The organism is Streptomyces abyssomicinicus (assembly GCF_008974245.1).
Classification (GTDB): domain Bacteria; phylum Actinomycetota; class Actinomycetes; order Streptomycetales; family Streptomycetaceae; genus Streptomyces; species Streptomyces abyssomicinicus.
Genome location: NZ_BBZI01000009.1, coordinates 1 through 115,343, shown reverse-complemented (window position 1 = coordinate 115,343; position 115,343 = coordinate 1). Strand labels below are relative to the sequence as shown.

Sequence of the window (115,343 nt, the reverse complement as noted above, 5' to 3'; positions counted from 1 at the left end):
ACACCGCCGTGGAAAGGTTCGGGGTGTACCCGACGAACCAGGCGTTCTTGCGGTAGTCCGTGGTACCGGTCTTGCCCGCGTTGTCCCGGTCGCTGAGACCGGCACGGGCGCCGGTGCCGGAGTCGGTGACGCCGGAGAGCAGGGTGTTGACCGCGTCCGCCGTCCGCTCCGACATCGCCCGCCTGCAGGTCGACTTCGGCACCTCGAGGCTCTTCTTCTTCTCGCCGATCTTCTGGGTGACCGACTCGATCGCGACCGGCGAGCAGTACATGCCCCGGGAGGCGAAGGTGGCGTACGCCGAGGCCATGGTCAGCGGGGAGATCGACGGCGTGCCGAGGACGATGGAGGGCTTGCCGTCGGGCAGCTTCTTGCCGTCGCCCGTGCGGATGCCCATCTTCTCGGCCATCTCCAGGGTGGGGCAGAGGCCGAGGTCGCCGACCATCTGGACGAAGTAGGTGTTGATCGAGAGCTTCATCGCCTCCTGGAGCGAGTACGGCCCGACCTCCTCCGGCGTCTCGTTCTGCGTCATCTCGCCCTGGTTGTAGGTCTCCTTGCAGCCCTGCACCTTCGGGTACGGCATCTTGTTCGGCGACGGGTAGACCTTGCCCAGCGGGAGACCGCCCTCTATCGCGGCCGCGGCGAGGAACGGCTTGAAGGTCGAGCCGGTCTGGAAACCGGTGCTGTTGCCCATCGCCTGGTCGACCGAGTAGTTGATGACGGTCTGGTGGTCCTTGTCGCTGGAGCCGTACGGCCGCGATTGGCCCATCGCCAGGATCTTGCCGGTGCCGGGCTCCACCATGGTGGCCGCGGCCGCCACCTTGTCGTCCTTGTTGACGTGGCCCTTCAGCGAGGCCTGCACGGAGTCCTGCGCCTGCGGAGCCAGGGTGGTGCGCACGGTCAGGCCGCCCTGGTTCCACAGCTTGGCGCGGGTCTCGCGGTCCTTGCCGAACGCGGGGTCGGTGAGGAAGACGTTGCGGACGTAGTCGCAGAAGAATCCGGCGCCCTTCACGGCGGTGATGCAGCCGTTCTTCGGGGAGCTGATCTTCAGCCCCAGCGGCTTCTCCTTGGCCGCCGCGGCCTCCTTCGCGGAGATGTCCCCCACCTGCGCCATCCGGTCGAGGACGACGTTGCGCCGCTGCTCGGCGGTCTTGGGGTTGTTGACCGGGTTGTAGCGGGTCGGCGACTGGACCAGGCCGGCCAGCAGCGCCGCCTCCTGGAGCTCCAGGTCGTCGGCGGACTTCGAGAAGTAACGCTGCGAGGCGGCCTCGACGCCGTAGGCGGACTGTCCGAAGTAGGTGATGTTCAGGTAGTTCTCGAGAATCTTCTTCTTCCCGAGCTCCTCCTCCACCTGGATCGCGTACTTCAGCTCCTGGATCTTGCGGCCCAGGGTCTGCTGGGTGGCCTGCGCCACCTTGTCCGGGTCGTCGCCCGCCTCCTCCACGAAGACGTTCTTCACGTACTGCTGGGTCAGCGTGGACGCGCCCTGGGTGACCTCGCCGCTGCGCGCGTTGCTGTTGAGCGCCCGCAGGATGCCCTTCAGGTCGACCGCGCCGTGCTCGTAGAAGCGGGCGTCCTCGATCGCCACGATCGCCTTCTGCAGGTCCGGCGACATCTTCTTCAGCGGGACCACCGTGCGGTCGCGGGAGTAGACCGTCGCGATCTTGCCGCCGTCGGCGTCGAGGATGGTGGTGCGCTGGCTGAGCGGCGGGGTCTTCAGGTTCGCCGGGATCTCGTCGAAGCTCTCGACGGATCCCTTCGCCGCGAGCCCCAGGGTCCCGAAGGCGGGCAGGGCGATGCCGGCCAGCACGCCTCCGGCGAGGACGCTGACTCCGAGGAACTTCGCGGCCTGCTGGACTGGCGACAGGCCTCCACCCGAGCGCTTGTTTGGCATGAGGGCAGCCTACGTTCTCGTTTGCCGGACAGAGGTAAATGCCTTGGCCTAAGCTGCTCCCGGCTGTCACGACAGCGGGTGAGCCGTAGACCCGTATGTCGGGACGCCCGACGGACCCGGATCGTTCCGGAACCGCGTGATCTCCTTCCCGGGGGATGCCCGAATCATCCCTCCGAAAGCTTCTTTGCCTCTTTTACGGGGAGTGGTCTGCCCTGTCATGTCGCGATGATCCTATTTGTCGCCAGGCCACTCCTCCGGGTGATCTGCCGCTTACCCATAGTCCGTTCGGGCCATTCAAGATTGGGCCCGACGGGGGTGTTGCACTCTGTCCACCTTCCGTAACGTCCTCAACTGGCGGCGGTGAATATGCCGCTGCCGCCGTGGGGGAGCCTCGATTCGGGAGAGGACGGCGCCGGTATGGGCTGGGTTACCGACTGGAGTGCGCAGGCGGCCTGCCGCACTACCGATCCGGATGAACTGTTCGTTCAAGGAGCAGCGCAGAACAGGGCCAAGGCGGTGTGCACCGGATGCCCGGTGCGGACGGAGTGCCTGGCCGATGCGCTCGACAACCGCGTCGAGTTCGGCGTGTGGGGAGGCATGACGGAGCGGGAGCGCCGAGCGCTGCTGCGTCGGCGGCCGACCGTGACCTCCTGGCGTCGTCTGCTGGAGACGGCGCGTATGGAGTACGAGCGAGAGGCGGGAATCCTGCCGCTCGACGAGACCAGCGAGTCCTACGAGAGCTACGCGGCGGTGAGCTGACCGCCGGGGCGCGGTGAGATACCGCCGAGGCAGCCACCGAAGCGCGATGAGCTGCCGTTGAGGCGGCCGCCGGAGCGCGGCGAGCTGCCGTTGAGGCGGCTGTGGAGGGCGGGAGCCGGGGTCAGGCAGTGACCCCGGGCCGCCGCTTCGCCGTTTCCGCCTGCCCGGCGTCGTCGGCCTGCTCGGATTCGCCTGCGGCTGCGGCTGCCGGTGCGGATGCGGGTGCCGGTGCGGAGGCCGGCGCCGGCTGGTCCGCTCGTTCGGGAGCGTGCGCCTGCTCCGGCACGTCTGCCGGGGTCCGCACGTCCGACTGCTCGGGTGCGGCCGGCTGCTCCGCCACGTCCAGCTGCTGCTGCGCGGTCGCGTGTTCCGGCACGTCCGCCTGCGCGGTGGTGCCGGCGACCGCGGGGTGGTGCGCGTCGGCGGTCGCGGGACGGGGGGCGGCCAGCCACTCGCCGATGTCCCGCAGTCCCGCGAGGTCGTGCACGTCACCGGCCAGCGCGGGCACCTCCGTCACCGGCACCTCCGGGTGGAGCGCCGTGAAGCGGTCCCGTGTGCGCTGCTCACGGGCTATCAGGCGCATGCGCTCGGCATGCAGGCGCAACAGACCGGCGGTGAGCCGGTCGGTGTCCGCCGGGGTCTGCGCCGTGGGCCGGGGTGTGGCGGGGGAGCCTTGAACCGGTTGACCGTCCGGAGCAGTGAACGCTGAACTGCCTTGTGTATCGGGTGAGTTACCCGCTTCTTTCCCGCTCGTGTGATCAACAATGCCGGAGGGTGGGAAATTTTCCGCCTCCAGGGTTTCCGCCGCCGCGATCGCCCGTTCGGCGGAGAGCTGGGCGGCGTCACTGCCGTGCACCCGGTTGAGTACCAGCCCGGCCAGCGGCATTTTCTCGGCGGCCAGCCGCTCCACGAAGTACGCCGCCTCGCGCAACGCGTCCCGCTCCGGCGCGGCCACCACGAGGAAGGCGGTACCGGGCGCCTGCAGCAGCCGGTAGGTGGCGTCGGCGCGGCTGCGGAAGCCGCCCAGGGTGGTGTCCATGGCGGCCACGAAGGCCTGTACGTCCTTCAGCAGCGAGCCACCGAGGAGCTTGCCGAGCGTGCCGGTCATCACCGACATGCCGACGTTGAGGAACTTCATCCCGGCCCGGCCGCCGAGCTTGGCCGGGGCGGTGAGCAGCCGGATCAGCTTGCCGTCGAGGAACGACCCGAGCCGTTCCGGGGCGTCCAGGAAGTCCAGCGCGGAACGGGAGGGCGGGGTGTCCACCACGATCAGGTCCCACTCGTCCCGCGCCCTCAGCTGGCCGAGCTTCTCCATCGCCATGTACTCCTGCGTGCCGGCGAAGCCCGCGGAGAGCGACTGGTAGAAGGGGTTGGCCAGGATGGCCGCGGCCCGATCCGGGTCGGCGTGCGCCTCGACGATCTCGTCGAAGGTGCGCTTCATGTCGAGCATCATCGCGTGCAGCTCGCCGCCCGCGGAGCCGTCGGTCCCCGGCACCCGGCGGGGGGTGTTGTCCAGTTGGCCGATGCCCATCGACTGGGCGAGCCGGCGGGCCGGGTCGATGGTCAGGACTACCACCTTGCGGCCCCGCTCCGCGGCCCGCAGGCCGAGGGCCGCGGCGGTCGTCGTCTTGCCGACGCCCCCGGACCCGCAGCACACCACGATGCGGGTGTCCGGGTCGTCCAGCAACGGGTCCAGGTCGAGTTCGTGCTCGGGGTCCAGGCTCATGACATCCCTTGGGTCCGCAGCAGTGCGGCCAGCTCGTAGAGGCCGGCCAGGTCGACTCCGTCGGTCAGCCGGGGCAGTTCGGCGAGCGGTGGCCCGATCCGGTCCAGCGCCTCCCGCTGACGTCGCTCCAGGGTGTACCGCTCCGCGTACTCCTCCGCCTGCCGCAGCAGCGGATCCACCAGGCGCTCCGCCGCCCCGCCATGCCGGGCGCCCCCGAGGCCGGCCGCGGCCAGCGAGAGGGCCACCGAGGCGCGCGGCAGCGAACCCGCCAGCTCCAGCCCGTCACCGTCGAGGAGGACCGGACGGACCATGTTGACGACCACCCGGCCGGTCGGCAGCCCCGCGGTGCGGAGCTCGGCGATGCCGTCCGCCGTCTCCTGGACCGGCATCTCCTCCAGCAGCGTCACCAGGTGCACCTGGGTCTGCGGGGACTTGAGCACGCCCATGACGGCTTGTGCCTGATGGTGTATCGGACCGATCCGGGCGAGCCCGGCGACCTCGTCGTTCACATTGAGGAAGCGGGTCACCCGGCCGGTCGGCGGGGCGTCCATCACCACGTGGTCGTAGACGAAACGGCCTGCCTTGTCCTTGCGGCGCACGGCCTCGCACGCCTTGCCGGTCAGCAGGACGTCCCGCAGGCCGGGGGCGACGGTGGTGGCGAAGTCGATGGCGCCGAGTTTCTTCAGCGCCCGGCCCGCGCCGCCCAGCTTGTAGAACATCTGGAGGTAGTCCAGCAGGGCCAGTTCGGGGTCGATGGCGAGGGCGTGCACCTCTCCACCGTCGGGAGCCACCGCGATCTTCCGTTCCTCGTAGGGCAGCGCCTCCGTCCCGAAGAGCTGCGCGATGCCCTGACGGCCTTCCACCTCCACCAGTAGGGTGCGCTTCCCCCCGCCGGCGAGGGCGAGCGCGAGAGCGGCGGCGACCGTGGTCTTCCCGGTCCCGCCCTTGCCGCTGACTACCTGGAGCCTGCTCACGTCGTCGAGCCTAACCATTCGTGGTTCTTCCACGCCGCGCCTGTGGACAACCGGCGCACGGCCCGGGCGCCCTGTGGACAACTCAGGGAGTGGCGGTGCCAGCGGTTAGAGTCGCCCCATGAAGAAGTGGGAATACGCGACCGTGCCGCTCCTCGTGCACGCGACGAAGCAGATCCTCGACACCTGGGGCGAAGACGGCTGGGAGCTCGTCCAGGTGGTGCCCGGGCCGAACCCGGAGCAGCTGGTGGCCTACCTGAAGCGGGAGAAGCAGGCGTGAGCAGCGTCGAGGCCCGGCTCGCCGAGCTGGGCGTGACGCTGCCCGAGGTGGCCGCGCCGCTGGCCGCCTACCAGCCGGCTGTCCTCTCCGGTGGGTACGTCCACACCAGTGGGCAGCTCCCCATGGTCGAGGGCAAGCTGCGGGTCACCGGCAAGGTCGGCGCCGAGGTCACGCCCGAGGAGGCCAAGGACCTGGCCCGCCTCTGCGCGCTGAACGCACTGGCCGCGGTGAAGTCCGTGGCCGGTGACCTCGACCGCGTCGCCCGGGTGGTGAAGGTCGTCGGCTTCGTGGCCTCCGCCCCCGACTTCACGGGCCAGCCCGCCGTCGTCAACGGCGCGAGCGAGCTCCTCGGCGAGGTCTTCGGCGACAAGGGCGTCCACGCCCGCAGTGCGGTCGGCGTCGCCGTCCTCCCCCTCGACGCCCCGGTCGAGGTCGAGATCCAGGTGGAACTCGCCGACTGACGCCACACCCGCCCCGCCATGGCGGGGCGGGGTCGCGCCGTCCCCGGACCGAGCCCGCCCCTCCCGGCCCGCGCCGGTCCCGCCTGCGGGCGCGGTCCGTGTGCGGGCGATCGTGCTGCTGGGGGCGGCACGGGTGGGCCCGGGCCGCAGCCACGCAGGTGCGGTCCGCCGCGCGGAGCAGGAGTCCCTGGAAGCGCGCGGATTGCGTATTAGGTCGCCCGCGGCGGAGGCGGGGAGCGCCCCGGCGGAGACCGGAGGCGCCCGCGGCGGAGGCTGAGGGCGTCCGTGGCCGTCCCGCCCGGGTCCCGCGCTCGCCGTGGCGACGTCCCGCCCGTGCGAAGCCGTCACGCGGTGCGGCACGGCGTCGCGTCCGGTGTTGTGGACGGACCGCTCGCCGGGGCGTGGTGCCCCGTCGCGCCCCGCGGCTCACCGCCCACAGGGCACCGCCGCCCCGCAGGGGGAGGCATCGGCGCACACCGCAAGGCACCCCGGCCACCCCGCAGGGCGCGTCGGCGCCGGAACACGGCCTCCGTGCCCGGAGAGCGGTTCACCGCCCGACAGCAGGTGACCGGGCCGCGAGGACGCCCCGGAGGGCGTCCTCGCGGCCACGTACGCGCCCGGCGAGGAGCCGGGTTCGGGTGGTGGTGCCAGCCCTCGAAGATTCGTCCCGCTCCGGATAGCCTCCCCGCATGGCGAATGGTCAGTGGTACCCCCCGGAGTGGCCCGAGCGCATACGCGCCCTCGCGGCCGGCACCCTCACCCCGGTGACCCCCCGCCGCGCGGCCACCGTGATGCTGCTGCGCGACACCGGACACGGCCCCGTGGTGCACATGCTCCGACGCCGGGCCTCCATGGCCTTCGCGGGCGGCGCGTACGCCTACCCCGGCGGGGGCGTCGACCCGCGTGACGACGACCTCCTGGTCCGCTGGGCCGGCCCCTCCCTCGCGGACTGGGCCGCCCGCCTCGGCTTCGGCGACGAGCCCGCCGCACAGGCCGTCGTCTGCGCCGCGGTGCGGGAGACCTTCGAGGAGGCCGGCGTGCTGCTGGCCGGCCCGACCGAGGACACCGTCGTCGGCGACACCACCGGCGAGGAGTGGGAGAAGGACCGGGCCGCCCTCGCCGCCCACGAGTTCTCGTTCGCCGAGTTCCTCGACCGCCGCGGCCTCGTCCTCCGCTCCGACCTCCTCGGTGCCTGGGCCCGCTGGATCACCCCGGAGTTCGAGACCCGGCGTTACGACACCTTCTTCTTCGTCGCCGTCCTCCCCGAGGGGCAGCGCGCCCGCGACGTCTCCACCGAGGCCGACCGCACCGTCTGGACCCGTCCCGCGGACGCCGCGGCCGGGTACGACCGGGGCGAGCTGCTGATGATGCCGCCCACCATCTCCACGCTCCGCACCCTGGAGCCTTACGAGGCCGCCGCCGAGGCGCTGGCCGCCGCGCCGGAGAGGGACATGGCGCCGGTGCTGGCCCGGGCCCGGCTGGTGGACGGCGAGGTGGAACTGGCCTGGCCGGGCCACGACGAGTTCACCAAGAGGGTGACCGCCGTCACGGAGGGGCCGACCTCATGACGAACGCAGCCGCCCTGCCCGGCCAGCCCCGCGGCGGTGTCCTCTCCGGACCCGCCACCGCCCGCACCGTCAACGTGCTGGCGCCCAACCCGTCCCCGATGACCCTGGACGGCACCAACACCTGGGTCGTCGCCGAGCCGGACTCCCGACTGGCGGTCGTGGTCGACCCGGGGCCGCTGGACGAGGACCACCTGGCGAACGTGATCGCCACCGTCGAACGCTCCGGCCGCCGCGTCGGGCTGACCCTCCTCACCCACGGCCACGCCGACCACGCCGAGGGGGCGAAACGATTCGCCGAGCTGACCGGCACCAAGGTCCGGGCATTGGACCCTTCGCTGCGCCTCGGTGACGAGGGGCTGGCCGCGGGCGACGTGGTGGAGCTGGAGGGCCTGGAGATGCGGGTGGTGCCCACTCCGGGACACACCTCGGACTCGCTGTCGTTCCACCTGCCGGCCGACCGGGCGGTGCTCACCGGGGACACCGTCCTGGGACGCGGCACCACGATGGTCGCCCATCCGGACGGGCGGCTCGGCGACTACCTCGACTCGCTGCGGCGCCTGCGGTCCCTGACCGTGGACGACGGCGTGCACACCGTGCTTCCCGGCCACGGGCCCGTCCTCGACGACGCGCAGGGGGCGGTCGAGTACTACCTGGCGCACCGGGCCAACAGGCTGGCACAGGTGGAGACGGCCGTGGAGGGCGGTTTCCGGACCTCCGCGGAGGTCGTGGCGCACGTGTACGCGGACGTGGACCGCAGCCTGTGGCCGGCGGCGGAGCTGTCGGTCCGCGCCCAACTGGAGTACCTGCGGGAGCACGGGCTGGTCTGACCGGCCGGCCCGTGCTCCGTCAGGGGCCGGGTCAGCGGCTCCGCTTCGCCAGACGCTCGACGTCCAGCAGGATCACCGCCCGCGCCTCCAGGCGCAGCCAGCCGCGGCCGGCGAAGTCGGCCAGCGCCTTGTTCACCGTCTCGCGGGAGGCGCCCACCAACTGGGCCAGCTCCTCCTGCGTCAGGTCGTGGACGACGTGGATGCCTTCCTCGGACTGCACGCCGAAACGGCGCGACAGGTCCAGCAGCGCCCGGGCCACGCGGCCCGGCACGTCGGAGAAGACCAGGTCGGACATCTGGTCGTTGGTCTTGCGCAGACGCCGGGCGACGGCGCGCAGCAGCGCGGCGGCCACCTCGGGACGGGCGTTCAGCCAGGGCTGGAGGTCGCTGTGGCCGAGGCCCAGCAGCTTCACCTCGGTCAGCGCGGTGGCGGTCGCCGTGCGCGGGCCCGGGTCGAAGAGCGACAGTTCACCGATCAGCTCACCGGGGCCGAGGACCGCCAGCATGTTCTCGCGGCCGTCCGGGGACGTCCGGTGGAGCTTCACCTTGCCCTCGGTGACCACGTAGAGGCGGTCGCCGGGGTCGCCCTCGTGGAACAGCGCGTCGCCGCGTGCGAGGGTCACCTCACTCATCGAAGCGCGGAGCTCCGCGGCCTGCTCGTCATCGAGCGCCGCGAAGAGCGGGGCGCGCCGCAGAACGTCGTCCACGAGATCTCTCCTATTCGACCTGCTCAGGGAATCCGGTCCCCCCGGGTTACCGTCCGCACCAACCGGTGGTCCAGGGGTCCCAGTTCCCCAGTTTGCCGGTCGGTCCAAACAGTGTGATCTGTCACAAGGATGCCGCACAGGTGTGCCAGACATCGCGCCAGGGGCCCAATTGGACCGTGATCCCCTGGGTACGCGGCGGATGTCGGTGCGGGGCCTTAGGCTGGCCGGGTGTCCGAAACGCCGACGACTACACGGGCCGCGGGGTCCGACCGGGTGATCGGACAGGGTGATTCCGCCGTCGGCGAACAGACCACGAATGGAGCGACGAACGTGGCGGACGACGAGGCTCGTCGACCGGACCGAGGCGCGACGCGGGCGCCGCGCGGGCGCGGAACAGCCGCTGCCGGAAAGGGCGCCGCCGCGCGCGTGGCGGCAGGAAAGCCGGAGTCCCGGGTGGCGTTGGTGCGGCGGGCGCGGCGGATGTACCGCGAGCTCGCGGAGGTGTACCCCTACGCGCATCCGGAGCTGGACTTCGAGAACCCGTTCCAACTGCTGGTCGCCACCGTGCTCTCCGCCCAGACGACCGACCTGCGGGTCAACCAGACCACGCCCGCGCTCTTCGCCAAGTACCCCACCCCCGAGGACCTGGCGGCGGCCGACCCGGAGGAGGTCGAGGACATCCTCCGGCCCACCGGTTTCTTCCGTGCCAAGACCCGCTCGGTGATGGGCCTGTCCAAGGCCTTGGCGGAGGAGTTCGGGGGCGAGGTCCCCGGCCGGCTGGAGGACCTGGTCAAGCTGCCCGGGGTGGGCCGCAAGACCGCCTTCGTCGTGCTCGGGAACGCGTTCGGTCGCCCCGGCATCACGGTGGACACGCACTTCATGCGGCTGGTGCGGCGCTGGAAGTGGACCGAGGCCACCGAGCCGGAGAAGATCGAGGCCGAGATGAGCGCCCTCTTCCCGAAGCGCGACTGGACGATGCTGTCCCACTACGTGATCTTCCACGGCCGCCGGATCTGCCACGCCCGCAAGCCCGCCTGCGGCGCCTGCCCGGTCGCCGAGCTCTGCCCCGCCTACGGAGAGGGCGAGACGGACCCGGAGAAGGCGAAGAAGCTCCTCAAGTACGAGAAGGGCGGATTCCCCGGCCAGCGCCTCAAGCCTCCGCAGTCCTACCTCGACCACGGCGGCATCCCCGCCCCGCCCCTGGGCAAGGAATGAGGGAACCGGCCGGCGCGGTCCGGCGTGGAGAACCATGGGCCGCATGCGGGACGCCCCGCCGCAGCGCAGCACATCGCTCGGCGCCGCAGGGCGTGACGCCGCACCATGTGGCGTCGGGCCGCGTGGTGGCGCACCGCGTGGTGGCGCACCGCGTGGTGGCGCATCGCGTGGTCGCGCGCCACACGGCGCCGAGCCACACGGCGGCGGGCCATACGGTGCCGCGCTGTCTGGCGGCGCGTCACACGGCGTCGCCCGGCGGCGCGTCGGGCGGCAAGGCCCTGAACGGGGAAGGGGGGCGGCGATGACACGTGCGAGCGACGCGGACTGCGCCCGTGCGGCCATGCCCGGCGGCGGGATCGGTCTGTCCGCCGACGGCCTGCCCACCTGGCTCGACCCGGTGGTCCGCGCCGCGGAGACGGTCGAACCACGCCAGTTGAGCCGCTTCCTGCCGCCGGCGGACGGCGGTGGCCGCCAGTCAGCCGTGCTGGTCCTGTTCGGCGAGGGCGAGGAGGGGCCCGAGATCCTGCTGACCGAGCGGTCCGGTTCGCTGCGTTCGCACGCGGGCCAGCCGTCCTTCCCGGGCGGCTCCCTCGACCCGGAGGACGGCGACCCGCACACCGACGGCCCGCTGCGCGCCGCGCTGCGCGAGGCCGAGGAGGAGACCGGCCTCGACCCGGCGGGCGTCCAGCTCTTCGGCGCGCTGCCCAAGCTCTACATCCCGGTCAGCGGCTTCGTCGTCACCCCCGTCCTGGCGTGGTGGCGTGAGCCCAGCCCGGTCCGCGTGGTCGACCCGGCGGAGACGGCCCGGGTGTTCAGCGTCCCCGTCGCCGAACTCACCGACGCCGGCAACCGGGCCGTCGCGGTGCACCCGAGCGGCTACCGCGGCCCGGCCTTCCTGGTGCGGTCCGCCCTCGTGTGGGGGTTCACCGCCGGGATCATCGACCGCCTGCTGCACTTCGCCGGCTGGGAGCTGCCCTGGGACCGCGCCCGCGAGGTGACCCTCGACCGGAGGTCATGACCGTGGCCCCGACGGGAAAGGGATGACGTTGTGCCCCGGCGAGCGTGGCGCGGCCGGAAGAGGACGAGGCGAGGCGTGAAGCGGTGAACGTGCTGGACATTCTTTTGCTGATCGCCGCCGCCTGGTTCGCGGTGGTCGGATACCGCCAGGGCTTCGTGGTGGGCATCCTGTCGGTGATCGGCTTCCTCGGCGGCGGCCTGATCGCCGTCTACCTGCTCCCGGTCATCTGGGACGCCCTCACCGAGAACTCCGAGGTCAGCACGGTCGCGGCGGTCGTCGCGGTGATCGTGGTGATCGTCTGCGCCTCCGTCGGCCAGGCGCTGACCACTCACTGGGGCGGCAAGCTGCGCCGCCGCATCACCTGGTCGCCCGCCCGCGCGCTCGACGCGACCGGCGGCGCGCTGGTCAACGTGGTGGCGATGCTGCTGGTGGCCTGGCTGATCGGCTCGGCACTGGCCGGCACCACGCTGCCCACGGTCGGCAAGCAGGTCCGCTCCTCGCAGGTGCTCCACGGCGTCTCCCAGACCCTGCCCGAGCAGGCCGACACCTGGTTCGCCGATTTCTCCTCGGTGCTCGCCCAGAACGGCTTCCCACAGGTCTTCAGCCCCTTCGCCAACGAGCCGATCCGCGAGGTCGACCCGCCGGACGCGGCACTCGTCAACAGCGATGTGGCGGTGCGGGCCAAGCGGTCCATCGTCAAGGTCATGGGCACCGCGACCGGCTGCAGCAAGGTGCTGGAGGGCACCGGCTTCGTCTTCGCCGGGCAGCGCGTGATGACCAACGCGCACGTGGTCGGCGGGGTGGACGAGCCGACCGTGCAGATCGGCGGCGAGGGCCGCCGCTACGACGCCACCGTGGTGCTCTTCGACTGGCAGCGCGACGTCGCGGTCCTCGACGTCCCCGGCCTGCCGGCCGACCCGCTGCGGTTCGCCGACACGCAGGCGGAGAGCGGGGACGGCGCCATCGTCGCCGGCTTCCCGGAGAACGGCGGCTACGACGTGCGCGCGGCCCGTGTACGCGGCCAGATCCCGGCCAACGGGCCCGACATCTACCGCCGCTCCACCGTCCAGCGCGACGTCTACTCCCTCTACACGACGGTCCGCCAGGGCAACTCGGGCGGACCGCTCCTCACCACGCGGGGCGAGGTCGTCGGAGTCATCTTCGCCAAGTCGCTCGACGACCCCGACACCGGCTACGCCCTCACCGTGGACGAGATCCGCTCGGACATCGACCGGGGCCGCACCGCCACCCAGCAGGTCGACACCGACCAGTGCGCACTGTGACGACGGCGCCGCGCCGCCGGGCGACGGCCGGTGAGGAAGGTGAGCGCCCGGCGCGCGGAACCTACCGTTCCGGGAGGTCGTGCGCCGGGCGGCGCCGGTAAGGGGTCAGGGGCGCTGCTGACGCAGGCGCACGGAGACCCAGCGGGCCCGGCGGCGCAGTATGCCGCCGATGCCCACACCGAGCTCGGTCACCGGTGGATGCGGAGCGCCACGGCGGCGGCCGCCCGGCCCACCGGCCGAACGGCGGTCACGTGCTGCGTCACTGAAGTCGTACGTCCAGCCCATACCCCGACGTGTGCCCCTGGCCCAAGGTCGATAACCACGTCGAAGGTCCCTAATTGGCCTATGCGGCAGGCATGGGATGTTCGTAGGAAAGGCATCCCGCTCCGGATATCGGTCACTCACCAGCTCGGACACCCTCCCGGCAGGGGGGCGCGCGAACGGGCCGTGCGCGCCGGAGTGCGCCTGTGAGCCCTCAGCGGTCCGGCTCGGGGTCCTTCAGCCAGTTCACCAGCTCCGCGGAGAACGCCGCGGGGTCCTCCTCGTGCGGGAAGTGGCCCAGGCCGTCGAAGAGCCGCCACCGGTAGGGGGCCTCCACGTACTCCCCGGACCCCGCCGCGGTGCGGGTCCGCATCACCGGGTCCAGGGAGCCGTGCAGGTGCAGTGTCGGCACCCGCACCGGGCGCCTCATCCGCCGGTTGAACTGGAGGCCGTCGGGGCGCAGCAGGGACCGCACCATCCACCGGTACGGCTCGACCGCGCAGTGGGCCGTGGACGGGATGCACATGGCCCGCCGGTACACCTCGACAGCCTCGTCGTCCGGTCCACCGCCCGGCCCCGACCATTCCCGGATCAGGCGGCCGACCAGTTCCCCGTCGTCGGCCGTGAGCTGCCGCTCCGGGACCCAGGGCCGCTGGAACCCCCAGATGTGCGACCCGGCGGAGGTCTGCCGGAAGTCCGAGAGCATCGACGACCGCCACCGGCGCGGGTGGGACATGGAGGCGACCACCAGCCGGCGCACCAGCTTCGGCCGCATCGCCGCCGCCGTCCACGCCAGGTAGCCGCCCAGGTCATGGCCGACCAGGGCGGCGTCCGGCTCGCCCAGCGAGCGGATGACGCCGGTGATGTCCAGCGCCAGGTTGGCGGGGTCGTAGCCACGGGGTGTCCGGTCGCTTCCGCCGACACCCCGCAGGTCCATCGCCACGGCCCGGAAGCCCGCGTCGGCCAGGGCGCCCATCTGGTGCCGCCAGGTCCACCAGAACTGGGGGAAGCCGTGCAGCAGCAGCACCAGCGGACCCTCGCCCAGCTCGGCGATGTGGAAGCGGGCACCGTTCGCGGCTACGTCGCGGTGGATCACCTTCCTGCCGTCGGGCAGTTCGTCGATCCGTACCGCCGAGGCGGGCTGGGCCGGGGGAGTGGCTGGGTCGGTCATGACGTCGAGCGTGCCACAGAGTCGAGCTGCTTCGCGTAGGGGTCGACGGTCACCACGGCCGGACGCGGGTGAGGCTTGGCGTTCTGCAGCACCTCAGCGGTCCGCTTGACCTCGGCGCTCACCTGCTGCGGGGCGCGGCTCTTCTTCGCCTTCTTGACGAACACCGTCCCGAGCGCCGCCAGGAGCAGCGCGACGATCACGGAGGCGCCGAAGGAGAGGAGGAAGCACCACGCCAGGTTCCATCCGGTCCAGGTGTGGAAGCCGTAGGCCAGGGCGAAGCTGAGCATCGGCAGCGAGAACACCAGCAGGGCGAGCGCCGCGGTGAACAGGGCGGACCCCGTCGCCCCACGCTTGACGTCCTGCTTGAGCAGCGCCCTCGCGTACGCGATCTGGTCCTGGACCAGAGCGGACATCTCGGTCGACGCCGTGGCGAACAGCTGACCCATGCTGCGTTCGGAGCCGACCGGGTTGCCGTCGGGTGCGCTCATCGCGTACTCCCTTTCCTGTCGAGTTCTGTACCGTCCAGTCAGATCATGCCGGACCCGCACGAACCTTGCGCGCACCGGCCGGTAGTAGAGGTACCCCCGATCGCCCCGGGCGTACGTGGGGGCCGGGGGGAGACCTGAAGGGGAGTCACCGGAGAGCCGGTACGGAGGCGTCCGGCAAGGACCTCCGCCACCGCGGCCGGCCTGGTGTCCGAGCGGGCGGCGGAGCGCGTGGCGGTACGGGCGACCGGCCGCGGCGGGAAGCGCCTCAGCCGCGCCTCACGGGAGGGCATGGAGGAGGCGCGGTGGCGGTGCCCTGTACTCCCGCGCCGGGCGGTCGCGTCCGGGCCGGCGCGCGGCGGTCCTACTCGCCCCGGCCGGCGGACATGGTCTCGGCCAGCCGCCGGTGCTCGGCTGCCTTTCGCTCGAGGATCTCCGCCATCCGCAGGTGGTACTCCGGGTCGTCCTGGGTGTAGACGTCCGGGATCCCGTCGTCGTCCTCGTCCCGCTCCTCCGCCTCGGTCATCCGCCGGTACGTGGTGTTGCGCAGCCTCAGCAGCACCGACGCCAGCAGCGTGGCGAGCAGCGATCCGACCAGCACCGCGGCCTTGACCTGCTCGCTGAGCGCGGGGTCGTCCTCGAAGGCCAGCTCACCGATCAGCAGGGACACCGTGAAGCCGATGCCCGCCAGCGTCGCCAGCGCGAAGACGTCGGCCCAGGCGAGGTCGTCGCTGAGCGAGGCACGAGTGAAGCGGGCCGTCAGCCAGGTCCCGCCGAAGATCCCCAGCGTCTTGCCCACCACCAGGCCCAGCGTCACCCCCAGCGTCTCCGGCTGGGTGAACACCGCGGCCAGGTCGCCGCCGGCCACCGGCACCCCCGCGGCGAGCAGAGCGAACAGTGGTACGGCCAGCCCCGCCGAGAGCGGCCGGACCTGGTGCTCGATGCGCTCGCCCGGCGACTCGTCCTCCCCCTCACGGCGGGTGCAGCGCAGCATCAGGCCCATCGCGACGCCCGCGATCGTCGCGTGGACCCCGCTGTTGTACATCAGCGCCCAGACCACCAGCCCCAGCGGCACGTAGACCCACCAGCCACGCACGCCCTTGCGCAGCAGCAGCCAGAAGACGGCCAGGCCCACCACCGCGCCGCCGAGCGCGGCGAAGTTCAGGTGGTGGGTGAAGAAGATGGCGATGATGACGATGGCCAGGAGGTCGTCCACCACCGCGAGGGTCAGCAGGAAGGCCCGCAGCGCCGAGGGCAGCGAGGTGCCGATCACCGCGAGCACGGCCAGGGCGAAGGCGATGTCGGTGGCGGTCGGGACCGCCCAGCCTGCAAGGGAACCGCCGCCGGCACCGTTGACCAGGAGATAGACCAGCGCGGGCGCGACCATGCCGCACACGGCGGCGATCACCGGCAGCGCCGCCGCTCTCGGATCCTTCAGATCGCCTGCCACCAGCTCGCGCTTGAGCTCGATGCCGGCCACGAAGAAGAAGATCGCCAGCAGGCCTTCCGACGCCCAGTGCTCGATCGACAGGTCGAGGCCGAGGGCGGACGGGCCGAGGTGGATGTCACTGAAGGCCTCGTAGCTGCCGCCGAGGCCGGGAAGGTTCGCCCAGAGCAGCGCGGCGATCGCGGCGATCAGGAGGAGGACGCCGCCGACCGTCTCGGTGCGCAGGGCGTCCGCGAGGAAGCCGCGCTCGCGAAGGGAGACGCGACGGAAGGCCTGGGGGGACTGGGTGTCCCCGGCCTCGGCGGTCGTCAGCTCGGGGTCGTGCTCGGGCTTCGCCATGACGGCGCCCTCCGGGGTGGTCGGGGCATGCGTGTACACATGCCGACCAGACTTCCCGGCGCACCTGAGGTCTCCCGGTCACCACGCGGAGGGCGCGGAAACGGGGGACACGTGGGTGAGCCTACCCAATGTGACCGGGGAAAGGCGGAGCGGGCCGAACGCCCCCTGACGTCCCGGTACAGGCGCCGGTCCCGTTCCGGTTCCGGTTCCGTGCCTCGGGTTCAGGGGAGGTCCGACCCGCTCGAAGCCGATCAGCCGATCAGTCGACCGGTTCGCCGTCCGGCGCGCCGGTCACTCGGAGTCGCTCTGCGCGGACGGCAGCTTGGCCTGGATCAGGTTCATGACCCCGGCGTCGGTGAGGGTGGTGACGTCACCGAGAGCACGGTTCTCCGCCACGTCCCGCAGCAGGCGCCGCATGATCTTGCCGGAGCGGGTCTTGGGCAGCTCCGCCACCGGCAGGATCCGCTTGGGCTTGGCGATCGGGCCGAGCGTGGTGCCCACGTGGTTCCGCAGTTCGTCGACCAGGTTCTCGTCCTCGGAGGCGCTGCCGCGCAGGATGACGAACGCGACGATGGCCTGACCGGTCGTCTCGTCCGCCGCGCCGACCACGGCGGCCTCGGCGACCTTCGGGTGCGAGACCAGCGCCGACTCGACCTCGGTGGTCGAGATGTTGTGGCCGGACACCAGCATCACGTCGTCCACCCGGCCGAGCAGCCAGATGTCGCCGTCGTCGTCCTTCTTGGCGCCGTCGCCGGCGAAGTACTTGCCCTGGAAGCGGGACCAGTAGGTGTCGAGGAACCGCTGGTCGTCGCCCCAGATGGTGCGCAGCATCGACGGCCACGGCTCGGTGAGGACCAGGTAGCCGCCGCCGCCGTTCGGCACCTCGTTGCCCTCGTCGTCCACCACGGTGGCGGCGATGCCGGGCAGCGGCACCTGGGCGGAACCCGGCTTGGTCTCCGTCACACCGGGAAGCGGCGAGATCATGATCGCGCCGGTCTCCGTCTGCCACCAGGTGTCCACGACCGGCCTCGAACCCGCGCCGATGCGGTCGCGGTACCAGATCCACGCCTCGGGGTTGATCGGCTCGCCGACCGACCCGAGCACCCGGAGCGAGCTCAGGTCGAACTTGGCCGGGATGTCGTCGCCCCACTTCATGAACATCCGGATGACGGTGGGCGCCGTGTAGAGGATGGTCACGCCGTACTTCTGGACGATCTCCCAGAAGCGGCCCTGGTGCGGGGTGTCGGGGGTGCCTTCGTACATGACCTGGGTCGCGCCGTTGGCCAGCGGGCCGTAGACGATGTACGAGTGCCCGGTGACCCAGCCGACGTCGGCGGTGCACCAGTAGACGTCGGTCTCCGGCTTGAGGTCGAAGACGGCGTTGTGCGTGTACGCGACCTGGGTGAGGTAGCCGCCGGAGGTGTGCAGGATGCCCTTCGGCTTACCCGTGGTGCCCGAGGTGTACAGGATGAACAGGGGCTGCTCGGCCTCGAACGCCTCCGGGGAGTGCTCGGCCGACTGGCGTTCGGTGATCTCGTGCCACCAGACGTCCCGGCCGTCGGTCCAGTCGACGTCCTGAGCCGTACGGCGGACCACGAGCACGTGCTCCACGCCGTCGACCTTGGTGAGCGCTTCGTCCACGGCGGGCTTGAGCGCGGACGGCTTGCCGCGGCGCCAGCCGCCGTCGGCGGTGATGACCACCTTGGCGTCGGCGTCCTTGATGCGGGTGGCCAGGGCATCGGCGGAGAAGCCGCCGAAGACCACGGAGTGCGCGGCGCCGATACGGGCACAGGCCAGCATCGCGACGGCCGTCTCCGGGATCATCGGCATGTAGACGGCCACCCGGTCGCCTTGACGGACACCCAGTTCCAGGAGCGCGTTGGCGGCGCGGGATACCTCGTCCTTGAGCTCGGCGTAGGTGATGGCGCGGGTGTCGCCGGGCTCGCCCTCGAAGTGGATGGCCACCCGGTCGCCGTTGCCGGCCTCCACGTGACGGTCCACGCAGTTGTAGGCGACGTTGAGCGTGCCGTCCTGGAACCACTTGGCGAACGGCGGGTTCGACCAGTCGAGCGTCTCGTTCGGCTCGGTGTTCCAGGTCAGGCGGCGGGCCTGCTCGGCCCAGAAGCCGAGCCTGTCAGCCTTGGCCTGCTCATACGCCTCCGCCGTGACGTTGGCCGCGGCGGCCAGGTCGGCGGGGGGTGCGAACCTGCGCTCTTCTTTGAGCAGGTTGGCCAGGCTTTCGTTGCTCACGACATCTCCCTTTCGAAGGGTGTCCGCTGTGTCCCAGGCCACAGCTCATCAGACCGGAGGGAGTACTGACAAGGGCCGACGGAAAATTGGTGTAGACCTGTGCGGCTTCTTCTGTGGCTGCGACCTCGGGCTTCGCGGATGGCTTGCGCGGATCGGTCATCCGTTGTCACGTACGGCCGAGCGGAGGAGTTCAGTGCTGTTCGACGCCCGAAGGGTGTGAGGCACCTGTCGCCCGGTGGTCGGCGGACGTGGATCTACCGGCGTCGCGCCATACCCAATACCCCTCGGCGGGAGTGTCTACCCACAGGTCACGGCGTGGCGGGAGCGCCGCTGTGCGGGATTTCCGGCGGGTCGCGGGTGTGGTGGCGGCTGGGTGGGGCGGCGGGCGGACCACGGGGTGGTGGAGCCGGCCGGGCGCGCGGTCCCTGCTGGGAGCCGCGCACCCGGACAGGGTGCGGGATGTGCCGAATGGCTGCCGGACGGCGGTGCGGGAGTTTCGTCGGTCAGCTCGCGCCGGTCAGGTCCGCCTCCGTCTCCCGGACGTGAGCGAAGACGGGTGTCTCCGGGGCGTCGGTGAGGAGGTATGCCTGCGCCTCGCCGACATGGAAGTACATGCCGGTCAGCTCCAGCCGGCCCTGCTCGACGGCTCGGGCGACCGACTCGTGGGCCTTGAGGTGCTCGAGTTGCTGGGCGACGTTGGTGAGGCAGAGGAGCTCCACCGCGTCGGCGGGCTCCCGTGAGGCCAGTCGGGGCGGCCGGTGGGAGCCGGAGGTCATGCGGCGCAGGCTCGGCAGACCGTGCCGGAGCCAGCGCTGGAGCGGTGTCCCGTCGCTGCCGGGCTCCGAACCGATCAGTGCCTGCATGGCGCCACAGCCCGAGTGGCCGCAGACCGTGATGGAACGGACCCGCAGGACGTCCACCGCGTACTCGATGGCGGCGGCCACCGAGTCGTCGCCGGGATCCTCACCGGGCGGCGGTACCAGGTTGCCCACGTTGCGGACGACGAAGAGGTCACCGGGGCGGCTGCTCGTGATCATCGAGGTCACCAGCCTCGAGTCGGCGCAGGTGAGGAAGAGCTGCGCGGGTCGCTGTCCCTCCCGGGCCAGCCGGGCGAGCCTTCTGCGGACCAGGGGTGCGGTGTCCCGGTGGAAGGCGCTGATGCCGCGCACCAGTTCGTGGTCGCTGGGAGGTGGCTCGGGAGCGTCGCCGGTCTCGCGGACGCCACCGGCGCCGGCGTCGGAGTTGGGTCCGGCCTCGCGTGCCTCGCCGGCCTCGCGTGCCTCGCGGACGGCGGGTGGGCTCGGGGCCTTGTGGGAAGTGGAAGGGCTTCCTGCCGGGTCGGCACCCGGAGCGGGGGTGTCGTCGACCGGGGCGGAAGCGGCCTCGGCCGGTGCGGCGTCGGTCGCCGCCAGACCGGCGCGCAGCCCGGTGAGGCGGACGGAACCGCCGTGCGCCACATGGCTGTTGCGCCAGTCCTCCAGCGACTCGTACGCGGCGTGGTCGACGAAGGAGCCGTGCAGCTCGACGACGGCGTCGGCGCCTTCCGGGACCAGGTGGAGCGCCCGGCTGAGCCTGGGCACGGCGAGGAAGGTGAGCTGTCCGCGGACGTGGACGTGATGGACGCCGCCGCTCACCTCATGGGTGATCCGGGTGTGGGTGAGCCGGTGAAGCGCGACCGCGACCGCGGCGGCCACACCGACTCCCACGCCTTCCAGGACTCCGAGGAAGGTGACCGCGACGGCCGTGACCGCGTAGACCAGTGCCTCGCGGTGGCGGTTGACGGTGCGGATGTGGTGGAGGGAGACCATCTGGATGCCGATCGCCATCACCAGCGCGGCGAGCGCGGCGAGCGGGATCAGCTCCAGCGCCGGCACCAGCAGCAACGCCGCCGCGGCGATCCACAGGCTGTGCAGCATGGCCGAGTTGCGGCTGACGGCGCCCGAGCGGGCGTTGGCCGAGCTGCGTACCGCCACGCCGGTGACGGGGAGTCCGCCGAGCGTTCCGGAGGCCATGTTGGCGAAGCCCTGGCCGCGCAGTTCCCGGTCGAGGTCGGCCCGGGGCACCGGCACCCCGCCCCGAGTGGCGGCGATCTTGTCCACGGCCACCGCTGAGAGCAAGGTCTCCACCCCGCCGACCAGGGTGATGGTGAGCACCGCCGCGGCCAGTGGCAGCGCGGGACCCTCGGGGAAGCCTGCCAGGGCGTGGTTGGACCAGGAGGGCAGGTCGACCCGGGGCAGGCGCAGCCCCATGGCCAGCGCGACGGCTGTGGCGGTCAGCATGGCGGCGAGGGCCGCGGGGACGAAGCGCAGGATCCGCCCCGCCCGGCCGGGGACGCGGGACCAGCCGAGGAGCACCACCAGGGTGAGGGCGCTGACCGCGAGGGCGCCCGGGTGCAGGTCCGCGAGCTGGGCGGGCAGCGCGCGGAGGTTGTCGAGGACCGAACTCTGCGGCGTGCCCCCGAGGACGATGTGGAGCTGGGCCACGGCGATGGTGACGCCGATGCCGGCCAGCATGCCGTGCACGATGGCGGGGCTGACGGCCAGGGCGGTGCGGGCGACCCGGAGCCAGCCGAGGGCCACCTGGGTCACGCCGGCGAGGATGGTGACGGCGCAGGTGGTGCGCCATCCGTACTGCTGGATCAGGTCCGCGGTGACCACGGTCAGGCCGGCGGTGGGTCCGCTGACGGTGAGCGGGGCGCCGCCCAGGCGTCCGGCGACGAGGCTGCCCACGGCGGCGGCGACCAGTCCGGCCTGGAGCGGCGCCCCGGTGGCCAGAGCGATGCCCAGGGAGAGGGGCAGCGAGATCAGGAACACCGTGACCGAGGCGGAAAGGTCGGCGGGGGCGATCCGGAACCGGCGAGGGCGCCCGGGCGGCGGACTGTGGGGGCGATGGATGCGCCCGGCTTTGTGGGCCTCGGCGCGGTGGGGGACGCAGGCAGACATGTTTCCCGTTTCTCCTCCGGGACGGCGCGGTCGCGCGAACGATCGGCACGACCGCGGGAACGGTGCCGCACGGTCACGGCGTACGCCAACACTCAGTAAATGGACAGTAATGCTGGGTAAAGGGATCGTACGGAGAAAACGGGCAAATGGCCTGATAAGTCATCCCAATGAGTGAAGCAATCTTTTCATCGGCTTGTCATACAAATCCCTTTGCGGTGACGTGGGACCTTGGCGGCCCCGCCGGGCTCCCGGCGGTCCACCGGGGAGCGCCTCAGTGGGCGCTCGGTCTGAGCGAAGGAAGAAGGTGGGGCGGGAGATGACCGCCAACCGGAGAGGCATCGCCGTGTTCGCGGTGGCGGCGGCCTGTGCCGCCACGCTCGCGGGTTGTGGAGGAATGGCCGGCGGCGCGGCGGGTGCCCAGGGGCAGGCCGGCGCCAAGAAGTCCGAGCCGAGGAGTGCTCCCCGGGCGGTCCGGCTCATCGGGGACGGATCCACCGCCTACACGGGCGCGCAGCCCAATCTGCCGAGACCCGAACGGCTCCGGCCCGGGCAGCGCCCGCCGCAGTTCGTCGTCTTCTCGTGGGACGGCGCGGGCGAGGACGGGCAGCGGTTGTTCTCCCACTTCCGCAAGGTGGCCGGCGCGAACAACGCCACCATGACCTACTTCCTCAGCGGCGTGTACATGCTGCCCGAGGAGAAACGTTCCCTCTATCAGCCTCCAGGCCGTTCCGCCGGCAGTTCGGACATCGGCTTCAACGATGTCGAGGGGGTGGCCGCGACCGTCGAGCAACTGCGCCAGGCGTGGCTGGAGGGCAATGAGATCGGCACCCACTTCAACGGCCACTTCTGCGGGAGCGGCGGTGTCGGCGACTGGTCGGTCGAACAGTGGAAGAGCGAGATCGCCCAGGCCAAGAGCTTCGTCAAGACCTGGAAGAGCAACACCGGCCTCACGGAAGGGCAACCGCTGCCGTTCGACTACGACAAGGAACTTGTGGGCGGCCGCACTCCGTGCCTGGAAGGGCAGGAGAACTTCCGTGCGGCCGCTCGTGAGCTGGGCTTCCGCTACGACACCAGTGGGGTCCGGGAGCAGGTGTGGCCGGAGCGCAAGGAGGGTCTGTGGGACCTGTCGATGCACATGGTCCCGGTGCCCGGCCGCGCCTTCGAGACGATCTCCATGGACTACAACTTCATGGTCAACCAGTCCGGGACCAGCACCCAGGGCAACCCGGCCATGCACGCCCAGTGGGGCGACCAGATGCGGGACGGCCTGCTGGCCGGCTTCCGCCGCTCCTACGAGGGCAACCGGGCGCCGTTGATCATCGGCAACCACTTCGAGTCCTGGAACGGCGGCGTGTACATGCGGGCCGTCGAGGAGGTCGTCACGCAGGTGTGCACGCAGCCCGAGGTGCGTTGCGTCTCGTTCCGGCAACTGGCCGACTGGCTGGACGCCCAGGATCAGGGGACGCTCGACAAGCTCCGGACCCTCGGGGTCGGCCAGGCGCCCCAGGAAGGCTGGCAGAGCTTCCTGGCCCCCGCCGCGGGTGCCACGGACCAGGCGGTCGGCTGACCTCTGCGACCTCTGCGACCTCTGCGGCCTCCGTGACCTCCGTGACCTCCGCGACGTCCGTGGCGACGCAGCGGCGCGGGGTCGGCCGGAGCCGGCGACCGTTCCCGCTCTCCGTGCGTGCGACGGCTCATGCCGGCTCGGCCACCCGCTCGCCCAGCATGAAGCCGGGATCCACCTGCCGCGCCAGGTCGGTCCCGGTCCGGGCGTTTCCCCACGACTCCGCGTTCCGCAGGTGGAAGTGCACCATCTGGCGCGTGTACCGCTCCCAGTCCCGCGCCTCGTACCGTGCGTCGGCGGCGGTCCGCAGTGTCTCCAGTGCCGCGCGGTTGTCCGTCTCCAGCCGGTCGAAGAGCGGCGGCCGGCCCTTCTCCATCGCGCGGACCCAGTCCGAGTGGCCGACCGTCACCAGCAGGTCGTCCCCCACCTGTGCCCGCAGGAACTCCAGATCGTCCGGGCCCTGCACCTTGTTGCCGACGACCTTCAGGGCGACCCCGAAGTCCCGGGCGTATTCCTTGTACTGGCGGTAGACCGAGACGCCCTTGCGGGTGGGCTCGGCGACCAGGAAGGTCATGTCGAAGCGGGTGAACATTCCGGAGGCGAAGGAGTCCGAGCCGGCGGTCATGTCCACCACCACATACTCGTCGCGCCCGTCGACCATGTGGTTGAGGCACATCTCCACCGCGCCGGTCTTGGAGTGGTAGCAGGACACGCCCAGATCGGCCTCGGTGAACGGCCCGGTGACCATCAGGCGGACGGCGCCGGCGTCGAGTTCGACCGGACGGGCGCAGGCAGCGTAGACCGGATTCTCCTCCCGCACCCGCAGCAGTCGGGACCCCGCACCGGGCGGCGTGGTCTTGATCATCGTCTCGGCCGAGGCGATGCGGGGGTTCTCCCCCCGCAGGTAGTCCTTGATGAGAGGCAGCTGCGCCCCCAGCGCGGGCAGGGCGGCGGCCTCCGCCTCGTCCAGGCCGAGCGCCGCGCCCAGGTGCTGGTTGATGTCGGCGTCCACGGCGATGACCGGCGCCCCGGACGCGGCGAGATGGCGGACGAAGAGCGAGGACAGGGTTGTCTTGCCGCTGCCACCCTTGCCGACGAAAGCAATTTTCATGTTCACCTAGCGTAGTGCTTCGGATGCGCGGGGTGGTCGATACGGGGTGATGACCACTCCATCGTGGGTGTGGTCGTGAAGGGTGCGGTCCAGAGCGCTCCGCCGGGTCACTTGCCCCGGTGGACGCCGGGCCGGGCGATGTGTGGCCGCGCGTGGGCGCGTAATGTCGTACTCATGAGTACGACTGGCGCGTCCGCCGACCCGCTCGCGGCCCTGGGTTCGCTTCCCGGCGTGGCCGACTCCGTGGAATCCGTCCGCACGTACGTCGACCGGGTGTACGGCCACCGCATCATGCGCCGCCGCGGCAACGAGATCACCGGTGAGGCGGCTCTCCGCGGAGCGCGCGGTTCGGCCGCGCTCGCCGGCGCGGACTGGGCGCTGGAGGAGGTCCGGCGCCGGACCGACTTCAGCGGCGACGACGACGCCCGCGTGGTGGGCGCCGCACTACGGCTCACCGCCGAGGCGGGTCAGCTGCTGTCCATCTGGCGGCAGTCCCCCCTGCGCGTACTGGCCCGCCTCCACCTGGTGGCCGCCGCGGGGCGTGGCGAGGACGTCGGACGCCCCCGGCTGGCGGGCGAGACGGTCGAGGAGCCCCTCATCGAGCTGCCGCTGCCCGAGGCCGACGAGGTCGCCGGACGGCTCGACGGCCTGTCCCGGCTCATCATCGACGGCGGTGCGGCGCCCGCCCTGGTCAAGGCGGCCGTGGTGCACGGCGAGATCCTCGCCTTGCGGCCTTTCCGCTCGCACAACGGACTGGTGGCACGGGCGGCCGAGCGCATCGTGCTGGTCGGCAGCGGACTGGACCCCAAGTCCATCTGCCCGGCCGAGGTGGGGCACGCGGAACTCGGGCGGGCCGCTTACCTGGCGGCGCTGGACGGCTATGTCTCCGGCACCCCGGAGGGCATGGCGGCCTGGATCGGGCACTGCGGCAAGGCCGTCGAGCTGGGAGCACGGGAGTCGACCGCGGTCTGCGAGGCGCTCCAGCGCGGCGCTGCCTGACGGAGCGGGAGACGCCGAAGGCGAGAGAGGCCGGAACAGGGTTGCGGCGGCACGAATCCTCGTGCCGCCGCTCGCACGTGCCGCCGGGTTACCAAGCGTCCTCGTAAATTGCCGATCAGGCCGGGAACTTTCTCCCTTGGCCTGGTGCGGCTGGCCCGTAATCGACGGGTCGACGTCGCGTGGGTGCCCGGTGTTCATGCTCCGGTCCGTGGGGCCATCGCGTTGCGAAGGTCATCCCGTCGGATGTCCTTGGTCTCGCGGGCCGTTAAGTCCTTTGTACTCCTGTTCCATGGGCAATGTGAACCCCTGGCCCGATTTGTTTGGTTTCCTGTTCAAGCAGTGCGGGCCGACCCGGAGGAGCGGTCGTGCCGCAAGCGGCTGACCGCCGGTCATGGGATGGGGCGTCGCCGGGGGTTGGCCGGTGGCGTCCACCCTTCACGCCCGCCGCCGTTCAGGCGAGGGCCGATCGCCGGCGGCTCGCGGCGTACCAGACCAGCGCCGCTGCCGCCGCCGCGCCCACCGTGGCCGCCGCGACCAGCACGGGCCGGGAGGGCGTGGAGAAGGTGGGGAGCCGCTGCTTCAGACGTACCGGCCGGTGGAAATCGAGGATCGGCCAGCCGCGGGTCAGTGCCTCGCGGCGCAGCGTCCGGTCCGGATTGACCGCGTGCGGGTGGCCCACCGTCTCGAGCATGGGCAGGTCCGTCGCGGAATCGCTGTACGCGTAGCAGCGACCGAGGTCGTAGCCCTCGGACTCCGCCAGCTCGCGAATGGCCTGGGCCTTCGTCGGGCCGTACGCGTAGTACTCGACCTCGCCGGTGAAGCGACCGTCCTCGCCGACCACCATCCGGGTGGCCACCACCCGGTCGGCGCCCAGCATCTCGCCGATCGGCTCGACCATCACCGACCCCGAGGTGGAGACGATCACCACGTCCCGGCCGGCCAGGTGGTGCTTCTCGATGAGGGAGGCGGCCTCGTCGTAGATGATCGGGTCGATGAGGTCGTGCAGGGTCTCGGCGATGATGTCCCTGACCTGCTGGACGTCCCAGCCTCGGCACATGGCGGAGAGGTACCTCCGCATGCGCTCCATCTGTTCGTGGTCGGCGCCGCCGGCGAGGAAGACGAACTGGGTGTACGCCGTGCGCAGAGCGGCACGGCGATTGATCAGTCCGCCTTGGTAGAAGGACCTGCCGAAGGTGAGCGTGCTCGACTTCGCGATGACCGTCTTGTCCAGGTCGAAGAAGGCCGCGGTGCGGGGCAAGGAGTGGTTTTCCACAAGGGCGAGCATAGGGGGCAGCCATTCGGCGTAAGGTGTGGCGCGTGGGTTTGCCTGAGAAGCCTCTCGGGTACACCATGGAAGTCACGGATCGTTCGCGACCGTGCTAACCCGGTTCGGCTCCTCCCCCCCCGAGTCGGACCGTGGATGACGACCCCCGCTCTCCCCCCCGGCGGGGGTCGTCGCATGTCCGGGTGCGTTTCGGCCTCCCGGGCAAGGCGGCCGGGTTCCCTTTCGAAGGGTTCCCGGCCGCCTTCTCTCGGCCCGGTGATCGCTACCGTGCGTCACCGTCGAGGTGCGCAGCGAGACGTGTGTCGCCGCTGACGGTCCGATGGAGGACCAAGCCCTCGTGGCTCGCTCGTGGCTCGCTCGTCGGGGTGAACGCGATATCCACATTCGCCGAGTTGTCCCCGGATTTCCACCAAGATCCACATCTTTTCCCGCGCTGCCGCACGGTGATTCCGACGCCTTCGGAACACGGTCCGTTGCCCTCGCATCACGCCGTTTTCCCCGCGTCGCCCACCACGGACACGACACGGCCCGGGGAGGCACCGCCTCTTCGTGCGGGCAGGCAGGAGACAGCAGCCATGACCGGATCCACCTCCGCAGCACCGGCACCGGGCGCGGGAAGCGCAGCGGGCGCACCGCTCATCGTCACCGAGGACCCGTTGCTCCTCGACGACCTGTTGCGGCTCTGCGCCGCGGCCGGGGCGACACCCGAGGTGCATCCGGGGCCGCCCGGCAGGCGCTCCGCATGGGAGGCCGCGCCCCTCGTCCTGATCGGTGACGATGCCGCACGGCGGGTACGCGGTGCGCCCCGTAGACCCGGCGTCGTCCTCGTCGGCCGGGACCAGGACGACCCCGGGGTCTGGCGCCATGCCGTGGAGATCGGGGCCGACCACGTGCTGGTGCTTCCCGACGGCGAGCAGTGGCTCACCGACCGGATCGCCGATGTCGTGGAGGGCGTCGGCCGCCCCGCCCTGACGGTCGGCGTCATCGGCGGGCGCGGCGGCGCCGGTGCCTCCACCCTGGCCTGCGCCCTCGCCGTCACGTCGGCCCGATGCGGGGTGCGCACGCTGCTGGTGGACGCCGACCCGCTCGGCGGCGGGCTGGACGTGCTGCTGGGCGGCGAGACGACCGAGGGCCTGCGCTGGCCCGCCTTCGCCTCCTCGCGCGGGCGGCTGGGCGGCGGCGCCCTGGAGGAGTCGCTGCCCAGTCTCCATTCGCTGCGGGTGCTGAGCTGGGACCGCGGGGACTGCGTGACGGTCCCGCCGGACGCCGTCCGCGCCGTTCTGGCGGCGGCCCGGCGCGGTGGCGGCGCGGTCGTCGTGGACCTGCCGCGGCGGGTGGACGAAGGGGTCGCCGAGATCCTCGCCCAGCTCGACCTGGGAGTTCTGGTGGTGCCCGCGGAGATCCGCGCCGTGGCCGCCGCCGGTCGGGTGGCCTCGATGGCGGGGATGGTGCTCAGGGACCTCCGGGTCGCCGTGCGCGGCCCGCACGCCCCCGGGCTCGACGGCGCCGAGGTGGCCCGGCTGCTCGGGCTGCCCCTGCTGGGTGAGGTCCCGGCCGACCCCGCTCTGCGAGCCCCGGTCTCCGCCTCGCTCCCACCGGGAGCGGCGCCCCGCGCCCCGCTGACCCGGTTCTGCCGGCAGTTCTGGTCGCGCGCCGCGGCCTCGGCGGGCGGGCGATGAACGCCGGACCCCGGGGCGGCGCGGCCAAGGCCACCGCCCCGACGGGGGACCTCCTCGACGGAGTACGCCGCTGGCTCGCCGAGAGCGGAGCCGATCCCACCCCGGCCCGCGTGGCCCAGGCCCTGCGGGAGCGAGGCGGCCGGGTTCTGGGCGACGCGGAGGTACTGGGGGCGGCGGTGCGGCTCCGTTCGGAGCTGGTGGGCAGCGGCCCCTTGGAGCCGCTGCTCGCGGACCCGGAGGTGACCGACGTGCTGGTCTCGGCGCCCGACCGGGTGTGGGTCGACAGAGGCGCGGGGCTGGAGCTGACCGGCGTGATCTTCCCGGACGCCGTCGCGGTGCGCCGCCTGGCGCAACGGCTGGCCTCCGTCACCGGGCGCCGCCTCGACGACGCCCGTCCCTGGGTGGACGCGCGGCTGCCCGACGGGACACGGCTGCACGCGGTGCTCCCGCCGGTGGCCGTCGGCTGTGCCTGCCTCTCCCTGCGCGTGGTCCGGTCGCGGGCGTTCACCCTCGGCGAGCTGACCCGTGCCGGCATGGTCCCGCCCGGCGGTGAGGGCGTCCTGCGGGCGCTGGTCGACGCCCGGCTGTCGTTCCTGATCAGCGGGGGCACCGGCACCGGGAAGACCACGCTGCTCAGTGCCCTGCTCAGTCTCACCGGGCCCTCGGAGCGGATCGTGCTCGCCGAGGACTCGTCGGAACTGCGACCGGACCATCCCCATGTGGTGCGGCTGGAGAGCAGACCCGCCAACCAGGAGGGCGCCGGCCTGGTGACTCTGGAGGACCTGGTGCGGCAGGCACTGCGGATGAGGCCCGACCGGCTGGTTGTCGGCGAGGTGCGCGGGGCCGAGGTGGTGCATCTGCTGGCCGCGCTGAACACCGGCCACAGCGGCTGCGGCACGGTGCACGCCAACGCCGCGGCGGATGTCCCCGCCCGTCTGGAGGCCCTCGGCACCGCCGCCGGGCTCGACCGGGCCGCGCTGCACAGTCAGCTGGCGGCCGCGCTGTCGGTGGTCGTCCACCTGGTCCGTGAAAGGAGCGGACGTCGGCGGATCGCCGAGGTACGGGTGCTGGAGCGGGGCGACGACGGGCTGGTGCGGACGGTCCCGGCCCTGCGGTGGAGCGAGGGGGCCTTCGTGCCGGAGCGCGGGTGGGCGCGACTGGTGGAACTCCTGGACGCCGGTGACCCGGGTGGCCCGGGTGGTGCGGCGGCGCGTGCGGAGGAGGCGTCGTGACCGGTGCCGGGGACGTCCTGACGGCGAGTGGGGTGACCGCGATGGTCGCCGTCGGCGCGGCCGGGGGCGTCTGGTGGGGGCTGAGGCCCCGGTCGGTCGCCTCCCGGGCGCGGGCGATGGCCGCGGTGTCCGGGGCGGGCGCGGCGGCCGGTGTGGTGCAGGCGGGCCGTGACACCGGGCGGCAGGGGCTTCCGGCGACGCGTGGTGGTGCGGCTCGTCGCTTGCGGTGGGCGTGGCCCGGCGGTGCGTCCGCTCGGCACGGTCCCCCCGCCCGCGACGAGCCGCTCGGCCGGGACCTGCCGGGCAAGGGCGGCAGCCGGGAGGCGCGGTGGCTTCTGGTTGCGACGGGCGCGGTGGCGATCCTGGGGGCGTCACCACTGCCCTTGGTCCTGGGCCTGGCGGCCGTGCCATTGGTCAGGAGGGCGCGGCGGGCCACCAGGGAACGGCGCGATCGGGACCGGCGGGCCGACGCGGTGATCGCCCTCTGCGGCGCGCTGGCCGGTGAGGTCCGGGCGGGTCGCCAGCCAGGCGAGGCCTTGGCCGTCGCGGTCCACGACGCAGGCGCAGCGGGACTGGGCGAGGCGCTCGCGCAGGTGGTCGCCGCCGCGAGGTTCGGCGGTGACGTCCCGTCAGCGCTGGCCGGTGCCTCGCGTCCGCCCGGGGCCGAGGGACTGCGTGGGCTCGCGGCGTGCTGGAGGGTGGCGGTGGACCGGGGTGCGGGTCTGGCCGCCGGGCTGGAACGGCTCGACGCGGCCCTCCGGGCGGAGCGGGACAGGCGTGCCGACCTCCGTTCCCAGCTTGCCGGTGCCCGGGCCACGACCGTGATGCTCGCGGGGCTCCCGGGCGTCGGGCTGGTCCTGGGCACGGCATTGGGGGCCGACCCGTTGCGAATCCTGCTGCACACGGGACCCGGGCTGGGGTGCCTTGCCGTGGGCGGACTGCTCGAGGCCGCGGGCATCTGGTGGGCGCTGCGCATCGTGCGCGGCGCGGAGGAAGGGTCATGACCTGGCCGGCCGCCGCGGTGCCGCTGATCTTGCCGGCGGCCCTGTGCTGGGCGCTCGGGACGGCCGTGAACCGACGCGGCGCGGCACGTGCACGCCGCAGGGCGGAGACATTGCTCGGACGGCCCGCCCCGCCTTCCCCGGCGGCATACAGGCGGTGGCAGCCCGGTGAGGCGACCCGGCGCCGCGCGGCGGTGCTCGGAGCGGTGGCTGTGGGCTGGCTGCTGCTCGGAGGGCTCCCCGGTCTGGTCGCCGGAGTCCTGGCGGGGCTGATCCTGCGCCACCGGCTCGGACGGTGGGCCGCGCGCGAGGCCGCTACGGACCGGACGGCCGTTCAGGCTGCCCGGCAGCTTCCGCTCGCCGCCGATCTCCTGGCGGCCTGTGTGGAGGCCGGGGCCGACCCGGTGGTCGCCGCCCGTGCGGTGGGAGCGGCACTCGGCGGCCCTCTGGGCGCACGACTCGAACAGGGCGCGGCCGAGGTGCGGCTCGGGGGCGAACCGGCCGGGGCGTGGCGGGGACTGGCCGCCGTGCCGGGGGCGGCGCCGCTCGCCCGGCTCATCGAACGCGCGGGTGAGTCCGGCCTGCCGGCCGCGGCGCCCGCCGCGCGGCTCGCCGCCGAGGCCCGGGCGGCCGGGGACCGGGCTGCCGCGGGACGGGCCCGCAGGGCGGGCGTGCTGGTCACCGGCCCGGTGGGCCTGTGCTTCCTGCCGGCCTTCATCACGGTCGGTGTGCTTCCCGTGGTGATCGGCCTGGCGGGAGGTGCCCTCGGGGCGGGCCCGTGAACGACTCCGCCGCGTGAGTGCGGCGGTCCTTGAAAAGCGAGAAGCGGAACGACGACCTGGAGGTCGAGATGCGGAACATGACACGAGGAGTCCGCCGGATGTGGAACCGGCTGCTGTGCCTGGCCTGCAGGGCCGGGGCTGCCCGCCGGGACGCGGGCATGGTCACTTCGGAGTACGCGATGGGCATCGTGGCGGCGGTGGCGTTCGCCGCCGTGCTGTACAAGGTGGTGACCAGCGGCCAGGTCAACGCCGAACTGCAGGGGCTGGTGAAGAAGGCGCTCGATGGAGGGCCCTGAGGCAGGGCTGCGGGGTCCGGGGCAGGAGGCGCCGTCGCGGCGGGTCCGTCACCAGGAGGGGCAGGAGCACGGGCCGGCCTGCCGGCCCGTGCGCGACCGGCAGAGTGGGATGGTGACCGCGGAGACGGCGGTGACCCTGCCCGTGCTGGTCCTCTTCGGGATGGCGCTGATGTGGGCGTTGACGGCGACCGCCGCGCAGATCCAGTGTGTGGACGCGGCCCGGGCCGGCGCCCGGGCCGCTGCCCGGCAGGACCCTCCGGAGGCGGTGCTCACCGTGGCCCGGCGCGCCGCTCCGGACGGTGCTGTGGTGACCGTCGGCCGCAGCGGCGACATGGTGCGGGTAAGCGTGGTGGCCCGCCCGCCAGGGGCCGGGGCCCTGCCCTTCGAGGTGCGGCACGAGGCGTTCGCGTTCGCCGAGGAAACCGTCGGGTCCGGGCCATGAGATGCCGTGACGACCGGGGATCGGCGACGGTCTGGGCGGGCGGGATCGTGAGCGCACTGTGCGTGGTCTTCGCCGCGGTGCTCGCGATGAGCGAGACGGTGGTGGTGCGGCATCGCGCGGCGGCGGGTGCCGACCTGGCCGCGCTGGCGGCGGCCGGTCCCTGGACGGACGGGGCGGGGGCGGCCTGCGGCCTTGCCGGCCGGGTGGCCCACGAGCAGGAGACGCGGTTGGTCCGGTGCGAGGTGACGGGGGAGGTGGCCGACGTGGTCGTCACGGCCGGGCATGGCCCCTTCACGGCGGAGTCCAGGTCGCGGGCCGGCCCGCCGGGCCGGGAGCCGGGACCCGGGCCTGCACCGAATCCCTCTCCGGGCCCGGAGCCGAACCCGGGCTCGGACCCGGACCCGGAGTCGGAGTCGAACCCAAACCCAAACCCGGCGTCGTACTGGGACCCGAACCCGGAACCCAAGCCGGATCATGGTTCGGGCCCGGGTCGGGACCGGAAACCTGATCCCGGGCCCGCCCGGGAGGCCGCCCTCGGACCGTCGTCCGGAGCCAGTCCAAGGCTGCCCCCGGACGCGTCGCCTCCGTCCAATTTCACGGCACGGAGGGATGCCCCGGCGCGACTCCGTCCCGGAAGCCACCGCTCTGCCGAGCCGCAGGCGGTCGCGGCGTCCACGGTGGACGAGGCGTCAGCCTTCGGACGTCCGTGGCCCGGGGGCCGGAAGGGTTCCAGAGCCGGATTCGCGGCCGGGGACCGGAGCGCCACCCCCGGCCCTCCCAGGTGCGGGCTCCGCGGGCTCGCTCCCGGCCGTCCCCGGGCTCTCCGCAGGGTGGTTCTCGGCCGTTTCCCGGCCAGGCTCCGCGAGGTCATTCCGGCCCTCCTGGCCGGGCGGGAGGCCCCCGGCGGCCTTCGTGGGCCCGGGCTCGGCGGGCGCGCCGCCGGTCGGCGGCGTGAGGTCCTTCTCCGGCGCCCCCCTGAGCAGTTCGGTCAGCAACCGCACCGCCCCGCGCTTGTGCAGAGGTTCGTTGCCGTTGCCGCACTTCGGGGACTGGATGCAGGACGGGCATCCGGCCTCGCACTCGCAGGACGCGATGGCCTCGCGGGTCGCCCGCAGCCACTCCCGGGCCGTGTGGAAGGCGCGCTCGGCGAACCCGGCACCGCCCGGATGGCCGTCGTAGACGAAGACCGTGGGCAGCAGTGTGTCGGGGTGGAGCGGGACGGAGACGCCGCCGATGTCCCAGCGGTCGCAGGTGGCGAACAGGGGCAGCATGCCGATCGAGGCGTGCTCGGCCGCGTGCAGGGCGCCGCCGAGGATCTCGGGCGTGATCCGCGCCGAGTCCAGCTGGTCCTCGGTGACGGTCCACCAGACGGCCCTGGTACGCAGCGTCCTGGGCGGCAGGTCCAGCTTGGACTCGCCCAGCACCTCACCGGTGATCAGCCGACGGCGGAGATAGGAGACCACCTGGTTGGTGACTTCCACCGAGCCGAAGCACAACCGCCCGTCACCCCAGGGAATCTCGGCGTCGGTGGAAAGGACGGAGATGGCCGTGGTGTCCCTGGCGACGGTCGTGTACGGCGGGTCGGACCGTTCGACCAGGGCGACGGACGCCTCAAGGTCGAGCTCCCGGACCAGATAGGTGAGGCCCTGGTGGAGATGGACCGCACCCTCGTGGACGGAGGTGTGGGCGGCCCCGGCGTCGACCGTTCCCAGCAGGCGGCCGGTGCCGGTCTCGACCACCTGGACCGGGCGGCCGTCCCCGCCCCGGATGTCGGCGAGGTCGGCCGCCCGCTCCCGGCGGGTCCAGTGCCAGGCCCTGGCACGACGGCGCAGCAGGCCGGCCGCCTCCAGCTGCGGCATCAGGTCTCCGGTCGCCGGGCCGAAGAGCGCCAGATCCTCGGCGGTCAGCGGAAGCTCGGCCGCGGCGGCGCACAGGTGAGGGGCCAGCACGTACGGGTTGTCGGGGTCGAGGACGGTGGATTCCACCGGACGGTCGAAGAGCGCCTCCGGGTGGTGGACCAGGAACGTGTCCAGCGGATCGTCGCGGGCCACCAGGATCGCCAGCGCCCCCTGACCGGTGCGCCCGGCACGGCCTGCCTGCTGCCAGAGGGAGGCGCGGGTGCCGGGATAGCCGCAGATCACCACGGCGTCGAGGCCGGACACGTCCACGCCGAGCTCCAGTGCGGTGGTCGCGGCGAGTCCCAGCAGCTTCCCGGAGTGGAGCGCGCGCTCCAGCGCGCGCCGTTCCTCCGGCAGATAGCCACCCCGGTATGCCGCGACACGCCCGGCCAGCGAACGATCTTTTTCGGCCAGTCGCTCCTGCGTGATGACCGAGATCAGTTCCGCGCCGCGCCTCGAACGGACGAACGCCACGCTGCGCACGCCCTGCAAGGTGAGGGAGGTGAGCAGGTCGGCCGTCTCGGCGGTGGCGGTGCGGCGGACCGGCGCGCCCTTCTCGCCCTGGAGTTCGGTGAGCGGTGGTTCCCACAGGGCGAACAGCAGCTCGCCGCGGGGCGACGCGTCGTCGGCCACCTCGGTGACCGGCAGACCGGTGAGCCGCCGGGCCGCTGCGGCGGGCTCGGCGGCCGTGGCCGAGGCCAGCAGGAACACGGGGGAGGAGCCGTACCGGGCGCAGAGCCGGCGCAGCCGGCGCAGCACCTGGGCGACGTGCGACCCGAAGACCCCCCGGTAGGTGTGGCACTCGTCGATCACCACGTACCGCAGCGCCCGCAGGAAGGAGGACCAGCGGGGATGGGAGGGCAGGATGCCGCGGTGGAGCATGTCCGGGTTGGTCAGCACGTAGTTGGCGTACTGGCGGACCCATTCCCGCTCCTCGACCGGGGTGTCGCCGTCGTACACGGCCGGGCGCACCTTGGTCCCGAGAGGCCCCGCGAGTTCCCGTACGGCGCGGTGCTGGTCGGCGGCGAGGGCCTTGGTGGGGGCCAGGTACAGCGCGGTGGCGCCCCGGCCGTTGGGCGCCTCGGCGCCGTCCAGCAGGGCGGAGAGCACGGGCACCAGATAGGCCAGCGACTTGCCCGACGCGGTACCGGTGGCGACCACGACCGACTCGCCGTCCAGGGCGTGCTGGGCCACCCGTGCCTGGTGGGCCCAGGGGTGCTCGATGCCGTGCGCCCGGATCGCCGCCAGAACTTCCTCCCGGATCTCGTGCGGCCAGACGGCATGCCGACCCGTCCGAGGGGGCAGGTGCTCCGTATGAGTGATGCGCGCAGCGCGATCCGGACCCCCGGCGAGCCGGTCCAGAATCGTGCCCGGCGAAGGACGGGAAGCAGTGTCCGTCCGGGTTCGACCGGATCGGTGATTCTCAGCCATCGGCACCGAGTGTGTCACCGGCTGGAAGGACAATGGACTCAAGGCGTCGTGCGCGCCTGCCGGTAAGTGATTGAATGCCATCGCGGCTGGCGAACAGTCCCGGGGATTCCGCCAGGTGTCCCGAGGGGCGACCGCTCGATAGCAAGGTGCTGGAGGATCCGTGGACCTGTCCCTGTCGACCCGTACCGTCGGCGATCGCACGGTCGTCGAGGTCGGTGGCGAAATCGACGTATATACCGCGCCCAAGCTGCGCGAGCAGCTGGTCGAGCTGGTGAACGACGGGAGCTTTCACCTCGTCGTCGACATGGAGGGCGTGGACTTCCTCGACTCCACCGGGCTCGGCGTGCTGGTCGGCGGCCTGAAGCGGGTGCGCGCCCATGAGGGCTCGCTCCGTCTGGTGTGCAACCAGGAGCGCATTCTGAAGATTTTCCGGATCACTGGCCTGACCAAGGTCTTCCCGATCCACACGTCGGTCGAGGAAGCGGTAGCGGCCACCGACTGACCAGTGCCGCCCCGGGCCTCGGCCCGGGGCGGACGACCATCGGGAGGGCTGGCCGGTGCGTCGGCATGCCCTCCGGGAAGCAGGACCGTAGTTCCGAGGGGGATGCATGGCCACCGTTGAACTCCTCATCAGCCCGCTGCCGGCGCATGTGCGGACGGCCAGGCTGGTGGCGGCCGCGGTGGCGCGCCGGGCCGGAGTGGACGAGGCGGTTCTCGACGAGGTCCGCCTGGCCGTCGGCGAGGCCTGCTCCCGCGCGGTCGGACTGCACCGCGGCAGTGGCCTCGGCACGCCGGTGCGGATCTCCCTGACCGACGAGGAGAAGCTCTTCTCGATCGAGGTGGCCGACGACGCGCCCCGCTCGACCTCCGTCGACGCGGCGTCCGGCGTTTCTCCGGAGGTGCTCGACGCGGCGGAGACCGAAGAGGACCAGATGGGCCTCGCGGTGATCTCCGGCCTGGTCGACGACCTGCAGGTCAGCGCAGGCTCCGAGGGCGGCCTCATCCGGATGACCTGGCCCACCGCCCGCGCCTGAACCTCTTCGCGCCCGACGGGCGCCGCGACTTGTCCCCCCTCCCCCCCCGCGTCGAGGCGTACCGCCCGTCCGCTCTGCCCGGGCGGACCGCTTTTGCCTGATATGCGCCTTCGTCCCGTTCGTGTGACGCTGCTCTGAAGAGTGTGGCGGCCTTCCGGCCACCGCTTCGAGCTCGGTCCAGGCGTCGAGGAGGCCGAATGGCGGGGCGTTCCCTCATGTCCGGAACCGCCGGAGCCTACGGAACCGCCGGAGCCTACGGGACCGGCGGCGCCGACGGGACCGGCGGCGCCGACGGGGCCAGCGGGACCGGCATGGCGCACTGGGCCGTCGAGGCTGTGCGAGGCTTCCCGTCCGCGCGCGACGACGTGGACCTCGCCGCGGTGCTGACGGACGGCAACCGGGTGATCGTGGCCGTGATCGCGCTGGTGGCGCTGGCCGCCCTGGTGGTGGCCGGGGTGCTGGTGCGCCAAGTACTCGCCGCCGGTGAGGGAACCGAGAGCATGAGGCGGATCGCCGCGGCCGTCCAGGAGGGTGCCAAGGCCTATCTGTCCCGGCAGTTGCGCACTCTCGCCGTCTTCGCCGCCGTGGTCTTCCTGCTGCTGCTCCTGTTGCCCGCGGACGACTGGGGGCAGCGGATCGGCCGGTCGCTGTTCTTCCTGATCGGCGCGGCGTTCTCGGCGGCCACCGGCTACACCGGCATGTGGCTGGCCGTCCGCAGCAACGTCCGCGTCGCGGCCGCCGCCCGTGCCGCGTCCGACGACGACGCCACCACGCCCGACGCGACCCGTGAGGCGATGCGCATCGCCTTCCGGACGGGCGGGGTGGTCGGCATGTTCACGGTGGGCCTCGGACTGCTGGGCGCGGCCTGTGTGGTGCTTGTGTACGCCGCGGACGCGCCAAAGGTGCTGGAGGGCTTCGGTCTGGGCGCCGCCCTGATCGCCATGTTCATGCGGGTCGGCGGCGGTATCTTCACCAAGGCGGCCGACGTCGGTGCCGACCTGGTCGGGAAGGTCGAACAGGGCATCCCGGAGGACGACCCGCGCAACGCGGCCACCATCGCCGACAACGTCGGGGACAACGTGGGCGACTGCGCGGGCATGGCGGCCGATCTCTTCGAGTCCTACGCCGTGACACTGGTCGCCGTGCTGATCCTGGGCAAGGTGGCCTTCGGCGACGCCGGGCTCGCCTTTCCGCTGATGGTCCCGGCGATCGGAGTGGTCACCGCGATGATCGGCATCTTCGCGGTGGTGCCCCGCCGAGCCGACCGCAGCGGCATGAGCGCCATCAACCGGGGCTTCTTCGTCTCGGCGGTGGTCTCGCTCGCCCTCGTCGCGGTCGCGGTGTTCGTGTACCTGCCCTCCTCGTACGCCGAGCTGGACGGGGTGACCGACCAGGCCGTCAGCGGCAAATCCGGCGATCCGCGGGTGCTGGCCCTGGTCGCCGTGGCCATCGGCATCGTGCTGGCCGCGTTGATCCAGCAGCTGACCGGCTACTTCACCGAGACCGGCCGCCGTCCGGTGAGGGACATCGGCCGGACCTCGCTCACCGGCCCGGCCACCGTCATCCTGGCCGGAGTGGCGATCGGCCTGGAGTCCGCCGTCTACACCGCCCTGCTGATCGCCCTCGGCGTGTACGGGGCGTTCCTGCTCGGCGGTTCCTCGGTGATGCTCGCCCTGTTCGCGGTGGCGCTCGCCGGCACCGGACTCCTGACCACGGTCGGGGTGATCGTCGCCATGGACACCTTCGGTCCGGTCTCCGACAACGCCCAGGGCATCGCCGAGATGTCCGGCGACGTGGAGGGGCCGGGCGCCCAGGTCCTGACCGGCCTGGACGCCGTGGGCAACACCACCAAGGCGATCACCAAGGGCATCGCCATCGCCACCGCGGTACTGGCCGCGGCGGCGCTCTTCGGCTCCTACCGGGACGCCGTGATCAACGGGGCGCGGGAGGTGGGCGAGAGGCTTTCGGGCCCTGAGGCGCCGTTGACGCTGATCACCGACATCACCCAGCCCAACAACCTGGTCGGGCTGATCGTGGGTGCCGCGGTGGTGTTCCTCTTCTCCGGCCTGGCCGTCAACGCGGTGTCCCGCTCGGCGGGAGCGGTGGTCTTCGAGGTGCGACGCCAGTTCCGGGAGCGGCCGGGGATCATGAACTACACCGAACAGCCCGAATACGGGCGGGTCGTGGACATCTGCACCCGTGACGCCCTGCGCGAGCTCGCCACGCCCGGGTTGCTGGCGGTGACGGCACCCATCGTCGTCGGCTTCACCCTGGGAGTGGGAGCGCTGGCCGCCTTCCTGGCCGGGGCGATCGGCACGGGCACGCTGATGGCGGTGTTCCTCGCCAACTCCGGTGGCGCCTGGGACAACGCGAAGAAGCTGGTGGAGGACGGGAACTTCGGCGGCAAGGGGAGCGAGGCGCACGAGGCCACCGTCATCGGCGACACCGTGGGAGATCCGTTCAAGGACACCGCCGGTCCGGCCATCAATCCGCTGTTGAAGGTGATGAACCTGGTGGCGCTGCTGATCGCGCCCGCGGTGATCCGACTCGGCTACGGCACCGGCGCCAACACCGTTCTACGGGTGGTGATCGCGCTGCTCGCCCTGGCCGTCGTGGTGGTCGCGGTGTGGATTTCCAGGCGCCGCGGGATCGCCATGGACGACGCCGGCGGGGCCGGTGCGGCGGCCGCCCCCTGACGGAGGACGGTCACCGTTCCCAACGACCACTTGTGCCCTTCTTGTGTGCGAGCTTGCGCGAATGTGGTCGTGAATCTTCTCTCGCTGATGCAAAAGGATTCAATATGTAATAAATCGGATGGTCGGACTCCGTGTGGCCCTGGCCCGGCGTGTAAGTTCCGGGGCCGAGAGCGACGGAAGGGACCGACCGGTGAAGAAGAGGCTCGCGACCGCCCTGGCCGGGGGTGCGGCACTGATGCTGGCGCTGTCCGGTTGCGGTGACGACAACAGCGAAGAGCTCAACGCCTGGGCCAAGAAGGTCTGTGACGGTGTGCAGCCGCAGGCCGCAAGGATTCAGGCCGCCAACGCCTCCATCCAGGAGGAGAGTTCGGACAAGGCCCCGCCCAAGGACGTCAAGGAGACCGATTCCAAGGCCTTCCAGGAGATGTCCGATGCCTACCGCAAGATCGGTTCCGTGATCGACCAGGCCGGCCCGCCTGCGGTGGAGAACGGCGAGAAGAAGCAGCAGGACGCGGTGAAGGAGCTCAACTCCATCGCCGACTCGTACGCGGACCTGAAGAAGCAGGTCGACAAGCTCAAGACCGACGACCAGGCGGAGTTCGCCGACGGCCTCAAGGAAGTCGGCACCCAGCTGCAGAAGCTCAGTGGCAGCGGCAGCGACGCACTCAAGCGGCTGGAGGAGGGCGAGGTCGGCGAGGCCATGCGCGGCCAGGCCAGCTGCAAGGCCGGTACGGGCGAGGGTGCGGGCGACGACGCGAATTCCGGCGCCTGACGCGCTGCCTGTCCGGTCCCGGTCCCGAAGCGAGGCCGGGTCGGTCGTGGGTCCGGCCCCTCCCCGTACCCCACTGCCGACGTTCACCCGCAGAGCTGACCCACCGTCGGGACGGCGCCGTGTTGTCCACAGGCGGCACCGTCGGCGGCCAGGCGCCGTCCACAGGCAGTGCGTCGGCCGGGCGCGAGCGGTGACAATGGGGTGGTGAGCAACGCCAGTCAGTCACCCCAGTCATCGGACAAGCGGCCCTCGGCCCTGTCCGCCCTGCCGGCCGCCGACCGCCCGGACGCCGCGGCGCGTCTGAGGGAAGCCCTGCTCGAGGCGGCCTTCACCGCCGACGGGTTGCTCGACCTGCTCGGTGCCCCGGCCTACGCGGCGCTCGCTCGGGCCGAGGTCGTCCCCGCGCTGCGTGCCACCCGTGGCGACTCGGCGCTGGAGATACTGGTCCGCCTCTTCCTGCTCCAGCAGCCCGTCCCGCGTCGGCGGGCCGCCGAGGTGCTGCCGCTGGAGGACTGCCTCGACGCCGGATGGCTGCGGCCGTCCGGTGGCGATGAGATCGCCGCCACCGTCGACGTCCGCCCGTACGGCGGACCGGGTGGCGAGGACTGGTTCATCGTCTCGGACCTCGGCTGCGCCGTCGGCGGCGCAGGCGGCATCGGCAGCAAGGAGGAGGGCGTGGTGCTCGGCGTCGGCGGCGCCTCCACCACCCTGGCGGGCATCACCGTCCGCACCCCGATGGCCTCCGCCCTGGACCTGGGAACCGGTTCCGGTATCCAGGCCCTGCACGCCACTGGACACGCCACCCGGGTGACGGCCACCGACCTCAACCCCCGCGCCCTGCACATGACGGCGCTGACCCTGGCACTCTCCGGCGCACCCGCCGCCGAACTGTGCGAGGGCTCCCTCTTCGAGCCGCTGCCCGAGCAGGACACGTACGACCTGATCGTCTCCAACCCGCCCTTCGTCATCTCCCCCGGAGCCCGGCTCACCTACCGGGACGGCGGCATGAGCGGCGACGACCTCTGCCGCACCCTGGTCCAGCAGTCCGGTGCCCGGCTGAACGAGGGCGGCTTCGCCCAATTCCTCGCCAACTGGGAGCACGTGGACGGCGAGGACTGGCAGAGCCGGCTGGCGTCCTGGGTGCCGTGGGGATGCGACGCGTGGATCGTCCAGCGCGAGGTCCAGGACATCACCCAGTACGCCGAACTCTGGCTGCGCGACGCCGGGGACCATCAGGGCGACCCGGTCGAGTACCAGGCCCGCTACGACGCCTGGCTGGACGAGTTCGAGGCCCGGGACGTCCGGTCGGTGGGATTCGGCTGGATCACGCTCCGCCGGAGCGCGGCTGCCGAGAGCGATCCCTCCGTCACCATCGAGGAATGGCCGCATCCCGTCGAACAGCCGCTCGGCGATACGGTGCGAGCCCACTTCGACCGGGTCGACTACCTGCGCGGCAACGACGACGCCGCCCTGCTCGCTGCCCACTTCCGGCTGACCGGCGAGGTCGTCCAGGAACAGGTCGGACTGCCCGGTGCGGAGGACCCGGAGCACGTCGTGCTCCGGCAGAACCGCGGCATGCGCCGGGCCACCAAGGTGGACACCGTCGGCGCCGGCTTCGCGGGCGTCTGTGACGGATCGCTCAGTGCCGGCCGGATCCTGGACGCCATCGCCCAGCTGATGGGTGAGGACCCGGTACTCCTGCGGGACCGCACACCCGCGCAGATCAGGCTGCTGATCGAGCAGGGCTTCCTGACCCCGGACTCCTGACGGCGGGGGCGGGGAGCCGTTTGGAGAAGCGGCCGGGCGGGGACGCCGAATCTTGGCGTCGTCGCAGGCCGGGACGGCGGGCACCGCCCGTCCCCCCGGCCGCCTCCGGGCCGGCTCGGGACTCCGGGCGGCAGGAATGACGGTAGTCGGGTTACCGTTCGAGTGGCCGTTGCGGGCTTTTCCCGTTTGACACGGGGGCGGCATGTACCGTCACACTCCGCAGCGTCACCAGACCCGAACCCGGGTGCCGAAGCATCCCGGGGCAGACCCCGCGCCGACCGGAGAGAAGAGCAGAAGTTGTCCCCGACCAGCGAGACCGCACAGGGCGGCCGCCGACTCGTCATCGTCGAGTCGCCTGCCAAGGCGAAGACGATCAAGGGCTACCTCGGCCCTGGCTACATCGTCGAGGCGAGCGTCGGGCACATCCGCGACCTTCCCAACGGCGCCGCGGAGGTGCCCGAGAAGTACACCGGCGAGGTGCGCCGCCTCGGCGTGGACGTCGAGCACGACTTCCAGCCCGTCTACGTGGTCAACGCGGACAAGAAGGCGCAGGTCAAGAAGCTCAAGGACCTCCTGAAGGAGTCCGACGAGCTCTTCCTCGCCACCGATGAGGACCGCGAGGGCGAGGCCATCGCCTGGCACCTCCAGGAGGTGCTCAAGCCCAAGGTCCCGGTCAAGCGGATGGTCTTCCACGAGATCACCAAGGACGCCATCCAGCAGGCCGTGCGCAACCCGCGCGAGCTGAACAAGAAGCTGGTCGACGCGCAGGAGACCCGCCGCATCCTGGACCGTCTCTACGGCTACGAGGTCTCCCCCGTGCTGTGGAAGAAGGTCATGCCGCGCCTGTCGGCCGGCCGTGTCCAGTCCGTCGCGACCCGACTGGTCGTCGAGCGCGAGCGGGAGCGCATCGCCTTCCGTTCCGCCGAGTACTGGGACCTCACCGGCACGTTCTCGCGGGCCTCCGGCTCGGCCGGATCCGGGGACCCGTCCGACCCGTCGACCCTGGTGGCCCGGCTCGCGTCGGTCGACGGCGTGCGCGTCGCCCAGGGTCGTGACTTCGACTCGCGCGGCCAGGCCCGGACCGCCAACGTCCTCCACCTCGACGAGGCGAATGCCCGCGCGCTGGCCGCCGCGCTGGAGAGCACGCGGTTCCAGGTCCGCTCGGTCGAGTCCAAGCCCTACCGCCGCTCGCCGTACGCCCCCTTCCGGACCACGACGCTGCAGCAGGAGGCCAGCCGCAAGCTGGGCTTCGGCGCCAAGGTGACCATGCAGGTGGCCCAGAAGCTGTACGAGAACGGCTTCATCACCTACATGCGTACCGACTCCACGACCCTGTCGGACACGGCGGTCGCCGCCGCCCGCGCGCAGGTGACCCAGCTCTACGGCGCCTCCTACCTGCCGGACAAGCCGCGCACCTACGCCGGCAAGGTCAAGAACGCGCAGGAGGCGCACGAGGCCATCCGTCCCTCGGGCGACCGCTTCCGCACCCCTGCCGAGACGGGCCTCACGGGCGACCAGTTCAAGCTCTACGAGCTGATCTGGAAGCGCACGGTCGCCTCACAGATGAAGGACGCGACCGGAGATTCGGTCACCGTCCGGATCGGCGGCACCGCCTCCGACGGCCGGGACGCCGAGTTCAGCGCCTCCGGCAAGACGATCACGTTCCACGGCTTCATGAAGGCCTACGTGGAAGGCGCGGACGACCCCAACGCCGAGCTCGACGACCGCGAGCGCAGGCTGCCGCAGGTCGCCCAGGGCGACCCGCTGTCCGCCGAGGGGATCACGGTCGACGGCCACTCCACCAAGCCGCCGGCCCGCTACACCGAGGCCTCGCTGGTCAAGGAGCTGGAGGAGCGCGAGATCGGCCGTCCGTCGACCTACGCGTCGATCATCGGCACCATCCTCGACCGCGGGTACGTCTTCAAGAAGGGCACCGCCCTGGTGCCGTCCTTCCTGTCCTTCGCCGTGGTCAACCTGCTGGAGAAGCACTTCGGCCGGCTGGTCGACTACGACTTCACCGCCCGGATGGAGGACGACCTCGACCGCATCGCCCGCGGTGAGGCGGAGGCGGTGCCGTGGCTGCGGCGCTTCTACTTCGGCGAGAGCGGCGGAATGCCCGGCGCGAGCGCCGCCGCCGACGCCGGCAACGGTGACGGCGATCACCTCGGCGGCCTGAAGGAACTGGTCACCGACCTCGGCGCCATCGACGCCCGAGAGGTGTCCTCGTTCCCGGTCGCCGACGACATCGTGCTCCGGGTCGGCAAGTACGGCCCGTACGTGGAGCGCGGCGAGAAGGACACGGAGGGCTACCAGAGCGCCGACATCCCTCCGGACATGGCGCCCGACGAGCTGACCGTCGAGAAGGCCGAGGAACTGCTCGCCCAGCCGCGCGGCGGCCGTGAGCTGGGAATCGACCCCGGGTCCGGTCACCCCGTCGTCGCCAAGGCCGGCCGCTACGGCCCGTACGTCACCGAGGTGCTCCCCGAGGGCACCCCGAAGACCGGCAAGAACGCGGTCAAGCCGCGCACCGCCTCGCTCTTCAAGACGATGTCCCTGGACACCGTCACGCTGGAGGACGCACTCGCGCTCATGTCCCTGCCCCGCGTGGTCGGCAGCGACGCGGAGGGGGTGGAGATCACCGCGCAGAACGGCCGCTACGGCCCGTACCTGAAGAAGGGCACGGACTCGCGGTCCCTCCAGTCCGAGGAGCAGCTCTTCACCATCACGCTCGACGAGGCGCTGGCGATCTACGCCCAGCCCAAGCAGCGTGGCCGGGCCGCCGCCAAGCCGCCGCTGAAGGAACTGGGTGACGACCCCACCAGCGGCAAGCCGGTGGTGGTCAAGGACGGCCGTTTCGGTCCGTACGTCACGGACGGCGAGACCAACGCGACACTGCGGTCCACCGACACGGTCGAGGGGATCACACCGGAGCGCGGCTTCGAATTGCTCGCCGAGAAGCGGGCGAAGGGCCCGGCCAAGAAGACGGCGAAGAAGGCGGCCACCAAGAAGACCACGGCGAAGAAGACCGCCACGAAGGCGACCGCCACCAAGTCGGCGACCAAGGCGACCGCGAAGAAGACGGCCACCAAGACCGCCGCGAAGAAGACGGCTGCCCGGAAGACGACGGCGAAGAAGACGGCGGCCGAGCCGCCCGTCGAGGACTGACCGGCGCGGGACCGGGAATCGAGGGAACTGGGCGAACGGCACGACGCCGTCGGCCCGCCCGACGCGGACCGTCCCCGGACCCGACCCGACCATGCCGGCCCCGGGCCCCGGCCTCCGAACGCCTGCGCAGCGGTGCACGCGTTCGGAGGCCGGGCCCGTGGCGTCGGCGCGTCCCGATAGGCTGAACGCATGACGCGAGCCGAGCAGACAACGGCCCACTCCCCGGTTCCCGACGACGCCCTGGTCGCGGATTCCCGCGAACGCGCCGTCCGGTCCCTGCTGGGCCGACCGCAGCTGAAGCGGCTCTGGAGCGCCCATCTGGTCTCCGGAACCGGTGACCTTCTGGCCCTGCTGGTGCTGGTGCTGCTGGCCCTCCAGGCCGCGGTCGCCGAGAGCGCCTTCGGCGGCGGCTACCGCGGCGTGGCCCTGACCGTCGCCTGCGTGCTGGGCGCACGCGCCCTGTCCACCCTTCTTTTCGGCGCCGTGCTGCTGGGTCCGCTCACCTCGCTCACCTCGGCCGAGGGCCCGCTGGACCGCCGCTGGACCATGGTCGGTGCCGACGGCTTCCGTCTGGTGCTGCTGATCCTCGCCCCGCTGTGGATCGACTGGACCCCGGGCAGCGCGGTCGCCGTACTGCTGGTGACGGTCTTCCTGACCGGCGTCGCCGAACGGCTGTGGACGATCTGCCGCGCCTCCGCCGCGCCCGCGCTGTTGCCGCCCCCGCCCCTGGAGGGCGCCAGCATCCGGCCGCTGCCCGACCACCTCGACGCCCTGCGCCGCCTCTCTCTGCGCACCACCGTCGGAGCCCTGCCGCTGGCCGCCGCCGTGCTGGTGACGGCGACCCTGATCAGCAACCTGATCGGCGCCGGCGTCGCCTGGTTCGCCGAGCACCAGGCCGCTCTCGCCTCGTACGTCGCGGCCGGACTGTTCGCCGCGTCCGTCTCCGTGCTGGTCCAGCTGGAGCTTCCCTCGACCCGCACCCCGCGCGCCCGCTCGCCGCTGGAGGGCCTGCGTCGCCCGCGCACCGGTTCCGGGCCGGACAAGGGCCGCACCGGCGCGATCGCTGTGCTGGTCGTCGCCTGCTCGTCGGTCGCCGCCGCGATCGCCGCGGCCGTCGCCGTCGCCGTGCTGCACGCCAAGGACCTCGGGGGCGGCCCGGTCGCCTTCGGGCTCCTGGTGCTCGCCCTCACCGGCGGGACGGTGGCCGGAGTGCGCCTCGGCCCCAAGGTGCTGCGTTCGTTCTCCCGCCGCCGCCTGCTGGCCCTGGCCCTGACTTTCACCGGCGTCGCGCTGCTGGCCACCGGCCTGGTGCCGGACATGGCGACCATGCTGCTGACCGCCGCCCTCGCGGGCACCGGCGCGGGCGTCGCCGCCAACACCGGCCACACCCTCCTCGACCAGGAGGCCGAGGAGTACCGCCGCCCGCGGCTCACCGACCACCTGCACGCCGTGGTCCGCGCCGTCATCGGCCTGGCCGCGGTGGCCGCCCCCCTGCTGGCCGCCGCGATCGGCCCCCACCGCGTGGAGAGCGGCAAGTTCGTCTTCGCGCACGGCGGCGCCGCCTTCGTGCTGATGCTGGTCGGCGCGCTGCTGCTGCCGGTGGCCGCGCTGGTACTGGCCAAGACCGACGACCGGTCCGGTGTGCCGCTCCGCCACGACCTCCGCGATGCCGTCCGCGGCGACGAGCCCACCGCCGCACCCGCGGCGAACGGTTTCTTCATCGCCCTGGAGGGCGGCGACGGAGCCGGCAAGTCCACCCAGGCCGAGGCGCTCGCCGAGTGGATCCGGGCCAAGGGCCACGAGGTGGTGCTGACCCGGGAGCCGGGCGCCACCCCGGTCGGCAAGCGACTGCGGTCGATCCTGCTGGACGTCTCCAGTGCGGGTCTCTCGCACCGCGCGGAGGCGCTGCTGTACGCCGCCGACCGCGCCGAGCACGTCGACACCGTGGTCCGCCCCGCCCTCGAGCGCGGTGCCGTGGTGATCTCCGACCGCTACATCGACTCCTCCGTCGCCTATCAGGGCGCCGGGCGCGACCTGTCGCCCACCGAGGTCGCCCGTATCTCCCGCTGGGCCACCAACGGACTGGTCCCGCACCTGACCGTCCTGCTGGACGTCTCCCCGGAGACCGCCCGCGAGCGGTTCACCGAGGCCCCCGACCGTCTGGAGTCCGAGCCCGCCGAGTTCCACTCCCGGGTGCGTTCGGGCTTCCTCACGCTGGCCGCGAGCGATCCGGGGCGCTACCTGGTCGTCGACGCCGGACAGGAGCCGGAGGCCGTGACCACGGTCGTCCGGCACCGCCTCGACCAGATGCTGCCGCTCTCCGAGGCCGAGCTGAAGGCCCGCGAGGAGGCCCGCCGCAAGGCCGAGGAGGACGCGCGACGCCGCGCCGAGGAGGAGGCCGCCCGCAAGGCCGAGGAGGAGCGGCTCGAGCGGGAGCGTCAGGAGGAGCTCGCCCGGCTGCGTGCCGAGGAGGAGGAGCGCCAGCGCCGCGAGCTGGAGGAGGCGCAGCGTCGCGAGGCCGAGCGGCAGGCCGAGGAGGCCCGCCGCCGGGAGGCCGAGGCGCGCCGCAAGGCCGAGGAGGAGCGGGCCAGGCTGCTCGCCGAGGAGCAGGCCCGGGCCGCCGAGGAGGCCCGCCGCCGCGAGGAGGAGGCCGAGCGCCGCAACCGTGAGGCGGAGCAGGCCCGGTTGCGCGCCGAGGCCGAGGCGCGGCGGCTGGAGAAGCAGCGGCAGGCGGAGGAAGCGCTGCTCCGGGCCGAGGAGGCCCGCCGTCTGGCGGAGGCGGCGGCGACGGCCGCGGACGCGGCGAAGACCTCGCAGACGATGCGGCTGACCAAGGACCCCGAGCCGGGCGCGGGCCCGGCGCCGGACAAGGACACGGGCCCGCAGGCGCGCGTGAACCTGTCGAAGCCGGCGGAGGACGACGAGCTGACCGTGCCGACGCCGGTGGTCTCCCCGCAGGAGGAGACTGCGGTGATCCCGAGGTTCGCCGAGAACGACGCGACGATGGAGATCCCGCAGGTGTCGCAGCCGGCCGACGAGACGGCGGTGCTGCCGCGGATCGAACAGCCCGACGCGGACGCCACGCGGGAGCTTCCGCAGGTCGGCGCGGAGGGTGAGCCGCGGGGCGGGCGGCAGCGTCCGGACTGGGCCGAGGAGACCCCGCTGGACGACCTGCCCAGCCTCGCCGACGAGCTCCTCGGCCCCTACGACAAGGGCGACGAGGCCGACGGCGACGGCAAGGGCCGCCGGGGCCGTCGCCGCTGACCCGCTGCCGCCGGAGGACGCCGCCTCGCCCGGCGGGACGGCCCGGGCGAGGCGGGTCCGTCCGTGACGGACATGCCCGGGCGAAGCGGTTCGCCTGCGGCGGACACCCGGGCGAGGCGGTTCGCCTGCGGCGGACATGCCCGGGCGGGCCGAGTCCGCCGCCGACCGGCAGTCCGGGGCGCAGCGCACCCGCCGTGATGAGCATGCCAGGGCGAAGGGCACCTCCCGCGGGGACGGTGCACCCGCCGTCGGTCCCGCTGTCCGAGCCGACCCGCACAATGGAGGGCGGCGGCGGTACGAAGTGAACGAAAGGCGGTGCCCATGGCCGTGTGGGACGACCTGGTGGGCCAGGAGCGGGTCATCGCCGAGCTGGACGCCGCGGCCCGTGACGCCGATGCCCTCGTCACCGCCGCGGAGGAGGGCGCGCAGCCCCCGGCCGCGTCCAAGATGACGCACGCCTGGTTGTTCACCGGGCCGCCCGGCGCCGGCCGCGAGGCCGCCGCCCGCGCCTTCGCCGCCGCGCTGCAGTGCGTGAGCCCGGACCGCGCCCTCGGCGGGGCCCCCGGCTGCGGCTTCTGCGACGGCTGCCACACGGCGCTGATCGGTACCCACGCGGACGTGTCCACCGTGGTCGCGACCGGCTCGCAGATCCTCGTCGACGACATGCGCGACACCGTCCGCAAGTCCTACACGGCCCCGGCCGGCGGCCGCTGGCAGGTGATCCTCGTCGAGGACGCCGAGCGGCTGAACGAGAAGTCGGCCAACGCCGTCCTGAAGGCGGTGGAGGAACCCGCCTCCCGCACCGTCTGGATGCTCTGCGCGCCCTCGGTGGACGACGTGCTGCCCACCATCCGCTCCCGCTGCCGCCTGCTGACCCTGCGCACCGCTCCGGTCGAGGCCGTCGCGGACCTGCTGATCCGCCGTGACGGCATCGAGCCGGAGGCCGCCCACGCGGTGGCCCGGGCCACCCAGGGCCACGTCGACCGTGCCCGTCGGCTGGCCGTCGATCCGGCGGCCCGGGAACGCCGGGCCGCCGTGCTCAAGCTGCCGCTGAGGGTGGGCGACGTCGGCGGCGCCCTGCGCGCCGCGCAGGAACTGGTGGACGCGGCGGCAGCCGACGCCAAGGCGCTGGCCGAGGAACTGGATGTCAAGGAGACCGAGGAGCTCAAGGCGGCGCTGGGGGCGTCCCAGGGCGGCCGGCTCCCGCGTGGCACGGCCGGCGTGATGAAGGACCTGGAGGACAAGCAGAAGCGACGCCGCTCCCGCACCCAGCGGGACAGCCTGGACCTGGCCCTGACCGACCTGACCACCTTCTACCGCGACGTCCTCGCCCTCCAGCTCGGCACACGGGTGGCGCTGGCCAACGTGGACGCGGAGGACGCCCTGCAGCGGCTGGCCCGGTCGGGGCCGCCGGAGTCGACCCTGCGGCGGATAGAGGCGATCGCCGCCTGCGGGGACGCCCTGGACCGCAATGTGCCCCCGCTGCTGGCCGTCGAGGCCATGACCATGGCGCTGCGTGACGGTTAGCCCGTCCGGGGCACTTCTGTGGCACTGGGCGTGAGCTTCGCTGCGGAGAGTTACGGTGGCGAGGTGGAGATCAGCCGCATCCCCCGTCCTGCGTCCCGATCCCGGCGGGTCGCGCGCCTCGTCGGGGCCGCGCTCACGGCCTCGGCCCTCCTGCTGACCGCGTGCGCCGCCGGACAGGGAGCGGAGGGCGATCCGGGCGCCGGTCCGCCGCTCGCCGCGCTCCCCGGCGAGGGGGATCCGGAGCTGGCGCGCTTCTACGAGCAGAAGCCCGCCTGGCGAGCCTGCGGTGTGCCCGGTTTCCAGTGCGCGACCGTCCGCGCGCCCCTCGACTACGCGCGGCCCGAGTCCGGCGAGGTGCGGCTGGCGGTGGCGCGGACGAAGGCCACCGGGCCGGGCAGCCGGCTGGGGTCGCTGCTGGTCAATCCGGGCGGCCCCGGAGGTTCCGCCGTCGACTACCTGCAGGGGTACGCGGCGATGGGATACCCCGCAGAGGTGCGCTCCCGGTACGACATGGTCGCCGTCGATCCGCGGGGCGTGGCGCGCAGCGAGCCGGTGACCTGCCTCGACGGTCCGGGGATGGACGAGTACACGAGCACCGACCTCACCCCGGACGAGGACTCGGAGGCGGACTCCCTGGTGGCGGCGTTCTCGTCGTTCGCCGAGGGCTGCGGCGGCCGTTCGGCGGCACTGCTGCGACACGTCTCCACGGTGGAGTCGGCCCGCGACATGGACGTGGTGCGGGCGGCGCTCGGCGACGAGAAACTGCACTACGTCGGAGCGTCCTACGGCACCTTCCTCGGTGCCACCTACGCCGGCCTGTACCCGTCGCGGGTGGGCCGGCTGGTGCTGGACGGCGCGATGGACCCCTCGCTGCCCGCGCGCCGGCTGAACCTGGACCAGACGGCCGGGTTCGAGACCGCCTTCCAGGCCTTCGCCCGCGACTGCGTGCGGCAGCCCGACTGTCCCCTGGGAGGCCGGGGAGCCGGCGTCGACACGGTGGGACTCGAGCTCAAGGAGTTCTTCGGCGGGCTGGACGCCGAGCCGCTGAACGCGGACGATCGCGACGGACGCGAACTCACCGAGTCACTGGCCACCATGGGCGTGATCGCCGCGATGTACGACGAGGGCGCCTGGCCGCAGTTGAGGGACGCGCTGGCCTCGGCCGTGCGGCGGAAGGACGGTGCGGGCCTGTTGGCCCTCTCCGACAGCTACTACGAGCGCGACCCCGAAGGCCGGTACTCCAATCTGATGTTCGCGAACGCGGCCGTGAACTGCCTGGACCTGCCCGGAGCCTTCGCCTCCCCGGACGAGGTCCGTCAGGCGCTGCCCGCGTTCGAGGAGGCGTCCCCGGTCTTCGGCGAGACCATGGCCTGGGCCGCGCTGAACTGCGCCTACTGGCCGGTCGCACCGACCGGGGAGCCCCGCCGCATCGTGGCCGAGGGAGCCGCCCCCATCCTGGTCGTCGGCACCACCCGTGACCCGGCGACGCCCTACGGCTGGGCAGAGGCCCTGGCCGGTCAGCTCTCCTCCGGCCGGCTGCTCACCTATGAGGGTGACGGCCATACCGCCTACGGCCGGGGCAGCGACTGCGTCGACGCCGCGGTCGACGCCTACCTGCTCGGCGGCACCGTCCCTCGGGAGGGGAAGCGCTGCGTCTGACCGGCGGGAACAGCCGTCCCATCGCTGGTTCGGAGCACCTCCGGAAACTGTGTAGACTTACCGTCGTCGCGGATCGCACCATGGTGCGGTCAGCACGTGCCGCTTTAGCTCAGATGGCCAGAGCAACGCACTCGTAATGCGTAGGTCTCGGGTTCGAATCCCGAAAGCGGCTCCGGTGAAACCCCGGTTCGGACACTGTCCGGGCCGGGGTTTTCGCGTTGCCGGCACGACCACGGTGGCGTTGGCCCTGGCGGGTCAGGCCCGGTGCCGTCGCTACTTCGCGTCCGCATAGCACTCCACCACCGCCGTGGTGAACGGGAAGCGGACCGGGGTTTCGCCGAAGGTGAGCCGGGCCGCCTCGGCCGAACTCTCACGGATGGCGGCCGCCACCTGATCGGCCTCCTCGGCCGGGCAGTGCACGATCACCTCGTCGTGCTGGAAGAAGACCAGCTCCGCCGCCAGCCCGTCCAGGCGGCGGCGCAGGGCCGCCAGCAGCAGGAACGCCCAGTCCGCGGCGCTGCCCTGGACCACGAAGTTGCGGGCGAAGCGGCCGCGGGCACGGGATGTGGCCGTCGAGCGTCCCGGACCGGGGTCGCCGTCCTCCTCCTCGGCGAGCGGGATGCCCGCCTCCTCCGCCTCCTCCCGGCCGCCCGCCGGCGGGCAGGTCCGGCCGAGCCAGGTGCGCACCAGGCGCCCCTCCTCGCCGGCACGTGCGGCCTCGTCGACGTGTGCCACGGCGCGCGGGAAGCGGCGGCGCAGCGCCGCGAGGTTCTTCAGGCCGTCGCCGGAGGTCTGGCCGTAGATGGCGCCCAGTACGGCGACCTTGGCCAGGTCGCGGTCGCCGGCGAAGGCACGCTCGGAGACCGCCTGGTAGAGGTCGCTCTCCCGCCCGGCGACCGCCATGAAGGCGGGGTCCCGGGAGATGGCGGCCAGCACCCGCGGTTCCATCTGAGCGGCGTCGGCGACCACCAGCCGCCAGCCGGGGTCGGCGACCACGGCGCGCCGGATCACTTTGGGGATCTGCAGAGCGCCACCGCCATGGGTCACCCAGCGGCCGGTGACCGTGCCTGCGGGCAGGAACTCGGGGCGGAACCGGCCGTCGCGCACCCAGTCCTGGAGCCAGGACCAGCCGTGGGCGACCCAGATCCGGTACAGCCTCTTGTACTCCAGCAGCGGGGGGACGGCGGGGTGGTCGACACCGGCCAACTCGTGGCGGCGGGTGGAGCGGATCCGGATGCCGGCCTGGGCGAACGCCTTCACCACGTCGGCCGGGAGGTCGGGCCGCACCCGGCGCCCGAAGGCGGCGGACACCTCGTCGGCGAGCTCGGCCAGGCGGCGCGGCTCGCCCGCGCCGGGATAGCGCTCGCCGAGGAGGTCCCGCAGCACCGCCCGGTGCACGTCGGCCCGCCAGGGCAGGCCGGTGCGGTTCATTTCGGCCGCGACCAGGGTGCCCGCCGATTCCGCGGCCAGCAGCAGGCCCATCCGGTCGGGGTGTGTGGTGGCGGCCAGCCGGCGCTGCTGCTCCGCGTACACGGCGACCAGGTCGGTCAGCGGCACGTCGACCGGCCCCTCCTCGAACAGAGGAGCCTGCGCCGAGGGGTCGGCGGCCCGCTGTGGGGGGTCCGGCGGCACCGGGCCGCCGACCAGACGGGCCAGCGCGGCCGCGGCGCCGCGGGGCTCGCCGCTTCTGCCCTCGTGGCCCAGCAGCAGCGTCTCGGCGTCCTCCACGTCGTAGCAGCGGTCCACCCGCACACCGGCGGCCAGCAGACGGGGATAGACCTCGGCGGTCGAACGCCACACCCAACGGGTGACGTCCGGGCGGGCCCGTACCGCCTCGGCCGGACCGGGTTCGCGCTGAGCCCGGCCCGAGGGCAGGGCGTCGGGCCCGAGGGGGACGACGTCCACACCGCCACCCTCGGCGGGAGCGAGAGCCCACCGGCCGGTCATGCGGTCGAGTCTGCCAGGCAGGACCGACAATGCCGCCCTTCGTCCACAGCCTGTGGACAACTTTCCGGCAGGTCCGGCCCCCATGTCAGGATCGAGGGATGAGCACCACTGATCCCGGCACCGTCGGGCGTGCCTTCGAGGCCGCCCTCTACGCCGACAACGACACGGCCCTGGACACGGGCGCGTCCCTTCTCGCCGCCGACCCGGGGGCGGACGCCGAGCTGGCCCGCCGGGGCCAGGAACTGACGGCCGCCCTCTGGCGGCGGGGCTGGCAGCCCGCCGACGTCGTGCGGATGGTCCGGCGCGATCTGGCGGAGGCCCATGTCCAACTGGCCTCCGACCTGATCCTCGCCGAGTCCGGGTCCGGGTCCGGGTCCGGGTCCGGGACCGGAGGGCGCCGCTGGGCGGCCCAGCTCGCCGAGCTGGCGCCCGCGCCCCCCTACCGGGGAGACCGTTTCACCCGGGCGACGGTTGTACTGGAGCTCTACCGGCTGCTGCTGAGGCTGCCCGCGCTGGAGCCGCTGGACGACCCCCGGCCCCGTCCGGCCCCTGGCGGCACGGGGCGGGCCGAACCGGCGTCGAGGATGCTCGGCCGGATCCGCGCGCTGCTCGCCAAGGCGGAGGCGACCGGTTACCCCGAGGAGGCGGAGGCGCTGACCGCCAAGGCGCAGGAGCTGATGGCGCGCCACAGCATCGACGAGGCGCTGCTCGCCTCAGGCGGTCCGGGTGGTGGCGGAGGCCTGGCGAGCGGTGGTCCGGGGGCCGTCCGGATCGGGGTGGAGCCGCCGTACGAGCAGGCCAAGGCCGTGCTGCTGGACGCCGTGGCGAGGGCCAACAACTGCCAGGCGGTCTGGAACGAGCCGTTCTGCTTCAGCACGGTGGTCGGCTACGAAGCCGAGCTGGAGGCCGTCGAGATGCTGTACACCTCACTGCTGGTGCAGGCGACGTCGGCGATGACCCGGGCCGAGGCCGAGATACGCAAGGGCGGCGCGAAGGGCGGCGGCCGGCGCCGGACCAAGACCTTCCGGCAGTCCTTCCTGGCCGCCTACGCGCACCGGATGGGCGCCCGGCTGACCGAGGCCGCCGATCACCAGATTGCGGAGGCGAAGGCCGAGAGCGGCAGGGAAGTACTGCCCGTGCTCGCCTCTCGCGAGGCGGCCGTGCGGGCCGAGACCGACCGTCTCTTCCCCCGCACGACCACCACGCGGCTGCGCGGTGTCACGGACGAGGATGGCTGGAACCGGGGCCGGGAGGCGGCCGACCGCGCCCGTATGGGCCGTGCCCCGGGGCTCCCCGGCCGCTAGGCCCAGGCTCAAGTCCCGTAGCGTGCCCGCGGAACCGCCGTGCCTCGCGGAACCGCTGCGCCTCGCAAGCAAGTCCTGAGTATGAGGAGGAGGGTGCCGGGCACACGGGGAGAAAAGGGGGAGAGCCGGGACGGAGACTGGGCTCCGTCGCCCGCCGCGCTGTAACCGGAGGAACACCCGGCGTGCACGTGCATCTGCACGGTCCATTTGCCGATGCATCGGCACCTGCGTATGCACATGAACATGACTATGATCCAAAGCAGTTGACCACGCACCGCGGCCCCATGGCCGGTGCATCACCGGGGAGCTACCTGTGGATCACGACGTGTACGACGGGTACGACCTTGACGAGGCCTCGGAGCGTCCGGCGCGTCCGGCCGTGCCGGGACCCATGCGGGTGCACAACGGCATGGCGGCCACCCGCATCGAGGGCGTTGCGTGGCAGAAGAGCCGGCACAGCAACTCGCAGGGATCCTGCGTGGAGTTCGCGCGTCTGCCCGGCGGGGAGGTGGCCGTCCGCAACTCGCGCTTCCCGGACGGACCGGCGCTGGTCTACACGCGTGCGGAGATCGAGGCGATGCTGCTCGGCGTCAAGGACGGCGAGTTCGACCACCTGATATTGGGCTGAACCCGAGCACTCGACCGCGCGCAAACACAGCCGCAGCCGCAGTCCCGTCTCAGGCCGACGGGCGCAGCCGGAAGAGCGCCCACACGACCTTGCCGTCGAGGGCGCCGGTGACGGGGTGCCAGCCCCAGCCGTCGCTGAAGGAATCGACCAGGAACAGTCCGCGCCCGGACTCCGCGTCGCAGTCGTCGGACGCGTCGGCGTCGCGGGGGGCGGGGGACCGGTGGCTGGGGTCGCGGACCGCGCACACCAGGCGTTCGGGCCAGCGCATCAGGTGCAGCCGTACCGGGGCGTCGTGGTCGGGGTCGCGGGCGGTGTCGGCCGGCAGGGCGTGGCGGAGGGCGTTGGTGACGAGTTCGGAGACCACCAGGCAGACGTCGTCGAAACGGTCCCCTATGTCCCACTGACCGAGTGTGCCGCGGGTGAATCGGCGGGCCTCGCGGACCGCTTCGTAACGGGCGGGCAGTGCGCAGGTGGCGGCGTTGGAGACGGCCGCGGGGTCGAGTGGGGGAAGGCCCTGCCGTAGCGGCTCGAGCATGGTCGATCCATTCGTCCCCATGCGAGGCACTCCCGGGATTCGCGGTCGCGGCGATATGGCGGTGGTGCGACGCCCATGGTTTCGGATGCGACCAGCAGATGCAAGGGCAGATGCACGTGCACGCGTCTGAAATACGCTGCACCGTACCGTTTCTTGGTCATTTTTTCCGCCATCCACACGTTGATTTCCGGCCGCCCGGCGGTGACCGCAGGGTTCAAATCCGGCCGTCGGCGGGGCAGTATCCGGACCGGGGAGCGTCGGCCCTGCCATGATGTTTGCCTTTCCGTAATCGGATGAGTACAGCTCGGAGTGATTTGGTGGCAGACTTTCGCAACAGGGGACCGGCCGGGGAGGGTGGCTGACATGAGTGCGGGAGAGTCGGGATCGGTGGTGCGGAGGATGCTGCTCGGCTCGCATCTGAGGCGGCTTCGGGAGGCCCGCGGCATCACGCGGGAGGCGGCCGGCTACTCGATTCGGGCATCCGAATCGAAGATCAGCCGCATGGAGTTGGGGCGGGTGAGCTTCAAGGCGCGTGATGTGGAAGACCTGTTGACGCTCTACGGCATCGAGGACGAGGCGGAGCGCGGCGCGTTGCTCTCGCTCGTCAAGGAGGCCAACACGGCCGGATGGTGGCACAGCTACACGGACGTGCTGCCGCACTGGTTCCCCACCTATGTGGGGCTTGAGGGCGCCGCCTCCATGATCCGCGGCTACGAGGTCCAGTTCGTGCACGGCCTCCTCCAGACCGAGGACTATGCCCACGCCGTCGTCTCACGCGGCCTGTCCGACGCCCCGGCCGAGGTGGACCGCCGGGTGGCGCTGCGGCTGGAGCGACAGAAGTACCTGGTCTCCGAGCACGCCCCGCAGTTCCGGATAGTCCTCGACGAGGCGGCCCTGCGGCGTCCCTACGGAGGCCGGCAGGTGATGCGCGGCCAGTTGCAGCACCTCATCGAGGTCTCCGAGTGGCCGAACGTCCGGCTCCAGGTGATGCCCTTCGGCTTCGGCGGGCACGCCGGGGAGAGCGGGTCGTTCACCATCCTGAGCTTCCCCGAGTCCGACCTGTCGGACGTCGTCTACCTGGAGCAGCTGACCAGCGCGCTCTACCTGGACAAGCGGGAGGACGTCGTTCAGTACGAGAGGGCCATCGACGAGCTGATGCGGGACAGCCCGGGGCCGGAAGAGAGCAGGGACATCCTGCGCGGACTGCTTCAGCTGTCCTGAGGAACACCCGCGGCGCGCGGTGGGTGAGGCGGACAGGGCCGGGTGGCGGGGCTCGGCCGGGTGCGCCCCGGTGGAACCCGGGGTGACGGTACGGCGTTGGTAGCTTTGTGCGGTAGTCCGAAAACCGTGCCGTCTTTCCCCCTCACCCCTCAGGAGCCCGGAACCGTGACGACGCTTGCCCTGGGTCCGAGCTGGCTGGACCCCGACTATCTGCTGAACACGTTCGGCGTCCCGGGTCTGCTGCTCATCGTCTTCGCAGAGTCCGGGCTCTTCTTCGGATTCTTCCTGCCCGGTGACTCGCTGCTGTTCACCACCGGCATGCTGATCACCTCCGGCACGCTGAAGTTCCCACTGTGGGGGGCCATCGCCCTGATCTGCGTCGCCGCGATCGTGGGCGACCAGGTGGGCTACATGTTCGGCAAGAAGGTCGGGCCGTCGCTCTTCAGCCGGCCGGACTCCCGCTTCTTCAAGCAGGAGAACGTCACCAAGGCTCACGAGTTCTTCGAGAAGTACGGGCCGAAGTCGCTGGTCCTGGCCCGCTTCGTGCCCATCGTGCGTACCTTCACCCCGATCATCGCCGGCGTCAGCGGCATGCGGTACCGGTCCTTCCTCACCTTCAACGTGCTCGGCGGCATCCTGTGGGGCGCCGGCGTGACGCTGCTGGGTTCCTGGCTGGGGCGGATCGACTTCGTCGAGAAGAACATCGAGGCGATCCTGATCCTGATCGTCCTGATCTCCGTGCTGCCGATCGTCTTCGAGCTGCTCAAGGCGCGCGCGAGGAAGGGCAAGGGCGGACAGGACGGCGAGGGCGAGGCCCCGGCCGGTGACGGCACGCCGCAGCACGGCGGCTACCCGATGATGGACGACGCGACGCGTCCGTTGCGGCTGCGTCCCGAGCAGGACGGACCGCAGCAGCCGTACGGCCACGGCGGCGGACAGTACGGCGGGCAGGCGCCCCAGCAGCCCCAGCAGTACCAGGCCCAGCAGCACGAGCCGCAGCACCAGCAGTATCAGCAGCCCCAGCAGTACCCGCAGCAGACGCACGACCCGTACGACGGCCGGCAGCAGTACGGGCAGCAGCCGTACGGAGGGGACCGGTACGGGCAGCCGGAGCAGCAGCCGTACGGAGGAGCGCCGCAGCAGCAGGCCCAGCCGTACGGCCGGCAGCAGGCACAGGAGTACGGGCAGCAGCCCCAGGCGTACGGTCAGCAGCCCGCGCAGCCCCAGGCCTACGGGCACCAGCCCGAGCAGCCTCAGCAGCCCCAGGCGTACGGACAGCAGCCGCCGCAGCAGCCCTACCCCCCGCAGGACTACGGGCACCCCCAGCGCCCGCAGGGCTGAGCCCGGCCCCCGCGGGCAGCCCCGCACCGCGCGGGGGCGCTCCCGCGGGAGCACGGGCGGGCGCACATGCACGGGCCCGTACAGCCGCACGGGGGTGGGCGCGGGCCACCAGGGGGAGCGGGCCCAGCACGTACGAGCCGGGCGGGCGGCCGGGGGCGAAGGTCAGAAGCCCCGCGTCCGCTTCGCCGCCTTGCGGCGCTCCGCGGCCTCACCCGGAAGGCGCAGGAAGAGCCGGGAGATCTCCGACCCCAGGTTCACGCCGATGGCGATCGCGATGGCCAGCGCCGCCGCCTGGCTCAGCGAGGCCGCGCCGCGGTCGAGGTTGTTCTGGGCGAACCCCAGCAGACCGAAGTACGTCGAAGAGCCCGGCAGCAGCGGGCCGATCGCCGCCGTGGTGTACGGCAGCGCCGAGGCGAACCGGTAGCGGGAGAGCAGCTGGCCGAAGAGGCCCACCAGCCCCGCCGCCACCGCCGTGGAGGCGACCGGGGAGAGGCCGCCCGCGTAGTGCAGCGCGCCGTACACGACCCAGGCGACGCCGCCGTTCAACGTCACCAGCAGCACCGTCGACCGCTCCTGCTGGAGCAGCACCGCGAAGGTCAGCGACAGCAGCATGGAGGCGAAGATCTGCACCACCGGGCGTTCGGTGACCGCCAGCGACGCGTCCGGGTTGAGCTGGGCGCCGAGCTGCACCCCGAAGTACAGGATGATCAGCACTCCGGTGACGATGCCCACGAAGAAGTACATCACCTCCAGCAGGCGCGCGGCGGCCGTGATGTAGAAGCCCGTCAGGCCGTCCTGGACACCCGCCACCAGGGCCCTTCCAGGCAGCAGGGCGAAGAGACCACCGGTGATCACCGCCGAGGCCCGCACGTCGGCATGGGCGATGGTGAGCGCCACCCCTATCGCGGCCGGCGGCATCGCGGCGACCACGAACTGGTAGAACTCCGGCAGCCCGCGTGCCGCGCAGAGCCACGCCAGCCGGTCGCCGAGCATCGCGCCGGCCGCCGCCGCGAGGAACACCAGCGGACCACCGCCGACCAGCACGGAGGCCGCGCCGGCCAGCAGACCGGCGGAGACGGTGAGCACCCAGGTCGGGTACGGGTGCCGGTTGCGCCGTATCTCGCCGAGCCGGTGGTAGGCCTCCTCCAGGGTGACCGGGCTGGCCTCGTCCGTGTCGCTCAGGTCGTCGACCAGCGCGAAGACGGCGGCCAGCCGGGTGTAGTCGGTGCCGCGGCGGCGCACGGTACGGGAGGCGGAGACGGGCGGCTCGACCAGCGAGGGCTGGTAGGAGATGGAGACCATGGTGAAGGTGACGTTGGGCTCCACGCGGTCCAGGCCGTAGGCCCGGCAGACGGCGAACATGGCGCCCTCGACGTCCTCCGAACCCTCGCCGCCCGCCAGCAGCAGCTCACCGATGCGCAGCGCGAGGTCGAGAACGCGCGGCACCGCGGGACGGGTCTCGTCCTCCCCCCGGTGCACGACCTCCGGCGCGGGGCGGTCCGAGACGGGCATCCGCAGCATGGTCCGCATCCGGTCCTGCCAGGGCACGTCCCGGGTCAGCCGGACGGCGGGGATGCCGGCCGCCGGGGTGAAGGCGGCAGGGGGCAGCGGATGCTGACCGGTGGTGGCGGACGGCCGCCGGAACGCGGACCCCTCGGTACGCTCGGACGGCGGAGGCTCCGGCGGAACCAGGCCCTCCGGGACCGCGAACTCCGAGGTCGTCGACGACTCGTTGTCCACGGGAGGCGGGACCGCGACGACACCCGGCGGAGGTGCGAAAGCGCTCCTCGCCTCGTCGCTCTGGGACCTGCGGTCCTCCGCCTCGGTCGTCACCCTTGCTCCCGGCAGTTCATGATCGGTGTGCCGCGTACCCAGGGTAGGCGGCCCTGAACGCGGCAGGGCCGCGCCACCCCTGTGGGTTGACGCGGCCCGTGGCCCGCCCGACGCGTCGGGCGCAGCGGCGGTCAGTGACCGCCCTGCTCCTTGAAGCGCGTGTAGGAGCGCTCGATCTCGGCCTCGGCCTCGGCGCGGCCGACCCAGTCGGCGCCCTCGACGGACTTGCCGGGCTCGAGGTCCTTGTAGACCTCGAAGAAGTGCTGGATCTCCAGGCGGTCGAACTCCGACACGTTCTGGATGTCGCGCAGGTGCTCCACGCGCGGGTCGGACGCGGGGACGCACAGCAGCTTGTCGTCGCCGCCGGCCTCGTCCGTCATCCGGAACATGCCGATCGTGCGGCAGCGGATCAGACAGCCGGGGAAGGTCGGCTCCTCCAGGATGACGAGGGCGTCCAGCGGGTCGCCGTCCTCGCCGAGGGTGTTCTCGACGAACCCGTAGTCGGCCGGGTACATCGTCGAGGTGAAGAGTCGCCGGTCCAGGCGAATACGACCGGTCTCGTGGTCCACCTCGTACTTGTTGCGCGAACCCTTCGGAATCTCGATCGTGACGTCGAACTCCACCGGTGGCTCCTCCATGATCAGCACATAGTTCTGGTGGTTAAGTGTCCCTTACGCAGGTGCGTGCTGGCGAAAGGGGTGGTCGTTGTGCCGGAGCCGGGGGAACAGCGGCTTGTACGGCCGTCGTTCGCGCGGGCTGCCCGAACGGTGGCGCGCTGGTCGGACCCGGTCGGGCGGTACACGGTCTGCGCCGCCGTCTCCGGGGCCCTGCTGGCCGCCGGGGTGGTGACGGCCGCCGGTCCCTGGGACTCCAGCGGTCAGCGTACGGCCGAGCGGGCCCACGCGGTGGCACTGGGGGGTGAACACCCCGCGCCCGGTTCCGTCGGCACCGGCAGCGGTGGACCGGCCGGGGCCGGCGGCGACACCGGGCGGGAGCCCGGGACGGCGCCCGCCGCCGTGGCCGTGCTCGCCGGTCTGGGCGCGGTGCCGGACGGCCATGAGGCGGGCGGTGCGGGCTCGGCGGCCGGCGCCCCGACCACGGCGGGCCTCGAGCGCGTCCTCGGCCCCCTGCTGGACGATCCGGCTCTGGGGTCCCGCCGTTCCGCCGCGGTGGTGGACGTGGCCACCGGACGCACGCTCTTCGAACGCGGTGCGGGCACCGCCCTCCTCCCGGCCTCCACCACCAAGATCGCGACCGGGGTGGCGGCGCTCTCCGCCATGGGGCCCGACCACCGGTTCACCACGCGTACCGTGCTCCAGCCCGACGGCGCCGCCGCGAAGGGCGCGGGCGAGGGTGAGCGCAGGGACGGGGACAAGGGCAAGGCCGTCCGGGAGCTGGTCCTGGTCGGCGGGGGAGACCCCACGCTGACGGCCCGTGAGAAGCCGGGCCGGTGGGCGAGCCTGCGGGAGCTGGCCGCCCTGACCGCCGCCGCGCTGCGGCGGCAGGGCGTCGAGGAGGTCGTCCTCCGGTACGACACCTCCCTCTTCAAGGGCCCCGAGGTTCACCCGATCGGGGTCAATCCGAATATCTCTCCGGTCACCGCGCTCATGGTCGACGAGGGCCGCGCCGACGACTCCGACCACGGTCCGGCCCCGCGGGTGGCGGACCCCGCGGCGCACACCGCCGGCGTCTTCGCCGACCTGCTGGAGAAGAGGGGGATCCGGGCAGGCGCGCCCGCTCCGGGGAAGGCCGCGAAGAAGGCGGACCCGGTGGCCCAGGTGCGTTCCGCCCCGCTGGCCGCCCAGGTCGAGCGGATGATGACCAACAGCGACAACGACATCGCCGAGGCGCTGGCCCGTCAGACCGCCGTGGCGGACGGGCGGGAGGCCAGTTTCGCCGGCGGCGGGACCGCGATCCGCGCCGAGCTGAAGCGGCTGGGAGTGCCCCTGGCGGGCGTCCGGTTCGCGGACGGGAGCGGTCTGGGGCGCGGTGACCGGCTCAGCGCCCGCGCGCTCACCCGGCTGCTGACCACGGCCGCCGACCCCGGCCGTCCCGAGCTGCGCCCCGTCCTCACCGGAATGCCGGTCGCCGGGTTCAGCGGAACGCTCAGCGCCCGGGCGGCGGACGGCGGGGCCGCCGGGGTGGTGCGCGCCAAGACCGGCACCCTGACCGGCGTGAACACCCTGGCCGGAACGGCCGTCGACGCCGGAGGGCGGCTGCTCGCCTTCGCCTTCCTGGCCGAGGGGACCCCCGCGAAGGTCCCGGCCGAGACCGCGCTCGATCGCCTGGCCGCAAGCGTGGCCGCCTGCGGCTGCCGGGGCTGACGGCGCCGTGGCACGGTGGTGCCAACGGCCCGGACCCCGTTGCCGGGACCGGACGTCAGGACGTGCCCTCCCGTACCGTTGACGGCATGACGAGCTTCCGTGGTACGGAGATGGTCGACTGGGATCTCGCGGTGGCGACCGCCGCCCGGCTTGCGCGGCCGGGCCCGGAGGTCGGCCGCGAGGAGGCGCGGGCCGTCGTGGCCGAGCTGCGCCGGCACGCGAAGGCCTCGGAGGGGCACGTCCGGGCCTTCACCCGGATGGGTGGGGACGAGGTGCACGACACCCCGGTGCTCGTCGTCGACCGGCCCGGCTGGGCCAAGGCCAACGTGGCGGGCTTCCGGGAGATCCTGCGTCCCCTGCTCGGCAAGATGCAGGAGCGCAGGGCGGGCAAGCCGGGCAGCGCCGTGGTGGGCGCGCTGGGCGGCAAGGTCACCGGCGTGGAACTGGGCGTGCTGCTCTCCTTCCTGGCCTCCCGGGTGCTCGGCCAGTACGAGACCTTCGCGCCCGCCGGCGACGAGCTGCCCGGCGGGGAGAACGGCGGCGGCAGGCTCCTGCTGGTCGCGCCCAACATCGTCCAGGTGGAGCGCGAACTGGACGTCGATCCCTCGGACTTCCGGCTCTGGGTCTGCCTGCACGAGGAGACCCACCGCACCCAGTTCTCCGCGGTGCCCTGGCTGCGGGACCACCTGCGGGGCGAGATCCAGACCTTCCTGGCCGAGACCGACGTCGACCCGGGCCAGATGCTCGAGCGGATCCGTGACGCCGCGCAGTCCCTGGTGGGCGGCCGCGGCGACGACGACCGGGACGCGGCCGAGGAGAGGTCGCTGGTCGACCTGGTCCAGACGCCCGCCCAGCGGGAGGTCCTCGGCCGGATCACGGCCGTGATGTCGCTCCTGGAGGGGCACGCCGACTACGTGATGGACGGCGTCGGGCCCGAGGTGGTCGGCTCGGTGGCGGAGATCCGTGAGAAGTTCCAGCAGCGCCGCGCCAAGGGGGCGTCGCGGATGGACCTGATGCTCCGCAAGCTGCTCGGCCTGGATGCCAAGCTGCGCCAGTACCGGGACGGTGAGCGGTTCGTGCGGGCGGTCGTCGAGCAGGTCGGCATGGACGGCTTCAACCGTGCCTGGACCTCGCCCAACACCCTGCCGACCCCGGCCGAGATCCACGCGCCGTCCGACTGGGTGGCCCGGGTCCACGGACCGGCCGGAAGCGCGGGCTGACGGAAGCACAGCCCGTGACCGAATATGGAACAAGTGCATCCGGTTGGCGGCAGGGCAACGCCTGATCAATCACCCTTCCGAGGGACCGTGTTCCCAAGGCGGGCGTGCGATGCTCGGATACCGACCTGTTTCTGTCACCATCAACGCACTCTGTGTGACCGTCCTGCGGGTCGGCTTCCCCGAACAACTTCATGAAGGGAACCGGACAATGGGTCCCCATCCAGCGGTCGCGGCGATACGCCTGGCGGTCCGCCGCGTCCTCAACGACATCCTCGCCGAGCACGGATCGACGCTCACCTCCGCCCGCGCCGCCTCCGCCGGAGCGCGCGACGCCGTCCGCGCCCGGGTCGCGGTGGCGGAACCGGCCGCCGATCCCGCGGTGGGCCCCGGGCCGCTGGTGCTGGTCGCCTGCTCCGGCGGCGCCGACTCCATGGCGCTGGCCTCCGCCCTCGCCTTCGAGGCCCCCAAGCTGGGAATCCGGGCCGGCGGCGTCACGGTCGACCACGGCCTTCAGTCCGGCTCGGACGTCCGCGCCGCCGAGGTGGTGCAGCGACTGGGCGAGCTCGGCCTCGACCCCTGCGAGTCGGTCGCCGTCACCGTCGGCCGGGAGGGCGGCCCCGAGGCCGCCGCCCGGGACGCCCGGTACGCCGCCCTGGACGAGGCCGCCGCCCGGTTCGGCGCCGCAGCCGTCCTCCTCGGCCACACCCGTGACGACCAGGCCGAGACGGTGCTGCTCGGCCTCGCCCGCGGCTCCGGCATCCGCTCGCTGTCCGGCATGGCCGCGATCTCCGGGACCGGCGGCCGTTACCGGCGCCCCTTCCTCGCCCTGGACCGCCAGACGGCCCGCACGGCGTGCATGGCCCAGTCCCTCCCCGTCTGGGACGACCCGCACAACACCGACCCCTCCTACACCCGCTCCCGGCTGCGCCACGAGGGCCTGCCCGCGCTGGAGAAGGCCCTGGGCAAGGGCGTCGTCGAGGCGCTCGCCCGCACGGCCCAGCTCTCCCGGGACGACGCGGACGCGCTGGACGCCTGGGCCGGCCAGGCCGAGTCCGCCGTCCGGGACGACTCGGGCTTCCTGGAGTGCGCCAAGCTGGAGACCCTGCCGCCGGCCGTCCGCCGTCGCGTCCTGCGCCGGGCGGCCATCGACGCCGGCGCCCCGGCGGGCTCCCTGTTCGCCCGGCACATCGAGGAGATCGACCGGCTCATCACCGGTTGGAGGGGTCAGGGAGCCATCAACCTGCCCGGTCGCGTCGTCGCCCGACGGCAGGGTGGCAGACTGGTGATCCGGCAAGGCTGACCACCGGACCTCGCCCGGTCTCCCTCGGGAACCGGACCGGGGCCGTTCGGCCTGTGCGCGAGCCGCGCCGCGCGGCTCGCGCGGCCATTCCAGCGGGACGACCGAAAGTGATGCGGGTGGACGCGAAAGACATGGGCGCCGATCTCCAGCAGGTGCTCATCACCAAGGAAGAGATCGACGCCAAGCTGGCCGAACTGGCCGCGAAGATCGACGAGGAGTACGCGGGCAAGGATCTGCTGATCGTCGGTGTCCTCAAGGGCGCCGTCATGGTCATGGCGGATCTCGCGCGGGCGTTGTCCACCCCCGTCACCATGGACTGGATGGCGGTGTCGTCCTACGGCGCCGGCACCAAGTCCTCGGGCGTCGTGCGGATCCTCAAGGACCTGGACACGGACATCAAGGGCCGCGACGTCCTGATCGTCGAGGACATCATCGACTCCGGCCTCACCCTTTCCTGGCTGATCTCCAACCTGGGCGGCCGCGAGCCGGCCTCCCTCAAGGTGTGCACGCTGCTGCGCAAGCCGGAGGCCGCCAAGGTCGCCATCGACGTCGAGTGGGTCGGCTTCGACATCCCCAACGAGTTCGTCGTCGGCTACGGCCTGGACTACTCGGAGAAGTACCGCAACCTGCCGTTCGTCGGCACGCTCGCACCTCACGTCTACGGCGGCTGAACCGCTGCCGGTGGCTCTCACCGGCCGCGGCGGCCACCTGGAGCAACCAGCCGGGCCCGGCCGCGGCGGCCGGGAACCGTTGGCGCTCGCGGGCCGTTGGAGTATCCGTAGAAGGATCGTCGGACGTCCCATGCCGCTTCGGTGGACGATGCTGGGGTACCGTCCGAAGAACAGCCTTTATCAAATCTCACGATGGCAGGAGGGACGGGGCGGCATCGCTCCGTATGGATGGACGTGAAGCGATACTTCCGTGGGCCGGTCATGTGGATCGTGCTGGCCGTCCTTGCCGTGGTCGTGTTGATGACGGTCGTCGGCAGGTCCGGCGGTTACGAATCGGTGGACACCGGCAAGGTCGTTCAGGCGATCAACGACGACAGGGTGCAGTCGGCGCAGCTGACCACCGGTGACGAGCGGACCATCAAGGTCGAGCTCAAGAAGGGCCAGGAGGTCGAGAAGGCCTCCAAGATCCAGGCGAACTACATCGGCAGCCAGGGTGACGACCTGGCCGACGTGCTGCAGCAGAAGTTCGAGGACAAGAAGATCCCGGACGGCTACACGGTGTCGGAGTCGAAGACCAACCCGGTCCTCGGCTTCCTGCTGTCCCTGCTGCCGTTCCTCCTGCTGGTCCTGGTCTTCCTGTTCCTGATGAACCAGATGCAGGGCGGCGGCTCCCGGGTCATGAACTTCGGGAAGTCCAAGGCCAAGCTCATCACCAAGGACACCCCCAAGACCACCTTCGCCGATGTGGCCGGCTCGGACGAGGCGGTGGAGGAGCTCCACGAGATCAAGGAGTTCCTGCAGGAGCCCGCGAAGTTCCAGGCCGTCGGCGCCAAGATCCCCAAGGGTGTGCTGCTCTACGGCCCGCCCGGTACCGGTAAGACCCTGCTGGCCCGCGCCGTCGCGGGTGAGGCGGGCGTGCCGTTCTACTCGATCTCCGGTTCCGACTTCGTCGAGATGTTCGTCGGTGTCGGCGCCTCCCGCGTCCGTGACCTGTTCGAGCAGGCCAAGGCGAACGCCCCGGCCATCGTGTTCGTCGACGAGATCGACGCGGTCGGCCGCCACCGCGGCGCCGGCCTCGGCGGCGGTCACGACGAGCGCGAGCAGACGCTGAACCAGCTCCTCGTCGAGATGGACGGCTTCGACGTGAAGGGCGGCGTCATCCTCATCGCCGCCACCAACCGCCCGGACATCCTCGACCCGGCGCTGCTGCGCCCGGGCCGCTTCGACCGTCAGATCGCGGTGGACCGGCCGGACATGCAGGGCCGCCTGGAGATCCTGAAGGTCCACCAGAAGGGCAAGCCGGTCGCGCCCGACGTCGACCTGACCGCGGTCGCCCGCCGTACCCCCGGCATGACCGGTGCCGATCTGGCGAACGTCCTGAACGAGGCCGCGCTCCTGACGGCCCGCAGCGACAAGAAGCTGATCGACAACCACATGCTGGACGAGGCGATCGACCGTGTGGTCGCGGGCCCGCAGAAGCGGACCCGGATCATGTCGGACAAGGAGAAGAAGATCACCGCGTACCACGAGGGCGGTCACGCCCTGGTCGCGGCGGCCTCGCCCAACTCCGACCCGGTGCACAAGATCACCATCCTGAGCCGCGGCCGGGCCCTGGGCTACACCATGGTCCTGCCCGACGAGGACAAGTACTCGACCACCCGCAACGAGATGCTCGACCAGCTCGCCTACATGCTGGGCGGCCGGGCGGCCGAGGAACTGGTGTTCCACGACCCGACCACGGGCGCGGCCAACGACATCGAGAAGGCCACGGGTCTCGCCCGCGCGATGGTCACCCAGTACGGCATGACCGAGCGCCTCGGCGCGATCAAGTTCGGCGGCGACAACACCGAGCCGTTCCTCGGCCGGGAGATGGCGCACCAGCGCGACTACTCCGAGGAGATCGCCGCGCTCGTCGACGAAGAGGTCAAGAAGCTCATCGAGAACGCGCACAACGAGGCCTGGGAGATCCTGGTCGAGAACCGCGACGTCCTCGACAACCTCGTGCTGGCGCTGCTGGAGAAGGAGACGCTGAACAAGGAGGAGATCGCCGAGGTCTTCGCCCCGATCGTCAAGCGTCCGCCGCGGCCGGCCTGGACGGGCTCCTCCCGTCGCACGCCGTCCACCCGGCCTCCGGTGCTCTCCCCGCGGGAGCTCGCGCTGACCAACGGCGGCAACGGCGCCGGCACCACCGGCAAGACCCTCACGGGTGGCGCCACGGGTGCCGAGCCTGCCCAGGAGCCGCGTCCGGAGGGCGGGCAGGACCGGCCCGAGAGCTGAGTCACGCCGCCGGACAGCCCGGAATGAAGGGCGCGCCCCCCAGGTTCTAGCCTTGGGGGCGCGCCCTTTCGCACAGTGCGCCATCTGCACAGTCAGCCTGAGGAACGAGGCACTTCACATGACCGACCCCGTGACGCTGGACGGACAGATCGCCATCGGCTTCTTCGACGAGAAGCGGGCCGAGAGCGCTGTCCGGGAACTGCTCATCGCGGTCGGCGAGGACCCTGACCGCGAGGGCCTGCGGGAGACGCCGGCACGGGTCGCGCGGGCCTACAAGGAGATCTTCGCCGGGCTCCGGCAGGAGCCGGAGGACGTGCTGACCACGACGTTCGACCTGGGCCACGACGAGATGGTGCTGGTCAAGGACATCGAGGTCTACTCGACCTGCGAACATCACCTGGTGCCGTTCCGCGGGGTGGCGCACGTGGGGTACATCCCGTCCACCACCGGCAAGATCACCGGGCTGTCCAAGCTGGCGCGGCTGGTCGACGTCTACGCTCGGCGTCCGCAGGTGCAGGAGCGGATGACGACGCAGATCGCGGACTCCCTGATGGAGATCCTCGAGCCGCGTGGCGTGATCGTGGTCGTGGAGTGCGAGCACATGTGCATGTCCATGCGCGGGATCCGGAAGCCGGGCGCGAAGACGATAACCTCCGCGGTGCGCGGGCAGCTGCGCGATTCCGCCACGCGGGCGGAGGCGATGAGCCTCATCATGGCCCGCTGACCCACGCCGGCGGGCGATCCCGTCGTGGCGCCGGCCGGCAGCCGGCGCCAGGGGGTGTCACGCCTCTTCCTCGTCCTCCGGGAGCCGGCACACGCGCTGGAGGTAGAGGGCCGCGGCGACGACCGCGACGCCGGCGAGCGCCGCGAACCCCGCCGTGAGCGCCTGGCCCCGGCGGGCGGGGACCTCCAGGGACTCCAGGAGGAAGACCGCGACGCCCGCGTAGAGCCCCGCGACCGGTGCCGCCACCAGGGCGGACGCCTGCGCGAGCACGACCGCGCGGGTGGCCAGCAGCGGGTTGACTCCCTTGGCCCCCGGCCGCCGCTCCCGCTGCGCCTTGAGGCGTGCCCGCAGCGACAGCGCACCGGCCAGCAGCCCCACGGCGATCAGCGCCAGGACGAACGGGGCCGCGGCCGGGACACCCGGCAGCGACCCGAATGCCTGCCACAGCCGGGCTCCCGCCCAGGCGAGCAGTCCGACGGCGACGAACGCCAGGGCCAGGGTCCTGATCCGCAGCTCTCTCACGGTGCCTCTCAACGTCATTCGGGCAGGCGGAGTTCCAGGTCCTCACGCCGTGCCACGCCCTCGCGGGTGACCGAGGCCAGCAGGTCGGCGACCCGCCCCCGGCCGGGGATCTCGGCGGACCCGTCCGCGTCCAGCCACGGCGCCAGCACGAAGGCGCGCTCGTGGGCACGCGGGTGCGGCAGGGTGAGCACCGGATCGTCGGAGACCCGGCCCTCGTAGGCGACGATGTCCACGTCCAGCGTCCTGGCCGCCCACCGCTCGCCGCGCGTGCGGTGGAACGCCTCCTCGACGGCCTGGGCCCGCTCCAGCAGGGAAGAGGGCGGCAGGGTCGTCCGGAGGATCACGACCGCGTTCAGGTAGTTCGGCTGGGCCCCCGGCTCGACACCCCAGGGCGCCGTCTCGTAGACGGGCGACACGGCCTTGATCCGGATGCCAGGGGTGTCCTCCAGCGCGTCGACGGCGCCCTGGAGGTTCTCCATCCGGTTGCCGAGGTTGGAGCCGACGGACAGCACGGCCTGCCGGGGGTTGGAGAGCGTGGAGTCAGCGGCGTCCACCGCCTCGACGACGGACACCGGCACCGGCTGGACCGTGGGGTCGGGGGACCCGGGAAGGCGCGAGGGGGTCATACACGGCTCCGGTTGATGGTGACGGTCACGTCGTCGAACGGAACGGTGATGGGCGCGCCCGGCTTGTGGACGCAGACCTCGACCTCCGCCACGATCTCGTTCCTGAGGCAGACCGCGGCGATGCGCTCGGCGAGCGTCTCGATCAGGTCGACCGGTTCGCCCTCCACGACGCCCACGACCTCCTCGGCGAGGATGCCGTAGTGGACGGTCTTCGTCAGGTCGTCGCCGGCCGCGGCGGGCCGGGTGTCGAGCCCCAGGACGACGTCCACCACGAAGGTCTGGCCCGTCTCGCGCTCCTCGGGGAACACGCCGTGGTGGCCGTGGCCCTTGAGGCCGCGCAGCGCGACACGATCCACTACGAATCACTCCTGCAGTCGTCGGTGAGGGGCCGGTTCCGCGCCGGATGCGCGAGGGCGCCCACTGGCACTGAATCTACCCGTGGGCGTCGGCGTTCCTCCTCGTCGGGGGAGTGCGACCGGCCGAAGACGGCCACTACCCCGTGCGCCACAACCTCAATCGCGGGCGGGGGAGTCACGCCGGAATGTCGGGTTCCTCCGGCTCCTCGTCCTCGTCGGACTCGGTGAGGACCGGGGAGGCGTGGTGGGACCACATCTTCCAGCCGGAGGGGGTGCGCCGGAACACGTTGGTCGCCACCACGAGCTGCCCGAGCAGCGGGCCGGGATCCTCGCCCTCCTCGGGCGGCGGGCCGCCGCTGAGGATGTTCTCGGTGCAGGTGACCACGGCGGTGTCCCCGGTGACCGAGACGTGCACGTCGGTCAGGAAGAACTGGATGTAATCCGTGTTCGCCATGATCAGGGCGTAGGACCGCAGCACCTCGCCACGTCCGTTCAGGGCAGGCCAGCCGGGGTGGACGCAGGAGATCACCCCCGTCTCCGCGGGGTCGTGGTACGTCTCGTCGACGCCCAGGTCGGCGGGGGAGAGCCAGAGGGCGGAGAGCTCGTCGAAGTCGCCCTGCTCGATCGCCTCGTAGAAGGCCGTGTTGGCGAGTTCGACCTGCTCGACGTCCGTGTGCGCGGCGCTCACCGCGATCACCTGGCCCCTTCGACCGCGGCGGCGACCCGCACCGCGTCGGCCGAGGCGCGGACCTCGTGGACCCGTACGGCCCACGCCCCCCGCTGGGCGGCGAGCATGGAGACGGCGGCGGTGGCGGCGTCCCGTTCCCGGGCGGGCGGCGGGGTGCCGTGGGGACCGGCCAGGACCTGGCCCAGGAAGCGCTTGCGCGAGGCGGCGACCAGCACCGGCCGTCCGAGCCCGAAGAGGCGGTCGAGGTGGGCGAGGAGGGCGAGGTCGTCCTCGGCGCCCTTGGAGAAGCCGAGGCCGGGGTCGACCACGATCCGCTCGGGGTCGACCCCTCCCGCGACGGCGGCGTCCACCCGTTCGCGGATCTCGTCGACGACCTCGCGGACCACGTCGGCGTAGCGGCCGGGGATGTTGGCGCCCTCCAGCAGGCCGCGCCAGTGCATCACCACGAACGGCGCGCCCGCGGCGGCGACCACGGGGATCATCGCCGGGTCGGCGAGGCCGGCGCTGACGTCGTTGACCATGACGGCGCCCGCGGCCAGGGCCTTCTCGGCGACCGAGGCGCGCATGGTGTCGACCGAGACGACGACCCCCTCCGCGGCCAGCCCGCGGACCACCGGGATCACCCGGCGCAGCTCCTCCGCCTCGTCCACCCGGGTGGCGCCGGGCCGGGTGGACTCGCCGCCCACGTCGGCCAGGTCGGCGCCTTCCGCGACGAGGTCCAGGCCGCGCTTGATCGCCGCAGTGGTGTCGAACCACCGGCCACCGTCGGAGAAGGAGTCCGGAGTCACGTTGACGACGCCCATGACCGCGCAGCGGTCCCACGTCGGAAGGCCCGCCACGTGGCCGCGTACGCACTGCTTGCTCATGCGACCAGCCTAGGCGGCCGGGCAGGGGCGCGCCGACCCCGTCGGCCCGGCGAAGGGCCTGCGAAGTGGTGCAAACCGGGATGCGGAGCGGGGTCTCCGCAGATCTGATCAAGAAACGGGAATGTCCGGACGGAAAGCGGAGCCGCCGATTTTGCCTTCCCGGGCGTCCACGGCCGCCTACGCGCGGTAAGTTTCTGGCCATGCCACGAGGACGCCATCGTCATTCCCCGCCTCTGCACAGGCTCCTGCCGCCGTCGGCGTTCGCAGTCGTGTCCGTGGTCTGTGCGCTGGTTCCGTGGTTCCTTGGTGAACCGTTGCTGTTGCGGCTGATGACCGCTCTCGCCGCCGTGGTCGGCGTGGCCGCCGCGGTGACCCTGCGGCGCTGGGACGCGGCGGCCGGTCTGAGCGTCGCCGAGCTGAAGCGCGCCAAGGCCAGTGCCGAGTGGCAGCACGAGGAGCGGGTGGCGGAGCTGGAGGCCGACCTGGAGGAGGGCCGGGAGCTCCGGATCAAGCTGGAGCAGCGGCTGCGGTCCAAGCGTGCCGAACTGGCGGCGCTGCGCAACGAGCACGCCTCCCTGCTGCGGCGCTACGCGACGGCGGAGACGGAGCGGGCGAGTGCCCTGGAGGGGCGACGCCTGCTGGAGATCGAGGCCAAGGACCCCGTCCCGGCGCTGCCTCCGGTACGTGAGGCCCCGGCGCTCGGTCCGGCCCCGGCCCCGGAGCCCGCCCGGCCCTTCTCGCCGCGGGGCGGCGAGCTGTTCCGCCGGGCGAGGGCGGCGCTGGACGCGCTGGAGACCCGCCCGGCCGCCGTCGGTGCGGAGCCGTGGCCCGCGGGTGCCGGGTCCGCCGACTCCGGGTCCGCGTTCGGTGCGTCCGGGATCGGGGGGTCCGAGAGCGATGGGTCCGCGTTCGGCGAGGCGCGTTCCGCGCGGGCCGAGCTGACCGAGGACGGGGACCTGGATGGGGCCGCCGAGTCGGGCGAGGCCCCGGAGATCGAGGAGCCCGCGCGCGTCGAGGACGTCGAGGACGTCCACGGACCGGATGCGCACCGCGATCCCGGCCTCGACGGCGGGCGGGCGGCCGACGGCACCGTGCCGGCCACGGACGTGGAGGAGGCACTGCCCGACCGTGCCGTGCCTGGGGACGGGAACGGGAACGGAAGTGGTGCCGAGGGCGAGCCGGGTGGCGCCACGGGCGGCTCGTCGACGGCTCAGCCGGTCCGCCCGGCCGGTGGGCACTACACGGTGCCCACCGCCGTCGCCGTGGTCCCGGCCGCCGGGACTCCGCGCCGTCCCGGTGCCGAGGGCGGCTTCGACTTCTTCGGCACGCAGCGGGCCGAGCAGCACGGGTCCGAGCCGCAGGAGGCCGGGCAGTACGCCGCCCGGGAGCCGGCCGTCCAGCAGCAGGAGGCCCAGCAGCAGGAGGCTCCGCAGCACGAGACTCAGCAGCAGGCGGCTCCGCAGCAGGCGGCTCAGCAGACACCGTGGCAGCCCGCCGCTCCGCAGCCCCGGAGCGAGGGGCGGACCGCGTCCGTTCCGGCGCAGCCGCTGATCAGGACGTCGCCGCGGACCGACGTCGGCCGGGTGATCGACGTCGACGCACAGGATGACGACCTGCACGCGGCGTCCTGACCCGCCGGAACACGCACCGCGCCCCGCGCGCCGTGACGGGCGGTCCCTCCTGGGTCCCGCCCGCCCTGCCCCCACGCCCCGCGTCCGCAGTAGGCGAGACTGAAGCCATGACGTCCACGACGCAGACCACGGTCGGCATCGGCGCCGCCGCCGAGACCACCGACATGGTGCTCAACATCGGCCCCCAGCACCCCTCCACGCACGGCGTGCTGCGCCTGCGCCTGGTGCTGGACGGCGAACGCATCACCAGCGCCGAGCCGGTGATCGGCTACATGCACCGCGGCGCGGAGAAGCTCTTCGAGGCCCGTGATTACCGGCAGATCATCATGCTGGCCAATCGTCACGACTGGCTCTCGGCGTTCTCCAACGAGCTGGGCGTGGTGATGGCGGTCGAGCGGATGCTCGGTATGGAGGTCCCGGACCGGGCGGTGTGGATCCGCACCCTGCTCGCCGAGCTCAACCGGGTGCTCAACCACCTGATGTTCCTCGGCTCCTACCCGCTGGAGCTCGGCGGCATCACGCCGATGTTCTACGCCTTCCGTGAGCGCGAGGACCTCCAGCACGTCATGGAGGAGGTCTCCGGCGGACGCATCCACTACATGTTCAACCGGGTCGGCGGCCTCAAGGAGGACCTGCCGCTGGGCTGGACGGACCGGGTCCGTGCCGTGGTGGCCGCCGTGCGATCCCGGATGGACGTCTTCGACGACCTGGTGCTCGGCAACGAGATCTTCCGCGGCCGGACCCGCGGCGTCGGCGTGCTGAGAGCGGAGGCGGTGCACGCCTACGGGGTGAGCGGGCCGATCGCCCGTGCCTCCGGCGTCGACTTCGACCTGCGGCGCGACGAGCCCTACCTGGCGTACGGCGAGCTCGGCGACGTCCTCCAGGTGGTCACCCGCCAGGAGGGCGACTGCCTGGCGCGGTTCGAGTGCCTGCTGGGGCAGACCCACAACGCGCTCGACCTGGCGGAGGCGTGCCTGGACAGGCTGGCCGAGCTGCCGCCGGGGCCGGTCAACCAGCGGCTGCCCAAGGTGCTGAAGGCGCCGGAGGGGCACACCTACGCGTGGACCGAGAACCCGCTCGGCATCAACGGCTACTACCTGGTCTCGCGCGGTGAGAAGACCCCGTACCGGCTGAAGCTGCGGTCGGCGTCCTTCAACAACATCCAGACGCTCACCGAGCTGCTGCCAGGCACCCTGGTCGCCGACATGGTCGCCATCCTCGGCTCGCTCTTCTTCGTCGTCGGGGACATCGACAAGTAGGCGGCAGTGCCGTGAGGTCGGCCGGGCGGGGGCCGGCCGCCCTCACGGCGCCAGCGGGTCCGGAACGCCGACCGGCTGGAGGAGCCAGGTGAAGTCGCCGAGTCCGCCGGTCGCGGTGAGTTCCGCGGCCTCGCCGGCCGAGGCGAGGGCGCGGACGTAGCCCGCGGGGTCGGAGGAGGCCAGGGCCAGCGGTGGCCGGGAACCCGTGGCGCCGAGCGCGCGCAGCGCCTCCCGCTGGGTGAGCAGGCGCCCCCCTGGCAGGAGACAGGCGTCCAGCGCGACATGGGCGGTCAGGTCGCGGCAGCCGTCGGGGACGGGCGGCACCTCGCGGCCCTCGCGGAAACCGGTGAGCGTGCCGAACGGGGGCCGGGCGCCGGCCGTGTGCGCGTAGTCGACGGCCACCGCGAGCCCTCGGTCCAGGGAGGCCACCGCCCCCGCCCAGGCCCGGTCGCGCGGCAGGCCGATCTCGGCGCGCAGCCCCTCCTCGGGCGGCAGCGGCCACCAGCGCTCCAGCCAGGCGGCGTCCTCGCCGTCCACCGGCTCGCCGGGAACCTCTGTGCCGTCCGCGTGGACCAGGACGCGGCGTGGGACACCGTCCTCGTCGGTCTCCGCGACGTCCACCGGCACGTTGTCCAGCCACTCGTTGGCGAACAGCAGCCCGCGCACCCCGGGCGGGGGTTCGTCCAGCCACTCGATCCGCTCCGGCAGTCCGGCGGGGCGGTCCGCCACCTCCACGGCGCAGACCCGGGTCCGCAGGGCCACCTCCGGCGGGAGCTCGGCGAGGACCCGGGCGGCCAGTTCTCCGCGTCCGGCCGCCATGTCGACGAAGGTCAGGTCCGAGGGCCGGTCCAGTGCCGCGTCGACCCGGCACAGCAGCCGGGAGACGGCGTTCGCGAACAGTGGGGAGGCGTGCACCGAGGTGCGGAAGTGTCCTGCCGGGCCCTCCGGCCGGCGGTAGAAGCCGCCCGGGCCGTACAGCGCCGCCCGCGCCGCCTCCCGCCACCCGCGTGCGCCGCCCGTCCGGTCGCCGCCCGTCCGGTCGCCGTGTCCCGTCATCGCTGTCCCGCCTTCGCCACGTGGCAAGGCTAGGCGCCTCGCGCCCCTGAGCGGGCCGGCTCCCCCTGGGGGTGTACGGCCGGCCCACGGGGATCGATCGCCCGGCTGACTTCCGGAGGGCTCCGGCATCCCTACCCTGTACAGGTGCAGCGCCTCTACGACTTCATCCGCTCCCACCAGACCTGGGTGGACGGCTTCTGGGCGGTTCTGCTCGTCCTCCCGTCGGTGGCGATGGGGGACCACCGTCCCGATACCGCCTACGGGGAACGGCCGGTCGTCCTGCCGCTGATCCTCGCCCTCGGCGTGGCGACGACGCTGCGGTCCCGGATGCCGGAGCGGATGCTGCTGCTGGCCACCGCGGCCGGAGCCCTCCAGCTGGTGATGGACGTGCCGATCCTCCCGGCCGACTTCGCGCTGCTGATGACCATCTACTCGGTCGCCGTGGCCGGCAGCGTCCGTGCCTCGCGCGCCGCTCTGGTGGTGGCCCTACTGGCGGCCCCCCTGGTGCAGCTGCGCTGGCCGGAGGAGAAGTCGTCCCTGCTGGGCAACGTGGTGATCCTGGTCTTCCAGACCGTGCCGCTGGTCTTCGCCTGGGTGCTCGGCGACGCCCGCCGCACCCGCAGCGCCTACTTCGCGCAGCTGGAGGAGCGGGCCGCCCGGCTGGAGCGGGAGCGGGAGTCCCAGGCCAAGATCGCGGTGGCCGCCGAGCGCGCCCGGATAGCCCGGGAACTGCATGACGTGGTGGCCCACAACGTGTCCGTGATGGTGGTCCAGGCCGACGGCGCCGCCTATGTCCTGGACACCGCCCCCGAGCAGTCGAAGAAGGCCCTGGAGACCATCTCGGCCACCGGTCGGCAGGCCCTCGCGGAGATGCGCCGCCTGCTGGGTGTGCTGCGCACCGGGGAGCAGCCGGTGAACGGTGAGTACGTGCCGCAGCCGGACGTGGCGCAGATAGAGGACCTGGTCGAGCAGTGCCGGGGCGCGGGCCTGACCGTGGACTTCAAGGTCGAGGGCAGCCCCCGCCCGCTGCCCAGCGGGGTGGAGCTCACCGCCTACCGCATCGTGCAGGAGGCCCTGACCAACGTCCGCAAGCACGCGGGGCCCGAGGCGGGAGCCGGGGTCCGGCTGGTCTACTTCGACGACGGACTGGGCCTGCTGGTCGAGGACGACGGCCGGGGTGCCCCGCCGGAACTGTGCGCCGCGGGCGGCGCGGACGGACAGGGGCAGGGACTGATCGGCATGAGGGAGCGCGTCGGCATGGTCGGCGGCACCCTCGACGCCGGCCCGCGGCCCGACGGAGGCTTCCGCATCAGTGCCCTGCTGCCGCTCAGATCCAGCCTCTGAGACGTCGCCGTCAGACCACCCGCCCTCCGCCGGCCCGCCTTCGGACACCGCGCCCCCTGCCACCCGCCCACCAGGCCTCCTGCCGCCCACCCCCTCACGGAACGCGAGAAACCGATGCCGATCCGCGTGATGCTCGTCGACGACCAGGCGCTGCTGCGCACCGGCTTCCGCATGGTGCTGGACGCCCAGCCCGACATGGAGGTGGTCGCCGAGGCCGGCGACGGCGAGGAGGCGCTGCGTCTGCTCGCCGGTGCGCGGGCCGACGTGGTGCTGATGGACGTCAGGATGCCGCGCATGGACGGCGTCGAGGCCACCCGCCGGGTCTGCGCGGAACCGGGAGCGCCCAAGGTGCTGATCCTGACCACCTTCGACCTGGACGAGTACGCGTTCACCGCGCTGCGGGCCGGGGCCAGCGGATTCATGCTCAAGGACGTCCCGCCGGGCGACCTGCTGGCCGCCATCCGCGCCGTGCACAGCGGGGACGCCGTGGTCGCGCCGTCCACCACCCGCCGACTGCTGGACCGGTTCGCGCCCATGCTGCCGGGCCTCCCCGACGAGCGTTCGCGGACCCGGGACGAGGAGCTGTCCCGGCTCACCACGCGCGAGCGGGAGGTGATGGTGCTGGTCGCCCAGGGGCTGTCCAACGGGGAGATCGCGGCCCGGCTGGTCCTGTCCGAGGCCACCGTGAAGACCCACGTGGGGCGCATCCTCACCAAACTCGGGCTGCGCGACCGGGTCCAGGTCGTGGTCCTCGCCTACGAGACGGGCCTGGTGCGGGCCGGAGGGCTCGGCTGAGACCGCCGCCCCTCCCCGCCATGGGCCGGCGACCGCGGATTGTCCCGACCGGGCCCGCGCGCGGCCCCCGGCCACTAGATTCTGCCCATGCTCCTGTGGATCAACGGCCCTTTCGGGGGCGGCAAGACACAGACCGCGCACGAGATACACCGACGGCTGCCCGGCAGCGTGATCTGCGACCCGGAGCACCTCGGATTCGGCCTGCGCCGGATGACGCCGCCCGAACTGCGCGGCGACTTCCAGGACCTGGCCTCCTGGCGCCAGGGTGTGGTCGAGGTGCTCGACCTCGCCCTCACCCGCCACGAGGGCGTGGTGATCGTCCCGATGACGGTGACCGATCCCGAGTACTTCGCGCAGACGGTCGGACGACTCGGCGAACTGGGACATGACGTACGGCACTTCACCCTCCTCGCGCAACGGGAGACCGTGCTGCGGCGACTGCGTGAACGCGGCCTCGGACGCATGCTGGGCCACCTGGTGGGCCGGTGGAAACCACGACGGTTCGAAAGCTGGGCCGTCGAGCGGCTCGACGGGACACTGGAGCGCCTCAAGGAGCCCGAGTTCGCCGAACACCTGTGGACGGACGACTTCACCGTGCCCAGGACCGCCGACCGGATCGCCGTCCTGGCCGGCCTCACGCTCCGCCCCAACCGGGGCGGAGCGCTGGCCGACCGCTACCGCCGGGCCCGGGTCGGGCTTCGCCACATCCGGTTCGACTGAACAGCCCGACCGGACCGGCAGAGTCCGGCCGCCTGTGCCGGAGGCCGACCGCCCCGCACCGGAGCCCGACCGGCTCCCTGGAGCCCGACCGGGTCCGACGGGCGTCGGCGGATCCGCCGGAGGCCGGGCGGCGCGCCGGTCAGCCGCGCGCGAGCAGCCGCTCCGCGAAGTCCCGGGCCGCCTCCCGTACCTCCTCGCCGGTCCACTCCAGCCCCGGGGAGGTCACCGTGGTCTCGTGGTACGAGATCCCGGGCCCCTGGGCGTGCCAGTCGGCCACGAAGAGCAGCCGCCCGGTCTCCTCCGCCTGGCGTATCGCCGTCTGCTCCAGCACCTCGGGCGCGTACGGCAGCCAGACCTGGAACTGGTGGGTGTGAGGCGGCTCCGGATGCACCCGCGCCCACGGCAGCCCTCCGGCGGCCAGCCCTTCCGCCAGCGCAGCCGCCACCACCTTGGCGTGCGCCACGTACTCCGGCAGCCGGGGCAGCTCACGCTCCAGCCCGAGCAGCGCCGACAGCGCGGCCGGGAACTGCTGGAACACCTGCCCGCCGTACCGGTGCCGCCACACCCGGGCCTCCTCCACCAGTGAGGCCGGACCGGCCAGCACCGCGCCCGAGAAGCCGTCCAGCGACTTGTAGAACGAGACGTACACCGAGTCCGCCAGGCCGGCGATCTCGTCCAGCGGACGCCCGAGGTGGACCGTCGACTCCCACAGCCGGGCGCCGTCGAAGTGGACGACCGCGTCCAGCTCACGGGCCGCTTCCACGGTGGCCGTCAGCTCCTCCCAGGTGGGCAGCACGAACCCGGCGTCACGCAGCGGCAGTTCCACCATCAGCGCGCCGAACGGCTCACCCAGGTCCTGTATCTCCTGCGGCGTGGGCAGCCGGGGCTCGTCCGTCAGCCGCAGTGTCCTCAGACCGGCCACCTCCGCGAACGCGTTGCGCTCGTGCATCTCGGGGTGCGCCAGCGGATGCAGGGCCACCGCCCGGTTGCCCGTCCGCCCGGCCCAGCAGCGCAACGCGACCTGCTGCGCCATGGTGCCCGACGGGAAGAAGGCCGCGGCCTCCATGCCCAGCAGGCCGGCCACCCGGCGCTCCAAGGCCTCCACCACGCCGCCGCCGTAGATGTCCGAGGGCTCGTCCAGGTCGTGGACCGAGCCCGCCTGCTCCACCAGGTCGTCCAGCCGCTCGCGCAGCGTCGACCGGAACCCCGGCCGGGTCAGTGTCCGGACGGAGTCCCGGAGCAGTTCCAGCCGCCGGGCACGCCGCGCCGCCTGGTCGTTCGCACTGTCGTTCATGGCAAGGATCATGCCTGCGATCGCCGTCCCCTGCCGGACCTGTGGAAAAGCACCTGTGGACGAGGCCTTGCGGAAGAGCCCCTGTGGACAACGGCCGGAGGACGAGGGGGAGCGACCGGACGCAGCCTGTGGACAACCGACCCCTGCGGAAGGGATCGCGTTAACATGACGAGAAATCGTCCGGTACCCGAAGCGGACTGGAACGGGAAGGCCCTCGTCGCGTGACCACACAACCCCATCCCCCCGACCCCAGGGACCGCCCCGCGCGGCTCGCCGTCGGCGTCGTCGGCGCCGGCCGCGTCGGTCCGGCGCTGGCGGCCTCGCTCCAACTGGCCGGGCACCGGCCGGCCGCGGTGTCCGGCGTTTCCGACGCCTCCCGGCGCCGGGCCGCCGAGCTGCTGCCGGACGTCCCGCTGGTCACTCCGGCCGAGGTGCTGGCCCGCTCCGAGCTGGTCCTGCTCACCGTCCCGGACGACGTCCTGCCCGGACTCGTGCAGGGCCTCGCGGAGACCGGCGCGATCCGCCCCGGCCAGCTGGTCGTGCACACCTCCGGCCGGTACGGCGTCGGCGTCATGGAGCCCGCCCTGCGGGTCGGCGCGCTCCCGCTCGCCCTGCACCCCGCGATGACCTTCACCGGCACCGCGGTCGACGTGCAGCGCCTGGCGGGCTGCTCGTTCGGCGTCACCGCGCCGGAGCAGCTGCGGCTTGCCGCCGAGGCGCTGGTGGTGGAGATGGGGGGCGAACCCGAGTGGATCGAGGAACGCAACCGCCCGCTCTACCACGCGGCGCTGGCCCTGGGCTCCAACCACCTGATCACCCTGGTCGCCCAGTCCATGGAACTGCTCGGCGCCGCCGGAGTGGGCGCCCCGGACCGGATGCTCGGCCCGCTGCTCGGCGCCGCCCTGGACAACGCGCTGCGTTCCGGTGACGCCGCCCTGACCGGTCCCGTCTCCCGCGGCGACGCGGGCACGGTCGCCGCCCACATCGAGCAGCTGCGCCGGCACGCCCCGCAGACCCTGCCCGGCTACCTGGCGATGGCCCGCGCCACCGCCGACCGCGCCCTCGCGAAGGGACTGCTCAGGCCCGAACTCGCCGAAGACCTTCTCGGGGTACTCGGCCAGGACGGCACGACCGACCGCGCCGGCGGCCCCCGTGGAACGGACGGGACCACCGGCGACGACGGGGAGGACACCCGATGACCCAGGCCGGCAAGCCCGAGCTGCTGCACACCGCCGCGGACCTGGCGGCCCGCCCCCGCACCGGACGCCGCGCCGTCGTGATGACCATGGGCGCCCTGCACGAGGGGCACGGCACCCTCATCCGCGCGGCCCGCGAGAAGGCCGGCCCGCAGGGGGAGGTCGTGGTCACCGTCTTCGTCAACCCGCTGCAGTTCGGCGCGGGTGAGGACCTCGACCGCTACCCGCGCACCCTCGACGCCGACGTGGAACTCGCCGCCTCCTGCGGGGCCGACGTGGTCTTCGCCCCGCCGGTCGACGAGGTCTACCCCGGCGGCGAGCCCCAGGTGAGGATCACCGCCGGGCCGATGGGCGAGCGCCTCGAGGGTGCCTTCCGTCCCGGCCACTTCGACGGCATGCTCACCGTCGTCGGCAAGCTGCTCCACCTCACCCGCCCGGACATCGCCTTCTACGGGCAGAAGGACGCCCAGCAGCTGGCGCTGATCCGCCGGATGGTCCGCGACCTGAACTTCGGTGTGGAGATCGTCGGCGTGCCCACGGTCCGGGAGGAGGACGGCCTGGCCCTCTCCAGCCGCAACCGCTACCTCTCCGCCGACGAGCGGCGCACCGCGCTCGCCCTGTCCCGTGCGCTCTTCGCGGGCCGCGACCGGCTCGCCGCCCTGGAGGCGCTGCGCGCCCGCGCCCAGGAGGTCCCCTCCACCGAGGCCCGTGCCGCCGCGCTGGAGCGGCTCGGCGAGAGCCGCGAGGCCGCCGACGCGCACGCGCTGGCCGCAGCCTGCGGCAATGCCTCGGGTCCCGCCGCCGTCCGCGACGCCGCCCGCCTGGTGCTGGACGACGCGGCCAGGACGGAGCCCCCGCTGGTCCTCGACTACCTGGCGCTGGTCGACCCCGCGGACTTCACCGAGGTCACCGACGACCACACCGGCGAGGCCGTGCTCGCTCTCGCCGCCACGGTCGGCCGGACCCGGCTGATCGACAACCTGCCGCTCACCTTCGCCCCGGACGGCGGTCGCGAGCCCGGCCCGGAAGACGGAGACACCCCGTGACCCCCACCGGCCCCGTGACCCCCACCGGCCCCGCGCCCACCCCGCGCGCCGGTATACGGCTGCCCGCGCCCGCACCCGGCTGGTCCGTCGACGCCGACGTGGTCGTCGTCGGCTCCGGCGTGGCCGGACTGACCGCCGCGCTGCGCTGCGAGGCGGCCGGGCTGCGCACCGTCGTCGTCACCAAGGCCCGGCTGGACGCCGGATCCACCCGCTGGGCGCAGGGCGGCATAGCCGCCGCCCTGGGCGAGGGCGACACCCCCGGGCAGCACCTCGACGACACCCTGGTCGCGGGCGCGGGACTCTGCGACGAGGAGGCCGTGCGCCTGCTGGTCACCGAGGGCCCCGACGCGGTGCGCCGCCTGATCTCCACCGGCGCCCGCTTCGACACCGACGCGGGCGGCGGGATCGCGCTGACGCGCGAGGGCGGCCACCACCGCCGCCGCATCGCGCACGCGGGCGGTGACGCCACCGGCGCCGAGATATCCCGTGCCCTGGTCGAGGCGGTCCAGGCCCGCGGCCTGCGGACCGTCGAACACGCCCTGGTCCTCGACCTGCTCACCGACGCCGAGGGCCGCACGGCAGGCGTCACCCTGCACGTCATGGGCGAGGGCGCGCACGACGGTGTCGGCGCCGTCCACGCCCCCGCCGTGGTCCTCGCCACCGGCGGCATGGGCCAGGTGTTCTCCGCCACCACCAACCCGTCGGTCTCCACCGGCGACGGCGTGGCGCTCGCGCTGCGGGCCGGCGCCGAGGTCAGCGACCTGGAGTTCGTCCAGTTCCACCCGACCGTCCTCTTCCTCGGCCCCGACGCCGAGGGCCAGCAGCCGCTGGTCTCCGAGGCGGTCCGCGGCGAGGGCGCCCACCTGGTCGACGCGGACGGAGTCCGGTTCATGGTCGGTCAGCACGAGCTGGCCGAGCTGGCCCCGCGCGACATCGTGGCCAAGGGCATCATGCGCCGGATGCTGGAGACGGGCGCCGCGCACATGTACCTGGACGCCCGCCACTTCGGCGCCGAGATGTGGGAGCACCGCTTCCCGACCATCCTCGCCGCCTGCCGGACGCACGGCATCGACCCGGTCACCGAGCCGATCCCGGTCGCCCCGGCCGCCCACTACGCCTCTGGTGGCGTCCGCACCGATTCGTCCGGCCGCACCACCGTGCCCGGCCTCTACGCCTGCGGCGAGGTCGCCTGCACCGGCGTCCACGGTGCCAACCGGCTGGCCTCGAACTCCCTGCTGGAGGGGCTGGTCTACGCCGAGCGGATCGCCGCCGACATCGCGTCCGGAGGCGTCGCGCCCGCGGGGGTCGCGGGCATCGCGGGCATCACCGGCACCGCCGGCACCGAGGCCGACACCAAGGCCGAGCCCGAAGCCGAAGCCGAAGCCGAAGCCGAGTCCGAAGCCGAGCCCGAAGCCGAAGCCGAGCCCGAGGCCGTCGTCGGTGCCCCACGCCGGGCCGAGGACGGCGCGCCCGCCCGCACCGCGGTCCCGGCCGTGCCGCAGACGGCCGGGGTCCAGCCGCTCCCCGCCCCCGAGGACCGGTCCGCCGTCCAGCGCATCATGACCGAGGGCGCCGGCGTGCTGCGTTCGGCCGACTCCCTGCGGCGGGCCGCCGAGAAGCTGGCCGAACTGCAGACCGCCGCCGAGGGCCCCGGGAAGCAGCCCGTCCCGGGCACCGAGACCTGGGAGACGGCCAACCTCCTGCTGGTCGCCCGGGTCCTCGTCGAGGCGGCCCGCCGCCGTGAGGAGACCCGCGGCTGCCACTGGCGCGAGGACCGCCCCGACCGGGACGACGAGCAGTGGCGCCGCCACATCGTCGTCCGCCTCGGCGAGGGCCGTACGCTCGCCGTGCACACCACCGACGGACCGGGCTTCGCACCGGTCACCACTCCCACAGGAGCAGTGAAGAAGTGAGCCCCTCCGACCCCTCCGGCCCTGCCGACCTCCCCCTCGCCGACGGGGGAGGCTGCGGCGACGGCTGCGCCTGCGGCGCCGGCGACGACCACGAGTTCGACGACTACGAGTGCGGCCTCGACCCCGCCCTGGCCGAGCTGCTGACCGAGGCCGGCCTCGACCCGGCCGAGGTGGAGGACATCGCGACCATGGCGGTCGCTGAGGACCTCGACGGCGGCGTGGACGTCACCACCTGGGCCACCATCCCCGAGGAGGCCGTCGCCACCGCCGACTTCACCGCCCGTGAGGCGGGCGTGGTCGCCGGGCTGCGGATCGCCGAGGCGGTGATCTCGGTGGTCGCCTCCGACGAGTTCGAGGTCGAGCGGCACGCCGAGGACGGCGACCGTGTGGAAGCCGGGCAGAAACTGCTCTCGGTCACCACCCGTACGCGTGACCTGCTCACCGCGGAGCGCAGCGCGCTCAACATCATGTGCCGCCTGTCCGGCATCGCCACCGCCACCCGCGCCTGGGCCGACGTCCTCGAAGGCACCTCCGCGACCGTCCGCGACACCCGTAAGACCACGCCCGGTCTCCGCTCGCTGGAGAAGTACGCGGTGCGCTGCGGCGGCGGCGAGAACCACCGGATGTCGCTCTCCGACGCCGCCCTGGTCAAGGACAACCACGTGGTCGCGGCCGGTGGCGTGGCCGAGGCGTTCCGGGCGGTCCGCGAGCGCTTCCCGGAGCTGCCGATCGAGGTCGAGGTCGACACGCTGCACCAGCTCCGCGAGGTGCTGGACGCCGGGGCCGACCTGATCCTGCTGGACAACTTCACGCCCGCCGAGTGCGCGGAGGCGGTCGCCGTCACCGCCGGGCGGGCCAAGCTGGAGGCGTCCGGACGGCTCACCCTGGAGAACGCCAAGGCGTACGCCGACACCGGCGTCGACCACCTGGCGGTGGGCGCGCTCACGCACTCCTCGCCCATCCTGGACATCGGCCTGGACCTCCGTGAGGCTCAGGGCGCGGCGCAGAACGACTCGGAGTAGGGGCGGGGGCCATGCTGCTGACGATCGACGTGGGCAACACGCACACCGTGCTGGGACTGTTCGACGGCTCGGAGGTCATCGAGCACTGGCGCATCTCCACCGACCCGCGCCGCACCGCGGACGAGATGGCCGTGCTGATGCAGGGCCTGATGGGGGCACACCCGCTGCTCGGCGGCGAACTCGGCGAGGGCATCGACGGCATCGCCATCTGCGCCACCGTCCCGTCCGTCCTGCACGAACTGCGTGAGGTGACCCGCCGGTACTACGGCGACGTGCCCGCGGTGATTGTCGAGCCCGGCGTCAAGACGGGCGTGCCGATCCTCACCGACAACCCCAAGGAGGTCGGCGCGGACCGCATCATCAACGCGGTCGCCGCGGCCGAGCTCTACGGCGGGCCCGCCATCGTGGTCGACTTCGGCACCGCCACCACCTTCGACGCGGTCAGCGCCCGCGGGGAGTACATCGGAGGGGTGATCGCGCCGGGCATCGAGATCTCCGTGGAAGCGCTGGGCGTCAAGGGCGCACAGCTCCGCAAGATCGAGGTTGCGCGCCCGCGGAGCGTGATCGGGCGGAACACGGTCGAGGCGATGCAGTCGGGCATCATCTACGGCTTCGCCGGGCAGGTCGACGGGGTCGTCGAGCGGATGGCCCGCGAGCTGGCCGACGATCCCGACGACGTCACGGTCATCGCCACGGGTGGCCTGGCGCCCATGGTCCTCGGCGAATCCACGGTCATCGACGAGCACGAGCCGTGGCTCACGCTGATCGGGCTCCGTCTCGTCTACGAGCGCAACATCGGCCGCAGCTGACCTCACCGCTCTTGACCTCACTGCCCCCGGCTTCACCGCCTCCGGCTTCACCGCCCTGGCCTCACGTCCCGTCCGCGCCCCGGCACCCGTCTGCACGGTGCCGGGGCGCGGGTGTCCGGGCCTGCTCGTCCCCGGTGACGCGGGCGATCGCACGGAGGGCCGGTCGGAGGGGCGGGGACGGCGCGCCGATGGAAATATGTCCATGATTGTCTGATTGGCGCGTATGGTCGCGCCATGCCCACGCCCTACGGATCCCGCGGCATGGCGTTCGGCCCGCAAGAGCTGCGCGTGCTCCGCCGTGCCCTCGCCCTCGCCCTTCACCCCCGCCCCGCCTCCCCCCAGGAGGTCCAGGACTGCCTGCGGCTCGCCGACGCGGTCGACGAGGTGACGCGGGAGGCGGCCCGGCAGCGCGCCTTCCTCCTGGCCGACCTGGTCCGCTACCGCGCCGCCCTCCCGGGCACCGTCACCGGCTACCTCCGTCTCCTGCGCGAGGCGCTGGACGCCGGTCACCGCCCGGAACAGGAGGACCTGGCCGCACTCCGCGCCCTGAGCGGCAACCCCGTCGCCGCCGCCCTGCTGCGCCGGTGCGACACCCCCGCCGAGCGCGAGCGTGCCGTCACGCCGGTGGCCGTCCCGCCGGTGGCCGTGCCCGTGCCCGTGCCGGTCCTGCCCGTGCAGGGTTCGGAGCCGGCGACGGCGGCCCGCCCGGAACTCGTACCGGTGCCCGCGACGGCCTCGGTTCCCCCCGGCCGGCGACCGCTCACCGAGGCCGCCGAACTCCTCGGCCGGGCCGCGCGAGGGGTCCCGACGGCCCGCACCCGGCTGCTGGCCCTGCCCGGCGGCCTGAGCGCGGACGGCGGTGAGGGCGATCCGGAGGAGAGGCCGGAGCCTTCGCCGTCCTCCGACCCGCAGAACCCCCCGCAGCCGTCGCCCGGGCGGCCGATTCCCACCCCCGGCGAGGTGTTCCCGCGCCGTAAGCCGTCCGGCCCGCCCTCCTCGCCCGCCTCACCGTCCGCTCCACCGGACGAACCCTCGACGGGGCGGCTGGCCGCGGGCTGAGCGCGGGGGGTGGCTACCCTGGTGCCATGGACTACGTTTCCGCGCTCCTGCCCCCGTTCGTGATGGCCGCCTTCTTCATCGGGGTCATCCGGGTGATCATCAAAACCCAGGGCGGAGCCAACAAGGCCAAGGAGGACGCCGCGGTGGACGCGGCCCTGGCCCAGGCCCAGGCCACCCCCCGCCGCGACGAGGCCTGACAGCCGCCCCTCGTTCCGGTCCGCCGCCGCGGACGCGGCGTCCGCACGTGCGCCGCGTCCGCGCCGCGCACGTGCCGCGCCCGCCCGGAACGGGCGCGTTCCGGGGCTATCGTCCCTCCCATGCCGAAACCCCTGGGAGAACTCGAAGACGCCGTCATGAGCCGGATCTGGCAGTGGAACCGGCCCGTGACCGTCCGGGAAGTCCTGGAAGATCTCCAGAGGGAACGCTCGATCGCCTACACCACGGTGATGACCGTTCTCGACAATCTCCAGCGCAAGGGCTGGGTCCGCCGGCACGCCGAAGGCCGGGCCTATCGATATGAGGCGGTCTCCAGCCGTGCCGCATACGTGGCCGCGCTGATGAACGACGCCTGGTCCCGGAGCGACAATCCCACCGCGGCCCTGGTGGCGTTCTTCGGGATGATGAACGAGGAGCAGCGCGGCATGGTCCGCGACGCACTCCGCATCGCACACGGCCCCGGCGCCGTCCCGGATGCTGAGAACGCCTCGGACTCCGGGAACGCACCGCACGCCGCAAACACTCCGGAAGCCGGGAAGGCACCGGAAGCCGGGAAGGCGCCGGAAGCCGGGAAGGCGCCGGCAGCGGGGAACACGGCGGGTGACGAGAACGTCCCGAGTGGTGAGAACGCCCCCGAGTCGGCGGACGACGGTTCCGGGCGATAACGTCCGGACATGTCAGTGGAGCGTTCCGAAGTCAGCACCAAAGCTTTCACCGTACGCAGGGCCAGGACCGGTGATGTCCCCGCTCTCCGTCGACTCCTCGACGCGTACACCCGTGACGGCAGGCTCCTCGACAAAGCGACCGTCACGCTTTACGAGGACATCCAGGAGTTCTGGGTGGCGGAACGCGACGACAACGCCGAGGTGGTCGGCTGCGGCGCGCTGCACGTGATGTGGGAAGACCTCGCCGAAGTGCGCACTCTCGCCGTGAACCCGGTACTCAAGGGCGCGGGCGTCGGGCATCACTTGCTGGAGAAGCTCCTGCAGACCGCGCGATGGCTCGGTGTACGCCGCGTTTTCTGTCTCACCTTCGAAGTCGAGTTCTTCGGGAAGCACGGCTTCGTCGAGATCGGCGAGACCCCTGTCGACACCGATGTCTACGCGGAGCTCCTGCGCTCGTATGACGAGGGCGTGGCGGAGTTCCTGGGACTCGAACGAGTGAAACCGAACACCCTGGGCAACAGTCGGATGCTTCTGCATCTGTGATCTTCTACGGCGGCGGCGAAGCCCTTCTCCGCTCCTTCACCGTGTGAGGTATTCCGGGTCCTTCCCTCTTCACGGGTTCCCTATGTCCGGAACGGGCAGGTTTTCGGCTGCGTTCGCGAGCCCGGCCTCTCCCGGGGGTTTGTGTTTTCCAGGCAAAAGCGGTTTGCTTTCCGGCGTACTGCAGTACTGCATATAACGAGGGACGGCGAAACGGCTCCGCCCGGAGCCGCCCCAGGGTTATCGATGAAAGGAATAGCGGTGGCACAGAAGGTTCAGGTCCTTCTTGTCGACGACCTCGACGGCGGCGAGGCGGACGAGACGGTGACGTTCGCGCTGGACGGCAAGACGTACGAGATCGACCTCACGACAGCCAACGCGGACAAGCTGCGCGGCCTGCTCGAGCCCTACGTGAAGAGCGGGCGCCGTACCGGTGGCCGCGCCTCCGGCGGCCGTGCCAAGACGCGTGCGGCGGCGGGCAGCAGCCAGGAGACGGCGCAGATCCGCGCCTGGGCCAAGGAACAGGGTCTCGAGGTGAACGACCGCGGCCGGGTGCCGGCGAAGATCCGCGAGGCGTACGAGAAGGCCAACGGCTGACGGCCTCCGACAGCCGACGGCCCGGTTCGATGCCGGAGAGCCGCCATGGTGCGGCTCTCTGCCGTTCCCGGGCGGCTCCCGGCGGTTCCAGGACCCCTCCGGTGATCCAGGACCCCTCCGGTGATCCAGGAGCGTTCCGGTGATTCCGGACCGTTCCGGACGGTTCCCGGCCCTTCCCGGCGGTACCCGGTCCCTTGTCGGCGTCCCGGACCCTTCATCACAGATTGTTCACAGCGATCGCGTTTCGAACGCGCTGCGTAACCGGAACGGGGGCGCGCGGGTCGGCGGAGCGGCGCAAGGTTGTTCGCCCGTAGCGGAGGAGACCGGGGCACGCCGCATGGACTGTCGGTCGTTGCGGGTAAGACATCCCTAGTGGGAGGGGTCGACACGCAGGAAAGGCGGCCTTCCGTTCGCCATCGGCGTACTGGTGGAGGACGTAAGTGCCTGGCCTGCGGGAACATCGTCTCGCACCATCGGGTTGGAGCAGATGTCGGCGTTCCGGGTCAGGAGGCCAAGGACGGTGTCGGCAGTTGGAATGAGCGGTCCCCGCTTGCGGGACTAAGCTGCGGAAGGACAGGAAGGGGACAGCCCCCTTACTGCCTGACCGCTCTGAGGAGCGATTAACGATGTTCGAGAGGTTCACCGACCGCGCGCGGCGGGTTGTCGTCCTGGCTCAGGAAGAAGCCCGGATGCTCAACCACAACTACATCGGCACCGAGCACATCCTCCTGGGCCTGATCCACGAGGGTGAGGGTGTCGCCGCTAAGGCCCTGGAGAGCCTCGGGATTTCGCTCGAGGCGGTCCGCCAGCAGGTGGAGGAGATCATCGGCCAGGGCCAGCAGGCCCCGTCCGGCCACATCCCCTTCACCCCCCGTGCCAAGAAGGTCCTGGAGCTGTCGCTCCGCGAGGCCCTTCAGCTGGGCCACAACTACATCGGCACGGAACACATCCTGCTCGGCCTGATCCGCGAGGGCGAGGGCGTCGCCGCCCAGGTCCTGGTCAAGCTGGGCGCAGACCTCAACCGTGTCCGCCAGCAGGTCATCCAGCTGCTGTCGGGCTACTCGGGGAGCAAGGAGGCCGCCACCGCCGGTGGTCCCGCCGAGGGCACCCCCTCGACCTCCCTGGTCCTCGACCAGTTCGGCCGGAACCTCACCCAGGCCGCTCGTGAGTCCAAGCTCGACCCGGTCATCGGGCGCGAGAAGGAGATCGAGCGGGTCATGCAGGTGCTGTCCCGCCGTACCAAGAACAACCCGGTGCTGATCGGTGAGCCCGGCGTCGGCAAGACCGCCGTCGTCGAGGGCCTCGCCCAGGCCATCGTCAAGGGCGAGGTGCCCGAGACCCTCAAGGACAAGCACCTCTACACCCTGGACCTCGGCGCCCTGGTCGCCGGCTCCCGCTACCGCGGTGACTTCGAGGAGCGCCTGAAGAAGGTGCTCAAGGAGATCCGCACCCGCGGCGACATCATCCTGTTCATCGACGAGCTGCACACGCTCGTGGGTGCGGGTGCCGCCGAGGGCGCGATCGACGCCGCCAGCATCCTCAAGCCGATGCTGGCCCGCGGTGAGCTCCAGACCATCGGCGCCACCACGCTCGACGAGTACCGCAAGCACCTGGAGAAGGACGCGGCCCTCGAGCGCCGCTTCCAGCCCATCCAGGTCGCGGAGCCGTCGCTGCCGCACACCATCGAGATCCTCAAGGGTCTGCGCGACCGGTACGAGGCGCACCACCGCGTCTCGATCACCGACGAGGCGCTGGTCCAGGCCGCCACCCTGGCCGACCGGTACATCTCGGACCGCTTCCTCCCGGACAAGGCGATCGACCTGATCGACGAGGCCGGTTCCCGGATGCGCATCCGCCGGATGACCGCGCCGCCGGACCTCCGCGAGTTCGACGAGAAGATCGCCGGCGTCCGCCGCGACAAGGAGTCCGCGATCGACTCGCAGGACTTCGAGAAGGCCGCGTCCCTGCGCGACAAGGAGAAGCAGCTCCTCGCCGCGAAGGCCAAGCGGGAGAAGGAGTGGAAGGCCGGCGACATGGACGTCGTGGCCGAGGTCGACGGCGACCTGATCGCCGAGGTCCTCGCCACCGCCACCGGCATCCCGGTCTTCAAGCTGACCGAGGAGGAGTCCAGCCGCCTGCTCCGCATGGAGGACGAGCTCCACAAGCGGGTCATCGGCCAGAACGACGCGGTCAAGGCGCTCTCCAAGGCGATCCGCCGTACCCGTGCCGGCCTGAAGGACCCGAAGCGTCCGGGTGGCTCGTTCATCTTCGCCGGCCCGTCCGGTGTCGGTAAGACCGAGCTGTCCAAGGCGCTCGCCGAGTTCCTCTTCGGCGACGAGGACGCGCTGATCTCCCTCGACATGTCGGAGTTCAGCGAGAAGCACACGGTCTCGCGTCTCTTCGGTTCCCCGCCCGGATACGTGGGCTACGAGGAGGGCGGCCAGCTGACCGAGAAGGTCCGCCGCAAGCCGTTCTCCGTGGTCCTCTTCGACGAGGTCGAGAAGGCGCACCCGGACATCTTCAACTCGCTGCTGCAGATCCTGGAGGACGGTCGCCTGACCGACTCCCAGGGCCGGGTCGTGGACTTCAAGAACACGGTCATCATCATGACGACCAACCTCGGAACCCGGGACATCTCCAAGGGCTTCAACCTGGGCTTCGCCGCCCAGGGCGACACGAAGACCAACTACGAGCGCATGAAGAACAAGGTCTCGGACGAGCTCAAGCAGCACTTCCGCCCCGAGTTCCTCAACCGCGTCGACGACGTGGTGGTCTTCCCGCAGCTCACGCAGGCGGACATCCTGCGGATCGTCGACCTGATGATCAGCAAGGTGGACGAGCGCCTGAAGGACCGGGACATGGGCCTCGAGCTCTCCCAGTCCGCCAAGGAGCTGCTGTCCAAGAAGGGCTACGACCCCGTCCTGGGCGCCCGGCCGCTGCGCCGGACCATCCAGCGCGAGGTCGAGGACACGCTCTCGGAGAAGATCCTCTTCGGCGAGCTGCGCCCCGGTCACATCGTGGTCGTCGACACCGAGGGGGAGGGCGAGGACCAGACCTTCACCTTCCGCGGTGAGGAAAAGGCCGCGCTGCCGGACGCCCCGCCGGTCGAGCAGGCCGCGGGCGGTGGCCCCAACCTGAGCAAGGACGCGTAACGCCGACGCGTCACCCGAGTGACCCGAAGGGCCGGTGCGGAGCTTCCGCACCGGCCCTTCGGCGTCCCCAACCGCTGTGCACGGGGCCACACTTCGGGCCCGCGGAGCAGGTGCGCCCGGTGAGGTGGGGCACGCGACTCAGATCACGTACGAGGACGGGTAGTAGACGGTGGCGGGCGCTTCGGTCCCGTCGAGGGGGCGGGCAGCTCCTCCGACCTGCGTGATGTCTTATTAGTCCGAAAAAAGAATATTGCGAAGCCTGTCCGGATTAAGGCTGGATACTACGCATAGTCGTAGATCACATGATTGTCAGGAGTGCCCTGATCGGGTTACCAAGGTATGGCCGACGGCGAGACCGGGTCCTTCCGGTCCTTCCCTCTCGGCGATCCCGTCCCCGAACAAAGGGTTCTTCATGTTCAAGCACGTCACGCTCCGCACCACCGGCACGACCACCCTCCGTACCCGTGCCGCGGTCGTCGCCGCCGGCCTCGGAGCCTCGGTCGTCCTCGGCGCCGGAGTCGCGACTGCTGCCGGCGCACCCGCCGTCGGCGCCCCCACCGCCGGCGCCCCCGCGGCGGCCGCCAAGGGCAACTCCTGGGTCGACCCGGTCCAGCACTACAAGCTGTCCGCGAGCTACGCCCAGAACGGCGGCATGTGGGCGCACAAGCACTCCGGCCAGGACTTCGCCGTGCCGACCGGCACCAAGGTCTTCGCCGCCCACGAGGGCACCGTCGTCAAGGCCGGCAGCTGGGGCGCCGGTGACGGCCCCGCCTACGGCAACGCCGTCGTGATCAAGCACGGCAACGGCACCTACTCGCAGTACGCCCACCTCTCCAAGGTCGAGGTGAGCGTCGGCGAGAAGGTGAACACCGGCGAGCAGATCGCCCTGTCCGGCAACACCGGCAACTCCAGCGGTCCGCACCTGCACTTCGAGATCCGCACCACCGCCAACTACGGCTCGGCCGTCGACCCGGCCCAGTTCCTCGCCTCCAAGGGCGTCAAGATCTGACGCCCCCACGGTGACGCGCGGCGGCGCGACGGACGAACATGCGGAAGGCCCCCGGCAGCACTGCTGCCGGGGGCCATTCGCGTCTCCAAGGGCCTCCGCGGCTCCGGGGCCGCTCGTGTCCCCGGAGCCGGGAGCCGGGAGCCGGGAGCCGGAGCTCGGGGCCGGAGCGGGAGTCGGGGCCGGGATGGGGCGGGGGTGTCAGCCGGGCAGGCGGTACATGCCGTCCTCGAGCGGCTCCACCAGGCCGTCGGCCACCAGGCCGTCCAGCGCACGCGCCCGCTGCACCGGCTCGTCCCACACCGCGTCCAGTGCCGCCTGCGGGACCGGGCCCTCCGCGGCGCGCAGTACAGCGAGGAGTTTGCCGCGCACCTGGCGGTCGGTTCCCGCGTAGGTCTGGCCCCGCCGCGGCGGACCGTCGTGCTCCGGTTTCCCGGCCTGGCGCCAGGCGCAGCGGGCGGCGAGGGGGCAGCGGTGGCAGCTCTCGTTCCGTGCGGTGCAGATCAGCGCGCCCAGTTCCATGGAGGCCGCGGCCCACCGGGCGGCCGTGCGGTCCTCGTCCGGGAGCAGCGCGGCGGCCAGCCGGCGCTCGGCGGCCGTGGTGGCGTTCGGCGGGTACTGGACGCCGGTCACCGCGCGGGCCAGGACCCGCCGGACGTTGGTGTCCAGCACGGCGTGGCGCTGCCCGAAGGCGAAGGAGGCGACGGCCGCGGCCGTGTACTCGCCGACACCGGGCAACGCCAGCAGTTCGGCGTGGTCGGTGGGGACCTCGCCGCCGTGCCGTTCGGTGATGGCGACGGCCGCGCCGTGCAGGCGCAGGGCGCGGCGCGGGTAGCCGAGCCGGCCCCAGGCCCGCACCGCCTCGCCCGGCGCCTCGGCGGCCAGGTCGGCGGGGCGCGGCCAGCGGGCCAGCCACTGCTCGTACACCGGCAGGACCCGGTTGACCGGTGTCTGCTGGAGCATGAACTCGCTGACCATCACTCCCCAGGCGCCCGCCTCGGGGCGCCGCCAGGGCAGGTCGCGGGCGTTCGCCTCGAACCAGGCGTTCACGGGGGTGTGCAGGGGGACGGCGTCGGCGCTGGGGGCGGCCTGTTCCGCGGTGCTCCGCGGGGTGGACGGCCCGTTCTTCGTGGATGCGGTCATGGCGTCATCGATCCTGCCACGACCGCGGGGTCACCCGATGTGCCCAATCGGTCACCCGTTGGCAGTGCTCCAGGGTGCGGAAACGGCCTACCGGGATGATGATCCGGAAAAGTTGTGGTGCGCACGGCGGGTGCCGCCTGCGGGGCGTCCGATCTCTCGTACAGTTTGCGCCGTGGGATCTTTGCGCAATCCGGTCGGGCCGCTTCCCTCCTCCATCTATTGGCGACGGAGGGCTGTCTTCTTTGTCGTGCTGTTCGCGCTGGCGGGGCTGGCCGTATGGCTGGTGACCGGCGGCCGAAACGGTTCCGGCGACAACGCGGGCGGTCCGGACGGCAAGAATCCCGCGCCGTCGATCACCCCCGGCCCCTCCGGCTCGGGTCCCGCGATCGACGACACCCCCGGTGGGCGTGACGAGTCCGGCTCGGGCGGCTCGGGTGACTCCTCCGCGGGCACGTCGTCGGGCGGTGCGGCTGAGGGTGCCGGGTCGGGTGAGGGCGACGGCGGGTCCGGTTCCGGCGGTGGCTCGGGCGGGGCGGGGAGTTCCTCCGGGTCCTCCGGCAGCTCCGGGGACGGCTGGACCAGCTCGGTGAGCAGGCTGTCGGGCGGCACGGACCTCGCCACCTGCTCCAAGGGCGACGTGCGGCTGAGCCTGCGCAGTGTCCGCAACACCTATGAGGACGACGAGAAGCCGGTGCTGCGGCTGACGGTGAGCAACACGTCGGGCGGCGACTGCAAGATCGACCTCGGGCCGCGGGCGGCCGTCATGAAGATCACCAAGGCCAACGCGGAGGACGACGAGACGTACTGGTCCTCGGCGGACTGCCCGGAGGACGGCGCGCTGCTGTTCCGGGTGCCCAAGGGCGGGTCCATCACCTACGAGGTGGAGTGGGACCGCAAGCCGAGCGACTCGGACAAGTGTGCGGCCGCCCCGAAGGGGAGCGCGGGGGCGGGGACGTATCTGGTGGTGGCCAAGAGCGGGGTGACGTCCAGCCCGCTGCAGGCGACGTTCACCCTCAAGTCCGACTGAGCCCCGGGGGCCGGCGCCCGCCCGCACCCGCGGGGTGAGGTGCCGGGCTTCCGCCCGGGTGAGGTGAGGACCGGGCACGCACCGTCCACGCGGACCGGGCACGCACCGTCCACGCGGACCGGGCACGCACCGCCCGCGCACGCCGCGCGCCCACCCCTGTACGCCGCGAGCCCGCCCACGCGCGCCGCGGCTGTCGCGGTCGCCCCGACCGCGCGGACGTCCGGGACGCGCGCGCGGCCAGGACTCCGCGTTCGAGCCCAGAGCTAGACGTAGCGCTCCAGGATGGAGGATTCCGCGAGGCGGGAGAGACCCTCGCGGACACTCCGCGCACGGGCCTCGCCGACCCCGTCGACGGTCTGCAGGTCGTCGACGCTGGCGGCCAGCAGCTTCTGCAGCCCTCCGAAGTGCTCGACCAGCCGGTCGATGATCGCCCCCGGCAGCCGCGGCACCTTGGCCAGCAGCCGGAAACCGCGCGGAGAGACCGCCCCGTCCAGCGCCTCCGGAGACCCGGTGTACCCCAGCGCCCGCGCCACCGTGGCGATGTCCAGCAGCTCCGTGTGCCCGAGCGCGTCCAGCTCGGACAGCGCCTCGTCCACCGAGCGCGACCGCTTCGGCGTCGGCTCCGGCACGTAGTCCCGGACGATCAGCTCACGCTCCGGCTCGACGCCGGCGATCAGCTCGTCCAGCTGGAGCGCCAGCAGACGCCCGTCGGTGCCCAGCTCCACCACGTACTCGGCGATCTCGGTGGCGATCCGGCGCACCATCTCCAGCCGCTGCGCGACCGCGGAGACGTCCCGCACCGTGACCAGGTCCTCGATCTCCAGCGCGGACAGCGTGCCGGCGACCTCGTCCAGGCGGAGCTTGTACCGCTCCAGCGTGGCGAGCGCCTGGTTGGCCCGGGACAGGATGGCCGCCGAGTCCTCCAGGACCCGCCGCTGCCCGTCCACGTAGAGCGCGATCAGCCGCATCGACTGGGAGACGGAGACCACGGGGAAGCCGACCTGCTTGCTGACCCGGTCCGCCGTGCGGTGCCGGGTGCCGGTCTCCTCGGTGGGGATGGTCGGGTCGGGCACCAGTTGCACGCCCGCCCGCAGGATCTTCGAGAGGTCGGTCGAGAGCACGATGCCGCCGTCGAGCTTGCACAGCTCGCGCAGCCGGGTCGCGCTGAACTCGACGTCCAGGACGAAGCCGCCGGTGGCCATCGTCTCGACGGTCTTGTCGGAGCCGAGCACGATCAGGCCGCCGGTGTTGCCGCGCAGCACCCGCTCCAGGCCGTCGCGCAGCGCGGTACCGGGCGCCACGGCGCTCAGCGAGGCGCGCATCAGCCCGTCGGCACCGGAGCTCCCACCGGACTTTCCGGGAGCTGAGGCCCGGTCGTTGGCTGCCACTGCTCTCCTCCGGTCGCAGATTCTTCAGGCGCTTCCCGCGCCGCGCACACTTCGCACGGACGGGCGAGACCGGGGCAAAGTCTACCGGCGGTCCTCGCTCTCCTGCCGGGCCTCTCGCGGACGGGAGCGCGGCAGGACCCTCAACGCGTCCGAGATGTCGGCCACCTCGAGCACCTTCATCCCAGAAGGAATCTTCCCCGGATCGGCCGGGACCAGCGCATGTGTGAATCCGAGGCGATGGGCTTCGGCCAACCGCCGCTGCACGCCGGTGACCCTCCTCACCTCTCCGGCGAGGCCCACTTCGCCGATGGCCACCAGGTTCTTCGGCAGCGGGGTGTCGCTGGCCGCGGACGCCAGAGCCAGCGCGACCGCCAGGTCGGCGGCGGGCTCGGATAGCCGCACGCCGCCCACGGTGGCCGAATAGATGTCCTGCTTGCCCAGCGCCTTGATCCGGCCGCGCTGCTCCAGCACGGCCAGCATCATCGAGACGCGGGAGGTCTCCAGGCCCGAGGTGGTGCGCCGGGGCGTGGGGATCTGGGTGTCGACGGTGAGCGCCTGGACCTCGGCGACCAGGGGGCGGCGGCCCTCCAGGGTGACCGTGAGACAGGTGCCGGGAACGGGCTCGGCCCGGCGGGTGAGGAAGAGGCCGGACGGGTCCGCGAGGCCGGTGATGCCCTCGTCGTGCAGCTCGAAGCAGCCGACCTCGTCGGTGGTGCCGTACCGGTTCTTCACGCCGCGCACCAGGCGCAGCCTGGCGTGCCGGTCGCCCTCGAAGTTGAGGACCACGTCCACCAGGTGCTCCAGCAGGCGCGGACCGGCGATGCTGCCGTCCTTGGTGACGTGACCGACCAGCAGCGTGGACATGCCGCGCTCCTTGGAGGCGCGGATCAGCGCGCCCGCCACCTCGCGGACCTGCGCCATGCCGCCGGGGGCGCCGTCGATCTCCGGCGAGGCGACCGTCTGCACCGAGTCGAGGATCAGCAGGGACGGCTGGACGGCCTCGATGTGGCCGAGCACCGTGGACAGGTCCGTCTCGGCGGCGAGGTAGAGGTGGTCGTGGATGGCGTGGATGCGGTCGGCGCGCAGCCGGACCTGGCTGGCGGACTCCTCGCCGGTCACGTAGAGCGTGCGGTGCTCGGAACTCGCCGACTTGGCGGCGACGTCCAGCAGCAGCGTCGACTTGCCGACACCCGGTTCGCCCGCCACCAGGACCACGGCGCCGGGCACCAGGCCGCCGCCGAGCACCCGGTCCAGCTCGGGAACGCCGGTGGAGCGGGCGGTGGCCTGCTTGCCGTCGACCTGGCCGATGGGGACGGCAGAGGTGGTGACCCGGCCGGGCGCGGTGGTGCGGACCGCGGGGGCGCTGCCGTACTCCTCCACGGTGCCCCAGGCGTGGCATTCGGGGCAGCGGCCGAGCCATTTGGCCGTCTGCCAGCCGCATTCGGTGCAGCGGTAGGACGGACGGTCCTTGGTCGACTTGGTGCGGGCAGCCATAGCGCACACCGTAACCGGCGGCACCGACAGTCCCTCCCGCCACCGTGCACGAACAGGCGTCAACGGCCAGGAAGCATCCAGGAACGGTCAGCCACTAGGCGGGGAAACGTAAAGCCGCGTCCCCTTTCGAGGGAAGGTTTCACCCGAATGGATTAAATGTGCTCAAGGTGGCGGGAACGGTCGTCCATGGACCCCTACGGTCGCACGGGTGACGAGCAGCAGGCCGGAGACCCCCACCCGCATCACCGGCGCACACCGGGCGCACGGCGAGGAGCGCGCACGGCCCACTTCCGCTGAGGCAGCCGAGGCACCCGGGACGACCAGGACGGCCACGACGGCCGAGCCGCCCGAGGTACCTGAGCCGCCCGGGTCGGCGGAGGCGCACGGGATGTGCGCGCCGTACCTCGACGGGCTGTACACCTACAGCCTGTCGGTGCTCTGCGACCGGGACGCGGCGACGTCCGCGGTCGGTGCCGTCCTCGCCGTCGTCGACCGGCGCGGCAGCCGTCTGCCCGGGGAGGGCGAGCGCCGGGCCTGGCTCTACGCGCTGGCCCGCTGGGCCTGCCTACGGGAACTCGCCGAGAACCGCCGACGCCGCGGCCACCGCCGTGACAAGGGCGGCCGCGGCCCGTCGGCGCCGGTCGCCGAGGCGCCGCCGGAGGAGCCGTCGCCGCAGGAGCGGGAGCGGCGCCGCGCCGAGCTGGCGACGCTGGCCTGGCCCGAGGCGGCCGGCACCACGCCCGAGCAGCGCGAGGCGCTGGAGCTGTCGGTCCGGCACGGCCTGGCCGCCGAGGAGGTGGCCACGGTGCTGGGCCTCGGGCAGGCTGCCGCGCAGGACCTGCTGGCCTCGGCCGCCTGCGAGGTGGAGCGGACCCGCGCCGCGCTGGGGGCGGCCGAGTCCGGACACTGCCCGGGCGTCACGCGGCTCACCGGCCAGGACGACCGGTGGGTGCTGAGCGAGGCGCTGCGTACCGAACTGGTCCGCCACGTCGACGACTGCCCGCGTTGCCGCCGCACCGCCGAGCGGGCGGTGCCGGGGCGCTGGCCGGGGACCTCGGTCACGCCGGAGCGGCTGCCGGTGCTGCGGGCTCCGGGGCCGGACGTGCGGGCGGCGGCGCACGCGCCGCGGGGGCGCCGGGGTGTGGCGGCCCCCCGGTTCGACCGGCGCGGCTTCCCCCTGGCCCCGCGCGACCGGGAGGCGCGGCGGCGCCGGATGCGGGGCCGCGTGGTGACCACGACGGTGGTCGCCACGGTGGTGGCGGCGCCGGTCCTCGCCTTGTGGGCGGCCGGCCGGGGCGCTCCGACCGGAGCGGAGGAAGGTTTCGGCAGCCCCGGTGAACGGGCCGCGACGGCCGCGGAGTCCGGTCCCACGGACAAGGGCTCCGGGCCGGCGGACGACCGGGGCTACGCGAACACCGCGAACGCCGTGCCGGGGAGCGGGGCGACGGCCGCGGCGGGCGGTCCCGACGTCTCGGTCGAGGTGGTCGGCGCGTCGGCGCCGGGCGGGTCCGGTGCGGGGGCGGCGGTGCGGGCCCTGCGGGTCTCCGCGGTCGGTGCGGGGGACACGACGCACGTCACGTTGACCGCGCCGGCCGGTCCGGGGACGTCCTCGGTGCGGTGGCGGATGACCGTGGGGGAGTCCTGGCTGTACCTCAGCCGGTCCTCGGGCGTGCTGCGCCCGGGGGAGTCGGTGACGGTGCGGGTGCACGTCGACCCGCTGCGGGAGCCGGCCGGGGCGTGGCGGGCCGGGGTGGCGGTCGCACCGGGCGGTGCGGTGGTCGTGATCCGGGGCGCGGGGGTCATGCCGGGGACGCCTGCCAGGCCGGGGCCGGGGCGGCCGCCGGTGGAGCCGCCGCCCGCTCCGTCGCAGCCGGAGCCGACACCGCCGCCGGGTGAGGCCGACCCGACCTCCCCGCCGGACCCGTCCACGCCCACGCCGTCGCCCAGCGACCCGCCGCCGAGCGGCTCCGTTCCGCCGCCCTCCGAACCCGCCGCTCCCTCCGACCCGGCCCCGACGGAGCCTTCGCCGACCGGGTGAGCCCCGTTCCGGATGCGGTCCGCTCGGTCACGTCGCGCCGCCCGCAGGGGAGCGGCAACCATCCGGCCGCTCGCAGGGAAGCGGCAACCATCCGGCCGCTCGCAGGGGAACGGCAGGCGCACGGCCGCCCGCAGGGCAGTGGGCGTGCGGCCGGGCGCGAGGGCGTCAGGGCTGAGGGTCCGCCGGGTGGGGGTCCGCCGGGTGGGGGGCGAGGACCGGGCCCGCGAGACGCTGTTCGCAGAGCTCGACCAGCCGGTCGTACCCGGCCTTGCCCATCAGCTCCGTCAGCTCCGGCCGGTAGGACACGTACACCGGCTCCCCCGCCCCGTGCGCCGACGTCGCCGACGTGCACCACCAGTGCAGGTCGTGCCCGCCCGGCCCCCACCCCCGGCGGTCGTACTCGCCGATGGAGACCTGGAGCACGCGCGTGTCGTCGGGCCGGTCGATCCAGTCGAAGGTCCGCCGCACCGGGAGCTGCCAGCACACGTCCGGCTTGGTCTCCAGCGGCTCACGCCCCTCCCGCAGCGCCAGGATGTGCAGCGAGCAGCCCGCGCCGCCCGCGAAACCGGGGCGGTTCTGGAAGATGCAGGACCCCTGGTAGGGCCGCGTCTGACGGGAACCCTCGTCGTCCTCGGAGACCCAGCCGCCGCGCGCGCCCTCCGCGTGGTGCTGCCAGATGTCCGGGGTGAGCCGCTCGACGAACCCGGCGACCCGCTGCTCGTCCTCCTCGTCGGAGAAGTGGGCGCCCAGGGAACAGCAGCCGTCCGCGGCGCGGCCCGGCTGGATGCCGTGGCAGCCGCTGCCGAAGACGCAGTTCCAGCGCGAGGTCAGCCAGGTCAGGTCGCAGCGGAAGACCTGATCCTCGTCGGCCGGATCCGGGAACTCCACCCAGGCGCGCGGGAAGTCGAGGCCCTTCTCGTCGTCCTCGGGCACGGGGACATCGATCAGCGGCAGGGCCGTCCGCTTCGAGGCCTTGGCCGTGGCCGTCTTGTGGTCCTTCGCCTTTTTCGTCTTGGGCACGCGTCCAGGGTAAGTGGAGCCGTGGCGACCGGACCGGCCCCGCGATACCCGAAACGTCGCGTTCCTCACACCCTCCCCGCCCACACTTCCACCGTTACGGCGATTGCCTCACCGGCCGCCGGTTACGTTTCTGGGTATGCGACTTGGTGTGCTCGACGTGGGCTCCAACACGGTCCACCTGCTGGTGGTGGACGCCCACCCCGGCGCGTGTCCGCTCCCCGCGCACTCGATGAAGGAGGAGCTGCGGCTCGCCCAGCTGCTCGACGAGGACGGGGCGATAGGCCCCGCGGGCGTCGACCGGCTGATCCACGTGGTCCGGGAGGCGGCCCGGGCCGCCGAGGACAAGGGCGTCGAGGCGCTCCTGCCGTTCGCCACGTCCGCCGTGCGCGAGGCCCGCAACGCCGACGAGGTGCTGGCCCGGGTGCACCGCGAGACGGGCGTGGACCTGCGCGTGCTGTCCGGCGAGGACGAGGCGAAGCTCACCTTCCTCGCAGCCCGCCGCTGGTTCGGCTGGTCGGCCGGACGCCTGCTGGTGCTGGACATCGGCGGCGGCTCCCTGGAGATCGCCTACGGCATCGACGAGGAACCCGACGCGGCCGTCTCGCTGCCGCTGGGCGCGGGCCGGCTGTCCGGCGCCTGGCTGCGCGCCGACCCGCCGGACCCGGAAGAGGTGCGGACCCTGCGGCGCCACGTGCGTGCCGAGATCGCCCGCACCGTCGGCGAGTTCGCCCGCCTCGGCAGCCCCGACCACGTGGTCGCCACGTCCAAGACCTTCCGGCAGCTGGCCCGGCTGGCCGGCGCGGCCCGTTCCGGCGAGGGCCTCTACGTGCAGCGGGAGCTGTCCCGGGACGCCCTGGAGCTCTGGGTGCCGAAGCTGGCGGCGATGACCGAGCAGGAGCGCGCGGAGCTGCCCGGGGTCTCCGAGGGGCGCGCCGGGCAGCTCGTCGCCGGTGCGCTGGTCGCCGAGGCGGCGCTCGACCTCTTCGGCGTCGACCGGGTCGAGATCTGCCCCTGGGCCCTGCGTGAGGGCGTCATCCTCCGCCGCCTCGACCACCTCGCCGGCTGACGGCCGCCCCCACCCCACCCCCGCGGTGCCTGCCGCCCCGACGGCCCGGTGACCGCGCCCCGCCCGCCGCCCCGCTCACGAACGGGCGGCACCCGACCGGGCACCGACTGCGCACGGCCGGGTCCCCGACCAGGCACCGACCCGATGCGTACGGGTAGCCGACCGGATTCCGCCCGACGACCCGCCGCCGCACCACCGGCCGAGCCTCCCAGTGCATCGCCGGACGAGCGGCCCGGTGCACCACCGGACGAACTGACTGGGCGCCGCCCGGACGAACCGAGCTGCGTGCCCACCCGCGCCTCGCGGGATGAGCTGTCCGGGAGCCGCTCGGACGAGCTGAGCGGCGTGCCCACCGGTGCCCTGCGGGATGAACCGACCGGTGAGCCGCCTGGCGAGCCGCCGGACAAGCCGGCCGGCGCCGCCCGGACGAGGTTCCCGGCACACCGCCGGCGGAGCCGCCCCGCGCATCGCCGGACAAGCCGACCGGGGGCCGACCGGTGAGCCGGACGGGGAACCCCGGCCGAGAGGCCCGGCGCACCGCCGGACGAACAGACCGGGAGTCGCCCGGACGAACCGAGGGGCGTGCCCACCGGCGCCCCGCGATGAGCTGTCGGGCGCCGCCCGGACGAGCACCCGGGCGCACCGCCGGACGAGCTTCTCGGTGCACCGTCGGCCGAGCCGCCCCGCGCACCGCCGGACGAGTCGACCGGTGAGCCACCGGACGAGCTGTCCGGGAGCCGCTCGGACGAGCTGAGCGGCGTGCCCACCGGCGCCCTGCGGGATGAACCGACCGGTGAGCCGCCTGGCGAGCCGCCGGACAAGCCGGCCGGCGCCGCCCGGACGAGCTCCCCGGCGCACCGCCGGACGAACAGACCGGGAGTCGCCCGGACGAACCGAGGGGCGTGCCCACCGGCGCCCCGCGATGAGCTGTCGGGCGCCGCCCGGACGAGCACCCGGGCGCACCACCGGCCGAGCCTCCCGGTGCACCGCCGGCCGAGCCGCCCCGCGCAACGCCGGACGAGTCGACCGGCGGACCACCGGACGAACCGACCGGGAGCCGCTCGGGCGAACCGAGCGGCGTGTCCGCCGGCGGACCGCCGGACGAGCCGGCCGGGAGCCGACCCGCGCACCGCCCGCCGAGCCGGACCGGGAACCCCGGCCGAGCCGACCCGCGCACCGACCGGATCGGCGGTCCCGCGGGCGGCCGGAACCGTCTCCGCGCCCCCGCCGCTCGCGCACACCTCCCGTACTCTTGCTGCCGTGGCAGAACCAGTCGTCCGCATTCCCGACGCGAAGGTCGCGCTGTCCACCGCCTCCGTCTATCCGGAGTCCACGGCAACGGCCTTCGAGATCGCCGCGCGCCTCGGCTACGACGGCGTCGAGGTCATGGTGTGGAACGATCCGATCAGCCAGGACATCGAGGCGCTGCGCCGTCTCAGCGACCACCACGGGATCCCGATCCTCGCCGTGCACGCCCCCTGCCTGCTGATCACGCAGCGCGTCTGGTCCAGCGACCCCTGGGTCCGGCTCCAGCGCGCCCGCTCCGCGGCCGAGCGGCTCGGCGCCTCCACCGTCGTGGTGCACCCCCCGTTCCGCTGGCAGCGCCAGTACGCGCGCGACTTCGTCTCCGGCATCTGGCGGATGGCCGACGAGACGGACATCCGGTTCGCCGTGGAGAACATGTACCCCTGGCGCTACCGCGACCGGGAGATGCTCGCCTACGCCCCCGGCTGGGACCCCACGGACGAGGACTACCGGCACTTCACGATCGATCTCAGCCACACCGCCACCGCCCGCACCGACACCATGGCGATGATCGGCCGGATGGGGGAGCGCCTGGGCCACGTCCACCTGGCCGACGGCAGGGGATCGGCCAAGGACGAGCACCTGGTCCCCGGCCGCGGCGACCAGCCCTGCGCGGAGCTGCTGGAAGGGCTTGCCGGATCCGGCTTCGACGGCCATGTGGTGATCGAGGTCAACACTCGCCGCGCGATGTCCAACGCGGAGCGCGAGGCGGACCTGGCGGAGGCGCTGGCCTTCACCCGCCTCCACCTGGCCTCCGCGCTGCGGGTCCCCGGCCAGTGAGCGCCCAGCCGTCCGCGCCACGCCGTGGCCGCGGCCGACCGCCCCGCGCCACCGCCTCCGCCGGTGCCCCCGCCACCCGCGACCGCATCCTGGTCGCCGCCCGCGAGGTGTTCGCCGAGCGCGGTTACGAGAAGGCCAGCGTGCGCGGCATCGCCAAGGCCGCCGAGGTGGACCCGGCGCTGGTCCACCACTACTTCGGCACCAAGGAGCAGGTCTTCGAGTCGGCGGTGGAGGGCGCCTTCGCCCCCGTGCTGCGCTCCCAGCCCTTCGCCGAGGTGCGGCCCGACCACGCCGGGGAACAGTTCGTCCGGATGTTCCTGGGCATCTGGGAGAACCCCGCGACGAGGGCTCCGCTGCTCGCCATCATCCGCTCCGCGGTCAGCAACGAGGCCGCCGCGGCGATCTTCCGCCGCCTGGTCGCGGGACTGGTGCTGAGCAAGGTCGCCAAGGAGCTCGACGGCCCCGACGCGGAGCTGCGCGCGGAGCTCGCCGCCGCCCAGGTGGTGGGCGTGGTGATGCTGCGTTACGTCATCAAGGTCGAGCCGGTGGCCTCCGCCGATCCGGAGGACCTGATAGCGCGCCTCGCCCCCGTCCTCCAGCACCACCTGACCGGCGGGCGCCTGTCCCCCGACGGGTGAGGCGGCGCAGATCACGTCCCGCATTCCGGACAACCCCGTCCGTCCAGTGGATGCCGGGCGTACCCTCGGCTACTGCCAGAACTATCCGAAGGAGCGAGCGACGATGCCCGAGCTGAGGTCCCGCACAGTCACCCACGGCCGCAACATGGCGGGCGCCCGCGCCCTTATGCGGGCCTCCGGTGTACCGGGTGCGGACATCGGCCGGAAGCCGATCATCGCCATCGCCAACTCCTTCACGGAGTTCGTGCCGGGCCACACCCACCTCCAGCCCGTGGGCCGCATCATCAGCGAGGCCGTCACGGCGGCCGGGGGCATCCCGCGCGAGTTCAACACCATCGCCGTCGACGACGGCATCGCCATGGGCCACGGCGGCATGCTGTACTCCCTCCCCTCCCGCGACCTGATCGCGGACAGCGTGGAGTACATGGTCGAGGCGCACTGCGCCGACGCGATGATCTGCGTCTCCAACTGCGACAAGATCACCCCGGGCATGCTGATGGCCGCGCTGCGGCTCGACATCCCCACCGTCTTCGTCTCCGGCGGCCCGATGGAGTCCGGCCGGGCCACGCTGGTCGACGGCACCGTCCGCACGCTCGACCTCGTCGACGCCATCTCCGAGGCGGTCAACGACAAGGTCTCCGACGAGGACATGCTCCGCATCGAGGAGTCCGCCTGTCCCACCTGCGGCAGCTGTTCGGGCATGTTCACGGCCAACTCGATGAACTGCCTGACCGAGGCCATCGGCCTCTCCCTGCCGGGCAACGGCTCGGTCCTCGCCACCCACACCGCCCGCCGCGCCCTCTACGAGGACGCCGCCCGCACGGTGATGGACCTGGTCGACCGGTACTACGGCCAGGACGACGCCTCGGCCCTGCCGCGCAACATCGCGACCCTCGCCGCGTTCGAGAACGCCATGGCGCTGGACATCGCCATGGGCGGCTCCACCAACACGATCCTCCACCTGCTGGCCGCCGCCCAGGAGGCCGGCGTCCCCTTCGGACTGGAGCAGATCAACGAGGTCTCCCGCCGCGTCCCCTGCCTCGCCAAGGTCGCGCCCAACGTGGCCAAGGACCGCACGTACTACATGGAGGACGTGCACCGCGCAGGCGGCATCCCCGCCCTGCTCGGCGAGCTGCACCGGGCCGGTCTGCTCAACGAGGACGTCAACTCGGTCCACAGCGCCTCGCTCGACGACTGGCTGAAGACCTGGGACGTCCGCGGCGGCTCACCGTCCCCCGAGGCCGTCGAGCTCTGGCACGCCGCCCCCGGCTGCGTCCGCTCCGCCGAGGCGTTCTCGCAGTCCGAGCGCTGGGAGGCGCTGGACACCGACGCCGAGAACGGCTGCATCCGCTCCGCCGAGCACGCCTACTCCAAGGACGGCGGCCTGGCCGTGCTGCGCGGCAACCTCGCCGTCGACGGCTGCGTCGTCAAGACGGCCGGCGTCGACGAGTCCATCTGGACCTTCGAGGGTCCCGCGGTGGTCTGCGAGTCGCAGGAGGAGGCCGTCGAGAAGATCCTGAACAAGCAGGTGACCGAGGGCGACGTGGTGGTCATCCGCTACGAGGGCCCCAAGGGCGGCCCCGGCATGCAGGAGATGCTCTACCCGACCTCCTTCCTCAAGGGCCGCGGTCTCGGCAAGGCATGCGCGCTGGTCACCGACGGGCGGTTCTCCGGAGGCACGTCCGGGCTCTCCATCGGGCACGCCTCCCCGGAGGCGGCGTCCGGCGGCGCGATCGCGCTCGTCGAGGACGGCGACCGGATCCGCATCGACATCCCGAACCGGACGATCGAGCTGCTGGTCTCCGACGAGGAACTGGCCGCGCGCCGCGAGGCGCTGGGCGGCCGCTACGCTCCGCGCGCCCGCGACCGCAAGGTCTCCGCGGCCCTGCGGGCCTACGCCGCCATGGCCACCAGCGCCGACAAGGGCGCCGTCCGCGACGTCTCCCTCCTCGGCTGATCCGCCCCGTCACACCGTCCGCCCGCGAGGTTCACCCTCGCGGGCGGCGCCGTACCGCCGCCGTCCCGGTCCCGGTCCCGCTCCCGGTCCCGGTCCCGGTCCCGCTCCCGGTCCCGGTCCCGGTCGCGGGACCAGGACCGATGACCCACCGGCCCCTGCACCGGCCCCTGTTCCTGCTCCGGCCCCTGTTCCTGCTCCGAGCCCGCCGCGGAGCGGTGCCCCGCCCCTGAGCCCCGCGCCCTTCGCGCTGCGACGCGAGGACCCCGATCACGCTCACGCTCCGCCCCGGGCCGCGGCCCCGGAGCGCCGCGACCGCACGCGCCCCGTGCGGCGGCCCCTTCCCCGCACGGCACCGCCCGCTGCCCGCCCGAGGCGTCCCCGGCCCGGCACCCGCCCACCGCCCCAGGCACAGCCCCGGATCGCCGCGCTGCCCAGGCCTCTTACGCTGTCCCAAGCCGCAGCCCTGGCCCTCGCGCCGCCCCGAGGCGCGTCCCGGCCACCGCGACGCCGCTGCCCCGCACCGTGGACCCGCTCCCGCCCCGCGCCAACACGGTCGACCCGGCGCATGCGCCGCTCGGGCCCGCGCCTGCCGGGCGCTGCCCCGGGTGTCCCGCCGACTCGCGGACGAACAGGACGTCAGCCCCACACCCCCGCCAGGGTCATGGGTCAAACCGCGCGCCGGCGACGCGGATATCACCCCACGCGGAGCGGGGAAGCCCGGTCCGGCACCTGGGCGGCCGAACTGCCTTCCCGTACGGAGCAACACCGGACGGTGCGGCGCCGCCCGCGCGATCAGCATGGGCATGCGGCGATCACGCTCCGGTCGCCACCCTCCCTCGATCCGGAAGGCCCGCATGTCTGTTCACCGCTCCATAGCTCCGGGACGGAGGCGCCTGGGGCGTCTCGCCCGTGCCCTCGCGGGGGCCGCGGCCCTCGTCACCCTCCTGGGCGCGGCCGCCCCGCCGGACGTCCCCCCGGCGGAGCCGGGCACCTCCGTGGTGACGGTGAAGACGGGCGGCGACCGGGTCGCCGACTCGGTCGTGGGCCCCCTCGCCGGCGTACGGCTCGCCCTCTTCGCCTCCGAGGACGCCACCCAGCCGGTGAACACCGCCTGGGCGGTCTGCACCTCCGACGCGGACGGCGACTGCAGCTTCGTCGTGCCCGGCACCGGCGACGGCGGCGCCAACGAGGGCGCGCGCTTCTGGGTCCGCCAGATCGGGGTGCCGGACGGCTGGTACACCAACCCCACCCTGCGCACCGGCGCGGGCAGCGGCTCGGGCTCGTTCGCCTCCCCCTACCGGTTCCAGACCCCCGCGCTGGAGGGCGGCGAGGTCTACTCCTCGACCAGCGACTTCATGTACAGCACCGACTACGCCACCAGCCCCTACCTGGCCTCGGGCGGTATCTGGCAGCAGTCGCGGATCAACCCTGAGCTGCCCGAGGACTGCGGTCTGGACATCGCGCTGGTCCTCGACCTGTCGGCCTCGGTGGGCAGCGCACTGCCCAGCCTCAAGGCGGCGGCCGACGGGTTCACGGACGCCCTCACCGGAACGCCGTCCCGGCTGGCGCTGTTCTCCTTCGACCGGCGGTCGCCCAGCACCGGCACCACCAACCACCCGGAACTGGTGCCGGTCTCCACGGAGGCCGGCGCGGAGGAGTTCAAGGACCTCTACGCCGACTGGACGCTGGGTTCCGGCACCAACTGGGACCAGGGCCTGTACGCGGTGGCCAAGGCCGAGCAGCACTACGACGCCGTCGTGGTGCTGACCGACGGCAACCCCACGTACTGGAACAACCCGGCCACCGGCGACGGCTCGCACACCCACTTCGCGGACGTGGAGGGCGGCATCTTCGCCGCCAACGCGGTCAAGGCGGAGGGCACGCGCGTCATCGCCCTCGGCGTGGGCCGGGGCGTCGAGGGGGTGTCCGGCCTCAACCTGCGCGCCATCTCCGGCACGGAGGCCTACGACGGCACCAACCCGACCACCGCGGACTACTACCAGACCGCCAACTTCGAGGGCGCCGCCGAGGCCCTGCACGACCTCGCCCTCGGCCACTGCGACGGAACCCTCACGGTGGTCAAGCAGATCGTGCCCCCGCAGAACACCGGCGAGGACGTCACCGGCGCCACGGTGGCGGGCGCCGGCTGGGAGTTCACCGCCACGACCACCACCCAGGGGATCGGCGGACTGCCCGACACCGAGGAGACGACCGGTGACGGTACCGGCGCGGTGGTGTTCCAGCCCACCTACCCGGGCACCGTGGACGACGCCTCGGTGAACGTCACGGAGTCCCAGCAGGACGGCTACACCGTGGTGACCCAGGGCGGCCGCAACGCCGTGTGCGTCAACCTCGACGACGACTCCCCGGTCGAGGTCACCAACACCGGGGCGGCCGGCGGTCCCGGCTTCACACTCGACCTCCCTCGCCAGGCCGCCGTCAGCTGCGTCGTGTACAACCGCGCGCAGGAGGACGCCGAGGCCGACGTCACCGTCGACAAGGAGTGGTCCATCGACGGGACGGTCTACGAGCACGCGGACCGCCCGGACGGATTCGACGCCGAACTCACCCTGACCGGCCCCGGTTCGGCCGGAGCCACCGGCCAGGACTGGGGCGTGACCCGCGAGGGCTACGCGGTCGGCGACACGGTGACCGTCGCCGAGACCACCGAGATCCCGGACGAGTGCACGCTGAGCAGCCGACGGGTGGTCACGGCCAACGGCCGCCCGGTCGACGCGGCACTGCCCTACCGGACGGAGCTGACCCAGGAGTCCAACGCCTACACCGTGCGCAACACGGTCACCTGCGACGGCGACGACGACACCCGGCTCACCCTGGTCAAGCGCGTGATCAGCGAGGACGGCACCGCGGAGCCGGAGGACTGGACCCTGACCGCGGACGGCCCCGCCGACCTCGCCGGCGTCAGCGGCAGCGAGGAGGTCACCGGTGTGGAGGTGCCCTCGGGCACCTACACCCTCGGTGAGTCCGACGGCCCCGCCGGATACCGCCGGAGCGGCTGGTACTGCGTGACGGACGACGGTGGTCTGCTGCCGGTCCGGGCGGACCGGGTGACGCTCCCCGCGGGCTCCTCGGTGACCTGCACGCTCGTCAACAAGGAGAAGTCCGGCCACCACGGAGGCCACGGCAAACCCGGCCACCACGGACCCGGCCACGGCAAGCCCGGCCACCACGGACCGGGTCACGGCGGCGGCCACCACGGAGGCGGCCACCGGCAGGACCAGGACCACGGCGTGTGCCGCTGGCTCCCGTTCTTCGACGAGTCGGAGGTGACGTCCTGGCTCTGCCGCTGACGCGGTGACCGCACGACGGCCCCCGGGCCCGGCCCGCACAGCGGCGGCCGGGCCCCTCGGGGGCCGTCACACCCGGCTCCGGAACAACCCCGCTCCGGAACAACCCGCTCCCGAACAACCCCGCTCCGGAACAACCCGCGTTCCGGAACAACCCGATCCGGAACCCCGCGCCCCCGGCATCCGGACCGGAATAAGGGGTTCCCGGGCAGGAATTGCGAGACTTCCGCCCCACGGAACCCAACCTGGTGAAAGCTCCCGAGGCCCGCCACCGGTCCGCTCCACCATGGAGCCATGACCTCGCCCACCGCGCGCCCCCTGCCCGCTTCCCTGGTCACGGCCCACGCCGAACGGGCGCGCTCCTTCAACAGCGCCGCAGCCGTCTACGCCGCCGCCCGCCCCACCTACCCGCCCGTCCTGTTCGACGCCGTCGAGGAACTGTCCCGCCGTCCCCTGGCCGGCGCCCGCGTGGTCGACGTGGGCGCAGGCACCGGCATCTCCACCGCCCTCCTGCGCTCCCGCGGCGCGCGGGTCCTCGCCGTGGAACCCGGTGAGGGCATGGCCGCCGAGTTCCGCCGCGCCCTCCCCGCGACCCCCCTGGTCAGGGGCGACGGCAACCACCTCCCGCTGGCCTCCGCGACCGTTGACCTGGTGACCTACGCCCAGTCCTGGCACTGGACCGACCCCGCGCACGCCCACCCCGAGGCGATGCGCGTCCTGCACCCGGGCGGCGCCCTCGCCCTCTGGTGGAACACCGACGCCCAGGACGTCCCGTGGATCGCCGAGCAGGCCGACCGCGTCCGCCGGCACTTCGGCGACGACCGCGCCAACAAGTCCGGCGGCGGCACCCGCACCCTCGACGCCGACAAGCTCTTCGCCGGCGCCCCGTTCCCGCCCGAGCCCGACCGGATCGCCCGCCGCGTGCTCCGGTGGAGCCGCCGCGTCCCGCTCGACACCCACCTGGCCAACGTCGCCAGCCACTCCCTCTTCATCGTGCACGGCGAGGAATCCACCCGCGCCTTCCTCGACCGCGAGCGCGCCCGCCTCCGGGAGGTCTTCCCGGACGGGCTCGTCGAGGAGGTCTACGACGTCCTCCTCCTGGTCGTCACACCACGCTGACCCCCTCGCCGCCTCCCCGGACCCCGCCCGCAGCCCCAAGGCCGCCGCACGAATCCGCGCGGCGGCCTTGACGTGTCCGCAGCGGCGGAGAATTATTCACCGCATGATGAATAAACAGCCCGGTCCGGCGATCCGGGCCACCGGCCTCACCGTGGTCCGAGGCCCCCGCACCGTGCTGCGCGACCTGGACTTCACCGTGCCCGCCGGCCGCATCACCGGCCTGCTCGGCCCCTCCGGTTGCGGCAAATCGACCCTGATCCGCGCCGTCATGGGCACCCAGGCCAAGGTCACCGGCGACCTCCAGGTCCTCGGCCACCCCGCCGGACACCCCTCGCTGCGTGCCCGCATCGGCTACGTCACCCAGGCCCCCGCCGTCTTCGACGACCTCACCGTCCGGCAGAACCTGGAGTACTTCGCCGCGGTCCTCGACCCCGGCCGCCGCGCCGCGGCCCGCCGCCAGGAGAACGTGACGCGCGCCGTCGCCGACGTCGATCTCACCAGCCATGCCGACGCCCTGGCCGGCAACCTCTCCGGGGGCCAGCGCAGCCGCGTGTCCCTCGCCGTCGCCCTCCTCGGCACACCGGAACTCCTGGTCCTCGACGAACCCACCGTCGGACTCGACCCGGTGCTCCGCCGGGACCTCTGGGACCTCTTCGACGCCATCGCCGCCGACCGCGGCGCCAGCCTCCTGGTCTCCTCCCACGTCATGGACGAGGCCGAGCGCTGCCACGGCCTCCTGCTGATGCGCGAGGGCCAGATCCTTGCCCAGGACACCCCCGACGCCCTGAAGACCCGCACCGGCACGGACACCGTCGAGGCGGCCTTCCTCAGCCTCATCGACGAGGCCGCCGAAGCCGCGGCCGAGGCCGCCCGGTCCCACCGCCAGGAGACCCCCCGATGACCACCGCGCCCCTCAGCCCAGCCCGGACCGCCGCCACCGCCGCCCGTGTCCTGCGCCAGCTCCGCAACGACCCCCGCACCATCGCCCTGCTGCTCCTGGTGCCCTGCCTCCTGCTGCTCCTGCTCCGCTACGTCTTCGACGGCAGCCCTGACACCTTCGACACCATCGGCGCCTCACTGCTCGGCATCTTCCCGCTGATCACCATGTTCCTGGTCACCAGCATCGCCACCCTGCGCGAACGCACCTCGGGCACGCTGGAACGCCTCCTCGCCATGCCCCTCGGCAAGGCCGACTTCATCGCCGGCTACGCCCTCGCCTTCGGCACCCTGGCCATCGTCCAGTCGCTGCTCACCACCGGCCTCGCCGTCTGGGGCCTCGGCCTCGACGTCACCGGCTCGCCCTGGCTGCTGCTCCTGGTCGCCCTCCTCGACGCCGTCCTCGGCACCGCCCTCGGCCTCTTCGTCTCCGCCTTCGCCGCCTCGGAGTTCCAGGCCGTCCAGTTCATGCCGGCCGTGATCTTCCCGCAGCTCCTGCTGTGCGGTCTGTTCACCCCGCGCGACCAGATGCAGCCCGTCCTGGAGGCCGTCTCCAACGTCCTGCCCATGTCCTACGCGGTCGACGGGATGAACGAGGTCCAGCAGCACGCCGGGGTCACCGGCGACTTCGTCCGCGACGTCCTGGTCATGGTCGGCTGCGCCCTCCTGGTCCTCGCCGTCGGCGCGGCCACCCTCCGCCGCCGCACGGCCTGACACGCCGCGCTGCCTGATGTGCCGCACGGGGGAACGGCGTGCCGGGAGTGCCGTTCCGCCTGGCGGACAGTGCGCGGGGTCGCCGCGGCCCCGGTGCGAGGATGGCCGTGGACGACGCGCAACTCCCCCGGAGGGCAACACCCATGAGCCAGAAAGTCGCAGTTCTCGGCACCGGCAAGATCGGCGAAGCACTGCTCAGCGGCATGATCCGGGGCGGCTGGAACCCGTCCGACCTGCTGGTCACAACCCGCCGCGCCGAACGCGCCGAGGAGCTCTGCTCCCGCTACGGGGTGACGGCGGTCGGCAACGCCGAGGCCGCCAAGGCCGCCGACACCCTGATCCTCACCGTCAAGCCGCAGGACATGGGCGCCCTGGTCGAGGAGCTGGCCCCGCACGTCCCGGCCGGACGCCTGGTCATCAGCGGCGCCGCCGGCATCACGACCGCCTCTCTGGAGGACCGCCTCCCGGCCGGCGTCCCCGTGGTCCGCGTCATGCCCAACACCCCCGCCCTGGTCGACGAGGCCATGTCCGTGATCTCCGCGGGACGTCACGCCACCGACGCCCACGTCGAGACCGCGGAGCAGATCTTCGGATCGGTGGGCAAGACCCTCCGCGTCCCCGAGTCGCAGCAGGACGCCTGCACCGCGCTCTCCGGCTCCGGTCCGGCGTACTTCTACTACCTGGTGGAGGCCATGACCGACGCCGGCATCCTGCTCGGCCTGCCCCGGGACAAGGCCCACGACCTGATCGTCCAGTCCGCCATCGGCGCCGCCGTCATGCTCCGTGACAGCGGCGAGCACCCGGTGAAGCTTCGCGAGAACGTCACCTCGCCCGCGGGCACCACCATCAGCGCCATCCGCGAGCTGGAGAACCACGGCGTCCGCGCCGCCCTGATCGCCGCGCTCGAGGCCGCCCGCGACCGCAGCCGCGAACTCGCCTCCGGCAACGGCTCCTGAGGCGACGGACACGGGGGTCCCGGGGCGGAGCCCGCTCCGCCCCGGGACCCGGTGCCCTTCAGGCCGGCGGCAGCAGCCCGATCGCCCGGTAGGCCGCGTCCACCACCGGCCGCGCTCTCTCCCGAGCCCGCTCGGCCCCCGCCCGCAGCACGCCGTCCACCTGGGCCGGATCCGCGCACAGCTCCGCGTGCCGCTCCCGCACCGGCCGCAGCACCTCCACGACGGCCTCGGCGACGTCCTTCTTCAGAGGGCCGTACCCCGTGTACTTCCCGGCCAGCGCCGCCGGCTCCTCGCCGGTGCAGGCGGCGAGGATCTCCAGCAGATTGGCCACCCCCGGCCGGGCCGCTCGGTCGTACACGACCTCCTGCCCACCGGCCCCGCTGTCGGTGACCGCCCGCATCACCTTCCTGCGCACCACTTCGGGTTCGTCCAGGAGACGCACCACCCCCTGCCCCGAACGGTCGCTCTTCCCCATCTTCGAGGCGGGCTCCTGCAGGTTCATCACCCGCGCACCGACCGTGGCCAGGGTGGCCTTCGGAACGACGAAGGTACGGCCGTAGCGCTGGTTGAACCGCTCCGCGACGCCCCGTGCCAGCTCGACATGCTGTCGCTGGTCCTCGCCCACCGGCACCTCGTCGGTGGCGTACGCCAGGATGTCCGCCGCCATCAGCACCGGATACGTCAGCAGGGACAGCCGCACACCGTTGCCCTGCTCCTGCTGGCGCACGACCTTCTCCTTGTACTGCACCATCCGCCGCATCTCACCGTCGGTCGCCACGCACTCCAGCAGATAGGACAGCCGCGCGTGCTCGTCGACGTGGCTCTGCACGAACACGGTGCACACCTCGGGGTCCAGCCCGGACGCCAGCAGCAGCGTGGCCGTCTGCCGGCTCAGCCGCCGGAGCCTTGCGGGGTCGTGCTCCACGGTGAGTGCGTGCAGATCGACGACGCAGAACAGGGCGTCGGACCGGTGCTGGTCGACGGCCGCCCAGCGGCGGACCGCCCCGAGGTAGTTGCCCAGTGTCAGATGCCCCGACGGCTGGACACCGCTGAAGACCCGCTTCGTCTCTCGACCCATCTCCCGACCTCCTGGTCGTCCGGGCCGCTCCGTGCCCGGCGGCCACCCCGTGGAGGGAGATACGGGAAACGGCCGCCGGGATCCGGCGGCCGCTGCTTGATCGCATGCGTGAGGACGGGCCGCCGTCAGGCGGCCCACCAGCTCTGGGTGCACGCATGCGCTGAGTTCACGCGGCCAGGCTAGGCCGTGACGGGGTGCCTGTACAGGGAGTTTGACACTGCCCGAGGTGATCCGTAAGGTTCTCCGAGTTGTCCGACGTGAGCACCGACTCCGGTCGGCCCCGGACAGCCACCCCACAAGCACCACCGAAGCCTCGCGGCTATTTCTGCCGTGTGTGTCGACGTGTGCATTGCGGAGTGCAGGATTCCTCGTTCGTGAGAGCGGGACCCCCGATTGGCATCGGGGGAAGGGAATCCGCTAAAGTCTCACAGGTCGGAAGGGCCCAACGGCCCGGAAGGCAAATCCCGCT

General features: G+C 72.7%; 92 protein-coding genes, 1 tRNA gene and 1 pseudogene (1 of these 94 running past the window's edge). 65 read left to right on the top strand and 29 right to left on the bottom strand.

What is annotated here, in order from left to right:
• Window positions 1–1,891, bottom strand: the 5' portion of a protein-coding gene (locus GBN72_RS20920; protein WP_151773416.1) for a transglycosylase domain-containing protein. 440 nt of this gene lie to the left of the window's left edge; the window shows 1,891 of its 2,331 coding nt (coding positions 1–1,891); the start codon lies at window positions 1,889–1,891; the stop codon falls past the left edge of the window.
• 417 nt (window positions 1,892–2,308) lie between these two features.
• Between GBN72_RS20920 and GBN72_RS20910 the strand changes: the two genes are divergently transcribed.
• Window positions 2,309–2,650, top strand: coding sequence for a WhiB family transcriptional regulator (locus GBN72_RS20910; protein ID WP_174887184.1), 342 nt, complete (start codon window positions 2,309–2,311; stop codon window positions 2,648–2,650).
• Window positions 2,651–2,771: 121 nt separating this feature from the next.
• Here the strand turns inward: GBN72_RS20910 and bagB are convergent, their stop codons facing one another.
• Window positions 2,772–4,376: an ATPase BagB gene (bagB, locus tag GBN72_RS20905; protein WP_439959791.1), complete on the bottom strand. Its 1,605-nt coding sequence runs from the start codon at window positions 4,374–4,376 to the stop codon at window positions 2,772–2,774.
• The gene (bagA, locus tag GBN72_RS20900; RefSeq protein WP_151773415.1) at window positions 4,373–5,350 is read right to left on the bottom strand and encodes an ATPase BagA; all 978 of its coding nucleotides are present in this window, start codon (window positions 5,348–5,350) and stop codon (window positions 4,373–4,375) included. The genes bagB and bagA overlap by 4 nt, the downstream gene beginning before the upstream one ends.
• Window positions 5,351–5,468: 118 nt before the next feature.
• On the opposite strand from bagA, the gene sp36 reads away from it, so the two are divergent.
• From sp36 to GBN72_RS20880, 4 genes are all read left to right on the top strand, one after another.
• Window positions 5,469–5,627 (top strand): Sp36 family protein, encoded by a 159-nt coding sequence (gene sp36 / locus GBN72_RS20895; protein ID WP_107473408.1) that lies wholly within the window; start codon window positions 5,469–5,471, stop codon window positions 5,625–5,627.
• A complete protein-coding gene (locus GBN72_RS20890; protein WP_151773414.1) occupies window positions 5,624–6,088 on the top strand; it encodes a RidA family protein in 465 nt (154 codons plus the stop codon). The genes sp36 and GBN72_RS20890 overlap by 4 nt, the downstream gene beginning before the upstream one ends.
• A gap of 689 nt (window positions 6,089–6,777) precedes the next feature.
• A complete protein-coding gene (locus GBN72_RS20885) occupies window positions 6,778–7,656 on the top strand; it encodes an NUDIX hydrolase (protein WP_151773413.1) in 879 nt (292 codons plus the stop codon).
• Window positions 7,653–8,483, top strand: coding sequence for an MBL fold metallo-hydrolase (locus GBN72_RS20880; RefSeq protein ID WP_151773412.1), 831 nt, complete (start codon window positions 7,653–7,655; stop codon window positions 8,481–8,483). The genes GBN72_RS20885 and GBN72_RS20880 overlap by 4 nt, the downstream gene beginning before the upstream one ends.
• 31 nt (window positions 8,484–8,514) lie before the next feature.
• Here the strand turns inward: GBN72_RS20880 and GBN72_RS20875 are convergent, their stop codons facing one another.
• Window positions 8,515–9,189 (bottom strand): Crp/Fnr family transcriptional regulator, encoded by a 675-nt coding sequence (locus GBN72_RS20875; protein WP_108956964.1) that lies wholly within the window; start codon window positions 9,187–9,189, stop codon window positions 8,515–8,517.
• A 426-nt stretch (window positions 9,190–9,615) separates the two neighbouring features.
• On the opposite strand from GBN72_RS20875, the gene nth reads away from it, so the two are divergent.
• From nth to GBN72_RS20860, 3 genes are all read left to right on the top strand, one after another.
• Window positions 9,616–10,404 (top strand): endonuclease III, encoded by a 789-nt coding sequence (nth, locus tag GBN72_RS20870; protein WP_151773411.1) that lies wholly within the window; start codon window positions 9,616–9,618, stop codon window positions 10,402–10,404.
• 301 nt (window positions 10,405–10,705) lie between these two features.
• A complete protein-coding gene (locus GBN72_RS20865; RefSeq protein ID WP_151773410.1) occupies window positions 10,706–11,422 on the top strand; it encodes an NUDIX hydrolase in 717 nt (238 codons plus the stop codon).
• Window positions 11,423–11,505: 83 nt separating this feature from the next.
• On the top strand, window positions 11,506–12,705 hold the full coding sequence (locus GBN72_RS20860) for a MarP family serine protease (protein WP_151773409.1): 1,200 nt from the start codon (window positions 11,506–11,508) through the stop codon (window positions 12,703–12,705).
• A gap of 105 nt (window positions 12,706–12,810) precedes the next feature.
• On the opposite strand, the gene GBN72_RS35415 is transcribed toward GBN72_RS20860, so the two are convergent.
• From GBN72_RS35415 to GBN72_RS20830, 6 genes are all read right to left on the bottom strand, one after another.
• The gene (locus tag GBN72_RS35415; RefSeq protein ID WP_151773408.1) at window positions 12,811–12,990 is read right to left on the bottom strand and encodes a hypothetical protein; all 180 of its coding nucleotides are present in this window, start codon (window positions 12,988–12,990) and stop codon (window positions 12,811–12,813) included.
• 190 nt (window positions 12,991–13,180) lie between these two features.
• Window positions 13,181–14,137 carry an alpha/beta fold hydrolase gene (locus GBN72_RS20850; RefSeq protein ID WP_151773407.1) on the bottom strand — a complete coding sequence of 319 codons (957 nt, stop codon included), beginning with the start codon at window positions 14,135–14,137 and terminating at the stop codon, window positions 13,181–13,183.
• Window positions 14,134–14,625 (bottom strand): phage holin family protein, encoded by a 492-nt coding sequence (locus tag GBN72_RS20845; RefSeq protein WP_151773406.1) that lies wholly within the window; start codon window positions 14,623–14,625, stop codon window positions 14,134–14,136. Before GBN72_RS20845 ends, GBN72_RS20850 begins: the two co-directional genes overlap by 4 nt.
• Before the next feature lie 361 nt (window positions 14,626–14,986).
• Window positions 14,987–16,447, bottom strand: coding sequence for a Na+/H+ antiporter NhaA (gene nhaA / locus GBN72_RS20840; RefSeq protein WP_439959790.1), 1,461 nt, complete (start codon window positions 16,445–16,447; stop codon window positions 14,987–14,989).
• Between the two features lie 252 nt (window positions 16,448–16,699).
• Window positions 16,700–18,700: an acetate--CoA ligase gene (acs, locus tag GBN72_RS20835; protein ID WP_151773405.1), complete on the bottom strand. Its 2,001-nt coding sequence runs from the start codon at window positions 18,698–18,700 to the stop codon at window positions 16,700–16,702.
• Between the two features lie 461 nt (window positions 18,701–19,161).
• Entirely contained in the window at window positions 19,162–21,600 is a 2,439-nt protein-coding gene (locus GBN72_RS20830; RefSeq protein ID WP_151773404.1) for a bifunctional SulP family inorganic anion transporter/carbonic anhydrase, read from the bottom strand.
• A gap of 316 nt (window positions 21,601–21,916) precedes the next feature.
• Here GBN72_RS20830 and GBN72_RS20825 point away from each other — a divergent pair, with 316 nt between their 5' ends.
• A complete protein-coding gene (locus GBN72_RS20825; protein WP_151773403.1) occupies window positions 21,917–23,167 on the top strand; it encodes a polysaccharide deacetylase family protein in 1,251 nt (416 codons plus the stop codon).
• Between the two features lie 127 nt (window positions 23,168–23,294).
• Here GBN72_RS20825 and GBN72_RS20820 read toward each other — a convergent pair whose 3' ends face one another.
• Window positions 23,295–24,275, bottom strand: a complete 981-nt coding sequence (locus GBN72_RS20820) for an ATP-binding protein (protein ID WP_151773402.1) — start codon at window positions 24,273–24,275, stop codon at window positions 23,295–23,297.
• 174 nt (window positions 24,276–24,449) lie between these two features.
• On the opposite strand from GBN72_RS20820, the gene GBN72_RS20815 reads away from it, so the two are divergent.
• Window positions 24,450–25,274, top strand: a complete 825-nt coding sequence (locus GBN72_RS20815) for a Fic family protein (protein WP_151773401.1) — start codon at window positions 24,450–24,452, stop codon at window positions 25,272–25,274.
• 451 nt (window positions 25,275–25,725) lie between these two features.
• On the opposite strand, the gene GBN72_RS20810 is transcribed toward GBN72_RS20815, so the two are convergent.
• On the bottom strand, window positions 25,726–26,559 hold the full coding sequence (locus tag GBN72_RS20810) for an HAD family hydrolase (protein ID WP_151773400.1): 834 nt from the start codon (window positions 26,557–26,559) through the stop codon (window positions 25,726–25,728).
• Between the two features lie 575 nt (window positions 26,560–27,134).
• On the opposite strand from GBN72_RS20810, the gene ssd reads away from it, so the two are divergent.
• The 7 genes and pseudogenes from ssd to GBN72_RS20775 all read left to right on the top strand — a co-directional run.
• On the top strand, window positions 27,135–28,238 hold the full coding sequence (gene ssd / locus GBN72_RS20805) for a septum site-determining protein Ssd (protein ID WP_151773399.1): 1,104 nt from the start codon (window positions 27,135–27,137) through the stop codon (window positions 28,236–28,238).
• On the top strand, window positions 28,235–29,470 hold the full coding sequence (locus GBN72_RS20800; RefSeq protein ID WP_151773398.1) for a TadA family conjugal transfer-associated ATPase: 1,236 nt from the start codon (window positions 28,235–28,237) through the stop codon (window positions 29,468–29,470). The genes ssd and GBN72_RS20800 overlap by 4 nt, the downstream gene beginning before the upstream one ends.
• On the top strand, window positions 29,467–30,474 hold the full coding sequence (locus tag GBN72_RS20795) for a type II secretion system F family protein (protein WP_246212713.1): 1,008 nt from the start codon (window positions 29,467–29,469) through the stop codon (window positions 30,472–30,474). Before GBN72_RS20800 ends, GBN72_RS20795 begins: the two co-directional genes overlap by 4 nt.
• A 203-nt stretch (window positions 30,475–30,677) precedes the next feature.
• Window positions 30,678–31,253, top strand: coding sequence for a type II secretion system F family protein (locus GBN72_RS20790; protein WP_439959789.1), 576 nt, complete (start codon window positions 30,678–30,680; stop codon window positions 31,251–31,253).
• A 77-nt stretch (window positions 31,254–31,330) separates the two neighbouring features.
• Window positions 31,331–31,549, top strand: coding sequence for a DUF4244 domain-containing protein (locus GBN72_RS20785; RefSeq protein WP_164540810.1), 219 nt, complete (start codon window positions 31,331–31,333; stop codon window positions 31,547–31,549).
• 109 nt (window positions 31,550–31,658) lie between these two features.
• The gene (locus tag GBN72_RS20780) at window positions 31,659–31,991 is read left to right on the top strand and encodes a TadE family type IV pilus minor pilin (protein WP_246212711.1); all 333 of its coding nucleotides are present in this window, start codon (window positions 31,659–31,661) and stop codon (window positions 31,989–31,991) included.
• Window positions 31,988–32,254: pseudogene (locus GBN72_RS20775) on the top strand (Rv3654c family TadE-like protein); the annotation flags it as partial. The gene GBN72_RS20780 and the pseudogene GBN72_RS20775, both read left to right, overlap by 4 nt.
• A gap of 426 nt (window positions 32,255–32,680) precedes the next feature.
• On the opposite strand, the gene GBN72_RS20770 reads toward GBN72_RS20775, so the two are convergent.
• Complete coding sequence (locus tag GBN72_RS20770; RefSeq protein ID WP_246212710.1) at window positions 32,681–35,401, bottom strand: DEAD/DEAH box helicase; 2,721 nt, start codon at window positions 35,399–35,401, stop codon at window positions 32,681–32,683.
• 79 nt (window positions 35,402–35,480) lie between these two features.
• On the opposite strand from GBN72_RS20770, the gene bldG reads away from it, so the two are divergent.
• The 10 genes from bldG to GBN72_RS20715 all read left to right on the top strand — a co-directional run bounded on the left by bldG (window position 35,481) and on the right by GBN72_RS20715 (window position 51,376).
• A complete protein-coding gene (gene bldG / locus GBN72_RS20765) occupies window positions 35,481–35,822 on the top strand; it encodes an anti-sigma factor antagonist BldG (protein WP_003975386.1) in 342 nt (113 codons plus the stop codon).
• 106 nt (window positions 35,823–35,928) lie between these two features.
• On the top strand, window positions 35,929–36,354 hold the full coding sequence (locus GBN72_RS20760) for an ATP-binding protein (protein WP_151773394.1): 426 nt from the start codon (window positions 35,929–35,931) through the stop codon (window positions 36,352–36,354).
• A 380-nt stretch (window positions 36,355–36,734) separates the two neighbouring features.
• Entirely contained in the window at window positions 36,735–39,050 is a 2,316-nt protein-coding gene (locus tag GBN72_RS20750; protein ID WP_246212774.1) for a sodium-translocating pyrophosphatase, read from the top strand.
• A 190-nt stretch (window positions 39,051–39,240) separates the two neighbouring features.
• The gene (locus GBN72_RS20745) at window positions 39,241–39,822 is read left to right on the top strand and encodes a small secreted protein (protein WP_151773391.1); all 582 of its coding nucleotides are present in this window, start codon (window positions 39,241–39,243) and stop codon (window positions 39,820–39,822) included.
• Window positions 39,823–40,026: 204 nt separating this feature from the next.
• Window positions 40,027–41,589, top strand: coding sequence for a DUF7059 domain-containing protein (locus tag GBN72_RS20740; RefSeq protein WP_246212708.1), 1,563 nt, complete (start codon window positions 40,027–40,029; stop codon window positions 41,587–41,589).
• 297 nt (window positions 41,590–41,886) lie between these two features.
• Window positions 41,887–44,754, top strand: a complete 2,868-nt coding sequence (gene topA, locus GBN72_RS20735) for a type I DNA topoisomerase (protein ID WP_151773390.1) — start codon at window positions 41,887–41,889, stop codon at window positions 44,752–44,754.
• 189 nt (window positions 44,755–44,943) lie between these two features.
• Window positions 44,944–48,018, top strand: a complete 3,075-nt coding sequence (gene tmk / locus GBN72_RS20730; RefSeq protein WP_151773389.1) for a dTMP kinase — start codon at window positions 44,944–44,946, stop codon at window positions 48,016–48,018.
• Between the two features lie 321 nt (window positions 48,019–48,339).
• Window positions 48,340–49,545 carry a DNA polymerase III subunit delta' gene (locus tag GBN72_RS20725; protein WP_151773388.1) on the top strand — a complete coding sequence of 402 codons (1,206 nt, stop codon included), beginning with the start codon at window positions 48,340–48,342 and terminating at the stop codon, window positions 49,543–49,545.
• 78 nt (window positions 49,546–49,623) lie between these two features.
• The gene (locus GBN72_RS20720) at window positions 49,624–51,204 is read left to right on the top strand and encodes an alpha/beta hydrolase (protein WP_246212772.1); all 1,581 of its coding nucleotides are present in this window, start codon (window positions 49,624–49,626) and stop codon (window positions 51,202–51,204) included.
• Window positions 51,205–51,302: 98 nt separating this feature from the next.
• A tRNA-Thr gene (locus GBN72_RS20715) sits at window positions 51,303–51,376 on the top strand.
• Between the two features lie 101 nt (window positions 51,377–51,477).
• Here the strand turns inward: GBN72_RS20715 and GBN72_RS20710 are convergent.
• Complete coding sequence (locus tag GBN72_RS20710; RefSeq protein WP_151773387.1) at window positions 51,478–53,151, bottom strand: bifunctional 3'-5' exonuclease/DNA polymerase; 1,674 nt, start codon at window positions 53,149–53,151, stop codon at window positions 51,478–51,480.
• 98 nt (window positions 53,152–53,249) lie between these two features.
• Here GBN72_RS20710 and GBN72_RS20705 point away from each other — a divergent pair, with 98 nt between their 5' ends.
• Together GBN72_RS20705 and GBN72_RS20700 are read left to right on the top strand one after the other, a co-directional pair.
• Complete coding sequence (locus GBN72_RS20705) at window positions 53,250–54,455, top strand: DUF2786 domain-containing protein (protein WP_151773386.1); 1,206 nt, start codon at window positions 53,250–53,252, stop codon at window positions 54,453–54,455.
• 313 nt (window positions 54,456–54,768) lie between these two features.
• Window positions 54,769–55,083 carry a DUF397 domain-containing protein gene (locus GBN72_RS20700; RefSeq protein WP_439959788.1) on the top strand — a complete coding sequence of 105 codons (315 nt, stop codon included), beginning with the start codon at window positions 54,769–54,771 and terminating at the stop codon, window positions 55,081–55,083.
• 49 nt (window positions 55,084–55,132) lie between these two features.
• On the opposite strand, the gene GBN72_RS20695 is transcribed toward GBN72_RS20700, so the two are convergent.
• Window positions 55,133–55,618 carry an ATP-binding protein gene (locus tag GBN72_RS20695; protein WP_151773385.1) on the bottom strand — a complete coding sequence of 162 codons (486 nt, stop codon included), beginning with the start codon at window positions 55,616–55,618 and terminating at the stop codon, window positions 55,133–55,135.
• Between the two features lie 363 nt (window positions 55,619–55,981).
• Here GBN72_RS20695 and GBN72_RS20690 point away from each other — a divergent pair, with 363 nt between their 5' ends.
• Together GBN72_RS20690 and GBN72_RS20685 are read left to right on the top strand one after the other, a co-directional pair.
• Window positions 55,982–56,839: a Sco1979 family transcriptional regulator gene (locus GBN72_RS20690; protein ID WP_151773384.1), complete on the top strand. Its 858-nt coding sequence runs from the start codon at window positions 55,982–55,984 to the stop codon at window positions 56,837–56,839.
• Between the two features lie 165 nt (window positions 56,840–57,004).
• Window positions 57,005–58,180 (top strand): DedA family protein, encoded by a 1,176-nt coding sequence (locus GBN72_RS20685; RefSeq protein WP_151773383.1) that lies wholly within the window; start codon window positions 57,005–57,007, stop codon window positions 58,178–58,180.
• Window positions 58,181–58,342: 162 nt separating this feature from the next.
• On the opposite strand, the gene GBN72_RS20680 is transcribed toward GBN72_RS20685, so the two are convergent.
• Window positions 58,343–60,013, bottom strand: coding sequence for a threonine/serine exporter family protein (locus tag GBN72_RS20680; RefSeq protein ID WP_246212706.1), 1,671 nt, complete (start codon window positions 60,011–60,013; stop codon window positions 58,343–58,345).
• A gap of 131 nt (window positions 60,014–60,144) precedes the next feature.
• Window positions 60,145–60,636, bottom strand: coding sequence for an inorganic diphosphatase (locus GBN72_RS20675; protein WP_151773752.1), 492 nt, complete (start codon window positions 60,634–60,636; stop codon window positions 60,145–60,147).
• 144 nt (window positions 60,637–60,780) lie between these two features.
• On the opposite strand from GBN72_RS20675, the gene dacB reads away from it, so the two are divergent.
• From dacB to folE, 6 genes are all read left to right on the top strand, one after another.
• Complete coding sequence (dacB, locus tag GBN72_RS20670; protein WP_246212704.1) at window positions 60,781–62,337, top strand: D-alanyl-D-alanine carboxypeptidase/D-alanyl-D-alanine endopeptidase; 1,557 nt, start codon at window positions 60,781–60,783, stop codon at window positions 62,335–62,337.
• An 86-nt stretch (window positions 62,338–62,423) separates the two neighbouring features.
• On the top strand, window positions 62,424–63,557 hold the full coding sequence (locus GBN72_RS20665) for a zinc-dependent metalloprotease (RefSeq protein WP_439959787.1): 1,134 nt from the start codon (window positions 62,424–62,426) through the stop codon (window positions 63,555–63,557).
• 208 nt (window positions 63,558–63,765) lie between these two features.
• A complete protein-coding gene (gene tilS / locus GBN72_RS20660) occupies window positions 63,766–64,857 on the top strand; it encodes a tRNA lysidine(34) synthetase TilS (protein ID WP_151773382.1) in 1,092 nt (363 codons plus the stop codon).
• 110 nt (window positions 64,858–64,967) lie between these two features.
• Window positions 64,968–65,528 (top strand): hypoxanthine phosphoribosyltransferase, encoded by a 561-nt coding sequence (gene hpt / locus GBN72_RS20655; RefSeq protein ID WP_151773381.1) that lies wholly within the window; start codon window positions 64,968–64,970, stop codon window positions 65,526–65,528.
• A 228-nt stretch (window positions 65,529–65,756) separates the two neighbouring features.
• Complete coding sequence (ftsH, locus tag GBN72_RS20650) at window positions 65,757–67,805, top strand: ATP-dependent zinc metalloprotease FtsH (protein WP_151773380.1); 2,049 nt, start codon at window positions 65,757–65,759, stop codon at window positions 67,803–67,805.
• Between the two features lie 118 nt (window positions 67,806–67,923).
• Window positions 67,924–68,529, top strand: a complete 606-nt coding sequence (gene folE / locus GBN72_RS20645; protein ID WP_151773379.1) for a GTP cyclohydrolase I FolE — start codon at window positions 67,924–67,926, stop codon at window positions 68,527–68,529.
• A gap of 57 nt (window positions 68,530–68,586) precedes the next feature.
• On the opposite strand, the gene GBN72_RS20640 is transcribed toward folE, so the two are convergent.
• The 5 genes from GBN72_RS20640 to folP form a co-directional block, all read right to left on the bottom strand.
• Window positions 68,587–69,051: a DUF3180 domain-containing protein gene (locus GBN72_RS20640; protein WP_151773378.1), complete on the bottom strand. Its 465-nt coding sequence runs from the start codon at window positions 69,049–69,051 to the stop codon at window positions 68,587–68,589.
• A gap of 14 nt (window positions 69,052–69,065) precedes the next feature.
• Window positions 69,066–69,677 carry a 2-amino-4-hydroxy-6-hydroxymethyldihydropteridine diphosphokinase gene (gene folK / locus GBN72_RS20635; protein WP_151773377.1) on the bottom strand — a complete coding sequence of 204 codons (612 nt, stop codon included), beginning with the start codon at window positions 69,675–69,677 and terminating at the stop codon, window positions 69,066–69,068.
• Complete coding sequence (folB, locus tag GBN72_RS20630; protein ID WP_151773376.1) at window positions 69,674–70,033, bottom strand: dihydroneopterin aldolase; 360 nt, start codon at window positions 70,031–70,033, stop codon at window positions 69,674–69,676. Before folB ends, folK begins: the two co-directional genes overlap by 4 nt.
• Window positions 70,034–70,208: 175 nt before the next feature.
• On the bottom strand, window positions 70,209–70,721 hold the full coding sequence (locus GBN72_RS20625) for a nuclear transport factor 2 family protein (RefSeq protein ID WP_151773375.1): 513 nt from the start codon (window positions 70,719–70,721) through the stop codon (window positions 70,209–70,211).
• A 5-nt stretch (window positions 70,722–70,726) separates the two neighbouring features.
• Entirely contained in the window at window positions 70,727–71,587 is an 861-nt protein-coding gene (gene folP, locus GBN72_RS20620; protein ID WP_151773374.1) for a dihydropteroate synthase, read from the bottom strand.
• A gap of 329 nt (window positions 71,588–71,916) precedes the next feature.
• On the opposite strand from folP, the gene GBN72_RS20615 reads away from it, so the two are divergent.
• On the top strand, window positions 71,917–73,218 hold the full coding sequence (locus tag GBN72_RS20615) for a hypothetical protein (RefSeq protein WP_151773373.1): 1,302 nt from the start codon (window positions 71,917–71,919) through the stop codon (window positions 73,216–73,218).
• A gap of 107 nt (window positions 73,219–73,325) precedes the next feature.
• Window positions 73,326–74,477, top strand: a complete 1,152-nt coding sequence (locus tag GBN72_RS20610; protein WP_151773372.1) for an NADH-quinone oxidoreductase subunit D — start codon at window positions 73,326–73,328, stop codon at window positions 74,475–74,477.
• Between the two features lie 42 nt (window positions 74,478–74,519).
• On the opposite strand, the gene GBN72_RS20605 is transcribed toward GBN72_RS20610, so the two are convergent.
• Window positions 74,520–75,533: an SAM-dependent methyltransferase gene (locus GBN72_RS20605; RefSeq protein WP_151773371.1), complete on the bottom strand. Its 1,014-nt coding sequence runs from the start codon at window positions 75,531–75,533 to the stop codon at window positions 74,520–74,522.
• 144 nt (window positions 75,534–75,677) lie between these two features.
• Here GBN72_RS20605 and GBN72_RS20600 point away from each other — a divergent pair, with 144 nt between their 5' ends.
• The 3 genes from GBN72_RS20600 (at window position 75,678) to GBN72_RS20590 (ending at window position 78,392) form a co-directional block, all read left to right on the top strand.
• A complete protein-coding gene (locus tag GBN72_RS20600; protein ID WP_151773370.1) occupies window positions 75,678–76,877 on the top strand; it encodes a sensor histidine kinase in 1,200 nt (399 codons plus the stop codon).
• Window positions 76,878–76,991: 114 nt separating this feature from the next.
• On the top strand, window positions 76,992–77,672 hold the full coding sequence (locus GBN72_RS20595; protein WP_151773369.1) for a response regulator: 681 nt from the start codon (window positions 76,992–76,994) through the stop codon (window positions 77,670–77,672).
• An 87-nt stretch (window positions 77,673–77,759) separates the two neighbouring features.
• Complete coding sequence (locus GBN72_RS20590) at window positions 77,760–78,392, top strand: AAA family ATPase (RefSeq protein ID WP_151773368.1); 633 nt, start codon at window positions 77,760–77,762, stop codon at window positions 78,390–78,392.
• A 139-nt stretch (window positions 78,393–78,531) separates the two neighbouring features.
• Here the strand turns inward: GBN72_RS20590 and GBN72_RS20585 are convergent, their stop codons facing one another.
• Window positions 78,532–79,686 carry a threonine aldolase family protein gene (locus tag GBN72_RS20585; RefSeq protein WP_151773367.1) on the bottom strand — a complete coding sequence of 385 codons (1,155 nt, stop codon included), beginning with the start codon at window positions 79,684–79,686 and terminating at the stop codon, window positions 78,532–78,534.
• 221 nt (window positions 79,687–79,907) lie between these two features.
• On the opposite strand from GBN72_RS20585, the gene GBN72_RS20580 reads away from it, so the two are divergent.
• The 12 genes from GBN72_RS20580 to GBN72_RS20525 all read left to right on the top strand — a co-directional run bounded on the left by GBN72_RS20580 (window position 79,908) and on the right by GBN72_RS20525 (window position 92,910).
• Window positions 79,908–80,885 carry a Rossmann-like and DUF2520 domain-containing protein gene (locus tag GBN72_RS20580; protein WP_151773366.1) on the top strand — a complete coding sequence of 326 codons (978 nt, stop codon included), beginning with the start codon at window positions 79,908–79,910 and terminating at the stop codon, window positions 80,883–80,885.
• Complete coding sequence (gene panC, locus GBN72_RS20575) at window positions 80,882–81,928, top strand: pantoate--beta-alanine ligase (RefSeq protein WP_151773365.1); 1,047 nt, start codon at window positions 80,882–80,884, stop codon at window positions 81,926–81,928. Before GBN72_RS20580 ends, panC begins: the two co-directional genes overlap by 4 nt.
• Entirely contained in the window at window positions 81,925–83,841 is a 1,917-nt protein-coding gene (locus GBN72_RS20570; protein WP_246212702.1) for an L-aspartate oxidase, read from the top strand. The genes panC and GBN72_RS20570 overlap by 4 nt, the downstream gene beginning before the upstream one ends.
• Window positions 83,838–84,863: a carboxylating nicotinate-nucleotide diphosphorylase gene (gene nadC, locus GBN72_RS20565; protein ID WP_151773364.1), complete on the top strand. Its 1,026-nt coding sequence runs from the start codon at window positions 83,838–83,840 to the stop codon at window positions 84,861–84,863. The genes GBN72_RS20570 and nadC overlap by 4 nt, the downstream gene beginning before the upstream one ends.
• An 11-nt stretch (window positions 84,864–84,874) precedes the next feature.
• Window positions 84,875–85,672, top strand: a complete 798-nt coding sequence (locus GBN72_RS20560) for a type III pantothenate kinase (protein WP_151773363.1) — start codon at window positions 84,875–84,877, stop codon at window positions 85,670–85,672.
• A 261-nt stretch (window positions 85,673–85,933) separates the two neighbouring features.
• Window positions 85,934–86,731 carry a serine/threonine-protein kinase gene (locus GBN72_RS20555; RefSeq protein WP_164540808.1) on the top strand — a complete coding sequence of 266 codons (798 nt, stop codon included), beginning with the start codon at window positions 85,934–85,936 and terminating at the stop codon, window positions 86,729–86,731.
• 26 nt (window positions 86,732–86,757) lie between these two features.
• Window positions 86,758–86,928, top strand: a complete 171-nt coding sequence (locus GBN72_RS34200; RefSeq protein ID WP_164540770.1) for a hypothetical protein — start codon at window positions 86,758–86,760, stop codon at window positions 86,926–86,928.
• Window positions 86,929–87,048: 120 nt separating this feature from the next.
• Complete coding sequence (locus GBN72_RS20550) at window positions 87,049–87,612, top strand: BlaI/MecI/CopY family transcriptional regulator (RefSeq protein WP_151773361.1); 564 nt, start codon at window positions 87,049–87,051, stop codon at window positions 87,610–87,612.
• A gap of 9 nt (window positions 87,613–87,621) precedes the next feature.
• Window positions 87,622–88,155 (top strand): amino-acid N-acetyltransferase, encoded by a 534-nt coding sequence (locus tag GBN72_RS20545; RefSeq protein ID WP_151773360.1) that lies wholly within the window; start codon window positions 87,622–87,624, stop codon window positions 88,153–88,155.
• 258 nt (window positions 88,156–88,413) lie between these two features.
• Window positions 88,414–88,749 carry a histone-like nucleoid-structuring protein Lsr2 gene (locus GBN72_RS20540; protein WP_151773359.1) on the top strand — a complete coding sequence of 112 codons (336 nt, stop codon included), beginning with the start codon at window positions 88,414–88,416 and terminating at the stop codon, window positions 88,747–88,749.
• A 626-nt stretch (window positions 88,750–89,375) separates the two neighbouring features.
• On the top strand, window positions 89,376–91,901 hold the full coding sequence (locus tag GBN72_RS20530) for an ATP-dependent Clp protease ATP-binding subunit (RefSeq protein WP_151773357.1): 2,526 nt from the start codon (window positions 89,376–89,378) through the stop codon (window positions 91,899–91,901).
• A 412-nt stretch (window positions 91,902–92,313) separates the two neighbouring features.
• Window positions 92,314–92,910 carry a M23 family metallopeptidase gene (locus GBN72_RS20525; protein ID WP_151773356.1) on the top strand — a complete coding sequence of 199 codons (597 nt, stop codon included), beginning with the start codon at window positions 92,314–92,316 and terminating at the stop codon, window positions 92,908–92,910.
• A 198-nt stretch (window positions 92,911–93,108) separates the two neighbouring features.
• On the opposite strand, the gene GBN72_RS20520 is transcribed toward GBN72_RS20525, so the two are convergent.
• Window positions 93,109–94,050, bottom strand: a complete 942-nt coding sequence (locus GBN72_RS20520) for an iron-sulfur binding domain-containing protein (RefSeq protein WP_151773355.1) — start codon at window positions 94,048–94,050, stop codon at window positions 93,109–93,111.
• Between the two features lie 247 nt (window positions 94,051–94,297).
• Here GBN72_RS20520 and GBN72_RS20515 point away from each other — a divergent pair, with 247 nt between their 5' ends.
• Window positions 94,298–95,077, top strand: a complete 780-nt coding sequence (locus GBN72_RS20515) for a hypothetical protein (RefSeq protein WP_369695896.1) — start codon at window positions 94,298–94,300, stop codon at window positions 95,075–95,077.
• Between the two features lie 263 nt (window positions 95,078–95,340).
• Here the strand turns inward: GBN72_RS20515 and disA are convergent, their stop codons facing one another.
• Window positions 95,341–96,465, bottom strand: a complete 1,125-nt coding sequence (disA, locus tag GBN72_RS20510) for a DNA integrity scanning diadenylate cyclase DisA (protein WP_151773353.1) — start codon at window positions 96,463–96,465, stop codon at window positions 95,341–95,343.
• An 81-nt stretch (window positions 96,466–96,546) separates the two neighbouring features.
• Complete coding sequence (gene radA, locus GBN72_RS20505; RefSeq protein WP_151773352.1) at window positions 96,547–97,959, bottom strand: DNA repair protein RadA; 1,413 nt, start codon at window positions 97,957–97,959, stop codon at window positions 96,547–96,549.
• Between the two features lie 208 nt (window positions 97,960–98,167).
• Here radA and GBN72_RS20500 point away from each other — a divergent pair, with 208 nt between their 5' ends.
• Window positions 98,168–99,997, top strand: coding sequence for a sigma-70 family RNA polymerase sigma factor (locus tag GBN72_RS20500; protein WP_151773351.1), 1,830 nt, complete (start codon window positions 98,168–98,170; stop codon window positions 99,995–99,997).
• Between the two features lie 165 nt (window positions 99,998–100,162).
• On the opposite strand, the gene GBN72_RS20495 is transcribed toward GBN72_RS20500, so the two are convergent.
• A complete protein-coding gene (locus GBN72_RS20495) occupies window positions 100,163–101,017 on the bottom strand; it encodes a DUF3109 family protein (protein ID WP_174887169.1) in 855 nt (284 codons plus the stop codon).
• A 136-nt stretch (window positions 101,018–101,153) separates the two neighbouring features.
• On the opposite strand from GBN72_RS20495, the gene GBN72_RS20490 reads away from it, so the two are divergent.
• The 9 genes from GBN72_RS20490 (at window position 101,154) to proC (ending at window position 113,796) form a co-directional block, all read left to right on the top strand.
• Window positions 101,154–102,083, top strand: a complete 930-nt coding sequence (locus GBN72_RS20490; protein ID WP_151773350.1) for a Ppx/GppA family phosphatase — start codon at window positions 101,154–101,156, stop codon at window positions 102,081–102,083.
• 1,260 nt (window positions 102,084–103,343) lie between these two features.
• Window positions 103,344–104,168 (top strand): sugar phosphate isomerase/epimerase family protein, encoded by an 825-nt coding sequence (locus GBN72_RS20485; protein ID WP_151773349.1) that lies wholly within the window; start codon window positions 103,344–103,346, stop codon window positions 104,166–104,168.
• On the top strand, window positions 104,165–104,806 hold the full coding sequence (locus tag GBN72_RS20480) for a TetR/AcrR family transcriptional regulator (protein ID WP_151773348.1): 642 nt from the start codon (window positions 104,165–104,167) through the stop codon (window positions 104,804–104,806). The genes GBN72_RS20485 and GBN72_RS20480 overlap by 4 nt, the downstream gene beginning before the upstream one ends.
• Window positions 104,807–104,909: 103 nt before the next feature.
• Window positions 104,910–106,763, top strand: a complete 1,854-nt coding sequence (ilvD, locus tag GBN72_RS20475) for a dihydroxy-acid dehydratase (protein ID WP_151773347.1) — start codon at window positions 104,910–104,912, stop codon at window positions 106,761–106,763.
• Between the two features lie 854 nt (window positions 106,764–107,617).
• On the top strand, window positions 107,618–110,074 hold the full coding sequence (locus GBN72_RS20470; RefSeq protein WP_151773346.1) for a VWA domain-containing protein: 2,457 nt from the start codon (window positions 107,618–107,620) through the stop codon (window positions 110,072–110,074).
• Window positions 110,075–110,365: 291 nt separating this feature from the next.
• Window positions 110,366–111,190 carry a class I SAM-dependent methyltransferase gene (locus GBN72_RS20465; RefSeq protein WP_151773345.1) on the top strand — a complete coding sequence of 275 codons (825 nt, stop codon included), beginning with the start codon at window positions 110,366–110,368 and terminating at the stop codon, window positions 111,188–111,190.
• A 103-nt stretch (window positions 111,191–111,293) separates the two neighbouring features.
• Complete coding sequence (locus tag GBN72_RS20460; protein ID WP_151773344.1) at window positions 111,294–112,091, top strand: ABC transporter ATP-binding protein; 798 nt, start codon at window positions 111,294–111,296, stop codon at window positions 112,089–112,091.
• A complete protein-coding gene (locus tag GBN72_RS20455) occupies window positions 112,088–112,840 on the top strand; it encodes an ABC transporter permease (RefSeq protein WP_151773343.1) in 753 nt (250 codons plus the stop codon). The genes GBN72_RS20460 and GBN72_RS20455 overlap by 4 nt, the downstream gene beginning before the upstream one ends.
• Window positions 112,841–112,983: 143 nt before the next feature.
• Entirely contained in the window at window positions 112,984–113,796 is an 813-nt protein-coding gene (gene proC / locus GBN72_RS20450; RefSeq protein WP_151773342.1) for a pyrroline-5-carboxylate reductase, read from the top strand.
• A gap of 58 nt (window positions 113,797–113,854) precedes the next feature.
• On the opposite strand, the gene trpS is transcribed toward proC, so the two are convergent.
• Window positions 113,855–114,874, bottom strand: a complete 1,020-nt coding sequence (gene trpS, locus GBN72_RS20445; RefSeq protein ID WP_151773341.1) for a tryptophan--tRNA ligase — start codon at window positions 114,872–114,874, stop codon at window positions 113,855–113,857.
• Window positions 114,875–115,343: the final 469 nt, after the last annotated feature.

Excerpts from the sequence above, each read along its gene's own strand:
- GBN72_RS20910 (WP_174887184.1), top strand. The coding sequence starts at position 2,309 with ATGGGCTGGGTTACCGACTGGAGTGCGCAGGCGGCCTGCCGCACTACC.
- bagB (WP_439959791.1), bottom strand. The coding sequence starts at position 4,376 with ATGAGCCTGGACCCCGAGCACGAACTCGACCTGGACCCGTTGCTGGAC.
- sp36 (WP_107473408.1), top strand. The coding sequence starts at position 5,469 with ATGAAGAAGTGGGAATACGCGACCGTGCCGCTCCTCGTGCACGCGACG.
- GBN72_RS20885 (WP_151773413.1), top strand. The coding sequence starts at position 6,778 with ATGGCGAATGGTCAGTGGTACCCCCCGGAGTGGCCCGAGCGCATACGC.
- GBN72_RS20880 (WP_151773412.1), top strand. The coding sequence starts at position 7,653 with ATGACGAACGCAGCCGCCCTGCCCGGCCAGCCCCGCGGCGGTGTCCTC.
- GBN72_RS20865 (WP_151773410.1), top strand. The coding sequence starts at position 10,706 with ATGACACGTGCGAGCGACGCGGACTGCGCCCGTGCGGCCATGCCCGGC.
- GBN72_RS35415 (WP_151773408.1), bottom strand. The coding sequence starts at position 12,990 with ATGGGCTGGACGTACGACTTCAGTGACGCAGCACGTGACCGCCGTTCG.
- GBN72_RS20850 (WP_151773407.1), bottom strand. The coding sequence starts at position 14,137 with ATGACCGACCCAGCCACTCCCCCGGCCCAGCCCGCCTCGGCGGTACGG.
- GBN72_RS20845 (WP_151773406.1), bottom strand. The coding sequence starts at position 14,625 with ATGAGCGCACCCGACGGCAACCCGGTCGGCTCCGAACGCAGCATGGGT.
- GBN72_RS20830 (WP_151773404.1), bottom strand. The coding sequence starts at position 21,600 with ATGTCTGCCTGCGTCCCCCACCGCGCCGAGGCCCACAAAGCCGGGCGC.
- GBN72_RS20825 (WP_151773403.1), top strand. The coding sequence starts at position 21,917 with ATGACCGCCAACCGGAGAGGCATCGCCGTGTTCGCGGTGGCGGCGGCC.
- GBN72_RS20820 (WP_151773402.1), bottom strand. The coding sequence starts at position 24,275 with ATGAAAATTGCTTTCGTCGGCAAGGGTGGCAGCGGCAAGACAACCCTG.
- GBN72_RS20815 (WP_151773401.1), top strand. The coding sequence starts at position 24,450 with ATGAGTACGACTGGCGCGTCCGCCGACCCGCTCGCGGCCCTGGGTTCG.
- GBN72_RS20810 (WP_151773400.1), bottom strand. The coding sequence starts at position 26,559 with ATGCTCGCCCTTGTGGAAAACCACTCCTTGCCCCGCACCGCGGCCTTC.
- ssd (WP_151773399.1), top strand. The coding sequence starts at position 27,135 with ATGACCGGATCCACCTCCGCAGCACCGGCACCGGGCGCGGGAAGCGCA.
- GBN72_RS20800 (WP_151773398.1), top strand. The coding sequence starts at position 28,235 with ATGAACGCCGGACCCCGGGGCGGCGCGGCCAAGGCCACCGCCCCGACG.
- GBN72_RS20785 (WP_164540810.1), top strand. The coding sequence starts at position 31,331 with ATGACACGAGGAGTCCGCCGGATGTGGAACCGGCTGCTGTGCCTGGCC.
- GBN72_RS20780 (WP_246212711.1), top strand. The coding sequence starts at position 31,659 with ATGGTGACCGCGGAGACGGCGGTGACCCTGCCCGTGCTGGTCCTCTTC.
- GBN72_RS20770 (WP_246212710.1), bottom strand. The coding sequence starts at position 35,401 with ATGGCATTCAATCACTTACCGGCAGGCGCGCACGACGCCTTGAGTCCA.
- GBN72_RS20760 (WP_151773394.1), top strand. The coding sequence starts at position 35,929 with ATGGCCACCGTTGAACTCCTCATCAGCCCGCTGCCGGCGCATGTGCGG.
- tmk (WP_151773389.1), top strand. The coding sequence starts at position 44,944 with ATGACGCGAGCCGAGCAGACAACGGCCCACTCCCCGGTTCCCGACGAC.
- GBN72_RS20725 (WP_151773388.1), top strand. The coding sequence starts at position 48,340 with ATGGCCGTGTGGGACGACCTGGTGGGCCAGGAGCGGGTCATCGCCGAG.
- GBN72_RS20710 (WP_151773387.1), bottom strand. The coding sequence starts at position 53,151 with ATGACCGGCCGGTGGGCTCTCGCTCCCGCCGAGGGTGGCGGTGTGGAC.
- GBN72_RS20705 (WP_151773386.1), top strand. The coding sequence starts at position 53,250 with ATGAGCACCACTGATCCCGGCACCGTCGGGCGTGCCTTCGAGGCCGCC.
- GBN72_RS20695 (WP_151773385.1), bottom strand. The coding sequence starts at position 55,618 with ATGCTCGAGCCGCTACGGCAGGGCCTTCCCCCACTCGACCCCGCGGCC.
- GBN72_RS20690 (WP_151773384.1), top strand. The coding sequence starts at position 55,982 with ATGAGTGCGGGAGAGTCGGGATCGGTGGTGCGGAGGATGCTGCTCGGC.
- GBN72_RS20665 (WP_439959787.1), top strand. The coding sequence starts at position 62,424 with ATGACGAGCTTCCGTGGTACGGAGATGGTCGACTGGGATCTCGCGGTG.
- tilS (WP_151773382.1), top strand. The coding sequence starts at position 63,766 with ATGGGTCCCCATCCAGCGGTCGCGGCGATACGCCTGGCGGTCCGCCGC.
- hpt (WP_151773381.1), top strand. The coding sequence starts at position 64,968 with ATGCGGGTGGACGCGAAAGACATGGGCGCCGATCTCCAGCAGGTGCTC.
- ftsH (WP_151773380.1), top strand. The coding sequence starts at position 65,757 with ATGGACGTGAAGCGATACTTCCGTGGGCCGGTCATGTGGATCGTGCTG.
- folE (WP_151773379.1), top strand. The coding sequence starts at position 67,924 with ATGACCGACCCCGTGACGCTGGACGGACAGATCGCCATCGGCTTCTTC.
- folK (WP_151773377.1), bottom strand. The coding sequence starts at position 69,677 with ATGACCCCCTCGCGCCTTCCCGGGTCCCCCGACCCCACGGTCCAGCCG.
- folP (WP_151773374.1), bottom strand. The coding sequence starts at position 71,587 with ATGAGCAAGCAGTGCGTACGCGGCCACGTGGCGGGCCTTCCGACGTGG.
- GBN72_RS20615 (WP_151773373.1), top strand. The coding sequence starts at position 71,917 with ATGACCGCTCTCGCCGCCGTGGTCGGCGTGGCCGCCGCGGTGACCCTG.
- GBN72_RS20610 (WP_151773372.1), top strand. The coding sequence starts at position 73,326 with ATGACGTCCACGACGCAGACCACGGTCGGCATCGGCGCCGCCGCCGAG.
- GBN72_RS20605 (WP_151773371.1), bottom strand. The coding sequence starts at position 75,533 with ATGACGGGACACGGCGACCGGACGGGCGGCGACCGGACGGGCGGCGCA.
- GBN72_RS20595 (WP_151773369.1), top strand. The coding sequence starts at position 76,992 with ATGCCGATCCGCGTGATGCTCGTCGACGACCAGGCGCTGCTGCGCACC.
- GBN72_RS20590 (WP_151773368.1), top strand. The coding sequence starts at position 77,760 with ATGCTCCTGTGGATCAACGGCCCTTTCGGGGGCGGCAAGACACAGACC.
- GBN72_RS20585 (WP_151773367.1), bottom strand. The coding sequence starts at position 79,686 with ATGAACGACAGTGCGAACGACCAGGCGGCGCGGCGTGCCCGGCGGCTG.
- panC (WP_151773365.1), top strand. The coding sequence starts at position 80,882 with ATGACCCAGGCCGGCAAGCCCGAGCTGCTGCACACCGCCGCGGACCTG.
- GBN72_RS20560 (WP_151773363.1), top strand. The coding sequence starts at position 84,875 with ATGCTGCTGACGATCGACGTGGGCAACACGCACACCGTGCTGGGACTG.
- GBN72_RS20555 (WP_164540808.1), top strand. The coding sequence starts at position 85,934 with ATGGCGTTCGGCCCGCAAGAGCTGCGCGTGCTCCGCCGTGCCCTCGCC.
- GBN72_RS34200 (WP_164540770.1), top strand. The coding sequence starts at position 86,758 with ATGGACTACGTTTCCGCGCTCCTGCCCCCGTTCGTGATGGCCGCCTTC.
- GBN72_RS20550 (WP_151773361.1), top strand. The coding sequence starts at position 87,049 with ATGCCGAAACCCCTGGGAGAACTCGAAGACGCCGTCATGAGCCGGATC.
- GBN72_RS20545 (WP_151773360.1), top strand. The coding sequence starts at position 87,622 with ATGTCAGTGGAGCGTTCCGAAGTCAGCACCAAAGCTTTCACCGTACGC.
- GBN72_RS20530 (WP_151773357.1), top strand. The coding sequence starts at position 89,376 with ATGTTCGAGAGGTTCACCGACCGCGCGCGGCGGGTTGTCGTCCTGGCT.
- GBN72_RS20525 (WP_151773356.1), top strand. The coding sequence starts at position 92,314 with ATGTTCAAGCACGTCACGCTCCGCACCACCGGCACGACCACCCTCCGT.
- GBN72_RS20520 (WP_151773355.1), bottom strand. The coding sequence starts at position 94,050 with ATGACCGCATCCACGAAGAACGGGCCGTCCACCCCGCGGAGCACCGCG.
- radA (WP_151773352.1), bottom strand. The coding sequence starts at position 97,959 with ATGGCTGCCCGCACCAAGTCGACCAAGGACCGTCCGTCCTACCGCTGC.
- GBN72_RS20490 (WP_151773350.1), top strand. The coding sequence starts at position 101,154 with ATGCGACTTGGTGTGCTCGACGTGGGCTCCAACACGGTCCACCTGCTG.
- ilvD (WP_151773347.1), top strand. The coding sequence starts at position 104,910 with ATGCCCGAGCTGAGGTCCCGCACAGTCACCCACGGCCGCAACATGGCG.
- GBN72_RS20470 (WP_151773346.1), top strand. The coding sequence starts at position 107,618 with ATGTCTGTTCACCGCTCCATAGCTCCGGGACGGAGGCGCCTGGGGCGT.
- GBN72_RS20465 (WP_151773345.1), top strand. The coding sequence starts at position 110,366 with ATGACCTCGCCCACCGCGCGCCCCCTGCCCGCTTCCCTGGTCACGGCC.
- GBN72_RS20460 (WP_151773344.1), top strand. The coding sequence starts at position 111,294 with ATGATGAATAAACAGCCCGGTCCGGCGATCCGGGCCACCGGCCTCACC.
- GBN72_RS20455 (WP_151773343.1), top strand. The coding sequence starts at position 112,088 with ATGACCACCGCGCCCCTCAGCCCAGCCCGGACCGCCGCCACCGCCGCC.
- proC (WP_151773342.1), top strand. The coding sequence starts at position 112,984 with ATGAGCCAGAAAGTCGCAGTTCTCGGCACCGGCAAGATCGGCGAAGCA.
- trpS (WP_151773341.1), bottom strand. The coding sequence starts at position 114,874 with ATGGGTCGAGAGACGAAGCGGGTCTTCAGCGGTGTCCAGCCGTCGGGG.